Origin of the sequence: Priestia sp. YIM B13490 (assembly GCF_042787735.1) — a bacterium.
GTDB lineage: Bacteria > Bacillota > Bacilli > Bacillales > Bacillaceae_H > Priestia > Priestia megaterium.
Genome location: NZ_JBHZOT010000011.1, coordinates 1 through 108,722, shown reverse-complemented (window position 1 = coordinate 108,722; position 108,722 = coordinate 1). Strand labels below are relative to the sequence as shown.

Annotated in this window: 100 protein-coding genes, 1 tRNA gene and 3 pseudogenes; 37 read left to right on the top strand and 67 right to left on the bottom strand. The window is 33.6% G+C overall.

What is annotated here, in order from left to right; genetic code table 11:
- The first annotated feature begins 850 nt into the window (after positions 1–850).
- Together ACFX4R_RS24095 and desA are read left to right on the top strand one after the other, a co-directional pair.
- A complete protein-coding gene (locus ACFX4R_RS24095) occupies positions 851–1,306 on the top strand; it encodes a CBO0543 family protein (RefSeq protein ID WP_377570566.1) in 456 nt (151 codons plus the stop codon).
- A gap of 337 nt (positions 1,307–1,643) precedes the next feature.
- Complete coding sequence (desA, locus tag ACFX4R_RS24090; RefSeq protein ID WP_195694646.1) at positions 1,644–2,696, top strand: Delta(5) desaturase DesA; 1,053 nt, start codon at positions 1,644–1,646, stop codon at positions 2,694–2,696.
- A 1,198-nt stretch (positions 2,697–3,894) separates the two neighbouring features.
- Here the strand turns inward: desA and ACFX4R_RS24085 are convergent.
- The 3 genes from ACFX4R_RS24085 to ACFX4R_RS24075 form a co-directional block, all read right to left on the bottom strand.
- Positions 3,895–4,044, bottom strand: a complete 150-nt coding sequence (locus ACFX4R_RS24085) for a phosphoesterase (RefSeq protein ID WP_097825524.1) — start codon at positions 4,042–4,044, stop codon at positions 3,895–3,897.
- Positions 4,045–4,173: 129 nt separating this feature from the next.
- Entirely contained in the window at positions 4,174–4,353 is a 180-nt protein-coding gene (locus ACFX4R_RS24080) for a hypothetical protein (RefSeq protein ID WP_043978786.1), read from the bottom strand.
- A 315-nt stretch (positions 4,354–4,668) separates the two neighbouring features.
- Positions 4,669–4,869 carry a hypothetical protein gene (locus tag ACFX4R_RS24075; protein WP_025751504.1) on the bottom strand — a complete coding sequence of 67 codons (201 nt, stop codon included), beginning with the start codon at positions 4,867–4,869 and terminating at the stop codon, positions 4,669–4,671.
- 597 nt (positions 4,870–5,466) lie between these two features.
- Here ACFX4R_RS24075 and ACFX4R_RS24070 point away from each other — a divergent pair.
- Complete coding sequence (locus ACFX4R_RS24070; RefSeq protein ID WP_322552746.1) at positions 5,467–6,360, top strand: MarR family transcriptional regulator; 894 nt, start codon at positions 5,467–5,469, stop codon at positions 6,358–6,360.
- Positions 6,361–7,211: 851 nt separating this feature from the next.
- A complete protein-coding gene (sinI, locus tag ACFX4R_RS24065; protein ID WP_116733209.1) occupies positions 7,212–7,346 on the top strand; it encodes a DNA-binding anti-repressor SinI in 135 nt (44 codons plus the stop codon).
- 55 nt (positions 7,347–7,401) lie between these two features.
- On the opposite strand, the gene ACFX4R_RS24060 is transcribed toward sinI, so the two are convergent.
- Positions 7,402–7,641, bottom strand: a complete 240-nt coding sequence (locus ACFX4R_RS24060; RefSeq protein WP_043978780.1) for a hypothetical protein — start codon at positions 7,639–7,641, stop codon at positions 7,402–7,404.
- A 364-nt stretch (positions 7,642–8,005) separates the two neighbouring features.
- Here ACFX4R_RS24060 and ACFX4R_RS24055 point away from each other — a divergent pair, with 364 nt between their 5' ends.
- Positions 8,006–8,842: an STAS domain-containing protein gene (locus ACFX4R_RS24055; protein WP_043978777.1), complete on the top strand. Its 837-nt coding sequence runs from the start codon at positions 8,006–8,008 to the stop codon at positions 8,840–8,842.
- Between the two features lie 498 nt (positions 8,843–9,340).
- Here the strand turns inward: ACFX4R_RS24055 and ACFX4R_RS24050 are convergent, their stop codons facing one another.
- A complete protein-coding gene (locus ACFX4R_RS24050) occupies positions 9,341–10,312 on the bottom strand; it encodes a helix-turn-helix domain-containing protein (RefSeq protein ID WP_322552748.1) in 972 nt (323 codons plus the stop codon).
- Positions 10,313–10,790: 478 nt separating this feature from the next.
- On the opposite strand from ACFX4R_RS24050, the gene ACFX4R_RS24045 reads away from it, so the two are divergent.
- The 3 genes from ACFX4R_RS24045 (at position 10,791) to ACFX4R_RS24035 (ending at position 12,751) form a co-directional block, all read left to right on the top strand.
- Entirely contained in the window at positions 10,791–11,939 is a 1,149-nt protein-coding gene (locus ACFX4R_RS24045) for a tyrosine-type recombinase/integrase (RefSeq protein ID WP_323619453.1), read from the top strand.
- Between the two features lie 187 nt (positions 11,940–12,126).
- Positions 12,127–12,339 carry a hypothetical protein gene (locus ACFX4R_RS24040; RefSeq protein WP_043978770.1) on the top strand — a complete coding sequence of 71 codons (213 nt, stop codon included), beginning with the start codon at positions 12,127–12,129 and terminating at the stop codon, positions 12,337–12,339.
- A gap of 184 nt (positions 12,340–12,523) precedes the next feature.
- The gene (locus tag ACFX4R_RS24035) at positions 12,524–12,751 is read left to right on the top strand and encodes a hypothetical protein (RefSeq protein ID WP_165574758.1); all 228 of its coding nucleotides are present in this window, start codon (positions 12,524–12,526) and stop codon (positions 12,749–12,751) included.
- 301 nt (positions 12,752–13,052) lie between these two features.
- Here ACFX4R_RS24035 and ACFX4R_RS24030 read toward each other — a convergent pair whose 3' ends face one another.
- Together ACFX4R_RS24030 and ACFX4R_RS24025 are read right to left on the bottom strand one after the other, a co-directional pair.
- A complete protein-coding gene (locus ACFX4R_RS24030) occupies positions 13,053–13,223 on the bottom strand; it encodes a hypothetical protein (RefSeq protein WP_165574757.1) in 171 nt (56 codons plus the stop codon).
- 331 nt (positions 13,224–13,554) lie between these two features.
- Positions 13,555–14,646 carry a YsnF/AvaK domain-containing protein gene (locus tag ACFX4R_RS24025; RefSeq protein WP_377570560.1) on the bottom strand — a complete coding sequence of 364 codons (1,092 nt, stop codon included), beginning with the start codon at positions 14,644–14,646 and terminating at the stop codon, positions 13,555–13,557.
- A gap of 326 nt (positions 14,647–14,972) precedes the next feature.
- Between ACFX4R_RS24025 and ACFX4R_RS24020 the strand changes: the two genes are divergently transcribed.
- On the top strand, positions 14,973–15,284 hold the full coding sequence (locus ACFX4R_RS24020) for a hypothetical protein (RefSeq protein ID WP_028408938.1): 312 nt from the start codon (positions 14,973–14,975) through the stop codon (positions 15,282–15,284).
- A 164-nt stretch (positions 15,285–15,448) separates the two neighbouring features.
- Positions 15,449–15,601, top strand: coding sequence for a DUF8096 family protein (locus ACFX4R_RS29440; protein ID WP_473453317.1), 153 nt, complete (start codon positions 15,449–15,451; stop codon positions 15,599–15,601).
- Positions 15,602–15,741: 140 nt separating this feature from the next.
- Here ACFX4R_RS29440 and aspA read toward each other — a convergent pair whose 3' ends face one another.
- Together aspA and ACFX4R_RS24010 are read right to left on the bottom strand one after the other, a co-directional pair.
- Positions 15,742–17,175: an aspartate ammonia-lyase gene (aspA, locus tag ACFX4R_RS24015; RefSeq protein WP_377570571.1), complete on the bottom strand. Its 1,434-nt coding sequence runs from the start codon at positions 17,173–17,175 to the stop codon at positions 15,742–15,744.
- 46 nt (positions 17,176–17,221) lie between these two features.
- Positions 17,222–18,493, bottom strand: coding sequence for a cation:dicarboxylate symporter family transporter (locus ACFX4R_RS24010; protein WP_377570558.1), 1,272 nt, complete (start codon positions 18,491–18,493; stop codon positions 17,222–17,224).
- A 1,336-nt stretch (positions 18,494–19,829) separates the two neighbouring features.
- Here ACFX4R_RS24010 and ACFX4R_RS29435 point away from each other — a divergent pair.
- A complete protein-coding gene (locus tag ACFX4R_RS29435; protein WP_473453315.1) occupies positions 19,830–19,982 on the top strand; it encodes a DUF8096 family protein in 153 nt (50 codons plus the stop codon).
- Positions 19,983–20,454: 472 nt separating this feature from the next.
- On the opposite strand, the gene ACFX4R_RS24005 is transcribed toward ACFX4R_RS29435, so the two are convergent.
- Complete coding sequence (locus ACFX4R_RS24005) at positions 20,455–20,727, bottom strand: GlsB/YeaQ/YmgE family stress response membrane protein (protein WP_028408939.1); 273 nt, start codon at positions 20,725–20,727, stop codon at positions 20,455–20,457.
- A 336-nt stretch (positions 20,728–21,063) separates the two neighbouring features.
- Entirely contained in the window at positions 21,064–21,543 is a 480-nt protein-coding gene (locus tag ACFX4R_RS24000) for a site-2 protease family protein (protein ID WP_043981779.1), read from the bottom strand.
- A gap of 398 nt (positions 21,544–21,941) precedes the next feature.
- Here ACFX4R_RS24000 and ACFX4R_RS23995 point away from each other — a divergent pair, with 398 nt between their 5' ends.
- On the top strand, positions 21,942–22,715 hold the full coding sequence (locus tag ACFX4R_RS23995; RefSeq protein ID WP_377570556.1) for a DUF4046 domain-containing protein: 774 nt from the start codon (positions 21,942–21,944) through the stop codon (positions 22,713–22,715).
- A gap of 115 nt (positions 22,716–22,830) precedes the next feature.
- Here ACFX4R_RS23995 and ACFX4R_RS29430 read toward each other — a convergent pair whose 3' ends face one another.
- On the bottom strand, positions 22,831–22,989 hold the full coding sequence (locus tag ACFX4R_RS29430; RefSeq protein ID WP_473453298.1) for a YczF family membrane protein: 159 nt from the start codon (positions 22,987–22,989) through the stop codon (positions 22,831–22,833).
- Between the two features lie 174 nt (positions 22,990–23,163).
- Between ACFX4R_RS29430 and ACFX4R_RS23990 the strand changes: the two genes are divergently transcribed.
- Genes ACFX4R_RS23990 through ACFX4R_RS23980 form a run of 3 tightly spaced genes read left to right on the top strand, consistent with a single transcriptional unit; the run spans position 23,164 to position 27,136 of the window.
- The gene (locus ACFX4R_RS23990) at positions 23,164–24,786 is read left to right on the top strand and encodes a spore germination protein (RefSeq protein WP_377570554.1); all 1,623 of its coding nucleotides are present in this window, start codon (positions 23,164–23,166) and stop codon (positions 24,784–24,786) included.
- Complete coding sequence (locus ACFX4R_RS23985) at positions 24,776–26,002, top strand: Ger(x)C family spore germination protein (protein WP_377570552.1); 1,227 nt, start codon at positions 24,776–24,778, stop codon at positions 26,000–26,002. Before ACFX4R_RS23990 ends, ACFX4R_RS23985 begins: the two co-directional genes overlap by 11 nt.
- 21 nt (positions 26,003–26,023) lie before the next feature.
- Positions 26,024–27,136 carry a GerAB/ArcD/ProY family transporter gene (locus ACFX4R_RS23980; RefSeq protein WP_322552753.1) on the top strand — a complete coding sequence of 371 codons (1,113 nt, stop codon included), beginning with the start codon at positions 26,024–26,026 and terminating at the stop codon, positions 27,134–27,136.
- Positions 27,137–27,236: 100 nt separating this feature from the next.
- Here ACFX4R_RS23980 and ACFX4R_RS23975 read toward each other — a convergent pair whose 3' ends face one another.
- Genes ACFX4R_RS23975 through ACFX4R_RS23960 form a run of 4 tightly spaced genes read right to left on the bottom strand, consistent with a single transcriptional unit; the run spans position 27,237 to position 28,778 of the window.
- Positions 27,237–27,404, bottom strand: a complete 168-nt coding sequence (locus ACFX4R_RS23975; RefSeq protein WP_162213378.1) for a hypothetical protein — start codon at positions 27,402–27,404, stop codon at positions 27,237–27,239.
- A complete protein-coding gene (locus tag ACFX4R_RS23970; RefSeq protein ID WP_377570549.1) occupies positions 27,401–27,571 on the bottom strand; it encodes a hypothetical protein in 171 nt (56 codons plus the stop codon). The genes ACFX4R_RS23975 and ACFX4R_RS23970 overlap by 4 nt, the downstream gene beginning before the upstream one ends.
- A gap of 58 nt (positions 27,572–27,629) precedes the next feature.
- Entirely contained in the window at positions 27,630–28,529 is a 900-nt protein-coding gene (locus ACFX4R_RS23965) for an FtsK/SpoIIIE domain-containing protein (protein ID WP_377570547.1), read from the bottom strand.
- A gap of 12 nt (positions 28,530–28,541) precedes the next feature.
- Positions 28,542–28,778 carry a hypothetical protein gene (locus tag ACFX4R_RS23960; RefSeq protein WP_241771387.1) on the bottom strand — a complete coding sequence of 79 codons (237 nt, stop codon included), beginning with the start codon at positions 28,776–28,778 and terminating at the stop codon, positions 28,542–28,544.
- 376 nt (positions 28,779–29,154) lie between these two features.
- Here ACFX4R_RS23960 and ACFX4R_RS23955 point away from each other — a divergent pair.
- Together ACFX4R_RS23955 and ACFX4R_RS23950 are read left to right on the top strand one after the other, a co-directional pair.
- Positions 29,155–29,226: transfer RNA gene (locus ACFX4R_RS23955), tRNA-Cys, on the top strand.
- A 27-nt stretch (positions 29,227–29,253) separates the two neighbouring features.
- Positions 29,254–30,666, top strand: a complete 1,413-nt coding sequence (locus ACFX4R_RS23950) for a S8 family peptidase (protein ID WP_043981777.1) — start codon at positions 29,254–29,256, stop codon at positions 30,664–30,666.
- Between the two features lie 37 nt (positions 30,667–30,703).
- Here the strand turns inward: ACFX4R_RS23950 and ACFX4R_RS23945 are convergent, their stop codons facing one another.
- The 15 genes from ACFX4R_RS23945 to ACFX4R_RS23875 form a co-directional block, all read right to left on the bottom strand.
- The gene (locus tag ACFX4R_RS23945; RefSeq protein WP_377570544.1) at positions 30,704–32,131 is read right to left on the bottom strand and encodes a sensor histidine kinase; all 1,428 of its coding nucleotides are present in this window, start codon (positions 32,129–32,131) and stop codon (positions 30,704–30,706) included.
- Complete coding sequence (locus ACFX4R_RS23940) at positions 32,131–32,811, bottom strand: response regulator transcription factor (RefSeq protein WP_043981776.1); 681 nt, start codon at positions 32,809–32,811, stop codon at positions 32,131–32,133. Before ACFX4R_RS23940 ends, ACFX4R_RS23945 begins: the two co-directional genes overlap by 1 nt.
- Before the next feature lie 89 nt (positions 32,812–32,900).
- Positions 32,901–34,733 (bottom strand): FtsX-like permease family protein, encoded by a 1,833-nt coding sequence (locus ACFX4R_RS23935; RefSeq protein WP_080781678.1) that lies wholly within the window; start codon positions 34,731–34,733, stop codon positions 32,901–32,903.
- Positions 34,714–35,493, bottom strand: coding sequence for an ABC transporter ATP-binding protein (locus tag ACFX4R_RS23930; RefSeq protein ID WP_043981774.1), 780 nt, complete (start codon positions 35,491–35,493; stop codon positions 34,714–34,716). Before ACFX4R_RS23930 ends, ACFX4R_RS23935 begins: the two co-directional genes overlap by 20 nt.
- A 24-nt stretch (positions 35,494–35,517) precedes the next feature.
- A complete protein-coding gene (locus ACFX4R_RS23925) occupies positions 35,518–36,279 on the bottom strand; it encodes an ABC transporter permease (RefSeq protein ID WP_043981773.1) in 762 nt (253 codons plus the stop codon).
- Between the two features lie 17 nt (positions 36,280–36,296).
- Positions 36,297–37,127: an ABC transporter permease gene (locus ACFX4R_RS23920; RefSeq protein WP_322552756.1), complete on the bottom strand. Its 831-nt coding sequence runs from the start codon at positions 37,125–37,127 to the stop codon at positions 36,297–36,299.
- Positions 37,124–37,858 (bottom strand): ABC transporter ATP-binding protein, encoded by a 735-nt coding sequence (locus ACFX4R_RS23915; RefSeq protein WP_322552757.1) that lies wholly within the window; start codon positions 37,856–37,858, stop codon positions 37,124–37,126. The genes ACFX4R_RS23920 and ACFX4R_RS23915 overlap by 4 nt, the downstream gene beginning before the upstream one ends.
- Before the next feature lie 86 nt (positions 37,859–37,944).
- A complete protein-coding gene (locus tag ACFX4R_RS23910; protein ID WP_043981770.1) occupies positions 37,945–38,550 on the bottom strand; it encodes a flavoprotein in 606 nt (201 codons plus the stop codon).
- Positions 38,551–38,575: 25 nt separating this feature from the next.
- Positions 38,576–39,934 carry a lanthionine synthetase C family protein gene (locus ACFX4R_RS23905; RefSeq protein ID WP_322552758.1) on the bottom strand — a complete coding sequence of 453 codons (1,359 nt, stop codon included), beginning with the start codon at positions 39,932–39,934 and terminating at the stop codon, positions 38,576–38,578.
- Between the two features lie 17 nt (positions 39,935–39,951).
- A complete protein-coding gene (locus ACFX4R_RS23900; RefSeq protein WP_043981768.1) occupies positions 39,952–41,835 on the bottom strand; it encodes an ABC transporter ATP-binding protein in 1,884 nt (627 codons plus the stop codon).
- Positions 41,801–45,019, bottom strand: coding sequence for a lantibiotic dehydratase (locus ACFX4R_RS23895; protein ID WP_322552759.1), 3,219 nt, complete (start codon positions 45,017–45,019; stop codon positions 41,801–41,803). The genes ACFX4R_RS23900 and ACFX4R_RS23895 overlap by 35 nt, the downstream gene beginning before the upstream one ends.
- 85 nt (positions 45,020–45,104) lie before the next feature.
- On the bottom strand, positions 45,105–45,245 hold the full coding sequence (locus tag ACFX4R_RS23890; protein WP_043981766.1) for a gallidermin family lantibiotic: 141 nt from the start codon (positions 45,243–45,245) through the stop codon (positions 45,105–45,107).
- A 74-nt stretch (positions 45,246–45,319) separates the two neighbouring features.
- Positions 45,320–45,460, bottom strand: coding sequence for a gallidermin family lantibiotic (locus tag ACFX4R_RS23885; protein WP_043981766.1), 141 nt, complete (start codon positions 45,458–45,460; stop codon positions 45,320–45,322).
- A gap of 74 nt (positions 45,461–45,534) precedes the next feature.
- Complete coding sequence (locus tag ACFX4R_RS23880) at positions 45,535–45,675, bottom strand: gallidermin family lantibiotic (protein WP_043981766.1); 141 nt, start codon at positions 45,673–45,675, stop codon at positions 45,535–45,537.
- Between the two features lie 75 nt (positions 45,676–45,750).
- The gene (locus tag ACFX4R_RS23875) at positions 45,751–45,891 is read right to left on the bottom strand and encodes a gallidermin family lantibiotic (RefSeq protein WP_043981766.1); all 141 of its coding nucleotides are present in this window, start codon (positions 45,889–45,891) and stop codon (positions 45,751–45,753) included.
- Positions 45,892–46,114: 223 nt separating this feature from the next.
- Between ACFX4R_RS23875 and ACFX4R_RS23870 the strand changes: the two genes are divergently transcribed.
- From ACFX4R_RS23870 to ACFX4R_RS23850, 5 genes are all read left to right on the top strand, one after another.
- Positions 46,115–46,288: a hypothetical protein gene (locus ACFX4R_RS23870; RefSeq protein ID WP_165574753.1), complete on the top strand. Its 174-nt coding sequence runs from the start codon at positions 46,115–46,117 to the stop codon at positions 46,286–46,288.
- Positions 46,275–47,237 carry a polyprenyl synthetase family protein gene (locus ACFX4R_RS23865; protein WP_377570539.1) on the top strand — a complete coding sequence of 321 codons (963 nt, stop codon included), beginning with the start codon at positions 46,275–46,277 and terminating at the stop codon, positions 47,235–47,237. Before ACFX4R_RS23870 ends, ACFX4R_RS23865 begins: the two co-directional genes overlap by 14 nt.
- Entirely contained in the window at positions 47,224–49,374 is a 2,151-nt protein-coding gene (locus tag ACFX4R_RS23860; protein WP_377570537.1) for a sensor histidine kinase, read from the top strand. The genes ACFX4R_RS23865 and ACFX4R_RS23860 overlap by 14 nt, the downstream gene beginning before the upstream one ends.
- Entirely contained in the window at positions 49,346–49,954 is a 609-nt protein-coding gene (locus tag ACFX4R_RS23855) for a response regulator transcription factor (RefSeq protein WP_080781677.1), read from the top strand. Before ACFX4R_RS23860 ends, ACFX4R_RS23855 begins: the two co-directional genes overlap by 29 nt.
- A gap of 193 nt (positions 49,955–50,147) precedes the next feature.
- Complete coding sequence (locus tag ACFX4R_RS23850) at positions 50,148–50,594, top strand: NmrA family NAD(P)-binding protein (protein ID WP_483879960.1); 447 nt, start codon at positions 50,148–50,150, stop codon at positions 50,592–50,594.
- Positions 50,595–51,163: 569 nt separating this feature from the next.
- On the opposite strand, the gene ACFX4R_RS23845 is transcribed toward ACFX4R_RS23850, so the two are convergent.
- The 6 genes from ACFX4R_RS23845 to hutP all read right to left on the bottom strand — a co-directional run bounded on the left by ACFX4R_RS23845 (position 51,164) and on the right by hutP (position 59,040).
- Positions 51,164–52,498, bottom strand: a complete 1,335-nt coding sequence (locus ACFX4R_RS23845) for an MFS transporter (protein ID WP_377559511.1) — start codon at positions 52,496–52,498, stop codon at positions 51,164–51,166.
- Between the two features lie 106 nt (positions 52,499–52,604).
- Positions 52,605–53,588: an agmatinase family protein gene (locus ACFX4R_RS23840; RefSeq protein WP_098792348.1), complete on the bottom strand. Its 984-nt coding sequence runs from the start codon at positions 53,586–53,588 to the stop codon at positions 52,605–52,607.
- Positions 53,563–54,858: an imidazolonepropionase gene (hutI, locus tag ACFX4R_RS23835; protein WP_377570533.1), complete on the bottom strand. Its 1,296-nt coding sequence runs from the start codon at positions 54,856–54,858 to the stop codon at positions 53,563–53,565. Before hutI ends, ACFX4R_RS23840 begins: the two co-directional genes overlap by 26 nt.
- Before the next feature lie 19 nt (positions 54,859–54,877).
- Complete coding sequence (hutU, locus tag ACFX4R_RS23830; protein WP_377570531.1) at positions 54,878–56,536, bottom strand: urocanate hydratase; 1,659 nt, start codon at positions 56,534–56,536, stop codon at positions 54,878–54,880.
- 217 nt (positions 56,537–56,753) lie between these two features.
- Complete coding sequence (hutH, locus tag ACFX4R_RS23825) at positions 56,754–58,265, bottom strand: histidine ammonia-lyase (protein ID WP_377570529.1); 1,512 nt, start codon at positions 58,263–58,265, stop codon at positions 56,754–56,756.
- 310 nt (positions 58,266–58,575) lie between these two features.
- Complete coding sequence (gene hutP, locus ACFX4R_RS23820) at positions 58,576–59,040, bottom strand: histidine utilization transcription antiterminator HutP (RefSeq protein WP_028408945.1); 465 nt, start codon at positions 59,038–59,040, stop codon at positions 58,576–58,578.
- A gap of 636 nt (positions 59,041–59,676) precedes the next feature.
- Between hutP and ACFX4R_RS23815 the strand changes: the two genes are divergently transcribed.
- Positions 59,677–61,110: an amino acid permease gene (locus ACFX4R_RS23815; protein WP_043981759.1), complete on the top strand. Its 1,434-nt coding sequence runs from the start codon at positions 59,677–59,679 to the stop codon at positions 61,108–61,110.
- 410 nt (positions 61,111–61,520) lie between these two features.
- Here ACFX4R_RS23815 and ACFX4R_RS23810 read toward each other — a convergent pair whose 3' ends face one another.
- On the bottom strand, positions 61,521–62,207 hold the full coding sequence (locus ACFX4R_RS23810; RefSeq protein WP_340448733.1) for an MBL fold metallo-hydrolase: 687 nt from the start codon (positions 62,205–62,207) through the stop codon (positions 61,521–61,523).
- A gap of 332 nt (positions 62,208–62,539) precedes the next feature.
- On the opposite strand from ACFX4R_RS23810, the gene ACFX4R_RS23805 reads away from it, so the two are divergent.
- The gene (locus ACFX4R_RS23805; RefSeq protein WP_377570526.1) at positions 62,540–62,992 is read left to right on the top strand and encodes a hypothetical protein; all 453 of its coding nucleotides are present in this window, start codon (positions 62,540–62,542) and stop codon (positions 62,990–62,992) included.
- A 13-nt stretch (positions 62,993–63,005) separates the two neighbouring features.
- Positions 63,006–63,305, top strand: a complete 300-nt coding sequence (locus tag ACFX4R_RS23800; protein ID WP_043981756.1) for a DUF2653 family protein — start codon at positions 63,006–63,008, stop codon at positions 63,303–63,305.
- 166 nt (positions 63,306–63,471) lie between these two features.
- On the opposite strand, the gene ACFX4R_RS23795 is transcribed toward ACFX4R_RS23800, so the two are convergent.
- The 6 genes from ACFX4R_RS23795 to ACFX4R_RS23770 form a co-directional block, all read right to left on the bottom strand.
- Positions 63,472–63,660, bottom strand: a complete 189-nt coding sequence (locus tag ACFX4R_RS23795; RefSeq protein ID WP_043981755.1) for an IDEAL domain-containing protein — start codon at positions 63,658–63,660, stop codon at positions 63,472–63,474.
- Between the two features lie 908 nt (positions 63,661–64,568).
- Positions 64,569–64,793 carry a hypothetical protein gene (locus ACFX4R_RS23790; RefSeq protein WP_322552741.1) on the bottom strand — a complete coding sequence of 75 codons (225 nt, stop codon included), beginning with the start codon at positions 64,791–64,793 and terminating at the stop codon, positions 64,569–64,571.
- Between the two features lie 65 nt (positions 64,794–64,858).
- Positions 64,859–65,449, bottom strand: coding sequence for an HMA2 domain-containing protein (locus ACFX4R_RS23785; protein ID WP_029714746.1), 591 nt, complete (start codon positions 65,447–65,449; stop codon positions 64,859–64,861).
- On the bottom strand, positions 65,421–67,535 hold the full coding sequence (locus ACFX4R_RS23780) for a heavy metal translocating P-type ATPase (protein ID WP_377570569.1): 2,115 nt from the start codon (positions 67,533–67,535) through the stop codon (positions 65,421–65,423). Before ACFX4R_RS23780 ends, ACFX4R_RS23785 begins: the two co-directional genes overlap by 29 nt.
- Positions 67,535–68,068 carry an HMA2 domain-containing protein gene (locus ACFX4R_RS23775; protein ID WP_340448734.1) on the bottom strand — a complete coding sequence of 178 codons (534 nt, stop codon included), beginning with the start codon at positions 68,066–68,068 and terminating at the stop codon, positions 67,535–67,537. Before ACFX4R_RS23775 ends, ACFX4R_RS23780 begins: the two co-directional genes overlap by 1 nt.
- Positions 68,069–68,086: 18 nt before the next feature.
- On the bottom strand, positions 68,087–68,371 hold the full coding sequence (locus tag ACFX4R_RS23770; protein WP_322552739.1) for an HMA2 domain-containing protein: 285 nt from the start codon (positions 68,369–68,371) through the stop codon (positions 68,087–68,089).
- A 398-nt stretch (positions 68,372–68,769) separates the two neighbouring features.
- On the opposite strand from ACFX4R_RS23770, the gene ACFX4R_RS23765 reads away from it, so the two are divergent.
- The 3 genes from ACFX4R_RS23765 (at position 68,770) to ACFX4R_RS23755 (ending at position 72,261) form a co-directional block, all read left to right on the top strand.
- A complete protein-coding gene (locus ACFX4R_RS23765) occupies positions 68,770–69,756 on the top strand; it encodes a permease (RefSeq protein WP_322552738.1) in 987 nt (328 codons plus the stop codon).
- Between the two features lie 10 nt (positions 69,757–69,766).
- Positions 69,767–70,729 carry a TIGR03943 family putative permease subunit gene (locus tag ACFX4R_RS23760; protein ID WP_322552737.1) on the top strand — a complete coding sequence of 321 codons (963 nt, stop codon included), beginning with the start codon at positions 69,767–69,769 and terminating at the stop codon, positions 70,727–70,729.
- A gap of 1,193 nt (positions 70,730–71,922) precedes the next feature.
- Complete coding sequence (locus tag ACFX4R_RS23755; protein ID WP_237075580.1) at positions 71,923–72,261, top strand: antibiotic biosynthesis monooxygenase family protein; 339 nt, start codon at positions 71,923–71,925, stop codon at positions 72,259–72,261.
- Between the two features lie 611 nt (positions 72,262–72,872).
- On the opposite strand, the gene ACFX4R_RS23750 is transcribed toward ACFX4R_RS23755, so the two are convergent.
- The 15 genes from ACFX4R_RS23750 to ACFX4R_RS23680 form a co-directional block, all read right to left on the bottom strand.
- The gene (locus ACFX4R_RS23750) at positions 72,873–73,502 is read right to left on the bottom strand and encodes a vanadium-dependent haloperoxidase (RefSeq protein WP_237075581.1); all 630 of its coding nucleotides are present in this window, start codon (positions 73,500–73,502) and stop codon (positions 72,873–72,875) included.
- A 417-nt stretch (positions 73,503–73,919) separates the two neighbouring features.
- Positions 73,920–74,468, bottom strand: coding sequence for a DUF3231 family protein (locus ACFX4R_RS23745; protein ID WP_272911293.1), 549 nt, complete (start codon positions 74,466–74,468; stop codon positions 73,920–73,922).
- Positions 74,469–74,478: 10 nt separating this feature from the next.
- Positions 74,479–75,033, bottom strand: coding sequence for a DUF3231 family protein (locus tag ACFX4R_RS23740; RefSeq protein WP_237075583.1), 555 nt, complete (start codon positions 75,031–75,033; stop codon positions 74,479–74,481).
- Between the two features lie 974 nt (positions 75,034–76,007).
- Positions 76,008–76,427, bottom strand: a complete 420-nt coding sequence (locus ACFX4R_RS23735) for a hypothetical protein (RefSeq protein WP_043977896.1) — start codon at positions 76,425–76,427, stop codon at positions 76,008–76,010.
- A 261-nt stretch (positions 76,428–76,688) separates the two neighbouring features.
- Positions 76,689–77,522 (bottom strand): hypothetical protein, encoded by an 834-nt coding sequence (locus ACFX4R_RS23730; RefSeq protein ID WP_144633052.1) that lies wholly within the window; start codon positions 77,520–77,522, stop codon positions 76,689–76,691.
- A 467-nt stretch (positions 77,523–77,989) separates the two neighbouring features.
- Positions 77,990–78,319, bottom strand: coding sequence for a nucleoside triphosphate pyrophosphohydrolase (locus ACFX4R_RS23725; protein ID WP_144633050.1), 330 nt, complete (start codon positions 78,317–78,319; stop codon positions 77,990–77,992).
- A gap of 154 nt (positions 78,320–78,473) precedes the next feature.
- The gene (locus tag ACFX4R_RS23720; RefSeq protein WP_377570521.1) at positions 78,474–78,944 is read right to left on the bottom strand and encodes a DinB family protein; all 471 of its coding nucleotides are present in this window, start codon (positions 78,942–78,944) and stop codon (positions 78,474–78,476) included.
- A 44-nt stretch (positions 78,945–78,988) separates the two neighbouring features.
- Positions 78,989–80,158, bottom strand: a complete 1,170-nt coding sequence (locus ACFX4R_RS23715; protein ID WP_322552702.1) for a cysteine desulfurase family protein — start codon at positions 80,156–80,158, stop codon at positions 78,989–78,991.
- A 2-nt stretch (positions 80,159–80,160) separates the two neighbouring features.
- On the bottom strand, positions 80,161–80,565 hold the full coding sequence (locus ACFX4R_RS23710) for an iron-sulfur cluster assembly scaffold protein (RefSeq protein WP_322552703.1): 405 nt from the start codon (positions 80,563–80,565) through the stop codon (positions 80,161–80,163).
- A gap of 1 nt (position 80,566) precedes the next feature.
- Complete coding sequence (locus tag ACFX4R_RS23705; RefSeq protein ID WP_322552704.1) at positions 80,567–81,736, bottom strand: LuxE/PaaK family acyltransferase; 1,170 nt, start codon at positions 81,734–81,736, stop codon at positions 80,567–80,569.
- Positions 81,733–81,999: an acyl carrier protein gene (locus ACFX4R_RS23700; RefSeq protein ID WP_274862770.1), complete on the bottom strand. Its 267-nt coding sequence runs from the start codon at positions 81,997–81,999 to the stop codon at positions 81,733–81,735. The genes ACFX4R_RS23705 and ACFX4R_RS23700 overlap by 4 nt, the downstream gene beginning before the upstream one ends.
- 33 nt (positions 82,000–82,032) lie before the next feature.
- Positions 82,033–83,070 carry a flavin-containing monooxygenase gene (locus ACFX4R_RS23695; protein ID WP_377570517.1) on the bottom strand — a complete coding sequence of 346 codons (1,038 nt, stop codon included), beginning with the start codon at positions 83,068–83,070 and terminating at the stop codon, positions 82,033–82,035.
- Positions 83,071–83,151: 81 nt separating this feature from the next.
- Positions 83,152–84,921, bottom strand: a complete 1,770-nt coding sequence (locus ACFX4R_RS23690) for a fatty acyl-AMP ligase (RefSeq protein ID WP_377570515.1) — start codon at positions 84,919–84,921, stop codon at positions 83,152–83,154.
- A 48-nt stretch (positions 84,922–84,969) separates the two neighbouring features.
- Positions 84,970–85,302, bottom strand: coding sequence for a carboxymuconolactone decarboxylase family protein (locus ACFX4R_RS23685; protein WP_043980830.1), 333 nt, complete (start codon positions 85,300–85,302; stop codon positions 84,970–84,972).
- Positions 85,303–86,085: 783 nt separating this feature from the next.
- Complete coding sequence (locus ACFX4R_RS23680) at positions 86,086–86,694, bottom strand: TetR/AcrR family transcriptional regulator (protein ID WP_043980832.1); 609 nt, start codon at positions 86,692–86,694, stop codon at positions 86,086–86,088.
- A gap of 189 nt (positions 86,695–86,883) precedes the next feature.
- Between ACFX4R_RS23680 and ACFX4R_RS23675 the strand changes: the two genes are divergently transcribed.
- Positions 86,884–88,065, top strand: coding sequence for a YhgE/Pip domain-containing protein (locus ACFX4R_RS23675; RefSeq protein WP_377570513.1), 1,182 nt, complete (start codon positions 86,884–86,886; stop codon positions 88,063–88,065).
- Positions 88,066–88,373: 308 nt separating this feature from the next.
- Here the strand turns inward: ACFX4R_RS23675 and ACFX4R_RS23670 are convergent, their stop codons facing one another.
- Positions 88,374–88,658, bottom strand: a complete 285-nt coding sequence (locus ACFX4R_RS23670; protein WP_043980836.1) for an AbrB/MazE/SpoVT family DNA-binding domain-containing protein — start codon at positions 88,656–88,658, stop codon at positions 88,374–88,376.
- A gap of 743 nt (positions 88,659–89,401) precedes the next feature.
- On the opposite strand from ACFX4R_RS23670, the gene ACFX4R_RS23665 reads away from it, so the two are divergent.
- From ACFX4R_RS23665 to ACFX4R_RS23650, 4 genes are all read left to right on the top strand, one after another.
- Entirely contained in the window at positions 89,402–91,036 is a 1,635-nt protein-coding gene (locus tag ACFX4R_RS23665; protein ID WP_043980838.1) for a glutamate/serine transporter AimA, read from the top strand.
- A 49-nt stretch (positions 91,037–91,085) separates the two neighbouring features.
- Positions 91,086–91,313, top strand: a complete 228-nt coding sequence (locus tag ACFX4R_RS23660; protein ID WP_043980840.1) for a hypothetical protein — start codon at positions 91,086–91,088, stop codon at positions 91,311–91,313.
- 282 nt (positions 91,314–91,595) lie between these two features.
- A complete protein-coding gene (brnQ, locus tag ACFX4R_RS23655; RefSeq protein ID WP_043980842.1) occupies positions 91,596–92,942 on the top strand; it encodes a branched-chain amino acid transport system II carrier protein in 1,347 nt (448 codons plus the stop codon).
- Between the two features lie 272 nt (positions 92,943–93,214).
- Complete coding sequence (locus ACFX4R_RS23650) at positions 93,215–93,487, top strand: HU family DNA-binding protein (RefSeq protein WP_013083575.1); 273 nt, start codon at positions 93,215–93,217, stop codon at positions 93,485–93,487.
- Positions 93,488–93,582: 95 nt separating this feature from the next.
- On the opposite strand, the pseudogene ACFX4R_RS23645 reads toward ACFX4R_RS23650, so the two are convergent.
- From ACFX4R_RS23645 to ACFX4R_RS23620, 6 genes and pseudogenes are all read right to left on the bottom strand, one after another.
- Positions 93,583–94,793: pseudogene (locus ACFX4R_RS23645) on the bottom strand (Ger(x)C family spore germination protein).
- Positions 94,793–95,881, bottom strand: a pseudogene (locus ACFX4R_RS23640) (spore germination protein). Before ACFX4R_RS23640 ends, ACFX4R_RS23645 begins: the two co-directional pseudogenes overlap by 1 nt.
- 24 nt (positions 95,882–95,905) lie before the next feature.
- Positions 95,906–97,471, bottom strand: coding sequence for a spore germination protein (locus tag ACFX4R_RS23635; protein ID WP_377570510.1), 1,566 nt, complete (start codon positions 97,469–97,471; stop codon positions 95,906–95,908).
- Complete coding sequence (locus ACFX4R_RS23630) at positions 97,468–97,596, bottom strand: hypothetical protein (protein ID WP_277813726.1); 129 nt, start codon at positions 97,594–97,596, stop codon at positions 97,468–97,470. The genes ACFX4R_RS23635 and ACFX4R_RS23630 overlap by 4 nt, the downstream gene beginning before the upstream one ends.
- Positions 97,597–98,784: 1,188 nt before the next feature.
- Positions 98,785–100,191, bottom strand: a complete 1,407-nt coding sequence (gene nhaC, locus ACFX4R_RS23625; protein WP_043980852.1) for a Na+/H+ antiporter NhaC — start codon at positions 100,189–100,191, stop codon at positions 98,785–98,787.
- A gap of 1,002 nt (positions 100,192–101,193) precedes the next feature.
- Positions 101,194–102,102 (bottom strand): DMT family transporter, encoded by a 909-nt coding sequence (locus tag ACFX4R_RS23620; protein ID WP_043980854.1) that lies wholly within the window; start codon positions 102,100–102,102, stop codon positions 101,194–101,196.
- A gap of 493 nt (positions 102,103–102,595) precedes the next feature.
- On the opposite strand from ACFX4R_RS23620, the gene hemA reads away from it, so the two are divergent.
- Together hemA and ACFX4R_RS23610 are read left to right on the top strand one after the other, a co-directional pair.
- Positions 102,596–103,828: a 5-aminolevulinate synthase gene (gene hemA, locus ACFX4R_RS23615; RefSeq protein ID WP_377570507.1), complete on the top strand. Its 1,233-nt coding sequence runs from the start codon at positions 102,596–102,598 to the stop codon at positions 103,826–103,828.
- A 16-nt stretch (positions 103,829–103,844) separates the two neighbouring features.
- Positions 103,845–104,860, top strand: a pseudogene (locus ACFX4R_RS23610) (IS3 family transposase); the annotation flags it as partial.
- Between the two features lie 377 nt (positions 104,861–105,237).
- Here the strand turns inward: ACFX4R_RS23610 and ACFX4R_RS23605 are convergent.
- Complete coding sequence (locus tag ACFX4R_RS23605) at positions 105,238–106,578, bottom strand: aminotransferase-like domain-containing protein (protein ID WP_322552709.1); 1,341 nt, start codon at positions 106,576–106,578, stop codon at positions 105,238–105,240.
- Between the two features lie 120 nt (positions 106,579–106,698).
- Between ACFX4R_RS23605 and ACFX4R_RS23600 the strand changes: the two genes are divergently transcribed.
- Complete coding sequence (locus ACFX4R_RS23600) at positions 106,699–107,619, top strand: DMT family transporter (protein WP_043980863.1); 921 nt, start codon at positions 106,699–106,701, stop codon at positions 107,617–107,619.
- 831 nt (positions 107,620–108,450) lie between these two features.
- Positions 108,451–108,654 (top strand): cold-shock protein, encoded by a 204-nt coding sequence (locus ACFX4R_RS23595; protein ID WP_057239729.1) that lies wholly within the window; start codon positions 108,451–108,453, stop codon positions 108,652–108,654.
- Positions 108,655–108,722 lie beyond the last annotated feature (68 nt).

Here is a 108,722-nt window from a genome sequence, read left to right as displayed (position 1 = left end):
GTTACAAGTCGATCGATTGTACATGTTTTTGGTGGCAATTCATTTTGTGCTTCATAGTTATTCATTAAAAAAACTCCCTTCATTTCTTGTCTCTTATTTAATGTATCACACTTCCAATAACAAACTTCACTTGAATTTATTAGTTTGAAATTCCCTCTAAATTTCCTCTTTTTTAATTGCGTATTTCGATAAAATCCATTATGGTAAGTAAGTTTTTAATATAAACTGAGTATAAGTAAATTATTTGATAAAATGATAAGTAAGATAAAGTAATCATTAAGATTTTTAGAAAGAGGTTTTTATGAAGTTTAATAAGGCGTTATCTCTTATTAGTTTTGTTACTGTTATAATCTTTTCAATTATCCCTCATGTTGGAATTAAAGTTGTTGACGAGATTTTTAGATCATATTATTTTGGCTTTCCAGCTCGTTGGTTAGGCTATCATAGAAATGGTCAGTTTAGTTTTCAAGTATTTAATCTAGTATTTAACTTTTTAATCTTTTACTTTTTATTTTGGATAATAAGTAAATTCCTAAAAAGAATTTTAAGAGTTCAAATTTAATTAGTGTCTCTTTTATTTTCGATAAAGTGTTTTATAGTAACTAAACGTTTATAAGATATACAGTTATAAAATAGAAAAACCTATTGGTTCATCCGGCACCAATAGGTTTTTCTATTTAAAACAACAAGGATTTTAAAGTATTGGATAGATGCCTCACGGCGTCTTGAGTAGTTAGTTTGTTCCGGATGTGAAAATTTATTCATTCTTGGCTAATTTACATTTTAATTTTATAAATAGACATACTAATTGTATCCAATTTATTTAGTAATCGAAGGTGGAAGTCTAATAATGATGTATGTCTTTGTGTGCTTTTTAGTTTTTAATTTACTAGCATTTTTCGCACCTAAAAAATTAGTCCCTATTGAAATATATGCTACATGTATTTTTGCCTACGCTTATGGGGTAACAACAGATTTAGTGTTAGACCTGCATTACAATTTGTATGGTTATCTTCAAAAAGGGTTTCAGTGGTTATCGCTTTTAGCAGTTATTATGTATTTTCCCTCTATCAGTTTTTTGTTTTTAAATTTTTACCCATTTAACAAAGCTTTAGGAAGAAAAGTACTTTATATTTTAAGTTGGACACTTTTTTCTGTTGTATTCGAATGGTTCGTAGTTAACACGGACTTTTTTTATTATAATGGCTGGAAATTACTATATTCGGCTCTAGTATACCCAATTATTTTTCTTATTCTTGTAAGTAACTTGAAATTGGTGAGAAAAATAATTTCTAGTAAACGATAATTATCCTTCTGAAAACTCGAAAAAAATTCAAAAAAATTATCTGTTAAGTTATTTTATTAGGTTCTTTTTGTTGGGTTCCCTATAGTAACTAAAAATATATATGATATACATTAAAAAATCAGAAGCAGCTACCTCTTCATGAGATAGTTACTTCTGATTCTGAATAGCAGTTAATTCATCTTATTCCTTGCATTAAGAAAATACATCCATACATGTATGACAGTTGTCATACTAGTTACTTGACGTTTGTATGTTTTATTACCAGCTCCTATGTGCTACTATAAATTAATAAAGAAAAGCTGAATATTAAACACGGTAAAGATTTAAGGAGGTCAACATGAGCAAACAAAAAACGACTGAACTAAGAAAAAATGTAGCACCTTTTGAAAAACCCAATACAAAATCGAGTATAAAGCAATTGATAAACACATTCCTTCCGTTTTTCCTACTTTGGTTTCTAGCTTATCAAAGTTTGTCCGTTTCTTATTGGCTAACATTGCCATTAGCTATTGTTACAGCCGGGTTCGTCGTCCGAATCTTTATTATTTTCCATGATTGTTGTCATCAATCATTTTTCAAAAGTCGAAAAGTCAATAATATCCTTGGTACAATTAGTGGGGTTATCACCATGTTTCCATATGAACAGTGGAAACGAAGCCACTCGATTCATCATGCCACGAGTAGCAACTTAGATAAACGGGGAACTGGTGATGTGTGGGTCATGACAGTTGATGAGTATATTGCAGCTTCCTACTGGGGCCGGTTAGCTTACCGAGTTTACCGCAATCCAATTATTATGTTTGGATTAGGCCCCATCTATCTTTTCTTAGTTTCTAACCGATTGAATCGAAAAGATGCGAAACGAAAGGAACGTTTGAACACATATTTAACAAATTTCTCAATTGTTGCAGTGTATGCACTTTTATGTTGGGGTATTGGTTGGCAAGCTTTTCTGCTCGTTCAAGCTCCCATCCTTTTTGTAGCAGGATCACTTGGAATTTGGCTATTTTACGTACAGCATCAATTTGAGGATTCCTACTTTGAAAACGAAAAGGAGTGGGATTACGTGAAGGCTGCGGTTGATGGTAGCTCCTATTACAAGCTTCCTAAAGTTTTACAATGGGTAACAGGTAATATTGGTTTCCATCATGTACATCACTTGGCTCCAAGAGTTCCAAACTATAATTTAGAAAAGGCGCATGAGTCTACGCCACCATTACAGAAAGCAACAACAATTACACTAAGCACAAGCTTGAAGTCCCTGCGTTTTCGACTTTTAGATCAACAAAATAAAAGTTTTGTAAGCTTCAAAGAAATTAAGCATCTACTAGACAATAAAAAATCTCGTATGAATTTGAATAACAAAAGGCCAAATCTAGATAAAAATTGAATATTCACACGATAAAACTATTCATTTCCTAATAAAAAATACCTGGAAGAGTTGAATTATAATCCGAATAAGGGCCACTACATAAAAAGTGTCCCTTATTCGCTATTTGTCTACATTGTGTATAAATCTTAAAACCTTTTATTTAATACACTTTCACTTAAACTATCCTCTTGACGACAGTTAACAACCCATTCGTGAAAATGTATCTTTTCTAACCCTTAAAACTAAATTTATAAGTACTTAAAAAACATCGGATTAGAAAAAAACGATGTTTTTAGCACTTTAAACTCAGAAACTGATACTAATTTAACTTTTCCTAATGAATCTTGTTCCTTAATTTCACAAGTACCATTGTTATATAACCACAAAGCAGTATAATTTTTGCTTTAAATATGACATTACAATCAACCTTCACTAATTATCCTTAACCCTCCTTAATACTTGCTAATTTTCGACATAAAAAGAGGGATCCCTTTAGAATAACTCCCAGAGAGTATTGCACATGAATATCTCCTATCGATCGTTTGATCACTAATTATCTCTTTACATTGAAGAATATTTTTATTTACCCAGGGTATTTTACGCTCTTAAAATCTACGTATATTTCAAAAAGTCCATAAAAATAATATAATCACTTTTTATAATTACAGATATAACTATTTATAATGTAAACGTTTTCTTTTATAATGAAATCAGGTGGATAGCATGCGTGGCTATCGTTTTATTTGGCGCAGGTGGAGCCCATACAAAAAGAAAGAATGAACTTTTTTTAACTTTGTGTTGTGTTACATACAACTTCGTACATACAAGTTAATACAATCAATAAGTACATTATTAATTTGGATGTATAAGAGATTACTAGATAGGTAATGATAGAAGTAAGAAACATAAATAAAGGAGGAAAAGATGTTGAAAGAATATAAACAGGTGTTTTCTAATTTTATTGATGAAGACCGATTCGAACTACATTCATACCTTACTTATTTATTCAATCAATCTCAGGATAACGATGTAATTCAGTTAGAAGATTAACATATAACATGATAAATGTACACATATTGTAAAGTGGAAGGGTAAATATATGAATGAAAAATAGGATAAGCGACCGTACTGTTCGAATTAGGATAGATAAGTCGCTTTTTATTGTTCTCATGTAAAGTCTTCCTGTTAGTGGGTTAATTCTATTACAGAGGGTATTCTATGAGATACTTCGAAGCTGTTTAGTTAATCGTAAGAGGGTTTCTTTATCTTTATTTTTTGAAGCTTGTTCCATTTGCACTAAAATTTCTGTTTTTTTAACGTCACGTAGATTTTTCATTGATAAAAGTTGATTAAATGTAGCATTCATGTCTTTTATCTCTCCTATCTTTGTGCAACCGTTTTTCTTTGTATTCCACACCCATCATTCTTTTTCCTTTAAAAGCTTTCTATATATAATAAGCAGAAACTCAGTCAAAAAAGACTGAGTTTCTGCTTATTATATGCCATTTACACCACTTTCTACCATAGCATGTTCCCAGCTAGGGAAAAAATAAAGTGCATTTTTCATTAGTTTTGGATGTGTTTGCTTTACTTTTTTCTTTTTTAGAGATTGTCCATTTGTTCCTAAGTACTGGATTTGGGCTTTGACTTCTTCGACCGTCATATCGGCTTGCATAAGATCACTCCCTTTATCAAGTTGACCCTATTATTCCCTTCTTTTAGATAAGTAAAACATATACTTCTAGAATTAGCTTATATTTATTTATATTTAATACAAATTATGAAGAATAACTACAACAAAGACTGCCGATTATGTATAAGCCTTCTACCAAGGATTCTTTCTCCGGAGTATGCAGCTTTTTATACATATGCTTGTCTCAGAAAATAGTCTTTATGAAGAAAAAATATATGTTATTATTTAACTCCATTTATAGACTCCTTTAAAAAGTTACCATTTCAAATGCTTTTAGAATAAGGGTGTTTTTTTTATTTAACTACTAAAGAAACTTCCACTCTTTCTTTTTCTCTTATAATGATGATGTCCATAACTTCCATGATGATCACGGCCTTTTCTATAATCGTCACTACTGCTATAACTCTTAAAAGGTTTTGATTTTCCTCTCTTGTAATCACTACTACTGTAATGCTTATGTTTATTATTCATTAGTGAATCAAACAGTTTCTTGAACATGATTTAACCACTCCTCATAATTAGTTTAAATCTATAAAAAACAAAAAGCGCTTTTATCTTTTTAGTAGATAAAAGCGCTTGATGTATAAACACAGACTTTACCTAACTAAAAATGTAGGCAAAGGTCTTGCTAACAATTAAGATTGCCAACAAAGCCGAAACAAAATGTTTCGTAGTGACGACTTTTGTTGTACAGCTACTCCCCTTTGGAGTATTAAGTTTGTTCAATGTTAGCGTAAATCGATTCTACAAGTCAATTAATAACTAATAGCGTCCAAAAAGGAACATCCTTTTAGACAAATGTACGTCGAAGTATAGGCTAAATTATAATGGACTTTCTGTAGTTTAGAAAAGTAATACCTAAGTACTTTATAGCTTTATAAAGAGAAATTTATATTTATTTCTCCATGTGAAAATATGATATATTATATACATACCGATAATACGCCATACTATAACTAATTTAGGTAATCATAAATAAAAGCACTACTAATCCATAAATATAAATATCATCAAAGGCGTTAGTACAGACCACTAACGTCCTTTTTACTGTCTTCTTCACTTTAAGATTTCTACACGCACTGGAGGGAGATAACATTGAGTAAAAATCAAAAGCTATGGACAACGGAGGAAGATTTATTCCTTAAAAAACAATATGGACAGATGACGTTCCAAAGAATGGGTGAACACTTAAATCGTAGCAAAGAATCTGTTAATAAACGGATTGTACGATTAAACCTTCGAAATGAAGAGAATTGCTTACATAAAAAATGGACAACGGAACAAGATACTTTCTTAAAAGAAAACATTAATATCATGAATAACCGGGAAATAGGAAATCATTTAGGTAAGACACCTTCTTCTATTGCTACTCGTATTAAAATATTAAAACTAACACGACGAGAAACACTGCGGAGATGGACGAATCAAGAGGATGAATACCTATTAAAGTATTATGGATCCAAATCTCTTAAACACATATCTAAACGACTGCAGCGAAGTATACCAGCATTAGAGTCTAGATTAAATCGCTTAGGCGTATATGGAGTAAGAGCTTATACAGGAAGTATTACAGTATATGAACTAGCAAGTTTTCTTCAAATTGATGTTCATACTATCTATAAATGGATTCAAAAAAAGAAATTTCCTCATAAAATCACGAGGGCAAAAACACGAAAATTTGTAGGAATTGAAGTATCAGCCTTTTGGAAATGGGCTGAGCAAAATAAAAAGCTCCTTAATTTTTCTAAAATACCTACAAATACTCTTTTGCCAGAGCCGGATTGGGTAAGGAAACAACGGAAATATGATTATTATAATCGTCCGAAATATGAAAAGAAACAGTGGACTGAAGAAGAAGATGCCCGTCTATGGTATATGTTCTACGAGGAAGGTCGTACTCAACAAGAAATCGGTCAACTTATAGGACGATCAAGGTATGGGGTTCAACGAAGGTTAAACCGATTGCGAAAAAAGAAATTGACCACTTAATGGCTGTATCCTGTACTTATTTTAAGCAATAGATCTATTCACTCGATATTAAAATAAATCTTTTTTAAAAAAAGCACAGACCACTATATATGGTTTGTACTTTGGGCTAAGGAATAACACTAAAAGAAAGATTGTCTAATAACAGATTAACAATTTAACGCTTTAAAGTAAAACGTTAAATTGTTCCATATTATATCCCTCGTTATTTAAGTAAATAGTAAATTATTTCATAAAAAATATAAGTGTTAATACCTGCTCTTACTGACGAATACAGAGCATAAGATCGTATACCTTGCTTTAAACAGATTAATGAGTGAGTTAATCTCCAGACATTAAATATCTTTATTTGAAAATGCATTCAAAAAACAAAAAAACCTATCTCTTCCCAGTCAAAAGAGGTAGGTTTTTTCTGTTGCAGAATTTAGTTGTATACGTCAATGTTTGGCGACATCTTGTGTAGTTTGCTCAATTTACTGTTTATTATTTATTCTATAATTACCAAAAAAAAAGAAACAAACTTAAAAAAGAATGTTTCTTGAAAATTCAATCCAGCTTAATACTCTACCCTTATCATAGAAATCAAAACATATTTTATAAAAAATGTTTTGGTGCTTATAATGAACAGGATCACAACTAAAGATTTATATGAAATAAATCTTTAAAATAGAAAGAATTCATGTGAGGAAAAAATTTGCTTTTTTCTACATTAAATCTTAATTAATTATATAAAAAGACTTATGTTGCAGGACATTAAAAGAAATATGTTGAATAAATAGTATCGATTTCTAATATATTGTTGTTGAATGTTAGAATTTAATTAATTCCGATTAGGAAGGTTGGAGGAATTGTGGGTGTTAAAAGAAGAAGATGGTGGGCTTGATCAGGAGTGGATAAGTCTTATGAAGGAAGCTTATCAATTAGGCCTCTCTTTTGTGGAAGTAAAAGAATTTATATATTCAAACCAAAAGGAAGTTCTTTCTAAATAATTCAGGCTCTTTTTGCTTCTTATAATCTGATTATGTAAACTTTAAAAATGATTTATTACTCAGTGACTTCTTTTTCCACAGTACTTATTATTCTATACAAAGCTAAAGAGGTAGCCTCCACATCTGGAAAATATTCAATATGACCCGTTTCAATATTCTTTACTTGAAAATTCTTTAGTTCCTTAGAATAACTGAGAGAAAAGGTATTATTTTTACTACAAATGGTATGAGTAATTTCACTGTCTTCATACTGTAATAAAGTTTCTAACATTTCTTTAATTTTAATTATTGTCATTTATCATCAACCCATTTCTCGCAATTTAAAGTTTAATCTATTTTACCATAGGGTATATATATAAGTTATTAGCTCCAAATAATTGAAATAAATATTTTAAAAATGAAATAAATTTGTAAAAAAGTGTAATTTCACCTTAAGGTTAGAAACTATATAACAAATGTATCATGGTTGGGAACCACGGATATATATGATATAAAAGATGTACTTGAAATATATATTTAAATGTGGGAAATAAAGGATATTATTTAAAAACATATTTAGTATGGGTAGTATAGGGCATAAAAATAAATAATAATTCATTTGGCGATATTTATTAATTAAGGATAATAATAATCAATAAACAATAAGGGGTGTATTCAAAATGGAGATTATTTATAATCCGAGGGAGAAAATGACGGATTTTATTAAAGATAACAAACAAAATTTCCAGGACAAACTCTTATCAGAGGCGGTTAACGTAGCCTCTAATATTAATGATATTTTAGAAACAGGAAATATTGATCTTTTAAAAAATGCTCAAAAGTTATCTCTATATGTCGTAGAACAAAAAGAAGATCAACTCATTGCTTTCGCTCAGCAAGAAGGCGTAGCATGGGCGGAGCACGCCTTAACTCTTGCCTTCAAACTAGAATGGGTACAGGCCATTAGGCGAACATTATGGCATTTTCTCTATCAATATGATCGAATAAATAACCATTTTAATGACCTTGAAGAATTCTATGCCTTAGAAAAGCGAATTAATGATAGAATTGATCAATTTCTTAACACTTTTGTTATTAGTTACTCCAAGTATAAAGATGAATTAATTGCCTCCCAAAGGGACTTGGTTGAAAATTTATCGGTACCCATTATACCACTTAGCCAATCTGTAGCTGTACTACCGTTGATCGGAATGATTGACATTAATCGTATCCAAACGATTGAGGAGAAAGTACTGATGGGCATCTCAGATTTAAAGATTCAAACATTAATTATAGACCTGTCTGGAATTGCTAACATGGAGATGTATGTCATTGATCATTTCCAAAAAATATTAACTGGAATTTCAATGATGGGATGTAAGGCTGTTCTTACAGGTTTACGTGCGGACCTGGTGCGGACAATGATTCACTCAGGAATCTCCTTTGAAGAAAAAGCAGAAACAAAAGGGACGTTACAGCAAACATTAAAAGAATATTTAGAACTCCACCAAATGTAGGAGGAATAAGGAAGTTTACTCTACACACAGAAATGAATTTATGAAATTAGAATCATTTTGATGCTTAGAAAATCCATTATTATATAATCTTCTCATGGTTCCTTTAATTCGTTTTATGTTAACTAAGGATGTATACCATATACATCTAAAAAAGAAAAACCCACCTGATTTGTCAGAGGTGGGCTTTTCTTTTAGCTAAATATTAAGGGTGTAATTGCTTGTTACTTACATATCATTTAATATTTTTGTAGATATTTATTATAACCTATCAAATCATTTTGAGAAAGCAGAAAATGAAAACGGTTACTTAACATTAAAACTAAAAGGTATCTTTTCTATTTCATACCGATAAAATCCATTACGTTAAGTAAATAGTAAAGTATTTCGTAAAAATAATTAGTTTCACTATTTACTGTAACTGATGACAAATAGATCATTCATTATAATAGATAAAGACAACAAACTGGTGAGTTTGTTGTCTTTAGATTTCAGTCTATCCTATAATTTTTGTACAGCGTACAATAGCAATTCTTCTACATTCTTTTTGCCTAATTCCTTGGCTTTTTGCTGCAATTCTTGCTTTAAATCACTTGATATCTTTACGCGTACAACTTCCAGATCGCTATCAATATAAATCCCACGGCTGCGTTTATTAATCTTCCCTGAGACAAGAACCGACTCTAATAACTCAACGATTTCTTGTGCTGATTCCGTCAATAATACAGGTTTGATTTCAACGATAAATTGCTCTTTCTCTTCTTGTGGCGTAATTCTCATGTTGGTCGGGCTTAGGTACTGATAGAACAAATCCATGAGCTTATAAAGCTGTGATTTCGCATAGGCTGTTTGCTTAAAGGCAAATGTGGCATAGCCTTCTTTGGTAACAGTTTTTTTTGATTCAATCTCGTAGGCTGCTTCAAAGCCTCGGTGAAGTAACTCCTCTAATGTTATCTCTTCATGTTGTTCTGTAACAGCCATAATTGGATCTTCTACAGAGATGATACGGGCAAACTGCTCTTTTTCTTCATTTTTCTTCACAAAAAGCTGAAATAGCGCAATATTTTGTTCGGCATGATAAAAATGACGCTTACTCGGTTTGCGCCCTACTTCATGCGTGAGCTTAAACGCTTCTAGATCTTCTTCATTCACAAAATAACAATTAATGCCCCGGTATTCTTCTTGAAACGCAGGTAACAGTTCTTGCTTAATATACTTATTCACCGTTGTGACCGAGATATCCAGTTGATGCGCGACTTCTTTTGTCGTAAGTCCTGGCTTTTTTAACTCTTCTTGTAAACGAACAACATCCTCGATATCAAATTCATAACGTCCTTCGATATGCCAGTCATCTTTATTAATAGGGTTTAATTTTCCTTGTTGAATATATGTATAAATGGTTTTCTTTGATGAAATAGTTAACATCTCCATCACATCTTCAATCGTAATAATTTTAACAGGATTATCAATCATGACATACACTCCTATTCTTTTTCTTATATTCAATACTTAATTATATCATATTTATGTATAGTTATAAGTTGAAAGTTTTTTTAACTTATATGTAAATAGTGAAACTAACTTATATAATATTATGTTTTACCATTTACTTCAACTGATGACAAATAGGAGATTTTTCTACAAACTATATAAATATTATGCTATATTTATAAAAAGTAATTTTATACTTTTATTTTTGAATAAGGTACAATTAATAAGTAATTTGTACAATAAATAGATTTATTAAAATACTCAATTATAAAAGAAATTGATATTTAATTAAGATCTCTAGTAATTTTAAAGTTGATGTCAAAATTATTATTATGTTTTAAAAGTTATTTATCATCTACATATATATAAATGTAAACTTAATATTACCTATAGGGGAAAATGATTTAACTTAAGGAAGAGTTATAAATAAAAAGACATGATTTATGAGAGGAGAGGTTTTATGCACGATTTCTCTTTAGTACATATAGGAACACAAGTAAGAGAAAGAAAAGGGGATTTCAATAAAATCGTTTCATTGATGCTGGATAGTACGTATTATGATGCATTAGAAGAAAGAAATGATTATCACCAGCGAAAAAATGAAGATATGTTCAGCGATTTTACAGATGAAGAAATGATGTACTACTACGTTCATCAACGAAAGCATATTCGGAAGGATCGAGAACGAAAAGAAAACACAAAGACGGAATACGTACGAATTTTGTTGCAGTTTTATCAGTATGCGGTACAAAGTGAGTCATTCTTGCGCCAAGATGTTGACTATTATATAGAAGAAACGATTTTTAAAAACCTACGTCCTTGGCATATACGTAACTACCAGGCCTATCTAAGTACCGCATTATTGGGTAAGGGGGGGAAACCTTATTCACCCGCAACTTTAGATGCCAAAATGACAATTTTAAAGAGTTTTATGAAATGGCTACATGAAGCAAAGTATATTCAGCAACCATTACATAAGGAAATTTTGAGTACATCATTGTCTGAACAAGAAATCCCAAACCGAGATTTATATTACCATGAAGTTAAACAGTTATTGGACTATTACAAAGACCATCCTATTAACCATGGTTTGTTAACGATGTTGGCGATGACAGGATTGCGTGTACAAGAAATAGCTAAAGCTTCGTGGGGAGATGTATATCTAGACAGTTTAAGTGGCCATTACCGGTTAAGAGGAGTAGGTAAGGGTGGAAAGAACTTTGACAAGTTACTTCATCCATCTTTATATGAGCGCATCCTTGCTTTTCGAGAACGACGACACGTCAGCACAGCATTAAATTCAAGTGATCAAGGGCCACTATTCCCAACCAAAGATGGAGGATATTATCAATATAAAAATTTAAGTAATTATATTGTACGTATTATTGAACGAACAGAGTTACCTTTTGTAAAAGAACGGACTGACAGGATTACACCTCATTACTTTCGTCATTTTTATGCGATTTATAGTAGGCAGCAGGGAGCAGATATTTTTTTAATCCAGAAAGAACTAGGGCATAGTGATCGTAAGACAACTGAGCGCTATTTGGAAAAGGTTTTGCAACGAGAGCAAGAAATTGGACTCATGTGGAAGGAGCAAGATTTCTAATTAAAATACATGTGAAAGTCTCTTCATTTAAGTATGCTCATTCTCTGTAATTACACGTTCTGTAATGTTCTTATATATGTTAACCTAATCCGGTTATCCATTAGATCCGGTGGATGTTTCTACATTCGGCCCTATTACTACTGGCTTGTCTACAATTTCATAAGAATTATAAAAAGGAGGGACTTAAATGCAATTTGATGTATCTGAATTAGTTGAAGCAAAACGTCAAATTGATTCAACTTTACACAAACTTAAACAGACAGTAAAGACTTTTGAAGCTAAAGAAAATTCTAATAGATATAAATCTCAAATTACCTTAGCTAAAAGACGGATACAAGCATTTGAAATTTCAGTATCTCTTATTGAAAGAGAAATAAATGACGCTGATAAAAAAAGCTAGTTATGAGCTTTTACAAAGTTCATATTTATCGTCATCTAGAGTAATTTGTAAAACTATTATTTTTTATAAGTAGTTGTATTCATTTATCGGATGGGAGAGGATATTTAATGCTAAGCAAAACAGATGAACGGTTTACGACCGCGATTAATTATTCGTACAAAATTTATAACAGTGAGGTGAAAGTATGAAAGAAAACAATATAAAGAACCCAAAAAACGAAATTATAAAAAAGCATGAGAAATTATTTGTGAAAAAATTAGACCTTGAGAGTGAAGCAAATCGCTTAATGTTAGAAATTAATTTATTAGATGCACGGCATACTCTTGATAAAGTAAATCAGTTAAATCGACAGATAGACGATATAATCTCTGAAATGGATTATTTGAAACAGGCGCTTGAAGCTATTAAGTAAGTCTATATCAAAGTATGCTAAATTCTACTATCGTAATCGATTTTAAAAGGAATTTAACTTGTTTTTCCTAATAGATTATCAGGAAAAACAAGTGTCTGTTTATTTGAAATAAAGTTTGATCGATTATATAAAAAATAAGGCAAGGACTTAACCAATACAACGCTAAGTTAAGGAAAGTAAAGCGTGCCATAAGTGCCTCTTTTTCTTAAAACAAATTGGTTCCTATAATCTATCTTATGTAAACTAGAAAAAGAAATAAGGCAAACCCTACTCATTTCTGAGTTAGGTTTGTAATTTTTATTTATACATGTAACTGCTGATTAACCAATCTCTTTACTCTCTCATAAGCTTTGACCTCACCTTGGTAAAAACAAGCACTGTTCCAGTCTTCTCTTTTCTCCGCATCCTTTCTCCACGCATCAGATTGTTCTAGTAACTTATCAATGTATTCAATAAATTTCTTTCGCTCCATTCAATCACCTTCTTTTATCAAATTTGGAAATATTTTTAAGTTATTTGATAAGTAATATTTCTAGAATTTAGTGAGAATACCTGTTGAAATTTGATATAATCTCCAGGACTTTTAGGAATAAAAGAAATGACCTCCAGTAATGAAAGTCATTTCTTTTATTCTATTACCTGTTTATGCTCATTTTGATGGGTTATTTTAATTCTTTTTGATTTTAAAAACATTACTTATGTTAATTTAAAGAAAAATAAAAAAAGCTGCCAATACAGCTAGGCAGCCCTTCCTTAAATATCCCTAATTATTCTCTTTGCTATAAACCATAGAGGAGATATACTTATTTCTTTTGCTTGTTTGTTGATTTCTCATTATTCTTCCCTTTTTCAGAAGTAGTAATATCCGTATCTTCAACATGACTTTCTGGTTTCTGATTGTTTACTGAGGCTGTGACCTCTTCAATCTCTTTGATAACAGGAGAAGTTGTCACTTTAAGTTGAGCTTCTTGTTTCTTATCGGCTGAAAGTTTAACTTTTTCCTCCTTTGAAGCATCAGAAGCAATTGCAGCTGCAACTTCTTGGTAACTTTGATCTACGTGATTATCCATGTTTTGATAGATTTCAGAGTCAGCAAGTTCAGGAATCGCGGGGAGTTCTGACTTTTCAATTTTTGCTTCTTCCTTTAGAACAGTATCCTTCATCTCTTTAATCTCTTGAATTTTACGCTTACCAATGATGACTTCTTCCACAACTACAGGCCTCTTGGTTACTTCAACTCGCTCCTCCATAATAGGAATACGAATGATCTCGTTCTCTGTCAATGGGCTACCATCATACTGACCGTCTATGACCGGGCGGCGTTCTACGTAGACTTCCTCACGCATAACTGGAACCTGGATAGTTCGTAGTTCTTCTACAATTTCCTTACGAAGTTGTATTTCCCCAGTCTGAACTCGCTCTTTCCTTACATTAAGTTGCTCTTCACGAAGTAGCACTGACCTATGCCCCTTTGTCTCGTATGGAGACTCCCTAACCGTAGTATATGAAGGAATTGTTTGAGTTTCATCCACATCAATTAGGACAAGGATTTTCCCTTCCTTTACATCCATTTCACACTGTTTTGCAGTAAAGTTTTGAATCCCCATTCTAACAAGTTTTGAAGTTAGGCCACCAGCTTGGGTAGTAGAAATCATTCCACCTGTCATCATGGTAAGAAAGCTGTCCATCATCACACCTGCCAACGAACTTACAGCTGGTGTTCCAGCTTCTATCATTACATTCGTCTCAGTCCCTAACTGTAAAGTATTATTGCTATCCTTTGCTACTACTAATATGTCTGTTTCACGATAACCCTGATGTTTTAACCCCTTAATTGCATGTATCGCTTCTTGCTCCGAATAAAAAGTCCCTGCAACTCGTTTTCTTGTTCCCATTTTCCCATCCCCTTAAATTTTAATTAAACGAAAACTTCTTTTCACATTTAATTCCATCCTTATTGTGTATATCATGTACCCAGTGGGTTTCTATTTAAAACTTAATACGGATGACTATGTAAATGACCCCTAAATTATAAAATGTAGAAAGATGAAGTAGAGGCAATATCCATATTCGGGAAAACTTTAGAGTTTTTATTGAAAAAGAACGTTTGTTCGTATATAATATAAAAAAGGAAAAACCTCATATTTTTCCTTAATTGAAACATATAGGATATTTAATACAGAGATAATTTACAATTAGTTTTCATGGGGGAGAAAAAGCGATGAATTCTACATACCATCATTTAAAAGATACAAAAAAAGAAGAAGGGCAAAAAGAATTACTTGAGAGAAACCTAGAAGCTCATAGAAGTAGAAGATGGGTAACCAACTCTATTTACGCTATGTCACTACTTGGAGTCGTACTTTGTTTCTATTTTCATGTACCAAAGGCTGCAATTATTACTCTAATCCTATTTTTAATATGTGCAACTAGCGAAATACTGTATAGAGCGTTAGATAAAAAGATAGAATTACGGTTAAAACGGATTAAACAGGAGAAAAGAAAGATCATATTTAAAGGAAATAAATCCTAACAGCTTTTCTATAAATTCCTTTCTGCTATACAGATTTGAAATTATTTTTCACATGTGAACGAAGAAGAAAGAGTTAGCTTCATTATAGAATGAAGTAAAAAAGCAGTCCTTTAACTATTCAAAGACTGCTTTCTTACTATATAGAAGAGAAAGAGTAGCAAAAAATCATCCTTGATAAAGTTTACGACTATGCTGAATTTCCGAATAAAGTTAGTGTCCAATGCGATAACTGCAGTTCCTCTTACTTCAAAAGTTCTATAAAAGGTGGCATTTTTCTACGTGAATGTCGAGAGTGTGGCATGAAGAAAAGCATTTAGGTGGTATTTAGACTATAAAAAATAGCATGGTTTGAAGGGTAGTTGGTATATTTTTATGTGTATATAGAAAATAAGCCACCCAAGGATATCCAAAGTAGGTGGCTTATACGATAAACTTAATATGGAGCACGCTTTAAAAATTAATTTCTGTCAAAAAGAGAGCTGCCAGATATACCTGGGTTCGTCATTTCATAGGGATTTAAAATTAACTCAAGCTCCTCCTCAGTCAATACGTCATATTGCAAACATAGTTCTCGTACCGACTTTCCATTTAAAATAGCCTCTCTAGCAATTCGTGCTGCTACTTCATATCCGATATGTGGATTTACGGCTGTAATAATCCCTACACTTTTTTCTACATACTCTTTTAAACGTCCCTCATTTGCTTCAATGCCTCTTAGACAATGGTCTGTGAAGACGTGGAATGCGTTATTCATAATACTGATTGACTGAAGCAAGTTAAATACAAGAACAGGCTCCATCACATTTAGTTCAAGTTGACCTGCTTCCGATGCCAGGCAAATTGTATGATCATTACCTATAACTTGAAAAGCTACTTGATTAATCATTTCAGGCATGACAGGATTGACCTTTCCAGGCATAATAGATGAACCAGGTTGACGAGATGGTAGTATAAGTTCAGCTAATCCTGCACGAGGACCAGACGCCATTAATCGGATATCATTTGCAATTTTAGACATATTAATCATGCACACTTTTAAGCTAGCAGAGACTTCTGTATAAGCATCTGTATTTTGAGTCGCGTCTACAAGATGATTGGCCTTCTTAAGTGGTAAACCACTGATATTTGCTAGATATCTTACAACATTTTCGATATAACGTGGATCTGCATTTAAACCCGTTCCAACTGCAGTTGCTCCCATATTAACCTCATATAAATGTCCATAGGATTGCTTAATACGTTTCATATCGCGCTCAAGAACACGACTATATGATTCAAATTCTTGACCAAGACGGATTGGAACCGCATCCTGTAGGTGAGTACGTCCCATCTTTATAATAGAATCAAATTGTTCTGCCTTTTTCTGAAATACACTGTGCATATAATTCATTGTTTTCATTAACTTATTTAACAGATTAAGCGTTGCAATATGGATAGCAGTTGGGAATACGTCATTTGTTGACTGTGACATGTTTACATGACTATTAGGGCTTAAATCGGAATAAGAACCTTTCTTATGACCAAGTAACTCTAAAGCTCTATTTGCAATAACCTCATTTGCATTCATATTCATTGAGGTCCCCGCGCCACCCTGTATTGGATCAACAATAAATTGATTATTTCTTTTTCCTTCAATAACCTCGTCTGCTGCTTCAATAATTGCATTACCCAACCCATCATATAACCTTTTTGTTTCCATATTAGCAAGAGCAGCAGCTTTTTTAACAATTCCTAATGCTTTAATGAGTTCCGGGTGAATCTGGTAACCTGTTATTGGAAAATTCTCAACTGCACGTAATGTTTGAATTCCATAATAAGCGCTGACAGGCACTTCTTTCGTTCCTAAGAAATCTTTTTCAATTCTTACATCTTTTTTTTCAATCGTTCCCATATCTGTCATAATATTGATCTCCTTCTTTATAAACAAATAAATTATTTTAAGCTACATCTGATTTTTTAATAGAATCTGTATAATGCTTTGCTTTTTCTTTATCGAATCCGCCTTCCCACTTAGACATCACAATAGCAGCTAATGCGTTACCTACTACGTTGACAGATGTACGAAGCATATCTAAGATGCGATCAATGCCAGCAATGAATGCCATACCTTCTAAAGGTAATCCCATTGAGCCCAATGTTGTTAATACAACAACAAATGATGCTCCTGCAACTCCTGCCATTCCCTTAGAAGTCAACATCAATACAAGTAAAAGTGTAATTTGTTCTATGAAAGATAAATGAATGCCATACATTTGTGCAATAAAAAGGGCAGCAATGGCTTGGTAAATGGATGATCCATCAAGGTTAAAGGTATATCCTGTCGGAATAACAAATGATGTAACAGCTTTCGGACAACCAAAGTTCTCCATTTTAGTCATTAACCTTGGCAATACTGCTTCAGAGCTTGCGGTTGTAAACGCTAAAATTAACTCATCTTTTAAGATTTTTATAAGGACTAAAACATTAGTTCCAGCCATTTTTGCAATAATACCTAATACTACAAAAACAAAGAAAATCATGGTCAGATATATAACGAGTACTAACTTTCCTAAAGGGATTAATGAACCAATTCCAAACTTCGCCACATTCAAACCAATTAAAGCAAATACGCCAAATGGAGCAAATTTCATAACTAAGTTTGTCATCCAAAACATGGATTCTAGTACACCTTCAAAAAAGTTTAAAACTGGTTTGCCTTTTTCTCCAATTGCTGCAACTCCTAGACCAAATAAGACTGAGAAAAAGATAATCGCTAATAAATTTCCTTCAGTCAATGATTGGAATATATTAGTTGGGATGATATGAACGATTTGAGCTGCTACACCTGCACTCTCAGTCGTTTTAGATGTTTCTTCATATTTGGATATATCACCTTTCTCAAGGTTTCCCATATCTATACCAGTACCTGGATGGAATAAATTTGCGGCCAATAAGCCCACTGCTAATGCAATTGTAGTCACAATTTCAAAATAAAGAATGGTTTTTCCACCTAGTCTTCCTAACTTTTTAATATCACCTACACCAGCTATAGATACGATGAGTGCGGATACAACGATAGGAATAACAATCATTTTAATTAGGTGAAGAAAAATATCCCCTAAAGGTTGAAGAATGGCCATCATTGTATTATTTCCATAAAAAATAGCGCCTATAGCAATCCCGAACGCAAGTCCAATAAATATTTGTGTAGCTAATCCTAATTTCTTCATAGTTGTAACCCCTTTCAATTTGCAGTTCATTAAAACACTTAAAGAGAGCCTATGCTTAGGCTAGCGTCTATAAAAAAAGACAATAATTAAAAATAAGTCCAATGTGTAAATATTCTTTAAAATAAATGGTAATCATATAATTTGAAATTAACTCCCCCCTTCCAGTAAAGCGTTTTCAAAATCTTTAATGTAAAATACACTTTTTCGGCTCACCTTATATACCTGAGCATATAGTATCGTTTATAAAGAGATTTTCTATTATCCTTTTAACCTTTTTGAAATCCTGTTTATTGTCTAACATTCACATAAATCTAGTGACAGTCACTTATAGATTTATATGAATGTTAGACAATAATACCCTAATCTATTATTCTCCCATTTCAGGTAAAGAAGTATCTTCTTCTTTATCTAGTGTCTAGAGATAAGGTAGCAATAACACTAGATATCTCTATAACTTGTTAAAATAATTAAATCTCTTAAAATGTTTTTCTTTTAATAAAATGATATCGCTTTCAAAAAATCTCAATCGTAGTAACTACACATATCTTCTCCGAAAGCTAAAGAAATTTAGTATTTATTCCAGGTGTAACTTAATTAACGAAACTACAGCATTAAGTTGGGGTATCTCCTTCAATCTCTTCATACTGTAATCTCATTATAATAAACATGCGTTTCTTGCATATAGGTAATGAATGGAATCAAAAAATGATAATAACGAAAAGTGTATTTTAAATTTCATGTTCTCTTTTTGCGTACTTCAGTTACATTATATTTATATACAACAGATAAATCAAGAAGATTATTATTCATTTCGCGTACATTTTATTTAGACAAGCCTCATAGAAGTGAAAAATATTTAAATAACGACGAACTGTTATTTAAATATTAACCTTTCGTAGCGTGAAAGAGTCTATGCCTTTAAGAAATACTATAAGCAAGGTCATTGCATAACAAAGAAAGGATTCATTCAGTTTGTTGATTCTCTTGGGGATTTATTTATTTTTATTGATGATGTATTTGAGTTAAAGAATAAAATGAGATTAAGCGAGCTCATTGATGTTCGCGTGGCTTAGTTCCTGAAGAAATCGTGTGCAGGAATCACTTAATTGGGTAGAGGTACATTCATATACAATTTTAGAGTCTACACGTTACGTGACGGTTCAAAGAGAATCATTTAAACAGGAACTCCAAAGAGCAGGTATTCAAGAAACGCAAATTTTTCAGGTGCAACTAGTGGAAAAAACAAAGTAATTTTAACATACACCTTTTATATAGACCTAATTGTGTTAGTCAAATAGAAAGGAGTGATCAACCTGGAAGAAATAAAAGAGCAAGGATCGATTTTGATAAAGTGTATGACTATGCTAAATTTCCGGATAAAGTTAGTGGCCGTTGCGATAACTGCAACTCAGCTTACTTCAAAAGCTCCGTAAAAGCTGACGTTTTCTTACGTGAATGTAGAGAATGTGGTATGAAGAAGAGTATATAAAATATAAATATATGATAACCAGGCCTTTCAGAATTTAAAGGGGCCTTTTGTTTATGTTCAATAAGGTTGAGTAATAAATACTTCAGTTTAAGTGAGGAAGCTAATCCCTAATCTATAAAAAAAGCGCATATTCTAGATCCGTTTACTCCTGACCTACTGCAGTAAAGAAGCATATCCTTACTTTATTTTTAAATATTTTTCATAATAATAAGCGACCCTATATACCGTAAACAAAGTTACTAAGGTCGCTTATACTATATTTTGATTTATTATTTTTTTGTCTGCTTCTTTATAATAAAATATCTGTAATCTCATTAATCTTCTGACAGAATTTCACTATAATTATTAATTTGATCGAACAAATAAGTAAGATAAGAATCTAGTTCAAATTGATTACCATCAACAAAATCATATAGCATAGAATTATTTTCTTCTCTCATTTTTAGTCACTCCAATTTAAGTTTTTTTGATTTTATACATGATGACCATGATTCTTTTTTTGACCCATTTTTCTTAAAAGAAAGCTTACAATTAATACTAAAATGATTGATCCAATAATTGCTGGGATGATTGCAAAACCGCCAATGACTGGCCCCCAACTTCCCAAGATAAGGCCGCCTAACCAAGAACCAATAAAGCCAGCGATAATATTACCAATAATACCTCCAGGAACATCGCGTCCTGTAATTAAACCGGCGAGCCATCCAATAATTCCACCTACAATTAGCATCCATAGAATCTCCATTAATACTTCCCTCCTTCTAAATTATTTAATTGACTTTACCCTTCACTAAAACTCATTAACCTTGTTATTTTTTTCCTGATTAGAGCTTTTCTCTTATATAAAAGGACATCTTCTCATTTCTCGACTGTTTCATGAAAAAGATAAGCGATTAGGACAAGCCCTCAGCATATAAAAACCCAGCACATATTCTATGACCATCTAGTCATCACCTAGTGCGGTAGCTACTTAGTATTAAAAGAATAACTACTTCGTTTGGTAATCAGTATCTATTTCAGTACCGTTGCCACGTTAATATACGTTGTGGATGTACAGTTCTAATTAGCCACTTTTCCTTTGTTAATCCGGATTACATGTTATCTTTCCATATTTCAATGCATCATAGATAGCTCGCCCATCACTTAAACTCGTTTCTGAATATTCAAAGGGTAAGAGCGAGAAAACAATATAATAAATAGAGAAATAAACAAATTGGTAAGAAAAGAGATTCTTTGAGAGAACACCCAACATAATTAAACCATACACAAGAAGTATAGACGCTAAATTAGCTATGGTACCTCCAGCATAAACACAAGCATGAGTAAACCGATTATCATACTTTAATTTTTCGTAAATACAAAAGGAGTGCAAAAAATAAATAGATTTTATTTTGATTTTTTTCCACCTAAAAATCGTTCTCCCTTGTCCAATGGTAAAATCGACCCTTCCACCTAAAATAATAGCCATAAATGAATGCCCTAGTTGGTGAATAACAGACACAAGTGGAATGACAATTAAAAAAGAAAATAATAATTTCGGCATATCACTCCATCCAAACATACCTGTCTCCCCTTTATCCCAAAATAATCTTACATTTGATATTCCACATTTTCTTCTATCAAAACCGGTAATTTTATGAGGGCTGTATAAGAGAATGGTGCTTTTCTATGCTTTGTGTTTATGATTTTCATTAGGTTAATTAAATAATTAAACCGGACCTTCTTTACAATAAAAAGAGCTACCTCCAAATAGAAAAAGGTAGCTTGCTCTACTCAAGAAAGAAATTACAGATGTTCATCGGGTTAAAACAATTTAAGTATTTTAAACTGATAAAAAATCAGTAGCTTTTCTTGTCTTTTTAATATGTATCTCATAGAGATTTAGCCTTACTTGCATATAAATTCCATTATTATACACAATGATAATAAAATATAATTTCTTAAAAGGGGCTTTCGATAGTGAAAAGAGAACAAGTCATTGAAGTTTATAAAGATGTTCTAGAGAAGAGGAGAAAACGATTTCCAAATTATTTTTTTGCAGGTAATGAAGGGGAAAAATATATGCGCTACATGACATGCTACTTACTTGAACAACACTTATCGATCCCCATCGTTGAAATCCCTTTGCAAGTAGGAGCAAATACATTATGGTCTCATCGTCTTAGACCCCCTGCCATGCTATATGGATGGAATTATTATGAAGTCATAGATAATGCTTACCCAGGAAAATTTAAACCTTGGGAGTTTCAACAAACTCCTGATAAATATTGGGACGGAGAAGAAGGAAAGAGAAGGGCCATTGAGGCGGTAAGATATGTAATAGAGGGAAAAATGAAGATTCCCATGAAAGAAATACCCTCTCAAATTAATTTTCATTTTTTTAAACAACATGGTTTAGGGGGCGCCTTTACCCTTTTAGGCTATTCTCCTTTTCAAATAGTTGAAGCGATTTATCCTGGTGTCTTTAGGCCGTGGCAATTTGCTCATGTTCCCATGAATTGTTGGAAAAATGAAGAATATATTCGAGAGGCAATGGATGATCTCCTTTTCAAACAGCTACGCTTTTCTTCTTACAACGAGGCTTTTATCCAATTAAAGAGAATCCACTTTAATGATTTTCATTTAACCGGTCTTTTTCAAATGGCTTTTGGTGCCAGAATGAACAACGTAAGGAAATGGATAAAAAATCAACTAAATAATCTAGATGATGAAATATTTTATGTGAACCATTGATTAATGAAAGAGGGGGTTGAAACGAATAGCCTGAGCTAAATTTCTATTACTTTATTTCATACATTTAAAAATAGAAACTTATAGCTGCGTAGCTACTTGCTCTAATTCCTTTTCTTTATAAAAAGATATGCAGTTTCAACAAAAAAAGAAAAATAAGCAAAAAGAGTACAAATAATTCGGCAACCTCCATTACCTGAAAAGGACTCACAGCGTTATACAATGCCTGAGAAACATCAAATCCTTGTAGCATATCGATGCCTAAAGAAAAAACCATTAAGCACCATACTATTAAAAGGCTAATACCTATAATTTTCATGTGAATCACGCTCCATTTAATAGGTTCTTCTCTTTTTTCTATGATGATACATAAATATTTATTGTTAATTTTTACATAAAAAACTCTTATGTGGTCAAAGTAATAAAAACTGAAAGAAGGGTGCTCAAATCTATGCCTTCGTTTTTTAAAGATCGCAAACAAAAAAAGAAATCAGCACAAGATGACGAGAATCAAACTACTGATCAACCAATAGAACAAATACAAGTTTCATTATCGGGCAATCTTAACATGATTAAGCAAAAGACTGGAAATAGTTCAGATGTTGTTATTCGTGAGATAAAAATGGGAGGGGCTTCTGACATTAAAACGGGGATTGTCTATATAGAGGGAATTGTAGACAATCAGTCAATTCAAGATTATCTACTGCAATCCATGATGAAGGATGATTATAAAGAAGAAATAAATCAGCACAATGCGATAGACCTCCTTTCTAAAGATATAATGACAATTGGAAATATATCCTCCATCACTAACTTGGATGATTTATTTGCATCTTTAATGGCAGGAGATACTCTTATCCTAGTGGATGGAGTAAAACAAGCACTGAGTGCTAGCACCAAAGGTGGAGAAAAACGTTCCATTGTGGAATCCACTACCGAGATGGTCGTACGAGGACCAAAAGGAGCGTTTACAGAGTCTCTTGGAACCAATACAGCTATGGTACGTCGCATCATTAAGACCCCCGATTTGTGGATGGAATCTTTAAAAATTGGACGTGTAACAAAGACAGATGTGACACTTATGTACATACATGGCATTGCCAATGATAAAGTTGTTAAAGAAATTCGTCAGCGATTAAATCGAATTGATATTGATAGCATTTTGGAATCAGGTTATATTGAACAACTAATAGAGGATCAAACATTCACCCCTTTTCCCACTATCTACAATACGGAAAGACCTGATGTTGTAGCTGGAAACTTGTTAGAAGGGCGGATTGCTATATTTGTGGATGGGACACCTTTTGTACTTATTGCGCCTGCTGTATTTATTCAATTTTTCCAATCAGCTGAAGATTATTATGCCCGGTTCGACATTGCAACCTCAATTCGTCTTTTACGTATTTTTATGTTTATGATTTCGCTTATCGCGCCTGCTACCTATGTCACTGTTACAACCTTCCATCAGGAAATGGTGCCAACTACGCTCATCGTAGCCATTGCGGCACAAAGGGAAGCTGTTCCCTTTCCGGCATTTGTGGAAGCTCTTCTCATGGAATTAACTTTTGAAATTTTACGAGAAGCAGGGATACGATTACCCAAGGCTGTTGGCTCAGCTGTATCTATTGTCGGGGCCCTTGTAATTGGTCAGGCAGCCGTTCAAGCAAGTATTGTGTCACCAGCAATGGTTATCATTGTATCAATCACAGCTATTGCTAGTTTTGCTACACCTTCTTTCGATATGGCAATTTCAGCTCGCTTAATTCGTTTTTTATTTATGATTGGTGCAGCAACATTTGGTTTCTACGGCATCATTCTGTGCCTTTTAATGATGGTTGTCCACCTATGCAGTTTACGTTCCTTTGGGGTACCCTACATGGCTCCATTTGCTCCCTTCATTCCAGTGAATAATGGAGATACTGTTGTAAGATTACCATGGTGGACATTGAGACAGCGACCTCGATTAATTACTGCCAATACAATTCGAGAAGGTAAAGATAGAGCCCCACAGCCTCCTACATCTCGTGGTATGGTGAATCGAGATTTCGAGGAAGGTGGCAATAATGAAGCGTAAAGGAGTTTTTCTTTTACTAATATTGACAATGACCTTGTTTCTTACAAGTTGTTGGAGTAAAAAAGAATTAACTGACCTCGCTATTGTCGCAGCCATGGGTTTGGATAAGACAAAAGACGGAAGGTATCACATAACGCTCCAAATTATAAATCCTGGAAATGTAGCAGGAGGTATGCAAGGAGGCGGCGGTACTCAGAGCCCCCCTATTACCATTTACTCGGCTTCAGGAAATAATATAGTCGAAGCAAGTAGACGGGCTTCAAGCAGGATTTCTCGACGATTGTATTATGCGCATACAAATTTAGTCGTAGTTGGAGAAAAGTTGGCTAAAGAAGAAGGGCTTGGTACATTAATTGATGGTTTAGATCGTGATCCAGAGTTTCGAAATACTTCAACTATTGTGATTGCGAACCATTCAACCGCAGCTGATGTGGTTAAAACGTTAACACCTGTTGATAAAATTCCGGCCAATAAAATATTAAAAACATTGGAGTTCACACAAAGGAAATGGGGAGAGAATGTAAAAACATCACTTCAAGAGGTGATGGCAAGCATTGAATCTCCTGGAAGAGGAACTGTGGTTTCAGGGTTCCGTCTAGTTGGGAATCCTCAGCAAGCTCAAAAGTTGGATAACCTTCAGGAAAGTGCACCTGCGGAAACGCTTAAAGCTTCCGGAATTGCTGTTTTAAAACAAGGGAAGTTAATAGATTGGCTATATGGAAAACCAGCCAGAGGAACCGTGTGGATTCTCAATAAAATTCAGGGAACCGATATCAATATTAATTGGAAAGGAAAAAAGGAAGCCATTGCTTATCAAACCGTTCGTCAAAAAACCAGTATTTCTTATCAAGTTAAAAATGGCCAACCACATATTTTTGTTCATACACGTGTTGAAGGAGATTTAGGGGAAATTGATGTACCTGTTGATATCACTAATCCAAAGCTCATTAAAGAAATTGAACAGTCTATAAGTAAAGAAATAAAAAAAGAGCTAGGGACAGCTGTTGAACGTGCACAAAAAAATAAAACAGATATCTTAGGATTCGGGGAAGTAGTTCACCGTTTTAGACCAAAGCAATTTAAAAGAGTAAAACAGGAATGGAATGATGTCTACTTTCCAAAACTAAATGTCGATATGACTGTAGAAGCCTATGTCCGTCGGGCTGGCTTACGAAACAAATCGTTTCTTTCAGGTTTAAAAGAGAATCAAAAGTAAAGAAAAGGAGGTTCCAGGTAAATGGAAAAAGCAAAGATTAGTGCCATTCAACTCTTTATTTTAATGGTCCTATTTGAACTGGGGAGTGCTTTATTGGTACCTCTTGCGATAGATGCGAAACAAGATGCATGGCTTGCTATTCTGCTTGGAATGGTATGCAGTTTCGCATTGTTATTAGTGTATCATAAGCTTTATACCTATTATCCGGATCTCTTACCTACAGAATATATGCAAAGGATTCTAGGGAAGGTACTGGGAACCGTACTAGCCTTTGTTTACATTCTTTACTTTATGTATGATGCCTCAAGGGTTCTACGTGATTTTGGTGAGATGCTGTTAACCTTTGCCTATCCTGACACACCTTTATTCATCGCAAATGCTTTATTAATGCTTGTCATTATTTATACAATCAGAAAAGGAATTGAGGTCATAGCTCGATCAGGAGAACTACTTTTTATATTTATGTATGTCCTTGCGGTTGCTGGCTTTATCTTAATTGTTTCTTCTGGCTTAATTCACTTTAAAAATTTACAACCTATATTGGAAGAGGGATTATCTCCTGTTCTAAAAGTGGTATTTACTCAAACGTTGTATTTCCCATTTACAGAGGTCATTGTATTTACGATGATTTTGCCCTATTTAGACAATCCAAAGAAAGCAAAGGTAACTATGTTATGCGCAACAGGATTAAGTGGAATCAATTTAATTATTACGATGCTTATTAATGTTTGCGTACTGGGGGTTAATTTGACCGCACGTTCACAATATCCTCTTCTTAGCACGGTGGAAAGCATTCAAGTAGCTAACTTCTTGGAACGTCTTGATGTGTTTTTTATGCTTGCTTTAATTACCACTATCTTTTTTAAAATCTGCGTGTTATTCTATGCAGCTGTCATAGGAACAGCGCATTTATTCAAGGTTAAATCACCTTCACAGTTATCCTATCCTTTAGGTCTAATTGTTCTCTTTTTGTCCATTACCATCGCCAGTAATCTTCAAGAACATAACTATGAAGGACTAAAGGTAGCAATGCGTGTTATACATATTCCTCTTCTTGGAATCGTTCCCCCTTTTCTTCTTCTTGTAGCTTTCATTAAAAATAGGAAGAAGCATGGGAGCAACACATTGAATTAGTTAATTTTTATATGGAATATTGGCATTCTTGTTGAAATTCCTAGTAAAACCTTACCTGTACAAAGAATACTTTTAGTCCAGAATAAGCCTTAAAATGAACCTAATTTCTACTACATAATGTTAAACGGACCATGACGCTATTACATGCGTTTACGGGCGATTTAAGCTGTTTAAAGAAGAGGTCAACTAATGAGTCTCGATCCACAGCTCTAAATTGATTGATAAACGCTATGATGTCTTTATCACGTTGAGATAAACGGAAACTCATCGCTGCTCCTCCTTCTCTAATAACCCAAAGATGGATTGTGATGTAACTTCGAGTTCTGGTTCGGGATCTTTCACAAGCCTTTTATAAGAAGAGAGTATTTCCTTACAAGCTCCTTCATCTAAGAAGTAGGCTTGAAACTCTTTGACCTCATCAATCTTAATTTTCATGCGCCCCTGGCTGCAGCATCGATTTCTTCTGCGCCAATTACTCCGGCTACTTTCGCATTTATCGCATCCGCCTGCCAGAGATCCGAACCCTTAAGTTTACTTTGAGTGCGGAATTCAACAAATCGGCATCGGGACGCTGCATGGCAATGATGGTATGAACACCTAGAGCACGACCTTGACTTGCAAACTGTTGAATCATCTCTACAAGATCCGTTTCTCTCTTCACGATGGACATTTCATCAACCACTACTACAATCCGAGGGAGCTTAAACGGAAGCCTGCTTATATGTGTCACACCATGTTCTAACAATAAATCGCCTCTCCGATACATTTCAGCTCGTAATAACGCAAATGGTTTTCTCATATCCTTTGCCTCAAAACAAAGCGTATCTACATGTGCAATCCCATTAAATAGGCCTAAATCAGCTCGCTTGAGATCCACTAATACCCATCGCAAATCTTCAGGAGATGTATATTTCACCCATGTTGTGAGGATCACACGCATGAGACTACTTTTTCCGGCTCCAATTTCCCCAGATATCAATAAGGTTTCTAAATCAGCAAACTCCCATGAAACAGGGTTTCCATAGACATCTTGACCAATGCATACAGGAAGCTCCATTTTCTTAATATGAGGGTAAATGATTTCATACTCATAAGTAAGCATCTTAGGTAGGCTTTTGTGATGAACGGTAATACTAAAGTTCTTTAAGCTGCCGTTTATTTCAATATTGCTGCCTAATACTTGTCGTAATGCCCATCTTTTTTTATTTAAAAGTTCAGGATCAATGCCATTCAGTAAGGAAAAAGCATACCGAGTGTAGGAGTGCTGATGATCGATCCGATGGATTTTAGGAAATTGATAGGAAGTACGATCCCCACGTTTTATAACCCGATAAATTTCTGCTGTACGAAACGCTTTAATAAGCTTTCCACGCAATTTTAGTTTCTCAAACATCTAAAACCCTCCTCAAAACATAAAGGTCCCAAAAAAGTAAATCAACGCGCTATAGAACGTGACAGGCAAGATAAATCGCATTACTTTCGCAAATTGATCAACAAGATCGATGACACCCCATCGCTCTAAGATTCGTTCGATGATAGCAATTCCTAAGACAATGCTTCCTATGGTTAGAATAGTAGGGTCAAGCATGGCTAGTGGACTAAAAGAAACAAAGGAATAAGCTTTGAAGGGACGAGGTTCCACGAAGGGCCTCGCTAGGCGTATATAGCTTGTATAACCGAGGTAATGTTACTGAACTAGCTACTGATTAGGTAACGAAGTCGCGATTCTTTAGATACTATGTAGCTAATGCAGTAGGCTTGCCTGTCCACTCGAAAAATAAAAAATAACTTTTACTGCAGTAGGGGATTAGTAGATGTCGATGTAAGAGGTGCTGGGAGTTGGCTTAGTTGCTTACCTTTTTCATGAAACGGACGAGAATTAATATCCATATATTGTGAGTTGGTTTTTATAAATACTTAATCATATTTATCTATCTTGCGGAATATACTAGTTATTTCTTCGATATATTCAGATTATAAATCTATCAATATTCGTTATCTTATATTTATAGGATCTAGGTGGAATAGCCAAGTGATTAAGGCAAAGGTCTGCAAAACCTTGATCTCCGGTTCAATCCCGGATTCCACCTCTAAATTATAAATATAAGGAGAAGATTATGAAAAAACTCACTATAATCATTACTACCCTCTTACTTTGCTTTTGTTTTACTAATGATATGCATGCTAAAGCAGAAACAAATCAATATTATACGGTTATCTTAAAAAATCGTTCTCAGTGGAAACACTCTATAGAGAAGATTAAAAAGAGCCAGGGAGAAATTACTTATACTGTTTCTGAGATAGGACTAGTTCAATTTAAAGGAAATCAAACAGTTGCTAAAAAAAATGCTTCTTTATTTAAATCCTTAAGCCCTTCTCTAAAACTAGAAAAGCCTTCTATCCCTGAATCTTTAAAAAAGCCTAATTTAGGCGTAAACTCAATAAAAAGTTTAAATAGCACCCTTCCTGCTTTATGGGATATGCAATGGGATATGAAAGAAATTACGCACAATGGAGAAAGTTATAACATAGAATCAGGTTCTCCTAATGTAACTGTTGGAATTGTTGACTCTGGAATTGACATCGACCACCCAGACCTCGTAGACAATCTAAAAAGTGGATCAAAAAATCTTGTTCCAAAAGGTGGGCTCAGAGGGACAGAACCTGAAGAAACAGGCGATATTAATAGTATTAATGATATTAATGGACATGGGACTATGGTAGCTGGATCTATCGCTGCCAATGGCGAAATTAAAGGGGTGGCACCTAATACAGGAATTAAAGCATATCGTGTGTTCGGTAATAAGTCAGCTGATGCTGTGTGGATCATTAAAGCAATTATTCAAGCAGCTAAGGATGACGTCGATGTTATTAATCTTAGCCTTGGTTCCTATTATATTGATGGCGAAATATATAAAGACGGGGAACTTTTAGATAATAAGTGGGCAGATGTTGAAGGATATAAACTTGCAATTGAGTATGCTAATAAGTTAGGTAGTGTGGTAGTTGCTTCTGCAGGAAACGATTCAATAGATGTTTCCAACAAATCAGAGCTAAATGATTTTCTTAAGAAAAAATATGCGGAAGAAGGAAAAACATTTAATGGGGTAGGGATTGAGGCTCCAGGGGAATTGCCTGGTGTAGTTACCGTGTCTTCTACTGGTCCTACGCAACAACTTTCTTTATTCTCTAATTTCGGAAAAAATTATATTGATATCGCTGCTCCAGGGGGAGATTCTAGATTATTAGAAAAATACGGCCAAGAGGCATGGTGGGATGGTGGACTTTTCCGACAAGAACAAGTATTAACTACCTTTAACACGGGCAGATACTTATTTGCTTCTGGAACTTCCATGGCTGCACCGAAGGTTTCTGCTACTCTGGCCTTGATTATCGACCAACGTCATTATAAAAATCGTCCAAATAGTTCTATTGATTATCTCTACAAAAACGGAGTGAAAAAAGATATTACACCTAATTTAGCTTATTGGGGAAATGGTCAACTAGACGTATATAACGCGGTCAAATAAATAAAAAAATGAACTATGAATATCATAGTTCATTTTTTTATTTATTAATAGAAGAGATATTAAATTCAATACATGCTCCTTGAGGTTTATTATTTTTAGCACAAATTTCTCCGCCATGTTTTATAACTAACTCTTTTACAATATATAAACCTAAACCATGATGAAGTTGATCGTTTCTTGAAGGATCCCCTTGATAAAATTTACTGAATAAGAAAGGTAAATCTTTAGTATCAAAGCCTCTTCCTGTATCAGAAATAGAAAAAAACATCTCATCTTTCTCTATCTGAACTTGAACATGAATACTCCCATTTACTGGAGTAAAACGAATACTATTAGAAATTAAATTAGTAAGAATTTGATGCAAACGTTTTGGATCTAATACAAATTCAGAATTTTCTTCTTCCAATTTGCTAGTGAAGCTGTAAGTAAGATTTATTTCCTCATCCTCAGCCCACTTTTTAAATTCTTCTAACATTTCTGGTAACATTTCTATAGGAAGGACGCTTTCAAGCTCAAGAGTAAAATCTGGATTATCTACTTCAGACACTCTTTTCATTTCGTCTGTCAAATGCAATACTCTTTGAGTATTGTTTTTTATTGTTTGCAAGTATTGTGGTAAACGTTTCTGCCCATTTAATGATGGATCCATTAAGACCTCTACATGAGATAATATGATTGTTAGAGGTGTTCTTAAATCATGAGCAATAGAAGCCACCATATCTCGACGCTCTTGCTCTAATTTCCATTGAAGATAAAGTGATGTTTTTAACTCTGCTTTCATACTGTTAAAGGAATCAATTAATGTACCAATTTCATTTTCACTTTCATATTTAATTTCAAAATCCAAATCTTGATTTTTAATTTTCTGAGAAGCAGCACTCAATTCTTTAATCGGCTTATTTAATTCTCTCCCTAAACGTCTTGCAAATAAGTATGAGTAAAGTGTTAAAAATAAAAAGGGAATTAATAATATTATAAGAAATATGTATTTTATATAATAGTCAATAGATGATGCTAACACGTATCGTACGGCTAAAGCTCCTACCATTTTATTTTTGTCGAGGACTGGAAGGTACTTCGTTATGACCTTCCCTTTTTGATCAGATCGATTAACTTTTTCATATATACTTTTGTTACTTTCTATTAATTGATCATCTAAGGTGCCATACACTTTCTTTCCTCTAAGGTTTATAACCTGGTATGTAATACCTTCCATAGGAATAACTTTTTCTAAATTCTTTTGAAAAGATACGTCTACTATCTTTTCTCCTTTTGATTCGACAAACTTTTCTATACTAGGAACTTTTTTCTCGTAGTAATTAGCAGGTTGAACTGACTTTTCATTGTAGACAGAGAGAAAATAATATATTAAAACTAAACTACCAATTGTACTTATGAGGCTTAGAAAAATTACAGAAGCAAAGGTTAAGATAAACTGATTTTTTAAAGATAGCCGTTTGATCATCAGCGTTTTTCCAATTTGTATCCTACTCCCCACACTGTTTTAATGTGATAAGTTGACATACCCGAAGTTAATTTAGCCCTTAAGTTGTTAATATGAACTATAATAGTATTTAAGTCACCCATTGCATCAATACCCCAAATTTTCTCATAAATCTGTTCTTTAGAAAATATTTGTCCTAAGTTTACTGTTAAGAGTTCTAATATCTTAAACTCTTTACTGGTCAAATCTATCTTATTACCATCTAATAAAACGTCATGTTGTGAATAGTTAATAGTTAAATTACCTAAAAGACGTTGATTTTGGGTGCTAACTCTCTCCCTATGTTCACGCCTTAAGTGTGCCTCTACCCGAGCAATAAGTTCTTTCACTTGAAAAGGCTTTGTTATATAATCGTCTCCCCCTAAAGTTAAACCCTTTACCTTATCCATCTCTGAGTGCTTCGCGCTTAAAAACAGAATAGGACAATGAATTTGTTCCCTAATAACTTTACAAAGATCAAAGCCATCCATTTGAGGCATCATAACATCTAATATTATTAAATCTACCTTTGCCTTTAACTGATCTAATGCTTGTTCTCCATTATAAGCTTTAAGAACTCTATAACCTCGATCTTCAAAGATATCAGAGATTATATCTACAATCTCTAACTCATCATCGACCACAAGAATACTTTCTTGCATAGATATATACCTCCCCGCCCTCCTAATATTTGATTTACCTAGGAGAGGTCAATTAGTTAGTACTCTCCTAGACAAAAAATACCTTCTTTTCATAGCACCTTTTTAGAATAAAAGTAACTAGAAATAAGATAGATAATAAATTGAGACACTCCAAATATTAAAAATATTACTATTATAGAATAAATTGTAATTCCTTCTAATATATTTTGCAAGGCATTAGTAGCTATAAATAAATTTAATCCCCCTATAAATAAAGGAACAAAGAATATGACTGAAATTTGAATATACAAAGTCCTTTTAACTTCTTTATCTGTAAGACCAACTTTTCGTAATGAGTGGAATACTTTTTTATCATCATTCATATCTTCATACAGTTTAAACCAAAGCAGACTAGCTAAAGCAAGAAACAAAACTAAGCATATAAACAGTCCTGTAAGTCTCAGTATTGAGGATAATTGAACTGTATTTTCATAATCGAGAAGTCGAACACTATGAAGATTACCCGATTTTAACGAGGGTGTATCGGATAATTTTTTTAAGAGGTTATAACTTTTTGCATCCTCTTTAAAATCTAGTTTATAAAGTAACAATTTCTTTTCAGAAATCGTTATTCTATATATTTTACTAAAAGTATTTTCCGGTACAGAGATAATACCCTCAATTCCATCTATGGGATTAAGAACTCTTTTACCGTTCATCTCTTTAACTTTTAGATCTCTCTCCCCTTTTTCAGATTTTAATTTTACGATTCCATTAGTAATATCATACTTTTTTTTATTATTAAAAATATAATTGTTATTTTTTAATGAATCTTCATCTTTTATAAAAGATGGATCATTCTGTATTACTAAAAATTCCTTGTTCCCACTCTCTAAAGAAATTTTTAGTCCTTCCCATTTCTTCGTTTGTAAATCCTTTATTCCTTGTCTCTTCAATTCATCTATACTATCTTCTATTTTGTTTTCCTTCCCCTTTGATACAACAAATAATGCTCCTTGAGGGTGAGTTCTTTGCATTCTTTGATTGTTATTTTCTATATATAACTGAATAGAACCTATTGATATCATAATTGCAGATAATAGAATAGATACGATAAAGATAATTTTTGAATTATAATATAATTTTTTTCTTAAACTTATAAGAGTTAACATCTTTATCCCATTTAACTGCCGTTTTTCTTTATTATTTAAATAAGATATTACACCTACTAAACCATTTGAACAGAATAGGTATGTGCCTACTAGTACTAAGACTAATAAGGGTAAAAAGGAAAATAATAGTATAGGTAAAGATGCATAAGAAATAAATATATAAGAGGCTAAAAGAAAACAGATAGATAAAAGGAATTTAATCCTAGAGAATTGAGCTGAAGGTTTAGGTTTTCTTTCTTCTTGAAATAACTCTAGAACTGCAATTCGTTTAATTTTTAAGTAACTTCGACATGAAACAAGTAAAAATACTATTCCAAATAAAATAACCGTAACAAAAACAGCCACGGGAGAGAAAGTATAAATGAACGATTGATTCAAAAATAGAATATCACTCATAAAATTAAAGAAAATCTTTGATAACAGCATTCCAAATAAAATACCTACTAAAATAGAAAACGTACCAACTACGGCGTTCTCTAAAACGAGCACGTTAAACAATTGCCTTCTAGAGGCTCCAAATGTTTTCCAAATACCCATTTCTTTTTTTCTTTCTCTAAGGAAATGCTCATGTGAATATGCGATAAAAAAACAAGAAAATAGTAATATAATAATTTCACATGCAATTAATAATTGTTCCGTTCCTGAAACCTTTGGATACAACAGAAAGGCTGCGTACATATAAAAAATTGCTACAGAAAGAATACTACTAAGTATGTATACTGTGTAATGAGAAAGGTTACGGGTTATATTCTTAATTATATATTTCCGCATTGACACTACGATCCCCCACTTCCTTAGCGACAAATGATAAAATTCTTTGATTAAATTTAGATGTATCTTCTAATTGGCAGCGTTTCATCTCATGGACAATTTTACCATCTTTTAAAAATATGACTCTGTTACAAAAGCTAGCAGCTACAGAATCATGAGTTACCATTAGAATAGTTGTTTTGTACTTCTCATTTAATGCGTTTAGAGTATGTAGAACATTTTGAGCAGATTTAGAATCTAAATTCCCTGTCGGTTCATCGGCAAATAATAAAGCAGGATTGTTAATAAGAGCACGAATGATAGCAGCTCTTTGCTGCTGTCCCCCAGAGACTTCATAAGGATATTTAGTTAAAAATTTTGTCACTTCTAATTCTTCAGCAAATGTTTGAAGTTTATTCTGTACACCTTTCTTATCTCCTTTTTTTAAAGCAGCAGGTAATAAAATATTTTCTTCGATAGTCAAATGATCTAGCAAGTTATAATTTTGAAAGATGAAACCAATATGTTCACGTCGATAAATACCTAACTGTTCTTCTTTCATACCTGTTAGAGTGGTTCCTCCAACCTTGATATCCCCTTCTGAGGGGATATCAAGGGAGGAAAGCACATTTAATAAGGTCGACTTTCCACTTCCCGAAGGACCCATAATTGCTACAAAGTCTCCTTCTTCAACATCTAAACTTATATTTTTCAGGACAGGATACGCTCTGTACTTAGTTTTATAAACTTTTTTAATTTCTCTTGCTTCCAATATAGCCATTTTAGTTTTCCCTCCTATTTTTGCTTAAGAAGTAAATTCTTTTTTACTCCAAATTCGTACGCAAGCACCAAAACCAACTACCATAATAATTAATGCAAAAGCATATAAAGAATTGCTACCGGTACTAAGAGTATGAAAGATACTTTGGACTGATAATAAGAAAAATGAAAGTTGGCTAGAAACATACAAACAACCTACATATAACCCAATTAATAAGAAAAAGCTAATAACCGCATTTGAAATTATTACACTAATTAAACTAGCAAGAGCTAAACAGCACATTTGAATGATGAAAAAGAGACCATAAACTTGTACTGTATATAATATAGCTTCTATAGCATTTTTCTGTTGACCATAAAAAATAAAATCATTATCTGGTTTTAAGAAGATAAAACCAAACGCTATGCCGATCCCTAGAATAATTAATAAATGTACTAGTACCATTAAGGCAAGAGAGAACCATTTTGAAATTAGGAATGATTTTCTTTTAAAAGGTCTAATTAAAAAAAGGCGATACGCTCCTGAGTTATATTCTACATTAAGGCTATTTAGAAAAAATACTGGCATAAAGATTAATGTAAGTAAAAATGAAGATTCTTTTAATAAAAACCATGGAAAATTCCAAGTATTTAGAGGAATTTGCTGATCATTATTATAAATTCCAACTCCATAGTACCTTAAGAACCAAGCTTGAAGAAGTACAATCACAGCAAAAATCCCAATCATCCATTTACTTTTTCTCTGGCTCCAAAGTCTCTCCCATTCGCTTATAAATAATGCTTTCAATTAAAACCCTCCTTGAGTCATATAAAATAATCTCTCTTCACAAACGTCAAATAACCAATTAAACCAAATATAGCAATATATACTGCTTGAACTAAAATTATGTAAGAATTTAGATTGTTAGTTGATGAAAGTAAAAATGCTATTCCCGTGTGCTGAATTTTCACAATAGACATGTACATAAGGTGAACCACTGTATTGTGTCCAATAATAGTTTGTGTGGAAAATTCTAAGAGTTGAGGAATGGCAATTGCTAAGAAAATAAAGCCAACCCCTGCACCAAGTGTTATCATTGTACTTCTGCTTATCGATCCTAATAATGTAAAAACTGATACAACGCTAATCATTGTCACAAAACAAGCAAAGAAATATTTTAAGTTATATAATAAAGCTGCTGTCAAAGATAATTTCTGCTCATCTAAAAATGTTATTAAGGTATCAACCTTTGGAAAAAAGATATAACCAGCAACAGTATTTAAAATCCAAAATAGAGTTAAATACAAGAACATGGTTGTTAAAATAGTAGCTAATTTTGCTAAAAAAAGTTGAGTTGTAGAAAAAGGACGAATGAGGATCATTCTTAACTGCCCATTTTCTATCTCATTAGCTATAACCGTAGAAATTAGTATTATAGCTATGATATTAAAAGAAACAACGAGATGTTCAGAAATGCTGATTATAGGAAAGTTTAAGGAAGTTACATAATCTGGTTCCCCTGGTGACACCCGTTCATTCCAACTCAAGTAATATTTGACTGAGCCTATTGACATCAAGGGTATAAAAAATAGTATGATCCATGATATCTTTTGGGACCATAATCGTTCTAACTCTGAAGTGAAAAGTCCTTTCATGATGTCATCATCTCCACAAATATATCCTCTAGTCTCTTGCTTGGATCTTTAATTAACTCCTCTTTGCTTCCTTGTGTAACAAGTTTACCGTTACGAATAATGACAAGACGATCACACATTTGTTGAATTTCATCAAGTAAATGACTAGAGATGAAAAATGTTAGGTTTTTCTTTTCTCGAAGTTCAAGAATTAATTCTCTTAATTCTCTCATTCCCATAGGATCCAGACCGTTTGCTGGCTCATCTAATAAAATGACATCTGGCTCTCCTAAGAGAGCTTGAGCAATTCCCAGCCTTTGTCGCATACCTAATGAATAATTCTTGATTTTTACATCCGCATCCTCTGTTAGTCTTACAATGGATAATGCTGCCTCCACCTGTTCTAACTGTTCTTTTCTCGATAGATCAGGATATAGTCTCGCTAGATTTTGTAACATCTTTCTTCCTGACATGTAAGGGAAAAAGATAGGAGATTCTATAATTGCTCCTACATTTCTTAAAGCCTGTTGTCTATCTTTATTTACATCTTTACCCCCTACCATTATTGAGCCTTCAGTAGGACGAATAAGTCCTGTAAACATTCGCATAACAGTTGTTTTTCCTGCTCCATTGGGTCCCAAGAAGCCGCATATATCTCCTTTATACACCTTAGTTGAGAATTGGCTTACAATATTCTTTCCACCCACTGCTTTTGTGATGTTATTTGCTTCTAAAACAATTTCTTTTTTCATATTCAATCCCTCCTTATGGTTTAATATAAAAGACAAATATAAATAAAAAATAAAGAAAAGAAAAAAACTCACATTTTTGTGAGTTTTTATTGAACTTCAACTTTTTCACAAACATTCAATAGTGTATTTCTTTCTTCTAATTGTTTAGAAATAATATTTAATATATTTTGCGGATTAGGTAACACATAGTTAGGCCTCAATGACATAGTTGCAATTTCAAAAGCTGTTGTTTTTACAGGAGGTACAACAATATGATCATATTGTTGTAGTAGCTTAACATTATGCTGAACTACTTTCTTTTCCCACATTAATTTATTCATGTTTGGAAAAAAGATAACGGGTTTATCATGAGCTAGTATTACCGTACTTAATAAATCAGTTGCTAGACCATGAGCTGCTTTAGATAATGTGTTTCCTGTAGCTGGAAGTACGACCATTAAATCGGCCCACCTCGCTAATTCCACATGTCCTATGGTTCCACTCAAGCTAAGCTTTTCATCAATAAATACCTCGTCACAATATAACTTTACTGTCTCAGCTGGAATAAGTTGAACTGCACCTTTCGTCATTATAACTTTTACCTCACTAAAGTTTGCCTTTAGCATAGCTAAATATTGAAAAATGCCTGCCACTGCAATCGATCCACTTACCCCTACCAGTATTTTTTTCTCTGCAATATTCTTAACGTCCATTTATCATAGCCCCCCTGAATCTTAATTAAGAAAGTAAAAATGCCCCGTCCCACCAAGGTTCTTCCACTGAACTTAAACTTAGTAAAGGTAATAATACGCCAGTTACACCTTCGAGTAATCCAGCCTTATTTAATTGATGTGACTTCTCTCCATTGAATTCTATATCTCTAAAACCAAAGGGTGCATTAGGATCATATGATTCTTCTATATAATGTACTAACTCTACTATTGATTGAACTGGGATTTGATTCTCTTCATCTTTTGCCATCCTTATAAGCATTTGTAATAACCCTGCTCTTCCATGACAAAATGTTGGCGATACTAATTCCCATTCTTCTTTTTGTTCTACCAGTATGTCCTGATAAGCTCCCACTGCACTCCTTATTGCTGCTGTGTCGTCTAGGGCCTTTCCAGCTAAATATATACTTCTCGCTACGCCTGGATCTCCATAACACCAGCCCTGACGTTTTGGATAAGTATGAGAGATTTTGGAAGTAGCTACTTCTTGAAAACTTAGTCTGGAAGGCCAACCACTACCTACTTGTTTCCACTTCATTAACCAATTGGTAATTTTGCGCACAGCTTCCCTCTGACCAGGTATTTCAATTCCCTTTTGAATCGATAGAGCCATAAGAGAAAGTGGACCCGGTATCCCATGAGCAAGACCACAATTAAAATTCCCTTCTGGAAACATAATTCTATCTTTTTCTAGTAGTTGATTTGCTTTTGAAACATACCAACCCGGTACTTTTTCACCGTATACCTCGATATCAGAAGACATACCCACAAAATAAGTAAGTATTTTTTTTAGTGCTTCCCGATTTTCTTTATACTTCGTATTCTCAATGAGATAGCGACCTATTCCTGTCATTCCTTGTATCACATCATATTTTAGAGGGTGTACACCTGGTTCCTTCTCTGGTTCATTTAATATCTTTTCTAATTGCATCAATATAAAATTATTTAAGACTTGGAGGAATCGAGAATACCTCTCATAATTATGGGATATATACAACGTGGCATAAGCGACACCTGTTATACCTCCAAACATCGAAATACTATTTACCCCTTGCTTTTCAATAACCTTCTGTACTTCTACTAAATGGTTATGTGCAATAAGGTCAAACCCACTATCAGGAAACTGACGGTCAAGTTCCCCAAATAATAAAATAGTGCCTGGAAAACCATGGGACAATGTGATAGGATCCCATGGATTCAAATTACCTGCCAATGATACGTTATCAGGAGCCATTATTATTTTTTCTACACCACTTGGATCCTTTAACTTTGCAGCTATGCTTAACACTAATTTTAGTGCTTTATTTCTTGTCTCATTATCAATTCCCCTTAACCAATACGTTTTTTGTTCAGTAATAGATGGCATAATTTTCTCCTTTCTCCTTATGAGCTTGCTTGTGTTGCACTGGCTTCTATATAACTCTTAGCTTGCAGATTAAATAATCTGGCGTATATTCCATTTGTATCTAAAAGTTCTACATGAGTTCCATACTCAGCGACCTTTCCTTTATCAAGTACCATGATCCTGTCAGCGTATTTTACAGTTGAATAGCGATGAGATATGAAAAGTCCCATACTTTTCTGGGCAATCTCTTGAAAATCTTGAAAAACTTCCTCTTCGGCAGCTGGATCTAAAGCAGCAGTCGGTTCGTCAAGAATGTATAAACTTGCTCTTCTCATATAGGCTCGTGCAATAGCAATTCTTTGCCATTGGCCTCCAGATAATTGAATACCGTTAGCAAAAGTTTTTCCAAGCTGAGTATCCATTTTATCAGGCAAGCTATCAATCATTGTAAGCGCTCCGGACCTCTTAGCTGCTGCTTGTATAGCTACTAAATGATTAGACCTTTTGTAATCACCATAACCAATGTTTTCTTTGACATCTAACTCATATCTCACAAAATCTTGGAAAATAGCACTAATTCTATCCTGCCAATCCTGCGGCTGATAGTCCTCAATTCTTTTACCATCTAAGAGAATAAGTCCCTCATAATCTGTATATAGTCGTGTTAGTAGCTTAACAATTGTTGATTTTCCAGATCCATTAGATCCTACTAAAGCCAAAGTCTCTCCAGGTTTAATATGAAAATTAACATTTTTTAATGTGTAATTTTCTTGTCCTGGATATTTAAAGGATACATTTAAAAATTGAATACCTTTTTCCACTGAAGAGATATTTTCTAATGTTTTTTTCTCGGAGACACTAGGTTTAGCTGTGTTTTCCGGAACGTTAAGGAAGGAAAATAATTGTGTCATATATAGATTGTTCTGATGCATGTTAAAAATCATATACATTAACTCATTTGACGTTTTTTGAGTCGTGTTGACAGCTTGAAAATAAGCAATAAGGCTACCAATAGCAATTAACCCTTGGATTGTATCCCTAACGATCATAAATTGAATGAATATTACAAAAACTACACTTATCAATTGAAAAGATAAATCAATTCTCATCTTTTTTAAAAGCAAATGTCGATCCTGATTATAGAACTTACTAAATAAGTCCGAATAATTTCTTAGTAGTAAGCTACCTAATCCAAATATTTTAACCTCTTTAACAGTAATATCAGTGGTCATTAGATAATAGTAATAAAACTGTTTTCTTGTCTCCTCTGCTCGCTTATGGCTTACTAAAAATATTTCTTTTCCCACATTCACAATAGACCAGGCAGATATTAGAGGTAATAAAATTAAGATCAACGTAAACTCCCAGTTCCAAACCATTAAAATTATTGAAATAGAAATTAAAGTAATAGCACCTTTTACGATACCCATTAACTCTTCAAAAATAGCAAACGGCTTATACGTAGAATCTTGCCTTGCTCGTTGGAGTTTATTATATACCTCTGGATTTTCAAAGCTTGCATAAGGTAATCTTTTCGCTTTTTCAATCAATTTTACATTTATCTTGTTAGACAGTAGATTTCTGTACAATTGCTTATGCGTTTCTAGGATTGAACCCGTAACGCTGGTTAATAAAGTGACAACTGAAAAGAAGATAAAAAAAGGTAAAATGTCGTAAAAATAGTTATCTTTGTACCCTTGGGTATACAGATTTTGGACCATATTTACAAGATATTTAATTGATAAAATCAAGGAAGCTGGTAATAGCCCATTTAGAAAATTTAGGATAAGAACACAGAAGAAATATCCTCTGTGTGTCTCCCACAAAAGCTTAAACAGATTCGGCCAGTATCGAAAAGATTTTAGAATGCTAACAAATGATACCTTCTCATTTTCCATTGTAGGATCTAGCGTATTCTTCATTCTTATTCCTCCAATACTTCTGGCTGGACAAAATATGTCTAGTAAAAGCTAATGCTTTCTTTTCTAATTCTCTATTTGCTCCTAATAATCGATTACAGTACATATGAATAATTGCTCCCATAATCATTTGGTGCTCATTCCAAAGCATATCTCTTTTTTGTAACTCTTTAATTTCAATCACATAACGGGCTAAAGATTCTTTGCGAATCAAGAAGCTTCCATATATAGATTTGCCGACTCCAGAATTATAATTACGCAAGTTTTCCCAATCATTTCGTGAATCTCCTATTAGGGATAGTTCTTTTCGAAATGGTCTAAATTCATCTATATACTCATATTTTTCTGTATTATTTTCTATAGAGGCTAATTGTTGTTCGTAATTCAAGCCAAAGTTATCCATGATGTCTATAATTGAAAGTGATGCCATTACATAAGCTGGAAGATGATTTTGTTGGTTTAACGTACTAAGAATCATGGCTACAGACTGACTATCGTAATAAAAATAATCCTCAGCTTTTTCTATTAATATGGGACCACCATAACGCTCTACTTCTCGTTCATATGTGTCGATAGTAATCTTTTGGATTAATCCTAAATCCATTAGTTTATCTGCCCACTCCCTTAAACGAGGAAGGACTAGCCCACTAAGCTTAGAAGGGTCTCCCTGAAACCGTAAACGAATATGTGAATCTGGATCGCGGTAACGCATAAAAAACCAGGATAATGCCATATCACTTTTAACCATTTCACTAGCAAAAGGCGTAAGATGTTTTAATATTAAGTCATTCTCTCTTGTGTTTGGAGCATAGAGTTTCACATATAACCACTCGCTCCCTGGCAACTTGTAGATTATTTTATTACTTACAATATCTTTTTTCGCTTCCCCTATTGCACCAATTTTCTTTCTTCGCTCAGTGTTTTCTGTTTTCTTTAATGGAACAACTATTTCTACAGCATGTTTCCCCAAAGGGCTGTTTAAGCAATTTTGATCCCGTTCTTGAAAAGTTTCTCTTAATTGTAACCTTCCTTGCTTGAATAATTCATTTTTTAGTTCACGTAGGTGTAAGGTGTTCTCCAAATCAATTAAGATGCGATTATCTCCGTAAGTCATAAATACATTACGAGGAACTGCCCACTTTTCACGCCACTCTTCAAAAGCTTTAAAAAATTCTTCCTCATTCTGAGGTTTCTCTCTCATACCGAAAACATCTTTATTTAATTTCCAAATATTAGGTGAAAATATGATGTTTTTATAACGAATTCTTGGGTAGTAAGGAGAGTGTGTCATACTTCCCCAATTGAATGGTCGCCATTGGTCTAAATCATTGAGTGAAATCTCCCTCATAAAGCGATAAATATTAGGTCCACTTTGATAATTAAGCATGTTACCAGCTACTACTTTAATGCGTTTGCCTAATTTTTTTGACTTCATATAGAAGTTCTCTAACGATGCCCCTACCACAATATCATCGATAGGTAACTGGATTGTCTCTTCATCACCGTTTGTTCCCAAAGTAACGTTCACTTTTCTTGTCGTTTTTCCAATTGCTACGTTGGCTGATCGGCCAGTTGCTGGAAGAAAGGAGCCTTCTACCATCACAGTATCTTCGTTGAATTCAAGGTCAATTTTTTGTTGATACTGTTGTATTTTCAACGAAACATCCGGATCTAAGATATCTAAAAATCGACCAAATGTGCTACCTAAGGCGTTAGATCCAGGGTTAGGACTTAAACAAAATGTATAGTTACCTTGATCTAAGTCTTCTTGTGAAGCAGCATGTAACTCTCCATATACTTCTAAAGAATCCGGCGCATATCTTCTATCTTTTTCTTTACTCAATCTCTGAGCTATTTCTTCAGTAATCTCGATTTCTTTTTCTTGATTATGAATAGCTCTAATAAGAAGATATGATAACTGACTATTACGTTCTTGATTTATAGAAGAGGTGGTAGTATCTCCTCCCCTTTTCCCCTTGGGATTTTGATAAGAGGCAGGTGCACCGAGACCTAACTCCTCACTTAATAATTCCAGTAAAGGAACTTCCCTAGATGTTCCGTATTTTTCTAAAAAATCAACATGATATTTTTGTAAATGAGGAAATCCAACTCCCTCATCAGCTATCGACCATAATATTTGAGCAGCTCTGCTTATGTCTTCTCCTACCTTTTCTCCAATAGTTAAATCTGTGGCATTTAAGGAGAAATCTACTTGAAGAGGCGTTGTGACTTCATTAATCTGTCGCATTTGTGAAATCAAATCACTATAAAGAGAAAGGCCTTCTCCTAATGGTAATTGATTATAAGTATTGATTAGTTCCCTTACCTTTAACAATCCCTCATAGAGCTCTATCTTCTCATCTTTTTCTTCTAATTTTCCAAGGAGATAATTAAATGGATTATCAACAGTTAAAGGAGGCCTTAGTTCCGTTATAAGATATTCTTGTTCCAATAGCTGTATAATAAAGCGTTGAATTATTGTCAAATCTGTATTTGGATAAATAGTATGTAACCTTTGTGTAATTTCTCTGACCGTTATTCTTTCCTCAGCTAAATTGAGAACCTTTTCAACCACTTCGTTGTACATTATAGAAATATTTTCCTTTTTATCCATTCCTTTTTTTCGAAGTTGACCACATTCAGTTGAAAATGGCAAATGAAGACGATCGCCTACTACATACGATGCACGATTCTTATCTACAATTAGAGAAGGAAGGATATTGCTTCTTTCTAAAACTGAAATAACTCCCAAAAGCCACTCCATATCTGGTCGTGCCCTCTTTTTAAACTCTTTGAAATGATCTATTTTTAGGGAAGAAGTCTTTTTAAATTGTCCAGCTGCTACTCCCGAGAAAGCTCCAAAAGGAGTTGGTCTAGTTGTCATTCTCAACATGTAACGCAATGTAGAAGATAGAACTTGTTGGGTTTTTCTATTACTTAAATCACCATGTATATAATGAAGGGAATTTAATAGAGAAGGACTTGCAATAGCAATGGCTTCTTTTACATAATCTTTTTCCACATAATCTCTTAACTTTTCCACTAATGTTGTTTCATCCTTAAGTTGGTCGAAGGTGTGGGTTGGTAGAAACGGGGTTCTTAACATAAAAAATGGAAGAGGTTCAAATAAATTATTTTCGGTAGTTACACTAGATTTATGATTGAATTTTTCTTTTTGTACTATCAATTTTTATCTCCCTTTCCTTTTATAATATAATTCAAAAGAAGAGAAAAGAGGGAACAACATTGTTTCCCTCCTTTTCGACTTCTAATTAGCAGCAGAAGCTGTTCCAACTACCTGTATCTCCACAACCTGGCGTACACAGGGATACACTTGTGATTTGCGGATCTACATCACTTGAAGTTGTTGTTACTTGTACATCTAAATCAAAAAGGTTTTTTACGTTATTCATTTTTCATTCCCCCAGAAAGTTTTTATTAAGAATTATATCTTGTCCATTTCCTTTTTATAAAACTCTATTGTTAATTAGCAGCAGAAGCTGTTCCAACTACCTGTATCTCCACAACCTGGCGTACACAGGGATACACTTGTGATTTGCGGATCTACATCACTTGAAGTTGTTGTTACTTGTACATCTAAATCAAAAAGGTTTTTTACGTTATTCATTTTTCATTCCCCCAGAAAGTTTTTATTAAGAATTATATCTTGTCCATTTCCTTTTTATAAAACTCTATTGTTAATTAGCAGCAGAAGCTGTTCCAGCTACCTGTATCTCCACAACCTGGTGTACACAGGGATACACTTGTGATTTGCGGATCCACATCACTTGAAGTTGTTGTTACTTGTACATCTAAATCAAAAAGGTTTTTTACGTTATTCATTTTTCATTCCCCCAGAAAGTTTTTATTAAGAATTATATCTTGTCCATTTCCTTTTTTATAAAACTCTATTGTTAATTAGCAGCAGAAGCTGTTCCAGCTACCTGTATCTCCACAACCTGGTGTACACAGGGATACACTTGTGATTTGCGGATCTACATCACTTGAAGTTGTTGTTACTTGTACATCTAAATCAAAAAGGTTTTTTACGTTATTCATTTTTTATTCCTCCAGAAAGTTTTTATTAAGACGTTATGTCTTATACATTTAATTTACCAGACGCTTTTTTATAAAGAATCCGTATATACCGCAATAAGATTTTGTAAATTTCCGCATATGCAAAAAAATACATAAAAGTATAGTATTGAAAAATAAATAGTTCTATTGTAGATTTTTACTTATAGTAGTTTAATAACCATTTTCTAGAAAGAGGGTTTTTCTTATGACTAAAACACTATGGAGTTTTTTAATGGAAATGAAAAAAAATAACCTTACCTTTGAAAATTATGAGTTATGTCCATCTTTGAATGCCCTATCATCTGAAGAAAAAGTTATATTAAATGAATATGCAAGAAGTATAGTTCTAGGGAACGAGGCTGGGAATGAATGGGTTTAGAAGTGATTTAATTGACCACATTAAACAACATCTTTCTAGCTATAAGCAAAATGGAAGAGCAGAAGTAGACTTTCTTGCTCTAAAACAGCTCTCTAAAAGAGGAAAATTATTAAACCAAGAACTTTCAGGATTTTCATGGGGAGAATTATACCTTACTCTCTCTTATTTTTTGAAAAGAAGAAAAATGACAAAGGAAGATTTTGAAAGGGCTTTTGGTATCGAATGTATATTCTTATCTGCAGACATAGTAGATGATATATGTGATTGTGACGATCCAAATCTTCCAACCTTTCAAAATGAAGATCGATACCTTATACTTATTTCTCAATATCTACTGGCAAAAGGCTTCTCATACCTCAGACCTATCTCAACCTCTTATGAAGACAATTGCCTCTTTAACCTTATAATGGAGTCGGGAAGTGGCGAGTGGCAAGACCTTCACTTCCGTTTCTCTATAAATAAACGAGTTATACCTACTGAAGAAGATTACTTTAAACTGATTAAACAAAAATCTGGTAAACTTACAGAGATAATTGCCCAAGCTATCGATCCTTCACACGTTATATTAAAAAAAATCACTTATTATATAGGTGTAGCTGGTCAATTGAGAAATGATGCTGCAGACGTACTGAATGACAAGAAAAGTGATCTTCGAGATTTAAAAGCGTACCTTCCTTTTTTAAAAGCTTATGAGTATAGCTGTGATACACAAGATGATTTTTTTCATAAGTTAAAAGATGAAGAAATCATGACCTCTCCTTTAAAAAGACAGTTGATAAGGGAGTACATAGAACAATCAGGCTCTATCGATTATTGTCATATCTTATCTAGGTTTTACTACATGAAAGCATTTAAGCTTTTAGAAGAGCATTTTAAGCTTTCAAAGACAGAAATGAAATACTTCAAATCTTTATTTCTACAAAGGAGTCAACAGCATGAACAAACATAATTTATTAATTGGTTTGCCTTTAGGCACTTTGTACATAATAATTTTTATAGTGAACGGATATTATTTATATCTAAGTGATTTTAGAAAATTTGTGGATTCACCAACTTTACATTCTTTTTATGTAGTAAGTGTTATTAGTCTGATATTTTTCAGCATTGGATTATTTAGCTTTTTTAAGAAACAAAAATCAATCGTAATCAAAAATTTCTTCTTATTAACATCCGTCTCTGGTATTGCTATTTCTACCTCTGTTTTGTCCAGTAAAGATATACCAGTTTTCAAAAGTATAGAGATCATTAGTGTATTTATGCTCTCTTACCTATTACTAAGTTTCTTTGCTCACTTCCCAGTTTCGACTAAACCTAAGTATGTGAAAATTATAATTTTTTTATCGTTAATTTTCTCAACTCTATCATCTGTAGTTTACTTAATTTGCAATTACCTTGGTTATGTAGAGCATTCTAATTTTTTTTACATATACAGAGTGTTATTAATTGGTAACTTGTTTCTTAGTATTTCTGGATGTATTTTCTTTATATCTTTGCATCTAAAAACCAATTCATTAAAAGTAAGAAATCAGTTATATATCTTGATTTTCGGAATTGTTTTTAGCTTTGGTCCACTTTTTTTATTCAACTTAATACCTGGATTAATTTTTGGAGAATCTCAAATACCTTTTGTCTATTGTTTGCCCAGCATTGTAGTCTTTCCACTGACGACTTCTTATCTACTGGTGAAACATGAAATTATTGAAGTCGAATTGGAAATTACTAAGTGGATTAATATATTGCTTTTTTACATACTTAACTTTTTACTTTTTAGTATTTTAATTAAACAATTCATGCATCTTTCTAATAGAGAATTATTTGTTATATGTAGTGTAGGCCTTTTGTCTGCATGGTCCTCGATTTTCCTTTATAAGTTAGGTATTAACACTTTTATACATAAAAAGACAAAAAATAAAGAGACTACGGACCTAAATGAAATTGAACTTTTCCAAACATTGTCCAAAGAAAAGCATGCTAAAAACCTTGCAAAAATTATAGGAAAAGTTATTCATCAGAAGTTTGATATCAATGGTTTATGCATTGTATGGAATTCTAATAATATATATCATTCATTACATGAGACGGGCATTTTCCAAACCATGAATCAATTTAACTTTCTTAATGAAATAAATAAGCTTGAAAAAGATATACTTCTTATTGAAGATCAAACCCCGAGTATACATATGCATTTTGAAAAATATCACTTAATCTGTTTTCCAATCGCAATAAACCAATTAGTTCAAGGTGTTATTGTGATAGGTGAGAAAAACAACCATACCCTCTTCCAAGGGAAAGAGTTCAATGAGCTTAAAGAACTAATATGTGAATCAGCAGATATACTTTCAAGTGCAGCTATTCTCAATATTAATGAAAAGCAACTACGTCGAACCAAGACAAGAGTTAAGAACTGGAACCAATTTAACCATCAAGTAATTCAGTCTCTAGAAAACGAGAGGAAAAGATTGTCTATCTTCTTACATGATGAAATCCTTCAGAGTCTGATTTTACAATTAAATGAAGTTAGAATAATGCAAACAAAAAGAAATTTCTCAGTGACTTTACTAGATGAAATGGATGATCAACTTGAAGGAATGATTTATAACATTCGAAAGATGTGTCATGACCTTCACCCTATCATCGTAGAAGATTTGGGCCTAGAGCCAAGTTTACAGTCTTTAAAACGGGAATTTGAATTAAACTATAGTATTTTAATTCATGTTCAATTTAATTGTGAGTTCAAAATCATTTCCAAAAATCATGAAATACAAGTTTATCGTATAATAAAAGAGCTGTTAAACAATGCTGTTAAACACTCAAAAGGTAAAAACATTACGGTTCTTATTTTAGAAGAGAATGGTTTCTACCAGTGCAGTGTAAAAGATGATGGAATAGGATTTGATGTCCCGGACAATTTCTTTGATTTTAGTAAAGGTAACCACCTTGGTTTATTAACTATTCATCGCCAAATTGCCGAATTAAATGGGAGTATAAGAATTTCTTCTGATAAAGGACAAGGTACTTTCGTCACATTCACTATTCCATTGGACTGGGGGGATAAAGATGAGTATACGTACGCTACTAGTGGATGACCATTTACTTGTAATGTTAGGGATTAGAAGATTACTAGAAAGTGAAGAAGACATTGAGATTATAGATACGGTCAGTGATCCTTCTTCTTTACTTGAAGTTGTAGGAACTACATCCCCTGATGTAGTAGTTACAGATGTTCGTATGAAAGAATTTAACGGAATTGAGTTAACAAAAGAACTATTATCTAAATTTCCAGAAACAAAAGTTGTTATTTTATCAGGGTATGATCATGAAGAATACTACAATGCAGCATTCAAAGCCGGCGCTAGTGCGTATATTACAAAAGAAAGATCTGCTTTCGATCTAGCTAATGCTATCCGTCAAAGCAATATGGGTTATATACTATTTTCTAAAAACCAAATTAGTACAAAGGATTTTGAAGCCCTTACTTCTGCAGAGCAAAAGATACTTCTTTTAATTTCCAAAGATAAGACTAATTACGAAATTAGTATGGATCTTTCGATTAGCAAAAGAACAGTAGAATATCATATTTCTTCTATTATTAGAAAACTAGATGTAGATTCACGAGTAGGAGCAGTAGTAAAAGGAATTAAAAAAGGATTAATTGAAGACTTTTAAAACTTAGAAATGACAGTTTTGTAATAAAAAGCGCTAGACACTGTGTCTTGCGCTTTCTTGTTAATATATTATAAATTTATATACGAAAACCTCTAACATTCACCTATCGAATAGCTACCTATACATTTGTTGTGATCTCCATTCCTCCCTCACATTGTGAAAAGGTTTTAAAGAAAGATTTTCATCTTGGACAATACTAAAGCCAGCATTCATGATGGATAATTTTGCTCAACCTAAATCTACTTTTATGTTTCCTCATTTACAACAAGGAGAAGTAAGAACGGCTATGTTAGCAGAGACAAGTTTAGATTTAATTGCAGCAGATGCTATTGCTGCATTTGACAACTCTGAGAAATTCAACAAAAAAAGTATTGAGTTGGCTTCAGAGAGTTTGACAATGAAAGAAGTAGCAGAAATACTGGCAAGTGTTACAGGAGAAAGTATTATATCTCTTTCACTTAGTCCTCAAGAAGCTGAAGAACAAGGTATCTTGCATGGTCTAGTAAGATCTCAAGAATGGAATAATAAAGTTGGATACACAGTAAATATTAATTCATTGAAACCTTATAATGTTAAATTAACTTCTTTTAATGAATGGGCTGAGAAATATAAAAACGACATTAAGGTAAATAGAGTGTAAGCAGCTTAACTTAATAATATATAACTCTTTAGTTAATACCTAGAACACGTCTTATGTAAACTAGAAAAAGAAATAAGCTCTTTTTTATTTAATATTTTATTTGGAGTTGCAGCCAGAAGACTGAGCCACCCTCTTCCTTTCTGTCATGTTGATTACACCTGTTCGCTATGTATTTTTATCAAAACATATTCGTATCATACAGTTGGCAAGCACCCATGAATTTTTCACATAGAAAAAAGCACCCTCATCGTTAATGGCATTGGAGAATAAGGGTACTTCTTGAGAATTTAAGTTTTCTATACTAAAGTATAAAAAAGATTAGGTCTATAGTTATTATAACACACAAACTGATAGGTTGTCATACAAATTTGAATGTAGAAGAGCACTCCTCCATTCAAATAACAGGAGTGCTCTTTAACATGGGCATAAATATTTTTATCATTTTGTAACTTAACAAAATATCTTTTTTAAGAAAGCATATAAATTTTTATAGTTTTATATTTCTGAATTCTTAGATTAACCATCTTTTTTCTTTAGAAGCTTTTTATCCTATAAAAGAATAATAGTTCTTACAATATAATGTTTTCCTCATTATGCATATCCGATATATGACTTCGTTGTCCTGGTTTCACAAATATCATAGATACCATTCCAATTATTACAGCAATGGCAGCAGCAGTAAACATAGCATTATACCCATGTGTCGCAACAAGGCTTCCTGTTAGCGTAGGCGCAATGATAGTTGCCAGGTTTGCAATAAAATGAGTTACTCCCCCAAAAGTTCCTGCTTTATTGGGCTCTGTATCAAGAACAACTGTCCAATAGATCGAATTGGGTAGATAATTAAAGGCATTACCTATACACATTAATAAAAGCACTGAGGCCGCGCTTCCAACCGTTGAGATCAGCATAAAACAAATAGCTGTAAAAAATAAGCAGACTACTGTGAACCAGGATCTAGCTATACGTAAATTTCCAGTTTTCTCACGTAATTTATCCGAAATTTTCCCTCCTATTAATCCTGTAACAATAGCACCTACCCATGGGATCATACCTATATACGAAAGAGAAGCTAAAGAATAATTAAATTCATCTTGCAGATATTTTGGAGTCCAAGTTAGTAATAGGATATTGACATACAAAAATGCAAAGTACCCAATAGCGTTCATGACTAATGTAGGGTTTTTAAAAAAATAATACCAAGGAACATTTTGGGGATTTGTTTTATCTAATTGTAATTCACCTTTTATTAAATTATCCGTGCTTCGAATTTTTTGAAGTTCAATTTTTGAAACTATCGGATGATCTTCAGGTAAATTTGTAAATATTTTTCTCCATATTAATACCCAAATAAAACCTAATAAGCCAAGAATAATAAATGTTACCTTCCAATTAGTGAACGTGAGAAGCCCCACTACAATAGGTGCCGTGACCAATGCTCCAATTGGAGTTCCAACTAAGCCAAGTGCTACAGAAAAACCTTTTTCTTTTGGGGACACCCAATTTGCCATTGTTCGGTTCATTGTAGATAAAGTAGGCCCTTCAGCCAGACCAAATAAAACACGAAATACCGCAAAAGCAGCTAATGCAGAACCTCCAAAAAATGCTGCACCTATGTGACCAGCAAATATAGTGCCAATTTCAAATATTGACCATGTAGTTCCAGCAAGAATCCACATAAACTTAGGACCTTTCTTATCTGCTAATGCTCCTCCAAATAGTGCTCCGAAAATATAACCATAGCCAAAATAACCCAAAATTGCTCCCCAGCTTACTGGATTTAAGTTGAATTCTTGAATAATTTCAGCCTGAGCATATGAAAGTGCTCCTCTATCTATGTAATTTATGATGGTTATAATAACAATCATAAAAATAATAAAGTAGCGATAATTATTTTTCACCAATTATTTCTCTCCTCTCTCATTTGGTCACTCTTCTTACTGAGATAGAAAGCTTCATAATAAATGTCTAGAAATTTGGCACTTTCAAAAGAATAAGGAGGTCAATATTTTATTTCCTACTTGCAAAGCCTGTTAAAAAATTTAAGAATACATGAACTCCTGCTTTAATAGTAATTCCTGATTTATCACGTAAGGGATCTAAACATACAATATCCATCGCTTGGACTAATGGGTGTGAACCAGCAATATATATCGCTTCGAACAATTCATCGGTTCTCATTCCTCCTGTAGTTCCTGCTGGTACACCAGGGGCATAAGCGATATCAAGAACATCCATATCTACTGTAAGATAAATGGCATCCACTTTCTTAGCTAAATCGTCTAAGGCTTTTTCAACTGTATTAGAGATTCCTGTTTTTCTAGCTTGAAGTAAGGTCACGTAATTAACCTTGTGGGTATCTGCATACTCTTTGAGAGATTTAGAGTTATAAAACCCATGCAGGCCAATATTCCAAACGTTTTTGCCTTCAACGTTACCACTCTCAATTAGGTTTCGAATGGGCGTTCCATTTGATGGTCCGTTATCTTCTAAACTGCGTAAATCGAAATGTGTATCGAATTGAAGAATGCCTATACGTTGTTCTGGATGCGACTCTTTCCAGCCTTTTACTAACATAGCCGTAATCGAATGATCTCCCCCTAACATGATAGGCAGTGTATGGGGGTGATATTTCCGCATTGAAATCATTGCTTCTTTAATATACTGATGAGAAAGTGAAATATCTGTTACATGCTGTTTGACATCGCCTAAATCTAAAACCGATAAGGAGGTCAAATCCGTATCATATTCAATGTGATACGGATTAAACGATTTCCATAGTTGCCTCATGGCAAGGGGTGTTTCACTTGCCCCTGAGGCACTAATAGAAGATCTCGAAAGAGGGACTCCCAAAACGGTTACATCTACAGCTTGAAAATCTATTTCATCTTGCACTTCAAAAGTCTCGATCCAATCACTTACCTTAGGTTCAGTTGAACGCTGTCTTTCCCAATGAAAAGAGGGACGATTAAGTTGTGGGTACGGGTACGTCACGTAAGACCCCACCTTCCACAATCACTTGACCTTTTTTAATCACAGTATCTACAAGGTTCACTGCATAGTTATATTGCAACGTTTGATAATTTGGTGCATCAAATAAAACAAGGTCCCCTTTCTTTCCTACTTCGATACTCCCAACTTCATCAGCTCTTCCAATGGCATGAGCTGCATTAATTGTACATGCTGTTAGGACTTCGGCTGGCGTCATCTTCATCGTAAGACATGCTAGATTCATAATAAAAGGTAATGATTCAGTAGGTGATGACCCTGGGTTACGATCAGTTGAAAGGGCAACCGGAACTCCAGCTTCAATCATCTTTCTTGCATTCGCAGGCTTCTCCATTAAAAAGAACGCTGTACCTGGCAACAAGACTGCAATAACCCCACTTTTAGCCATTTGTTTAATACCTTCATCAGATGCATGTAATAAATGGTCGGCTGAAACAGCCCCTACTTTTGCTGCAAGTTCTGCACCGCCAAATTGAACAATTTCATCTGCATGTATTTTTGGCTTTAATCCGTAGACTTTTCCTGCCTCAAGAATTTGCTCCGACTGTTCAACTGTAAAGACTCCTTCTTCACAAAAAACATCGCAAAACTCAGCTAAATTTTCTTCTGCAACTCTTGGAATCATTTCCTCTATCACTAAACGAACAAATTCGTCTGGGTTTTCTTTATATTCAACTGGAACAGCATGAGCTCCCATGAAGGTAGAAATTAAATCAACAGGGTGTTTTTCGTGTAGCTTTTTTGCTGCTCGTAGCTGTTTCAATTCATCTTCCAGTGTCAAACCATATCCACTTTTCGCTTCAACCGTCGTAACTCCATATTGTAGAAAACGATTCAGGCGTTTAGAGGTTTCTTGGATCAGTTGTTCTTCTGTAGCTTCTCTTGTACTTGTTGTTGTTTGAAGAATTCCTCCGCCTGCTTTTAGGATATCAATATATTTAGCTCCGTTTAATCGCATCTCTAGTTCCTTTTCACGACTGCCCCCAAACACAATGTGAGTATGAGCATCAATTAGACCTGGAGTAACAATCTTTCCTGAAGCATCAATCGTATTTATATGTCCATTCAAAGTATGAATATAGCGTTCTGCTTCAACATCTGATCCAACAAATGTAATCAACCCATTTTCCACTACAACACTACCATGTTCGATAATACCGATATCGGACATATCTTGAGCGCGTTTTGGTTCTTTAGTTCCGCCCCTAACTGTAATCAGTTGTGAAGCACATCTAATATACGTAATACATGACATAATGCTCACTCCTTTTCTTTTAGTCTAATGTTGGAATGTTCATGCCCTTTTCTTTGGCAGTTTGAATGGCTAATTCATAGCCTGCATCTAAATGACGAACTACGCCCATACCAGGATCTGTTGTTAATACGCGTTCAAGACGTTTAGCCGCATCTTCCGTACCATCTGCTACTACGACCATACCTGCGTGAAGAGAATATCCCATGCCTACGCCACCACCATGGTGAACAGATACCCAACTTGCCCCTGCGGCTGTATTAACTAGTGCATTTAAAATAGGCCAATCTGCTACAGCATCACTGCCGTCTCTCATCGCTTCTGTTTCGCGGTTTGGTGAAGCAACAGATCCCGCGTCTAAATGATCTCTACCAATAACAATAGGTGCTGAAAGTTCTCCAGATGCAACCATTTCATTAATGATTTTTCCAAATCGTGCACGTTCTCCATATCCTAACCAACAGATACGTGCCGGTAATCCTTGAAATTCAATTTTTTCTCTCGCCATTTTAATCCAGTTACAAAGATGGATATTATATGAGAATTCACGTAAAATAACTTCGTCTGTTTTATAAATATCTTCTGGATCACCTGATAAAGCTACCCAACGGAAAGGTCCTTTTCCTTCACAGAATTGAGGACGGATATAAGCAGGTACAAAACCTGGAAAGTTGAACGCGTCTTTTACGCCTTCATCTAACGCTACTTGACGAATATTATTTCCGTAGTCGAAAGCAATGGCTCCTTCTTTCTGCATATCTAACATAGCCTGAACATGAACAGCCATACTCGCCTTAGACTTCCTTACATATTCTTCAGGGTTTTCAGTACGTAATACTTCCCCTTGCTCTAAGGTAAAGCCTACTGGAAGATATCCATTTAATGGATCATGTGCGGATGTCTGATCCGTTACAATATCTGGAATAAATCCGCGTTTAATCATTTGAGGAAGTACTTCAGCTGCGTTTCCAACCAAACCAATTGAGAGTGCTTTTCCTGAGTCCTTTGCTTCTTGTGCTAGAGCAATGGCATCATCTAGGCTTTCTAACACAACGTCACAATAGCGTGTTTCAATTCGTTTTTCAATACGTGTTCGGTCAACATCAATTCCAATGACTACGCCCCCTGCCATTGTAACGGCTAATGGCTGAGCGCCTCCCATGCCTCCTAATCCAGCTGTTACGGTAATGGTACTTTCGAGACTACCATTAAAATGTTGTTTCGCACATTCAGCAAATGTTTCATACGTACCTTGTACAATTCCTTGACTTCCAATATAAATCCAGCTACCGGCTGTCATTTGCCCATACATCATTAATCCTTTTTTATCGAGTTCATGGAATTTTTCCCAATTTGCAAAGGCCGGAACAATATTGGAGTTAGCTAAGAGTACACGTGGTGCATCTTTATGAGTTTTAAAAACAGCTACTGGTTTTCCAGACTGTACTAATAATGTTTCATCCTCTTCTAGATCTTTCAAAGTGGCTACGATACGATTGAATGCATCCCAATTTCGAGCTGCCTTCCCTATTCCCCCATATACAACTAGTTTCTCCGGATGTTCTGCTACTTCTGGATCTAAATTGTTCATTAACATACGAAGAACTGCCTCTTGTACCCAACCTTTTGTATTTAATTCCTTTCCATGAGGCGCCTTAATTACTTTTTGTTCAGTAGTCATATTTCTTCCCCCTATAAATAAATTCAAATAATTTTAAACTGTTTTTTAAAATTTATTCTCATAGATAATTACTTGTAATCTGGCCACATTTCATACGGGTTTACTTTACGCAGGAAATCTCGTAAATCTTTATAATTGAGAAAAAGAAAGATTGATACCCTAATATTTTAATAAGTTTATGCTAGAGTTTTATAATAAAAACGACTTTACACGTTCATTAACGTACCATTTCGTAATTAACTTCTTTTACAACCCCTTTTAAATCAGCAGCCAATTTTTCAATATCACGTGAGAAGATTCGATCTTTTGTAATTGTTGGAACGGATTTTCTAATTCTTGAATAAAGTTTCGTTGTTTCTGGAGCTAACTTACTTACACCTCTAATATCAGCAGCCTGAGCAGCACAGATAGCTTCGATGGCAAGTACCCTTCTACTATTTTGAATAATTTGATAAGCATGGCGAGCAGCAGTTGTTCCCATACTCACATGATCTTCTTGATTAGCAGAAGATGGAATAGAGTCTACACTAGAAGGATGAGTTAACGTCTTATTTTCCGAAACTAATGAAGCAGCAGCATATTGAGTAATCATTAAGCCTGATTGAAGACCAGGGTCAGGACTTAAAAATGCCGGTAAATCACTTAGTTGGGGATTCACCAATCGTTCGATACGTCTTTCAGAAATATTTCCTACTTCAGACATTGCAATTCCAAGAAAGTCCATCGCAAAAGCAATAGGTTGACCATGAAAGTTTCCACCGGAAATAACATTTCCACTGTCCGAGAAGATTAGTGGATTATCGGTTGCTGAGTTTATCTCAATCGATAGTTTCTCTTTTACATAATTTAAAACTTGTTGAATAGCACCATGGACTTGTGGGATGCATCGTAATGAATACGCATCTTGAACTCGAATTTGTCCTTGAGTAGTTGTTAGTTGACTACCGTCAAGGTAAGAAAGAATTCGTTCAGCCACTTGTTTCTGTTCAGGGTAAGGTCTTACAGAATGAGATTCTGGTGTGAAAGCGTCAACAATTCCTTGTAAACCTTCTAATGTTAGGGAAGCAATTCCATCTGAAAGGTCAGCTAACTTTTGAGCCTCCATATAAGCAACCACACCTACAGCAGTCATGGCTTGGGTTCCATTGATTAAAGCAAGCCCTTCCTTAGCTTGCAATTTGATTGGTTGAAGACCTGCTAATTTCAATGCTTCTGCACCTGACATTTTTTCACCATTAAAAACGGCTTCTCCTTCTCCAACTAATAATAGGGCTAAGTGCGATAGAGGAGCTAGATCACCACTTGCTCCTAGCGATCCTTGACTAGGAATAACTGGAACGATATTTTGATTTAAACAATCTATTAATAACTGCAGTGTTTCTAGACGAATTCCTGAATAGCCTTTCGCTAATGCATTAGCTCTTAGAAGTAACATAACCTGGCTTACTTCCATAGGAAATGGCTCCCCAAGCCCACAAGCATGGCTTCGAATTAAATTGATTTGTAAGTCAGCTAAATCATCCTTTGAAATAACTGTGTCACTGAATTTCCCAAACCCTGTGTTCACACCGTAAATTACCTTGTTATTGGTAATACTATCCTCCACTAAAGCTCTACTTCTTTTGATATTTTCTAGAGCGTGATCACTAATTTTAACCGAATAACCTTCATAAATAACTTGATGAATTTGTTCATACGTTAATGAGTTACCGTCTATTTGAACAAACATTCTAATCACTCCTTCTTAAATTAAAAAGTCTTATTGTTTTTTGAACATAAAAAGGGGCTATATCAAAAAAGAAACAAATCTTTTTTGATATAGCCCCCTATAAACTAAACTGAATAAACTATGGGCTTTAAATACAATTTTAAAATCTAAAACAAACATAACTAACAATGCTAAATAAATCTATACTTTAAGGTCTAAAGCTTAAAGCAACTAATGTGTCTGAAACTAGTATCCCTTTATCTGAATAATTTGTCAATTGTTTTTTAAAAGATTTAAAATTTTTTATTTAAATTGCTTTGAATAGATTTTTTTAGATATGGTTAAACCCAAAACCTAATGCATCATGTTCAAATCCTTTTTTTGGAGCCCCTATAGTTCCATAAACGCATACACTAATCCATTCTCCACCATAACCAGAGGAGTCGATATTTCCTCTGACAATTGAAAAAGTTAAACCAACTGTACGTAAAATATCGCCTAACTGTAAAGTCCCCCTACTTACTCCCTGAATTGCCTCCAATATGGCATGATAAAGAGCATGGACTTCCCTATACGAATTAGCATTTATAATATGGTTATTTTTAGCACTTGTTTCAACAGCAGCAACTACTTTTGATAGCTCCATAGCCCCCACTTTTCCAACTGTATAGTTATAACCCCTTGAGTCCAGTTCTTGTTCAACTTCTTTCACCAGTTCAGTATTATGCAAGAGAACCAATAAAGAAGTTAACTTACCCATTGAAAAATTATTCTTTTGTTTAACCTGATTGCTCATAAGATCTTCCCCCTTTGTGCTTCCCTTACTACTAGATTAGTATATACTGAAGAGTATATTAGGTGTCAACCCAGCCTTTGGTAGCGTATACATTTCTGCATTGACAACTATTTATTCGGTAGATATACTAAAAATAATTCTGAAAATTCTAGATAATATAGCCTTTAGTGGATGAATTAAATTTTAGTTAACGGAGGATCTTAATAAAAAGATGGAAATATAAAAATCAGGTATGATGTTATTTTTTAGAATAGGGTTTTCTCCAAGAGAGTAGATCAGATACCTATCAAACTTAAAAATATTACTTATATAAGTTTATTTAGGCGTAGTTAAGCAAATAAGACAAGACTCCAATTTAGTTATTAGTTTATAGAATGGAACTTGGCAAAAAGGAAATTAGTATTTTTGCGAAGTTTTTTTGTGTTGGAAAGACTTATAGTAACTTGGAAAGGAAAGTTGGATTATATTTTTTGAGGTTTTAATAGATATTTTAAAAATCATAAAGAAACTATATTCATTCAAAACATATTTAAAATTATGTCCAACCAATCTGCTCATTTAAATTTTTAGTTTAAAGGAGAACCCTGCTTATAACATAAAAATAATTAAATCATACTATTAGGAAGAGGGTTATACATGCATAGTAAAAAAATAGAAGTATCCAATGAGCTTCAAAGAAATATGAAAAGCAGACATTTATTTATGATTTCAATCGGTGGAGTAATTGGAACAGGCCTTTTTCTAAATTCGGGTCATATTATCAATGAAGCAGGTCCTGGTGGGGCTATATTAGCTTACCTTGTTGTGGGTTTCTTAATGTACTTAGTTATGCTTTGTCTTGGTGAATTGACCGTATCTATGCCGGTGACAGGATCATTTCAAGCCTACGCAACAAAATATATAGGACCTGGAACAGGTTTTACTGTGGGGTGGATGTACTGGTTGAATTGGGCAGTTACAGTAAGTGTTGAATTCACAGCATCTGGATTATTAATGCAGCGCTGGTTTCCTGATATTCCTGTTTGGGTTTGGTGTGCTATTTTTGGAACTTCTTTGTTTATCATTAACTCTCTGTCTACTCGCAGTTTTGCAGAAACAGAATTTTGGTTTTCAAGTATTAAAATCGTAACCATTTTATTATTTATTATAATTGGGGCAGGTATAATTTTTGGATTTCTTGATACTCATGGGGCAAAAAACCCAGTTCAAAGTGTTTCTACCATAATGAATAATGGAGGACTTTTTCCAAATGGATTTAGTAGTGTTTTCTTTGCCATGATTGGAGTTGTTTTTTCTTTTCAGGGAACCGAATTGATTGGTATTGCAGCTGGAGAATCTGAAAATCCACATAGAGAAATCCCTAGAGCTATTAAAAATACGGTTTGGCGAACAGTATTTTTTTATGTAATTTCCATGCTTATCCTCGTTAGTTTAGTCTCCTGGAAAAAAGCAGGATCAGTAGATAGCCCATTTGTCTATGTTTTCGACAATGTTGGGATACCGTATGCAGCAGATGTGATGAATTTTGTTATTCTCACTGCGGTTTTATCGGTTGCAAATTCAGGATTATATGCATCCACACGAATGTTATGGGCTATGAGCCGCGAAGGATTTGCTGGGAAATCTTTTTCGAAATTAAGCCAAAAAGGGGTACCATTACGCGCATTAAGTGTAACTTTTTTAGTAGCATGTCTATCCCTCTTAACAAGCTTCATTGCTGCTAATACTGTTTTTCTAATTTTAGTATCGATTGCTGGCCTAGCTGGCATCACTGTTTGGATGTTAACTGCCTTATCTCAATTAAATTTCCGTAAAGCTTATATTGCGGAAGGAAATGATATTAATCAATTAAACTTCCGTACACCTCTGTATCCTATTGTTCCAATTACCTGCTTTGTACTCTGTTTAGTAGTCATTGTTAGTATGGCTTTTGTTGATTCTCTCAGGGCTGCTTTATATTGCGGTCTCCCATTTGCAATTGGGTGCTATGCCTACTATTACTTACGTATTCATAAGAAAATAGATAAGGAAAAAGATACAATAATATTAAAGAGAAGTTCTGGGGAATAGACCTAGTGGGAATTATATTCTTCCTTTAATTAATGAATCATTGAGTAAATCAAGATGTTTTCATTATCTCTTTTTGATTTTTTAGCAGATTTTATCCTTGGATAAGATCTGCTTTTTAATTACACTAATAAACATTATACACAAATTAATCCATCAACCCTTTTTATAAAACATGTGATTAAACTTTGCCATCTGAATATGGGTTACCTCTATATTTTTCAAAAGACCTTTATTCGTGTATTCTAAAATAAAAAGTGCCTCTGAGATTTCTTATGATATTTACCATGTGCTTCGGAACGAGATATTATGGGTATCGATTAAGGCTTATGTAAACCTCGTTAATAATTTAATACAAATCAAAAAGATAGAATAGATCCTGATAATTAGGCCTATTTTCTTTTAGTCTCCACCTATAAAGTTAATTTTCCACCGTGATAACAATAATAAGTTTCTGCTTTAAGATTTTTAATCTTTCTTAAAGACTGTTCTGCTTCCTTAATATTTAAACAAAAGTATGGATTAGCGATAGCCAATGCATGATTCTCATTAACAGCTGCATCACCCGTAATTACACTCTTTAAACTTGGAAAATATAATGAAATATGTCCGGAAGTATGCCCTGGTGTTGCTACTACTCTACATTTGTTATCTAAAATCATATCGCCATCAAGTACCTTTTCATCAATAGAAACATGATTTAAAGTCTTTAATTGCTGTATAAACCATTTACCAAATTCAATTTTTTCATTTGACATAGTTTTGAGCATTTTCTCGGCTTGAATCAACCTCTCTGACTTCATTGCCCCACTTATATATTTTGATTCGGTTTCACTGGCAATAATATTGACCCAAGGATACTTTTCTTTGAAGTCATATAAGGAACCTATATGGTCATCATCATAATGAGTAATAATTATATTCTTTAACTCCTTTATTTCATATCCTTTTTTTGAGATTTCTTTACTAATTAAATTTAAAAAACCCGTATACCCTGTATCGACTAAGGTTAGTTCATTATTCAATATAATTAGGCTAGGATAAATGAGATTTTTTTGTCCATTAAATTCAAATTCAATTGGTAGTTCTACTATTTTCACTTTTCTCCCTCCATACTACTCATTTGTGAATCATTGGGTAATCGAATATACTCTACATTTATTTTTCGTCTCTTTCTTTCTTTTCTAATTCTTATAAATTATATCACCGTTTTTTATGTTAATTTCACATATCAATTAGATATTGAAACCCCTTATACTTTTTCTAATCATGATAGTCACTCTAAAATTCATCTTAAAATCACATTAAAAATAGATGAAAATAGTAGAAATTTATAAATTTAGTGATATAGTAACAGCTACATAAGCTCTCTAAGAAAGAAACTTTATTATAAATTAGCTATATTATATTAATAAAGACAGGAGTAATTGTAATGAAAAAATTGACCTTAATATTTGTATTAATATTTGCAATAGCTTTACCAAATGTTGCTCAGGCAAAAGGATTTAGTGGTCATAGTTCTTTCAGTCACAATTCTTCGTTCAGTTCTCATTCAGGTAGGGACACATATTCAAGTGGCACTTATCATTCTGGATATAAGTCTCCGTCAAGCAACGTTACAAGAACACCATCATATACTAGGTCTCACACGACATATAACCAGACCCATCCTTCACGAGCAAAAAGTATACTGACTCATGCTGCAGCTTTTGGAACAGGTGCGTTTTTAGGGCATATGCTTCATCCATTTGGTGGGAATTATAACGGTGCATATGGAAATAATCCTTCACATGGATTTTCTTTTTTAGGAATTCTTGTAGATATACTTGTGATTTTAGTCATCATTTGGGTAGTTAAAAACATCTTTACAAGAAGAAGATATTAAGGAGAAATTTAGAATGGAAGTACTATTTAACGAACAAGATATTGTGGATAGCGTTTGTATTTATATTGCTCTAAAAGAAAGAATTGAACCTGAACAGGTAGAAGTAGATTTGGAGCTTCATCCTTCCCTTGGGATTACTGCTTCCACCTTAGCATTAGGACGTACAGCGCGATTGCATGAACAAGACATCATTGATGCTGTTGCAGTATATTTACAGGACTATCACCAGTTCGTCGCGAATCATCTACAAGTTAATTTATCTTTTTCAGAAAAGAATGGATTTACTGCATCTATTCAAGTATTAAGTAATTAGTTTTGACATGAGACTTCCCAGCATTTTCGTACTGGAAGCAATAAGTTATCTCATTATAAGTTTAATTTATTATAAAAAAAATATATATGTGAAATAAAAAGAAGCCTCAGTCTTTAAAAAAGAAGGCTTCTTTTTAATGAATTTCTTCTATATTACGTCGGTTTTATTATGACACGGATTTAAGTTCCTCTGTTAAACGTAAAAAAGCTTGTTTATCTTTATTCTTTAAAGACTGGTCTATTGCTTTAAGGATCTTACTTCTTTTGAAGTCGTTCATCATCTGATCCAAAAACAATTCAGCCAACATTTCATCACGTAAACTTGGATCAACTTCGTTAAGTACATTATTTTCCATTAAAAATCAACCCCTTTATCTTTGCTCCTTTTTAAACAGTATGCTCCTTTTTGACGTTGTTTATACGAGATTGATAGATAAAGAGAAATAATGAATATATTTACCCCACGTATTGATAACCCTCTTGTTATTCTGATTGTTATTTCATACTTATAAACCCTAAAGCGAGCACAAAAACTGTTTTATTTATTTGTTGAAGGAGATCTACAAACTAACTTTTAAGAATATAGGTTCTGACAGTCATGTTTAACGACGGCAAACCACTAACTTAATCTATTTTCCTATCAGAAAAGTTCGTAAAGATGTAAAGTTTTCAGAAGACGTTCGTAATTTATTTTCAAACTTAATCGAACGATGAAAATGACAGGTTTTCTATATAAGAGAAAAGTTCGTAAACGTATACTTTTACGGACGGCAAATTTAATTGTGTTCCAAACGTTAGAGAAATAAAGCCAAGGATTTTCTTTGAATTGTTGGGATTTTTTCAACTTCACCTAAATCGGCACACTTTCCTTTGTTATCTTTCATGAAATCATAGGTAAAACTATCACTCACTTTAGAAATCTGCATGTATGGCTATTAATTTCACTAGGTGTGTTAATCATTTATATTTACCAAAATTCACTCTCATTGTTACCGGACATTAGAATGATTAAATATAATTGTGCCAAAAAAACAACTCCAAATTTATACAACTATACCTCATTCTGCGCATTTATAAAATTAGATCATTCTCCTATATAATTATTGATAATTTTCAAATTGCAGAATATAATAATAATAAGAGTTTACCACAGGAAACTTTTTAGCGTACGGTAAATAAGCGTTTCATCATTTAAAAATGATTCCCTCATTATGAATAAAAAGAGTGAGAGGTAGCCTGGAACTATCCCTCACTCTTTTTATCATTATTTTACTTGTAATTCAGCAATCATATCTTCTAGACGCTCTTTCTGTGCTTGAAGCTCTTCCATAGAAGGTTGATAAGATGAAATAGTTTGTTGTCCACCATATGCCTGTTTAGGTTGAACCAAACGTTGTAATTGCACACCGTTTTGTTCATATAAACGGTAGCCTACTGCGCCTACCACTGTTCCTGATACAAATCCCATTAGAAAATCGCGATTAATCATTATAAAACTCCCCCATAATCTTAAGTTTTTTATATCAATTCATACAAAAGGTATGAATGAATATCTTACGTAATTGTAGATAACTTTTGTGATTGCACTTTCTGCTTTTCATGTAACAATTCCAACACATTCACAATCCATGTAATCATGGCTACATATAGCATATTTGATGGCCCTAGAGATAACATCGTAACAATTCCAGTTAAAATATCTGGGTGCCTCATTTTATTACTCGTACCATGTGATAAGACCGTATAGCCTGTTGCAACTACTGCTCCATATACGAGTGCATCTGGTTTATAAAAAGATGATTTTCGAATACCTGCCAGTAGAAGTAATCCCCCAGAAAACAATGTACGTAGCCAATCATTTCGTGTGGCAGGATCCATTTGAATCATAATATCATCTAATGGATCTAAACGCGTTTGCTGAAAAAAGATAGATACATAACGAAAAATGGTATTCCGAGAAAGTTGTGAAACATCATAGTAAATAAGCATGGTTTGAATGGTGGGTTCTATTCTCACACTCGTTATACCTTTTAAAGCAGAAAACATATGCTCTATTTCCACATGATTTTTCTTATCTCTCAACGCGGGAATATGAAATCGAATACGACCTGGTATATCATGCAGAACGTAGAATTTGGGATTCATGGTTTTCCCTCCCTAACCATAAAATTCTTGCACTATTCATTACTACACCAATAGTGGCCGCATTATGAATAGCTGCTCCCACGATTGGAGAGAAGATACCTAAAGCACCGAATAAAATTGCCATACCATTAATAGCAAACGTGGCAATAAAGTTTTGTTTAATAATGTTCATAGTCTTTTTAGATAGTCCAACTAACTCAGAAAGCATTTCTGGGCTATCAGACGTGATAATAACATCACTGGCTTCCGAAGCAATGTCTGTTCGTTTAGCACCCATCGTTACACCTACATCGGCATGAGCTAAAGCTGGTGCATCGTTAATGCCGTCACCTACCATCATGACAGCTCCTGTTCTCCCATACTTCTTCACATAAAAGGCTTTATCATCTGGCAAAGCCTCTGCATGATACCAGTTCAGTTTTAAGCGACGCGCCATCTCTCTTGCAACCGTTCTCTTATCTCCAGTAAGCATAATGATGTCGTTAATACCTTGATGTCGAAGATTGTTCACTGCGCGGTGCATACCAGAACGTATTTTATCAAAAATGCTAACTACTCCTACAAGTGTTTGATCATAAGCTACATAAATCACATTTTCGTCGTTTTGCATTTGTTGAAGTAAGTTGGTTGTTTTAACTTTTAATTCATTCATAAAGCGTAAACTTCCAACAACAACTCTTTTACCATTTAGCCAAGTGGAAATTCCTTTTCCTACCGTTGTTTCTACCTGAGCATTGTTGTCTCTAAGAGGAATTAAAATGTTCCACTCTTTCGCTTGCTTCATAATTGCATCAGCAATAGGATGGGTGGAATTTTTCTCAGCTGCTGCAGCTAAACGAATAACATCTTCTTGATTAAAGCCTTCAGCAGCAATTACTTGCTGAACCACAGGCGTTCCTTCTGTTATAGTTCCGGTCTTATCAAGAATAACTGTATTTAGTTTAGACATCTTTTCAATATGATCACTGCCTTTAACAATAGCGCCTTCTTTTGCAGCACGTCCGATGGATGCGTATAAAGCTGTTGCCGTTGATAATTTAATTCCGCAAATAAAATCAATAACTAACATACTCATTGCCCTGTTAAGATTTCGAGTGAAGAAAAATGCAAGCAGTGCCAAACCAAAAGAAACAGGAACCATTTTTTCAGCTACTGTATCGGCTATATTTTGAATAGGAGCGCGTTTATCTTGTGCTTCCTCCAACAATTTCACAATTTTAGAGAGAGATGTATCTTCTCCTACTTTTTCAACTGTTACGGTAACATGTCCACTCTGCAAGACACTTCCAGCGTACACATTATCCCCACCACTTACCTCTCGCGGCATATACTCCCCAGTAATTGAGGCCTCATCTACTGTACCATTCCCCTCTATTATGATTCCATCCACGGGAATTTTTTCTCCAGTGAAAACTACAACCTTATCACCAACTTCAATATCCTCAACTAAAACCTTTTCTTCAATGCCCTTTTCCTTTACTCTCCAAGCATATGAGACATCTAATTTTAGGACGGAGTGAATATAATGCTTGGTTTGTTCAGACGTATAGTCTGTTAGCAGCTCACTAATAGTAGACATCAAAGTGATAATTAAAGCCGATCCTGGATTCTTCATATACAAAGAAGCGAATATGGAAGCAGCTGTTAATGTATTAGCATTACCTTTTCGTTCTTTTAGGACATGAACAACACCATCTTTAATTACCTCATAGGAAGTACCAATAGCAGTAATGGTGCTAATCCAATAAAATACTGTCTTTACTATAATAGGATACGAAGAACGTTGGAGATACCAGTTAACTAAAAAAATAGTTCCACAAGCTATGATAGGTATAGCCTTTTTCCATGAACATGCTACTTGCTTTAGTGTGTGTTTATATTTATGGATGAATGATTTTAGACTGTATAAAGAGAGAGTAATATGATGATAAATGAGTAGACTTCCGGTTACTTGATTATAATTTGCAGAATATACCCCTGGAAACGAGCGTAACCAAGTTTCAATATGGCCTGTTTCTAACAGTTTAGGTATATAAAATCGGGTTCTTCCAGGGAGAGAATGAGCTACCTTTACCCCGAACATCATCACCTATTCTTTCCCCCCTTATCCTTAATGATGTTGTATGACCAATAAAGTAAGCTTGCAGAGAAAGCAGGCGCACTTCCAAACGTCTGAATTCCCTTTCCTAATAAGAAGAGAACAAATAAACTATCAAAGTCAGCAAAGCCATTGGTTTGCTTTTTAATCCCTTTATCTATAAATCCAAGTGTGTTAGTCATGCCATTCATCAATGTAGCATCTTTGTTTAAAATGGCGTTAGCTGCTATTTGTACGATATAACTCATCAGTTCATCTAGCTCTTCCTGGTTAATATGAGGTACAACAAATTGAAGCAGCAAACTTCCGGTTAGTTCTGAAGCTTCCGATGTTAAAATAAGAGGATGTTTTTTTACTTCTTCCGTTAGAGCATGTGCAATGATACGGTGCTTCCAACTGTCACATTGTATACGCAGTCGCCCCGGCATCGCATGCAATACTTTTATTTTTTGATCACGGAATTGAGACATAATTTTTGGAGCAATAAAAGAGGCACCTAAACCAATTACAGTAGGAAGCATGCTCATCCCTCCCTTTCCTTAAGCTCTATATTCTTCTTGATATAGTTGTTCAATAAGTCGAAACCATTCTTCAAGTTCTTTGTTATTTGTCATATAAGAAGCGTTATATGTAATAAGTAAACTCCCGGTATCTGATGTAAATATTGCGTCATAGACAAGGGTTTGAGACTTCAAATTTAAAATAATTAATTTAACTAGTTTTTCATTCTCTTTCCAAACAGTTGAACGAAGTCTAATTCTTCCTGGAATAAAATGCACAAGATCAATTTGTAACTTATGTAGTTTTCTTTCTACATGCTTCATCAGTATCTTCTCTTTAATGCTCATCAATATTTAGATACCACCAATCATTTTTCTTTATTTTACCAACTTATATATTTTATAACAATATAAGTATTAAAATATTGTAAATTTTATTACGTACAAATCAGTACTAAAATTTACAGTATTTTAGTACTGATTTTCAATAATAAGATAAGAAATTGTAAAACTAAACTTATCTATATTTCTCAGTTCTATACCTTATGCTTTTTACATAACATATATCAAATCGTAAACATTACGTTTTGTTGAAGGGATAATTATTATTTTTAAGGTTTTTATCTTTTAAATATTTTTTATATTAACTCTTTCTTATTAGCTGCATAATGTGTTTAAACTTTATCATATAGTTCTAGTAATTGGAGGTGAAATGATAGATTATGACAACTCTATCACAGTTAAGTAAAGACCTAATAGGTGTGCTGTTACTAGTGCTTTTTGGTTACTGTTTTTTCTTTGTTGATATAAATACGAAAGATTTAGCCATTCCAGCATCTCTATTGAATGTAAACTCAATCTTTTTAAGTATTGTACTTGAAGCTATCCCTTTTATCTTGCTCGGAGTTTTTGCATCTGCTCTTATTCAAGTATTTGTCTCAGAAGAACTTATTCAACGTCTGATTCCCAAAAACCCATATATAGCTCTTTTACCAGCTGTTCTAGTCAGTACTCTTTTACCGGTTTGTGAATGTGCCATTATTCCCGTTGTAAGAAGGTTATTAAAAAAGGGAATGCCTCTTCATATTGGAATTGTTATTCTAGTCGGGGCGCCCATTTTAAATCCCGTTGTATTTGCTGCTACTTTTTATGCATTCCAATCAAATATGTCCATCGTTTACAGTCGTATGGCACTAGCTGTTGTTACTTGCCTATTAATTGGTCTATCTGTTTATTTCTTCTTTAAGAACTCCAATCAATTACGAGATGTATACGTTCACGAACATGAGGAAGAAAAAGTAGGAAATAAGTTAAAACAAACGTTGTATCATGCCAGTGATGAATTTTTCGACATGGGCAAATACTTATTATTTGGTGCACTTGTAGCAAGCCTGTTTCAAACCTTTTTAGATAGACAACTATTAACGAACCTTGCCAGCAATGACTATATGGCTTCTGCCGTTATGATGGGATTTGCTTATGTGCTGTCACTTTGTTCAGAAGCAGATGCTTTTGTTGCTTCATCTTTTTCTCATACATTTTCACCTACAGCTCTTCTTGCCTTTCTACTATATGGACCTATGATAGATTTTAAAAACACCATTATGCTATTGTCTTTTTTTAAAAAACGCTTTGCATTTAGTCTGATTCTTATCATTACGGTGGTTGTATACGTTATTGTCATGACCTATGGAATAGTTAGTAGATAGGAGAATTGGTATGAAAAAAATTGACCAGCAATTTGTCATCTATATAAGGGGGATATTACTAATTGGTTTTTCCCTCCTTATGTTTAAACTCATATTAACAGGTAAAATCATTCAATTTATTGCTCCTAAAATGATGCCTTTTATATTATTTTCTTCTGGTACTTTTTTTTTGTTAGGAATTATACAAATTTGGCGAAGTAGTATAAATCAGGATTTATCTTGTGAATGCGGTCATAATCATACGGAAAAAGGAAAAATACGAACAACTTTTATTTACTCTTTATTTCTATTACCTATTATGACGGGATTTTTATTTTCTAATCACACGCTTGATAGTTCGATTGCAGTAAGAAGAGGGTTAAGCTTTTCAGTTAATACGCCTGATACTTTACAACAAGCCGGAAATGATGAAGAAATTGACACCACTAATTCAAAATTGGAAAAGGATACAAATGATTTATTGTCTGGAAATTCAGAAGAAACTCTAAAGAATGTTCCAACAAGACACAAAAATAGTATTGCTGCTAAAGTAGCACCTAAAGGTTTTTATGAATTACTTGAAAAGAAACTACGCGAAAAAACGAAAATTTCTATAAATGACACGGATTATATTTCAGTCATAAATACTATTGAAGACAATACAGATCAGTTTGTTGGAAAAAAAATCGAAGTCAGTGGCTTTGTATATCACGAAAAAGGATTTAAAAATAATCAATTTGTTGTTGCTCGTTTTGGAATATCTTGTTGTGCAGCAGATGCATCTGTATACGGCTTATTATCTACACTAGAAAATGCCTTAACATTAAAAAAAGATACTTGGGTTCATATAAAAGGAATTATACAAAAAACTACGTATAACGGAGAAAATGTCCCCTATATTCAGGTTCAACAGATTGAGTCCATTGACCAGCCTGATAACCCGTACGTATATGAACTTTATCAAGGTGAACAACTGATAGGCCCTGAAGAATAAAAAGACTATAAGATATATGTATGCTACCAAGATCCAGCTACATGTAATTTATTGGTTACGTTAGATACTTGGCAAGTACAATGCTGCTTAAAAAAATATACCTTTTTAGACCACCTACATTGAAAGAAATTAATATTTGCAAAATAAAAAGCCACCCAGTATTTGCAGGATAGGTGGCTTTTCACTATTAAAATGCATGTGCAAAAATATAATAATACATTATTTCCATATAGAGTATATTTTACCGTACAAGCATATGTATAAAGGGTGCACTTTTTATACATTCGTTTGGGTTATGCCCTAGTATGAAACCCTTACGCGTCAAGGATGTATAAAAAGCTGCATAATTCATATGAGCAATCTCTTTTAAACCCTTACTCCCAGAAGGGTTCTTTTTGGTGGTGTCTTCAGGAAAGAGACATTATGTTAACTAACTTTGTATAGAGTATACAGCTTAAAAAGCAAAAAAACTCCCTATTTCCGTAGGGAGTTTTTCTGTCTTGCACCATTATTTTTGATGATCTATCTATCGTGAGTAGTTTGCTCAAGGTATCAAAATTTATTCATTATAGAAAGAAGCTTATTATACAGTCTTGAATCCCAAAATTTTCACATCTTGAATGAAGATTCTTTCCATTGTAGATATATTTAATTTGGCTAATCTTATAATTTTATTTGGATCGTTAATAGATTCTATAATTATGGATCTATTAACGATACTATTATTCTTTTGTATAGAGTATTCCACCTCGAATTTTTTCAACTTTTCCTCTTTATTTTTTAACATTAGCCTAATGTCATCTCCTAATTAATTTATAGGTAATAAAATATATAAACTTAAAAAGCTAAACCTCATACATAGGTTGATCTTTTTTATTTAGTCAATACTGATGAAAGATAAAATATCACCTAAAAGACTATCAATTTAACACTTTAAAGTAAAGGTGTATCTCATATACATCAAAAGAACAGAAAAAACTACCTCAATGGGGGTAAGGTAGTTTTTTCGCTGTTGAGTAATTGGGTTTTGTAAGCTGATGTCCCGTTTTTTCTTGAGTAGTTTGCTCAAGATATAAAAATCTATACATTTTCAACCATGCTAAAGTTATAGGAGGATTCATACTATTGCTGTATGTTAGAACAACTTTATTGTAATAAACTATAGGTAGCAGGATTAATAAAGGAGAGGTCACATGCCAAAAATTGAAGAAAATCAGTTGTTTACGGTGATTATTGAATGGGAAGTTAATCCGAAATATCAACAAGAATTAATTAATGGTCTTTCAAATCAAATCGACACATACTTTAAGGATTATGATGGCTTTATTTCAACAAGTTTCCATGCTAGTGAAGACGGTAAACGAGTCATTAACTATGCTCAGTGGGTATCGAGAGAAGCTTGGTCTAACTCGTTTCAAGCCTCAGGTCGTAATGAGGTCCAAACTACTAATGATGAAATAATTAAAAATTGTGAGGTTACAACACTAAAGCTTAACAGTTATCATGTTGCTAGAGTAATAGAAAATATATAAATTAATAATTGATTATCTGTTAGAGCTTAAAAACAAAAAGCCTATCTCTTTCCAGTCAAAAGAGGTAGGTTTTTTTATTGCAGAATTTAGTTGTATGAGTCGATGTTTGGGACATCCTGAGTAGTTTGCTCTTAGTAAATAAATTTATGCATTCACAAAAAGTAGTTTTTGTTTGAGAAAAGTTAAGTATGTACTGCTTTGAGTGGGTATTTTTCTATTTCTCATGGTTCAGATAATCAAAAATCGTACGATTAGCAAAGTGAGCTTAACTAATCGTACGATTTTTAAGATTTATATTAGATGAACAGATTAGTTTTCTTTTTACAAAGTACATTATAAAAAAGGAAAGTGAAAATATGATGAAATCATAATGAGTTATATAGTTAATATAGCTTTAAATGGAGTATACAGTCTAAAAAAAGCGAAAAATTACTGCTTCCGTCAGTGATTTTTCTGGTTACCAGTATGCTATACATACTCTAATGTCTTTTAAGTTCATAAGCAGTTTACTTCAGTTATAAAAAAATATTCATAGTGGTTAAGTGTTAAGTTACATATAATTATTCTTTTATGATTTCTAAGAGAAACAATTATAATAATCTTGCTTTTTATTAAATGGTGTTTAAGTTTTGTGAACTCATTAGTTTTACGACTGTTTCACCAATTTGCCTTCCCAATCTTAAACCTTCATCATTGTCTACTTTAAAATGTACCCCAGCGTACAAACGAGATTGAGCACTTTCTTTCATCAAATTTTTTATTCTTGCTGACTCTGAGGGGAAGAAATAACTTAATAATATTTCTGAACATCCTGCAATAGTAGCATGGGCAGAAGGATAAGATGGAAAACTAGGAGTAATCAACACAGTAGATAAATTTCTCCCATATTGATTTGGTCGTGCTACATCCCATAGATATTTTAAAAACCATGTGATTACGAATGTATCGTTTATAGCAGCATTGGAATACCCTAGAGCTCTAGCAATATGAGGTGATCCTAGCCGATATTTTTCACCTAAATCAAAAATCGTAGCAGTAATTTTTGCACTTAGTTCACCTGTACCCCAATATTGCGCAATTTGTCTTTGTTGAGGAGTTAGCGACTTTAATGTTTGATCTACTAGAAAAAGTTCTGTTTGCCAATTAATATCATCAGGATTTTTAATTCTCCAATTGATAGGTTGATGAAAGGGATCTAAGAAATTATTATCTCTGCCTTTTGAAAAAAAAACATTGGCCAATATCCTGCTTCTGAAGAGCCTTTAGGAGGGGTATTCTCTCCGTCATAAGGATGTTCTTTCCATTTTCTATAACTTGCTCGCATCAGTCTCAACCCCTTACAGAATTTATTCTTCTTGTTCTTTATGATTAAGAATAATAAAATATGTCAATATCTTTTTTTAGAAATAAACCCCCGATATTACTTACTCAATTTATAGAGGAAAGAATGTAAATCATATGTAGCTTAAAAACAGAAAAAACTACCTTATACGAGTAAGATAGTTCTTCTGGTGAATGCTCTAAATAGATATATTTGACACCTTATAGTGTCTTGGGTAGTTTGCTCAAGTTATCAATAACTTATCCCTAACAAAGAAAGACCTCCTAGACCTAGGGAGACCTTAAGGTCCCCTTTCTTAAGAATTTCTGTTGATGCCTCATTTTATCGGCGCTCCCGGAGCATAATAGTATGGAGGGACTTTAAGCCACCCTCGTCTTTTCACAAGTTCTTTTAGGGTTGCTCCAAATGTCATATATTCCTGCAGGTATTCAATCCATATCAAAGTAACATCATTGCGTGTAGATTGAATGATGGCATTTGCACAATAGGTAATTAAAATAACCATTTTAATATTAAGGCTGTTTGCAAGTTCATCATCCGTTAACTTGACCCCCAATGGAACATCGCTTGGGTTAGACTGCGGCTTGGATTCACTTAATGGTGGAATAGGAACTCCCTCTGATAACATAAAGGCAATAATTCGTTCTTTCTGTGATTTGAACATCTTAACTGCTTCATGGAAAGCTTTTCTTAATTCGAGATCCGTTGTACTGTTAATCCCTGCTTCGGAATGAACTTGTTCGTCAGCTAATTCAGAAAGATAGGACCAGCAGGACATGACCTCCCCCACATGTAAGGGTGATTTGGGTTCCTCGTCAACAAATGATTGAATAATATTTTTAAGAGCTTTTCCGACATCTGGCATCTTCCTTACCTCACTTTTCTATTTGGGGTAGACCTGTAGGATGATACGGTGGTGGAACCTTGAGCCATCCCCGTTTTCGCATCAATGATTTAAATGTTATTAAAAAGGTTATGTGTTCTTGCAAGAATTCGGCCCACATCAGACTAACATCGCTGCGAAGGGATTGCGACGCCGCCTCCGAACAGTTTGTAATTGCCATCGATATCTTTTTCTTAAGGCTGTTTGCAAGTTCATTATCCGTCAGCTTAACCCCTAAGGGAACACTATTGGGATCGGAGATTGGTTTAGATTCACTAAGAGGTGGTGACGGAATTCCTTCTGACCGCATAAATGCTACAATCCGTTCTTTTTCTGACTTGAACATATTGACGGCTTCTTGAAGCGCTTTTCTCAATTCAGGGTCCGTTGTACTGTTAATTCCTGCTTCAGTCTGTACTTGTGTCTCACCGGCTAACGCTAAAAATATCCAGCACCCCATTGCCTCACCAATGTGAAGAGGCGTTTTATTCTCATCTTTAATAAAAGACTGAACTACATTTTTCAAGGCTTGCAAAAGATCAGGCACATATTTCACCTTCCTTTCTTTTTTTTACTTTCCCCTAACGAGAATTTCTAATACACAGAAGACTTTTTGGTGCAACACTTATTAGAAAACGGGCTGATTAGTGAGCCTCTTAGGATGAAAAAACAAAAGCTTATTTGTACTTATACCTGATAGGAGAGTTATACTTTCCTATTGGACAAAATGAGGAAAACCCTTTAAAAGGAACTAATCACTTGTCGAAAGACAGTTAGAATTTCCAAAATTATAGTTATCCATTAACGAGATCTTTAATGTAATAGGCAGATTTAAAGAGGGTTATTTTTGATATTCTCCCCTTATAGTAGACAGTAAAAAGAAAGGTCATGAATCTATAAGATTCATGACCTTATTGGTGCCTATATTTGTGATTATGGTAACTAAGGGCGTATATCGTAGTCATCTTAAAAAACAGAAAAACCTATCTCTTCCCAGTCAAAAGAGGTAGGTTTTTTCTGCTACAGAATTTAGTTGTATGAGTCGATGCTCGGAGACATCTTGAGTAGTTTGCCCAAGTTGCTATTTATTATCCGTTTATAGTGGGGAAGAATTTAAATCAATTTCTTTTATTGGTTATTTGCACCAAAAAATCGGTAAGAAAGATAATAATAAAGGGAACAATGCAAACAATGAAAATTTCACGAAAGACCATATAAACCTTATTATTCATTTATATTGGATCCCCCTTTATATTTTAGAGTAAACATTCTAGGGTTTCTTCAGTAATAAAATGTTCGAATAAAAGAAAAGTATTCATAAGGGTGAGTACGTTCAAGAAAATAAAAATTATATTAACTGGATTTGTATACCATACACAGACTAAGAACAGAAAAAACTACCTTTGTGGCAACATAAGGTAGTTTTTCTAGTTGTAAAATATAGATGTTAAGCTGATGCCTCGCGGCTTCTTGAGTAGTTTGCTCAAGATATAAAGAATTCATGTAAGGAAAAACAAAGAATTAGTGTTTTCTCATTCTTAGTATTTTACCAACTTTGTTTATAGTTTTTTCTGATTCCTTTAACCGTTTTTGGGTATTTAGTAAAGAGCGTTCAACAGATAACGGTGTAAGAACTTTACTACTCTTTACTTCCGTACATACTAGATGACCTATCTCATCTTTCCATTGGATCGTACATTTAAAATTTCCAAAGAACCCGTTCTTTATCTGTAAAATTAGATGTTTTGTTACAGAATGAGAATTAGTACTTTGTGATAGCATTACTATAGCTTTATTCCGGTCTTCTTTATGAATGATCGTCCATATATTAGATATAGGAGGAAAATATGAATGAGTTATGTTTGAAGAATTTAGAATTGCACCCTCTTGATTGATTTGAAAATAAGGAACAGGAATCCATTTAGTTGTAGAAGTATCCATATTCTAGCTCCTTTCAATTAAAGAATGAATCTTTCTATTTCACCATAACATATCTAAATAAGTTTTGTATGTACCGATAAACTACATTATGTGAACTGAACAAGTATAGGTTATACAGTCTAAAAACAGAAGGAACTACTGTCCCCCAACAGTAGTTCCTTATTGTAATATAAGTGCATTTTGGATGATCTAATTTACCTGAAGTAGTTTATACAGAAAGAATGATTGACGAATGACTCACAGAGACAGATTCTTTTTTAGTTATTTACTAACTTCCACTACGAATGGAACTATAAAGACTTTGTTACTACGCTGAAACTCTCCCCAAATTTTATAGATGCCAGGTGAAGGAAATGTGGTATGGAACATAGCTTTAGATCCTTTTATCCTTTCATCCATTGGGTGTACGTGCAGATATTTTGTTGCGTCTTGATTTAGAATGACAACGTGTCCTACAGCTCCAAGGTATGGTTGTAAATCCTGAATAGGCTGTTTGGTTTTAGCGTCTTCAAAATGAAAATTTAGCATAGTTTCCTGATTCGCTTTTAGCTGGCTATCTATTTTAAGAGACACTTGATTTCCATTAACAGTTTTTAATAATTTCTTATCAGGTATAAGGCTAACAGGGGCTGATGTATTTCCCTTAACAGAAACCGTATGCATTTGAACTGTATCCGATTGTCCTTTCGGTACAAAGTCAGCAATTAATTTAAATGATCCTCCCTGAGTAAACGTAACAGGTACTGTAAACACACCTTTTCCCTTATAAGTAGGATGGATGTGTTGATATTTTGACAAGTCTTTGGTTGCAACAATCAGATGCATTTTCTTTTCGTGATTTACCTCAAATTCGGAAATAGGCTTCCCTTTATTATCTTTGATTGTGATTGTTAACTGATTGGTTGTATTAGCCTGAGGATAATGTTCAAACTTCCAATCGGTTTGTACGGCAACTTGTTGTTTTTCTTTTGAAGAATCGTTATGGTCCATGTTTGCCATGTCGTGTTTCATCTGCTTATATTCAGAATCCTTATTACATGCTACCAAAGAAATCATAGTTAAGAGAGATACCGCGACAAATAGTAACTTTTTCATATATACACCCTTTCATTGTAATAAGTACTGCTGCCCACCATTTATATCAAATAGATGTGGAGAAACTGTGCAGACCTATCTATACAAGGATAGCCTCTATACCCAAACACAGAATTAAGTAAAAATCGATAAGTAATTACGTAAACTTACTTATAATAAATTGTGTTTAATAAAAATAAGAAATCTTAAAAGGCATGCGTATTAATACGCATGCCTTTTAAGTGACCTTTCATAAAAAATCCCAAAATATAAATACCAGATAATGCTTATAGGGTTTGTCAAAAATTATTTTATCCAATAAATGTCGACTGTTAAATATGGAAATATAATCAATTAAATAGGTTTTTTGGATAATATTAGTGAATTAGATACAATTACATAACTAGAAAGGTATGTAAAATGATTATAAACTATACTTCTACCGACGGTATATTTGATATTGTTTCACAACGTTAATGAGATTAAATTTACTCCTTCTTGCGAACTTCCACTAGAAATAATTTTTTATCAAAGACTCCTCTTTTATCAGCTTTATGTCGTCTAACTCTCTCCAAATCTTCGATGGAAAATCCATGACACTTTGTTAATCCATAGATTACTTCTAATAAATCTGCAAGTTCTTCTATAGCCTCATTTGAGTTAGAAGCTGCTAAATACTCATTTAATTCTTCCTGACTTTTCCTTTGAAGTTCTATTAAATAATCCTGTTCTGTTAAAACTTCAACCACACACTCGCCTTCGAATTCTTGAATAATTTCGGGTATGCGGTCTCTAATTAGTTTATTATAAATGGTCATATATCTTATCTCCTTTATAATTAGAGTGTTTACTATACAGACGTAGCAGAACTATCTAAACAAAAAAACAAGCCTTTGAAAACAAATGCTTGTTTTTGTTTAGAACTTGTTAATATAAACTGTTAGAAGGTATTTTTATTTGTATCTACATTGATTAGTTTTTTACATTTTCATATTCAACAACACGTTTCATTGCTTGAATGTGTCCTAAATGATTGGATTCATGTAATACGGCCAAACCTGCTAATTCTTCAAAAGTTTCAAATCCCATAAATGGTTTTTGAAGTGTTTCCTTTAATTGTTCATTTGGAATTTGCTGAAGACGAATGGCCTGATCCTTGAGCTGAATAATCAATTCGTCTAAGCTAGGCACCTCATCCTTCCAATCAGCTGGTTTTGTACCATTACCAAACAATTCGATATAGTTTGCTGGAAGGTAAGTCGTTTTTTTTGGAAAGCCAAACATTAATTGCTCAGTGAATGTTAATACATGACCAACATGCCAATGAATTGTATTGTTAAAACCATCTGGCTGAACACTTGCTACTTCTTTAGAAATAGATTCTACATTTCTTATAAAGTAATCCTTTGCCACTTTAAACTGCTTAAATACTAATTCATTCATATAGTCTCACTACCTTATAATCATTATTTTTCACTTTAATATTCCTATACAGGTATTTGATATTTAGGTGAGAAAGAACGTAATCTCACAACAGAATGCTTTAAATATCTAACTAGCTGATTTATTTCATCTTCAGTGGTTAGTGCTCCTATACTTATACGAATTGAGCTTCTAATCTCGTCATCTGTCTTTCCAATTGCTTTTAATACATGTGAAAGTTTTGATGAAGTAGAGCTACATGCGGAAGCAATAGATACACAAATTCCTAATTCATTTAACATACTGGCTAAGGATTCCCCTCTAATCCCAGAAAATTGAATGTTTATCGTGGAGGGAACATTAGCATGTATGTCTCCGTTTATTAAACAATCCTCAATTTCTGCTTGGAGATTAGTTAAGAATAAGTCACGTAGGTACTCTATCTTTGTAAAATTTAAGTATAGATCTTCTTGAACTATTTTTGCAGCAATCCCAAAACCGACAATACCTGCTACATTTTCTGTTCCAGAACGCATACCAAATTCTTGAGATCCTCCAAGGATAAGAGGAGGAATATTCACATCTTCACGTAAATATAAACACCCTACTCCCTTAGGCCCATAAATTTTATGTGCTGACATGGATAAACTATCAATTGGAAGTTCCTTTAAATTAACAGGTATTCTCCCAACTGCCTGTACTGCGTCGCAATGGAAATGAATATTGTGCTTTTTACACAGATTACCTATTTCTTTTATAGGCTGTATAGATCCAATTTCATTATTTACCATCATGACTGTAACAAGAACTGTTTGGCTAGTTATAGCTCTTTCGATATCATTAAGATTCACAATACCAGCCGAATTGACAGGTATTGTGGTAATTTGAAATCCATGATGCTTTCTTAAGTAATCACAAGTTTTTAAGATAGCTGGATGTTCAATTGCACTTGTAATAATATGCTTCCTCTTTGAATTTTCAGCTGCTATGCCCTTTAATATAGTGGAATTTGCCTCAGATCCACCACTTGTAAAAAATATATTACTATCCTCAACACCAATAAGATTAGCTATATCTTTACGTGCTATTTCAATGGCCTCTTTAGCGCGATACCCTATAGAATAAGTACTCGACGGATTTCCAAAATGATTTTGAAGATACGGTAACATACCTTCTAGTACTCTTGGATCAATAGGAGTAGTGGCATTATAGTCAAAATAAATAGGTGTATGCATTGTTAAAATGCACCTTCCCCTTCAACCAGAAATTCTTTCTGTTCAAATTTCTTTTTTGTTGGATTTGCGCACTGATTTAGAATATTTAAAGCGATATCAACACAATGAAGCTGTGAAGGTTCTAACTCACCTAACCATTCAACAACATCATCGCGTATAATAGACGAAATTTCAGCTTTAGACATACTAACTATTTTTTCTGAAACAATACTTGCTGTAGCAATAGACGTAGAGCATCCATAAGCTCTATAAGCTACATCGGAGATAACCCCTTGGTTTAACCTTAAATACATGTGTACTGTATCACCACAAATAGGATTACTGATTTCGATCACATAGTCCGCATCTGTAAGTTCACCAATATTCCTAGGATTCATAAAATGGTCACAGATTATATCATTGAACATTTTAAATTCCTCCTTTGATAGCCATGCCTTTTTCTTTTTCTTCGATAAACTTTTCAAGGTTAATTGCACAACAACCTACTTCTACACCTGGCATCCTTGAAATATATACTAACGTCTGTCCATTACGACCACATTCACAAGATGTATCTTTTCTTAAATAGCCAACATCTTCTGTCAGAATGAAGCCTGGATAAGAAATAGAAGTTGGATCATAAATAGCCATAATGCCCCTTTCTCCATATTCAACTTCTTCTAAGACATTGTGTGGGTTACGCATAGAAACGTGGACCCATGGTGGAATATGTTTTTCTTGTTTATGGCATTCTACTGCAAGCATATTAGCTTCTACTAATCCATACATATCCCTTACATTGTTTGATTGAACGCCTAAGTATTCATGACAAAGCTCATTAAATTCTGCTCGTGGAATTTCTTCACCAGTGAACCTTTTCCATCCTCCAAGCGTAATAATAAAGCTATTCTTTTCTAAATTAAGTTTAATATTACGATCCATACAATATTTAATTAATCTATATACTAAAAATGGAGGGCCTACTATATGTCTAGTATGTTTTCCATCCCAACTTTGTAAGGCTTCTACAGCTTTTTCGGGGTTGAATGTTATTTTCTTTACTAAATTAACGCTACCATCTAATAAACCAGCAAAAACATTCAGTGCTTTTACCATTCCCATTTCAGGCATTTCTTCAGTTGGTGGGAAAAGGAATAATCCCATCCCTCTGGAGAACTTAAAGAACTCTCTATAGGTAGTTACAACACTATCAAATGCACTGTCCATCGTTAAACGATCACGACGAGATACACTAGGAATCCCACTTGTCCCTGTACTTCTCATTTCGAATTCAACTTCGTTTAATTTCGATGTCATAAGAAGGTGAGAATCGCATTGTTTAAATGTTTGAACTGGAATTAAAGGGATTTTCGCTAAATCATTAAAACCCTTTATATCCTGATGGCTAATGTTTTTCTTCTTACATAAATCACGATAAAATTCGTTGTTTTCATAATGATAGTTAAAGTTATCTGCGATAACGCTACCTTTATATTCATTTACTGTATCAAAAGGCATTTTATAAAGGTTATGAGCACTACCGACTAATGTATTTAATGGGGATAATCCTAGTTCTTTTAACTGAGTAGATAAGTTCATTTAATAGCCTCCTTAGTGTTCTGAGCTTGTATTTGTTTTACTAACAACACAACGTCCTCAATCGTTTTGCACCAGCCATAGTCCTCAGTTGGAATGCTAATATCTAACTTTTGCTCTAAATCTAAAACAAGTTCTAGGCGATCAGTTGAATCCAGTGATAAATCTCCGGACAAATTGCTATCTATTTTAATATCCGTTTCTTTTAAAGGTGAAAAAACTAAAATAGACTCTCTTATCATCGTAAAAATCTTATCGTTTTCCATAGTTAGGACCCCCACTAAAACTTTTCATATCAATTAAGTTATATGATTTGCCAAGAACTTGGCGTCTTCTCCAACCCCTAATAATAAGGCGGAACCTCTTCGGTATTGCCATGATAACCCTAGAAAGTAAAGACCCTTTTCTTTTGTTATGCCTCGGTCATGAATCACATTATTGTTTTTATCAATTATATTAAGGACTTCAATCCATTCGTAATCATTGTGGTAACCAGTGGCCCAGATGATATTCTCTGGTTGGACCTTCTCGCCATTTTGACAAATTAAACTCTTACCGTCTGCCTTTGAAACTTTTGAAACCTTGTTAACAGCTCCTCTACTTAGCAGTGGTTTTAACTCTTTTCCTATAATTGGATCATTTTTTTTCATAAACTGCCCCAATTTTGAATGGATAGTTGCTTTTGATACTCCAAGCACTTGGAACCACCAAAAAATACTCCTATTCAGTAAGGTATAGGGTAGGAATTTCATTTGTTTACCTACAGATAGATAAACTTCTCTGCTTTCGGCTAACTCCGTTGCAATCTGTACCCCTGAATTACCGGCACCCACTACTAAAGTCGTTCCTTCCTTTAATTGAGTTGGATTTTTATAATGAGCTGCATGAATCTGGAAAATGTCTTTTGAGACATCTTTCTCAATATTTGGTACAAAGGGTTTTTGAAAGGGACCAGTTGCAACTACTATATTTTTTGCTACATAATTTCCTTTACTGGTAACGAGGTGAAACTTCTTATTTTCTTTAAATAGATTAATAACTGATGTATTCAGTTGGACTGGAAGATCATAATAACGACTGTAGTTTTCTAAATAATCCGCAATCTCATCTTTGTTAGGGTAACCATGTGGTGGCCCTTCTACATTCATTCCCGGTAGAGCGCTATGAGATCTAGGTGTAAACAAGGTTAAAGAATCGTAACGATGACGCCAAGAGTCCCCAACTCTACTATTAGAGTCTATAATTAAAAATGAAAGAGATTTTTGTTTTAAATAATAGCCAATAGCTAGTCCTGCTTGGCCGGAACCGATTACAATTGTGTTATATGAATTTCCCATTTAACATCCCTCCTTCAACAATAGTAAGTACATTATGCATAGTAGGATGAGTTTATTAGGAAAAGAGGGAAAAGAACGAATTTAATTATGCCACACCTCTAAACCATTATTTAAATACGCGTTTTTACAAGCACTTCTTTGGATTTTCCCACTAGATGTTTTTGGTATACTGCTAGTCTTTAAAAGGTAAATAGTGTATGGCTGAACTTCATGTTCCTCCATTACTTGTTGACGGATGTTCCTTAAAACACTGTCTAAATAACCTTTTAATTCTCTTTCTTTGTGTGGTCTAGGCCTATATTTACGTTCAATTTCGGCAACTATAATCAACTTTTCTTCCCCATTAATATCAACAGAGAACGCAGCACTGGCTCCTGAAATAATAGCTTGATCTGCTTTTTCCACAGTTAATTCAATATCTTGTGGGTAATGGTTTTTCCCTCTTAATACAATGACATCTTTTAGTCTACCTGTTACAAAAAGCTGGCCTTCATGAAAAAATCCTAAATCCCCAGTTCTTAAAAAGCCATTTTCATTTGTGTCTTTTACTATATTATTAAACGCATAATTTGTTTCTTGTTTCCGTCCAAAATATCCTTTTGCTATACTGTCTCCTTTAACCCAAATTTCACCTATTTCATTTGATGCACACTTGGATAAGGAATCAGTATTAACAATTTCTACTTTTTGATTAAGCCAAGTCATACCACAACCAATTAATTTTACTGAATATTCAGAACTTACAGGTCGCTCTATAGCTTTATTTTCTAAAAGACTTTCTTTGCAAAAGCCTTTGGAGACAGGCTTTGTTAATTTTTCATTACCTGTTATAAATAAAGTTGCCTCAGCCATACCGTAGCACGGAAAAAATTGATTTAGTTTAAAACCACAATCTTTAAAAGCCTGGGCAAACTTTTGAATAGTTTCATACCGCACGGGTTCAGCCCCATTAAAAGCAACTTCCCAACTACTCAAATCAAGCTGCACCTTTTGTTCATCTGTAATCTTTTTTAGACATAAGTCATAAGCAAAATTGGGTCCACCACTAATAGTTGCTTTGTACTTTGAAATAGCACTTAGCCATCGAAAAGGTTTTTGTAAAAAATCCATTGGAGACATAAATACACATTTAGCCCCAAGATATAGTGGTTGTAGAATGTTACCTATTAACCCCATATCATGATACATTGGTAGCCATCCGAGCATGACTGTATCCTCGTTATGCTGACAAGCTGCTTTGATCATGGCTTCATTGTGCAAAATATTACCATGAGTGACCATCACTCCTTTAGGAGAAGATGTAGATCCTGAAGTATATTGTAAAAAAGCTAAAGATTCTTTATCTACCTTTGGTTGTGACCACTGATCCCGATAATCATAAGATATATCGTCAATCGGAATCCACTTTAGATTCATATTTGATAGTTCATCTGAGAAATGAAAACTTATTTTTGAATGCAGTTGAGTAGTTGTCAAGATGATATTAGTAGCTGAATCATCCATAATTGCTTTTAAACGTTCCATATTTCGACTTAACCCGGGAGGGTACACAGGTACGGGTATTACATTCGCATAGATACATCCTAGAAAGGCTTTAACATAGTCTATCCCCGATGGATACATTAAAAGAGCTCGTTGTCCTTCTAAACCTAAATGTTGTAGGTAAGCAGCGATTTGCTTAGCATACATATGAAGTTCTTGATAGGTAATATTAGTTTCATCTTGGTTATCATTAGATAAAAATGTGTAGACTACTTTTTCAGGATGTATCATCACTTTATGTGATAACAAGTCTATCATTGAAGAATAATTACTTTTTGGAATAGTAGGATTGTCTATCAACTTTTCCATGCGGTCTACACCTCTTTTTAGTGTTCTAAAATCACAAAATCAAAAATTCTACTCTCTTTCAAAGGCATTGATGGCGTTTACGCTATGACTAATTGCAGCACCAGCTTTAAGTGCAGCTGCTACAGTCACTGCTTCTAAAATCTCATCCATAGTTCCACCTAGTTTTTTATACTTAGCTACATGAGCTTCAATGCAATATGGACATCCTGTTGTATGAGCCACGGCAATAGCAATCAACTCTTTTGTTTTAGGAGGAATCGTACCCGTATTAAAGACTTCATGTTCAAACTGCATAAATTTTGCTGCAACCTTTGGCGATCTTTCCTTTAATTCACCTAATCTATTTAAATATGATTTTTTATATAAAGTATCGTCTGACATCTTTTATTTCTCCCCTCATTGTTCAAATATAAGTAACTATCATGAAGAATAAAACAAACTACTTTAAAATAATAAAAACTTATTTAATCGTCGGACGATTTTCCCACCCCTTTTTCACAATGGTAAAATTTCACTAAGTCGAAATAGAAGAAAATTAACCTATAATTACCTCTATTTGTAAAAAAATCAGCTACAAATGGATTCTACAAACAATATTTTGGGTTGTCAATTACTTTATTTGAAATTTAAGAATAATTTAATAACTATTTTACAAGACTTTTAGGAGGTAAACTAAAGGCTATTCATTCACTAAGATAAGTACATTATTATGCTTAAAATTATATTAATAAAATCAAAGCAAGACTTATTTCAGGAGGTATTTTTGGGAAGTTTTAAAAAAATAAGTGGACTATAAGATATAAGAAAGTTTAGATGTTTTTTTAGGGCAGATGAATCTTTATTTAAAAGTGAGAAATTCACTATGTATAATATGTCTCTATAACACTCAAATGCTTTTTTGAATGTTAAAACATATGACAACGCTACCATTTTCACCAAAAAAGAATGTTACAAAAAAAAATTTAAAAAATGAAATTTACATTTGGAAATGAAGTTAAAAGATGAGAATGATAGTGTGAGGGATTATATCTATCTGCATTCAAGATCTCTTCTAGAAGTTATCCTAGATATAATCCCATTTTTTATAAAAGCCTAGGTGATGCTAATGTTTTTAAAATTGCTTATTGAAGTAAGTTTGGAACTCTTTACAAGTTAAATTTTATCTTATGCTTCAATTTCAAAACCTGAAGACTGTAATGGACCAATTGTAATTAAGCTAACTAACTGCACTGCCATATGTTTAGGAGAGTAGACTAAATCATTATTAACCCACCATTCTACAGTACCAATCAATGCTGAAGAAATGAAATGTATTAATAATTCTGGAGGAGTTGAAAATTTTTGTTCTTGTAAATTTATTGTGGCGAATTCTTTTCTGAATTTCTCTAGAATAACCCCTTGCATTTTGCCATTAAATCCATGTACCCCTTTTTCACTTAACATAATTTGATAAAAAGTAGCATGGTGGAAAATATTTGTGAATATAGCTTCAATCATTGATTGAAACTCTGATATTTTCACCCTTTTCTTTTGAATGTATATACAAGGGTTAATAATATCTGTTAGTTCCTCAAAAACTTCGTCAATTAATTTATCCACCAAATCTTGCTTATCTACATAGTGAAGATAAAAGGTAGCCCTGTTAATTAATGCATTGTCTGCAATATCCCTAATGGTAATAGATTCATAGCCTTTCTCTTGAATTAAATCAATAAACGATTCTTTAATCATTTTTCGTGTTCGAATAACACGCAAATCTGTTTTCTTTAACATTTTTTCATCACCTGTCTATGATTTCATTTTTAATTAACACTTAGGACTCATGTGTTGTATATATAACAAATAGCGCAATATTGATTATTGAGTATGTGAGAATAAGGAATATAATTACATTGTATATAACAGGGCGTTTCTTATGCAACGCTCTGTCGATGAAAACAAGATGTTCAGGAGGGAGATTACGTGTGCGTATTTAAGAGTTTTTTTTCACAAAAAAGATTTTGGGGGAGCTTACTAGGAATTATCATTGTCGTTATGATTTTCAGTGTTGCTTTCATAGGATCAATTGTTAATCCCACTCCGAAGGACTTGCCTGTTGCATTGGTGGTAAATGATAAAGGTGCTGAACTGCCTAATAAGACAAAACTAAATGCTGGTGAGGAATATAGAGAAGCGTTACTAGATAATAAAGATATTCCCTTTAAGTGGTCAGTGATTGACACAAGAGAAGAAGCTATCAGTGCAATGAATGAAAAGAAATACTATGCGACTATTGTCATTCCAGAGAGCATGTCTCAACAAATTATGTCACTTCAATCCCCTTCACCACAAAAGCCAGAGATAGAGGTAATTATTAATCAAGGAATGCATTACACGGCTGCTAATACAACAAAACAGGTTATCGATCAATCGCTTTCTAAAATAAATGGTCAAATTCAGGATACAGTTTTTACCCAGTTAGAAGCTAAAAAAGCTACTATTACTCCTTCGCAAGCAAAACTTTTGAGCAGCCCTTTACTTGTGAAGAATGAAACCATTAACGAAGTTGGAGATCACACAGCCAATGGGAATGCTCCTGTTTTATTTACACAGATAATATGGATCGCGGTCATTATTAGTTCTGTTATTCATTTTGTTATTATGAAGAAGGTTACAAATGGCCGTATAAGTACCCGATCTGTTTTAGCTCAATTAGTTGCAGGACTACTATTTGCAACAGCCATTGCTTCTACAGTCCTTTTATTTACTGATAATGTATTAAACGTTAATATATCTGACTTCCAGGCAACATTCTTATTTTTACTTTTTACTGCATTTATGTTTTATTTACTTCAAAACGCTATTTTAAATTGGTTAGGATTAGTAGGGGTTCCACTATTTATCTTACTTTTTCTCTTCTCAATTCCGGTATTAAATTTACCTCCAGAGTTTCTACCTACAGTAACTCAAGATTGGTTTTATTCATGGGTTCCCTTTAAATATAGCGTAGAAGGTCTACGTAACATCTTCTACTTTGCAGGGCATGCTATCGAAAGCTATTTATTTGTTCTAGGAATGATAGGTGTGGCTTCATTTATAATCATGTCACTTTCTATACTCAAAACAACAAGTAAAGAAAAACCAAGGGTGGCTGTAGAAAAGTAATTTTTATTTATTAATAAAAAAAGACCTTGAGAAGAGCAAGATATATAACTTACTCCTCTCAAGGTCCTATTTGTTTTAATTAATCTTTTGATATCTTTAATTACATGTGAGCTATAAGCCTATACTTGATCTTAAACTTCAGGAGTTGGTGTTGGTTTTTTATAACCACTTTTATATAAGTCTACATATGAAACCTTAGCATATTAATGTGTGAATATAATACAGTAGTAAGTCGCATTGCAACGTAAGAGCCGACCCAAATATTTTGAAAGGAATGTAGCTCCTAGAAGGTGAAAATGAAAGAATGGTCATTCAATCTGTTTTTTCATATCAATTAATTGTTGTAATAAAATCTTTTCTCCTTCTGAGCTTAGCACGATATTACCTAGATACACTTTATTTTTATCACTTACCTTACCAGTGATAGCACAGGGTTTACTTTCACCACATTTTTCGATAATTATTGTTTCATTTTCTATAAACATTTCCACATAACTCTCACTGCCTTTTATCCCTAAGGTTCGTCGTAGTTCACTAGGGAATGTGACACGTCCAAATTTGCCTAGACCCTTAATCAGCCCTATTTTCTTCATTTTCTCACTCCTAATTTAAATTATCTTTCAATTTAATAATGGTTATTAATTAATTGTATTTGGGTGAAAAATTATCTCCATAAGAGAATTTTTTGCTGGAGTAATTCCCATCTCGAAAATGTATTATATTACCTTATTATCTTTTTCTTTTAATAAAAGTAATATATGAATTTAAACTAATAACAAAGATTTATTAAGCCTCATTTTATGATACAAACTACAGAATTAAACAAAAATCTACATAAAAAACCAATAATATCCATTAAATTATTTATATGTAAAAAATATTTAAATCCATATATGATAACATTAAATGTTTCTATATCTAAATAATGGAGAATAAGCACTTCTTTCTTATCGAATCATTCACAAAAAATAATTTAGAAAATTTTTAATTTTTGTCGTTTTCTGTATGATTATATAGTTCCTAGTATAAATTAAAGATACGATGTCGCTGGAGAAAAATGAAAGCGTTTAATACTAGTTTATCTTTTCTTAGTTCCACTTCAATGGAGTGAAGATATTTATAAACTAACTACAGAAAAAAAGTTGCTCTCATTGTATCCTTATTAATGACTTAAAGGAGTATCACTATCTCTTCGAATTACGCTGATGTATCCACTCCTTTTGAAGCTAAGCAGACTACAATATCTACTATAATCCTTCCCTTATAAAGAAAGGGATTTTGGAGGATGTAATAGTCTTTCTATAATTACTACAACTTATATGAGAGAGGTTAAAAAATGAATCATTTACATCGCAGGATGGGAACTTTTTCTTTAACAATGGTTGGACTAGGTTCAATCATTGGTTCAGGTTGGTTATTCGGGGCATGGAGAGCAGCTCAAATTGCTGGACCTGCTGCTATTATTTCCTGGATTATCGGTATGATTGTTATTTTATTTATTGGACTTTCTTACAGTGAGCTTGGATCTATGTTTCCAGAAGCAGGAGGTATGGTTAAATATACACAATATTCTCATGGATCATTTCTTGGATTTATTGCTGCTTGGGCAAACTGGATTGCTATTGTATCTGTTATCCCAGTTGAAGCTGTTGCATCTGTACAATACATGAGTTCTTGGCCCTGGGAATGGGCAAAGTGGACAAGTAGTTTAGTGAAAAATGGCACGCTTACTTTACCTGGATTAGGCATTGCTTCTGCTTTATTACTTATTTATTTCTTACTAAATTATTGGACAGTAAGTCTCTTTTCCAAAGCAAATTCACTCATCACAATCTTTAAGATAGTGATTCCTGGCTTAACAATTGGATCACTTCTATTTGCCGGTTTTCATAGTGGAAATTTTACGTCTGGAGAAGGCATCGCGCCAAATGGTTGGGCAAGCGTACTGACGGCGGTAGCAACGTCCGGTATTGTATTTGCATTTAATGGTTTTCAAAGCCCTATTAATATGGCTGGAGAAGCAAAGAATCCTGGGCGTTCTATTCCATTAGCTGTAGTAGGATCGATTCTAATTGCTACCGTTATTTATATCTTATTACAGGTGGCATTTATTGGGGCAGTTTCTCCTTCTATGGTTGTTCATGGATGGAGTCACCTTAATTTCAACTCTCCATTTGCTGATTTGGCTATTGCTTTAGGTATTAACTGGCTTGTGATTGTATTGTACGCTGATGCATTTGTTTCTCCTTCTGGAACGGGAATCACCTATACGGCTACTACATCTCGTATGATATACGGTATGGAAAAGAATAAATATTTACCTGGTGTTTTAGGGAAATTGCATCCTATTTATGGTGTGCCACGTCAAGCAATGTTTTTCAATTTAGCAGTATCATTCATTTTTTTATTTCTCTTTAGAGGTTGGGGTGTATTAGCTGAAATTATTTCAGTTGCGACATTAATCTCTTATATTACAGGGCCTGTTACAGCTATGACGTTAAGAAGAACGGGGAAAGAATTCTATAGACCATTACGTCTAAAAGGATTAAGTATTATTGCACCACTGGGTTTTATATTTGCGTCATTAACTCTGTACTGGGCGAGATGGCCACTTACAGGACAGGTGTTATTCATTATTATAATGGGTCTTCCTATATACTTTTATTATCAAGCAAAGTTGAAATGGAAGGGATTTCAAAAGAACTTCCTAGCAGGACTTTGGATGGTTACTTACTTATTATGTATGATAGTTATTTCATATTTAGGAAGTGAAAAATTTGGTGGAATAAATGTTATTCCATACGGTTGGGACATGCTGATCATTACATGTTTGTCTCTTGTTTTTTATGTTTGGGCTGTAAAGAGTGGATTTAAGACAGAATACCTCAAGGAAGCCACCAAAGTAAATGAAGAAATGAGATTAAGGGAGAGAACAATAGAATCTCAATTAGATAAAGAAAAAGTTGTATAAAAATTGATTTCTAGTACCAGTATTTTATAAGTATGTGGAGATAGTTGTTATGGTAAAAAATAAGGTAGGAAAGTTAAAGATCTTTACGGTAGACTATTCTATATTAAAAAACAATAAAATAATCAATAATTCTATAGTCATCCAATCCATCAATAATCCAGATGAAATTGTAAGGTTAGCTAAACTAGATATATCTACAAAAGAAAGAGTGTTCATTCAAAATGTAAAGATTTTAAGATTTAAGTCCATCCTATCTCATGGGCATAATTTAGAATAGGAAAACTCGTAAAAAAAGGAATTTACTTATAATAGCAAGAGCTTATTTTAACGATGTTATTGAGATATTTTACTTGTTTTATTAGATGCCTAGGGCATCTTTTTCTCTTTTCTCATATGTTCGAGAGCTATAGGGAAAGTCGAATTCCTATTTATCGTAATGCCACGAGAAGCCAAAACAGAAAAAGGCCGAAAAATTCTCTAAAAAACCCTGTACATTCTTTCGGCCTCTTGTTTCATTTATATAAAAATAGTGAAAGTTGTTATTTTATGGAGGTTTTATATGTCGGATAAAGTGCCATTTTCATTTATAGTAGTTATTGGTTTAATGTTATTTGCTCTATTCTTCGGGGCAGGAAATTTAATTTTCCCACCAATGCTTGGTCAATCAGCAGGAATAAATATTTGGTCAGCTAATGCCGGATTTTTAGTAACCGGAGTTGGGTTACCGTTACTTGGTGTGTTAGCATTTGGTTTTTCAGGGAAAGATGACGTACAGTCACTAGCAAGTCGCGTACACCCTGTGTTTGCTCTTATATTTACAACCGTACTTTATTTAGCGATTGGTCCTTTATTTTCCATACCAAGAGCAGGAACCGTTTCTTTTGAGATAGGCGTCAAACCTTTTTTGGCGGAAGATCTAGACCATATACCTTTATTTATTTTCACCATCATCTTTTTTAGCATCACATGCTTTTTCTCACTAAACCCTGTTAAAACTATCAATATTATCGGAAAATTCCTAACACCTATTAAGTTAACATTTATTGGAATTCTTGTAGCGGTGGCTTTTATTAATCCGATTGGGGATTTTCAGGCACCTACGAAGAACTATAAAATTCACTCATTTTTCAAGGGATTTCAGGAAGGTTATTTAACGATGGATGCTCTTGCAGCTTTTGTTTTTGGAATTATTATTATTAATGCTATTAAAGAGAAAGGCGCAAAAACAAAAAAACACATTATGACTATTTGTGCAAAGGCAACAGGAATTGCTGCGATTATCCTAATAACCATTTATACGGCTCTTTCTTACATGGGTGCTTCAAGTGTAGAAAAACTTGGACACTTAGATAACGGAGGTACTGTTTTGGTAAAAGTCTCGAATTATTATTTTGGAGCTTACGGTGGAATACTATTAGGATTAATGATTACGGTAGCTTGTTTAACAACTAGTGTAGGGCTTGTTGCTTCTTGTTCTTCATTCTTTCATAAACTATTTCCAAAGGTACCTTATAAAATACTTGCTATTAGTCTATGTGGTTTTAGTGCAATCGTTGCTAACATCGGGTTAACACAGTTAATTGCTATTTCTATACCTCTATTAACAGCTATTTATCCATTAGCTATTGTATTGATATTCTTAACTTTTTTTCATCCTTTATTTAAAGGAAAAACTGAAGTTTATCAAGGGAGCTTACTTTTGACATTTATTATTAGTCTATTTGATGGATTAAATACGGGTGGTATTCACATTTCATCTATTAATAGTTTCTTTATTAGAGTTCTCCCTATGTACAAAGTAGGATTAGGTTGGATTGTTCCAGCTATTATTGGAGGATTAATAGGTTTTAGCATAGTACAAGGAAAAACCCTTCTTAATTACAGGTCATCTAGACTGAATAAATAATAAATATTCTGATGCAAAGGTTACATCTATTTGAAAATAGGAGAAACTCATCAAAAAGGAAGCTTTTTTCTTATTGAGAAAAGCTCCCTTTTTGACGATTTTCTTCTGTCTTGAATAGGGTTCATTTTGTCTTAAAGCAAATCTCAGCATCTAGTTTATTAGATAACTTTTTAAATCCTCAAATGAGTGCTTATATTTGAACATTTTATAAAGACTGTGATATGTTCTACATATACATATTATATATGCAATAAGAAATGAGGTATTTACATATGAAAAAAGCTGAATTAATCGATGCAGTTGCAACAAAATCAGAACTAACGAAACAAGATACTAAAAAAGCTGTAGATGCGTTGTTTGAAACGATTTCTAATACACTTGCTAATGAAGAAAAAATTCAATTGATTGGATTCGGTACATTTGAAGTACGTGAACGTGCAGCTCGTACTGGACGTAATCCCCAAACTGGTGAAGAAATGACGATTCCAGCTTCAAAAGTTCCTGCGTTTAAACCCGGAAAAGAATTAAAAGAAGCTCTTAAATAAGTATAGGATGAATACTTTTCAGAAAGCCTAAAGGTTATTCCTTTGAGCTTTCTTTCATTTTTGAGATTAAAACAAGCAAAATTAAACTTGGAGGTTTACTTTTTTGATCCTGATGTTCCATAATCTTTAATCGTTAATTTTACATCATAGTTAATGGGAACTTCACTAAATGTTTGATCCCAATTGTCTTTGACTCTTATCCATACCCTAGGATGCTTAATTCTCAATTGATTTCCGAAACCCGCAACATCAACCTCATATTCTTTTTGCATTTTTTTGTTACGTTCCTTATCAAATGCTTTACTTCTTTTTCTGAAGTTTTTTGTGCCTTCTGTAAAAATTGATTTTTCAAAGGATTTCCTGAGACCACCCAATTCTCAGATAGCCTTCCCTCTGATTTAATGTGTACATCGAAGGAGATGTTATTTCCTTTCACATGGGGTTTTATATGACTTTTCATAGACTCTATTTCATACACGATCAGCTAACCGGTCTTTTTATCAAAGCTTTTCACTAGACCTCCTTTCCCTTTTCCTGTGATCCAAGTCAGACCATCTAGTTCTTCTTCATTCAAAAAACCAATCATTTTATGTGTTTTCCCTTTAATTATCCCAGCACCAGCAAATTTGATTTCTCCATTTGCTGACAATACATTTTGCAATAAAAAACTAGACCCTGATTGGATTTTACTCTCTAATTTAATAAGAGACATAGGAGGTAAAATTCTCGTTGTTCGATAGGTATTGTCTATCATTCCAGCCAGACGTAAAGCTGGGATTTCTCCTCCTGTTTTCGATTCGAGTGTGTCGCTGGCTTTCCCTTTACTAATAAGTACAAGACAACTTGGTCTAAAATCATTGTCACGAAGGTTTTGATCCACTAATTGTTCCAAACTATATGATCGCGCAAGGGCCTCACCAATAACCATCACTTTCATATGGGGACTGGTTAAAGGAGCATCACTTCTTAAGGATAATTCACGAACTATTTGAAAAGCAGAATCTCCTGTTTCAGACACATTCATGTAAGATTTTTGCTGAGGTCCTCCTTGTTTAGTTGTTGAACTTGCTACTTGTGGGGTGATCAGTTGGTAGGTTGACGTAATCAGATTCTTTTTTGGATATCCCTCTGCTTGTTCATCAAATTCTTTTTCAACCATAGACTCCTTATCTTTATCATATGCCACCCCTACCCCAAAACTTTGCTCTTCAATTTCATGACTACTCCAGCAGCCTGTCAGAGGAAAGAGCAAAAGGACAAGGAGCGAAACTGAGAGAAAGCGTATATTGTTTCGACTTAAATTCATTATTTTCCTCCCCTCCATTTTGCGACAATAAGAAGAGGCAATGGAAGTAAGCCAAATAAAAATAATGCAAGAGTACCCACCATATCCCCAAGCTTAAATACGTCATTAATATTTTTGGGAGTCATAGAAATTAAATAAATAATTGGAATTACACCATATATAAATGGATGGATGCTCTTTTTGAAAAGTTGAGCCAGCCCCAGAGCAGCAGCATAATGAGCCATAGTAAAGATAGTAAACATTTGCATCATCCATACCACCAGTAACAAGGAATCAAACCGTTCAAAGATTAAACCGGTTAATTCAAAACTTCGTATCAAATCAAGTGTTGGCCATGTTCTCGTAACTACTCCATCAACTGATAACGCTCCCAAGACCATTACAACGGTTATCATATAAAAAATTAAGGCCATAAAAATTCCACTTAAAGTAGCTTTTACTGCTTTACTCGGCTCTTTCATAAACGCCACAAGTAGTAGCATAATTTCTGGTCCAGTATATGCCAGACTCGTTGTCTTTATCCCTTTGAGAATAGGGATAATTCCCTCCCCAAGAACCGGGCGTAAATTATCCAGTTCAAATATTTTAAAGCTCATAAAGGTAACCATCAAAAAAATGACAACCGTAATAGGTAATATAATTTCAAATAGACGAGTAATCGGATTGATTCCTCCCACGATTAAATAGATTCCCACCCACATAAATGGCATGACAATAGCCCAGGTAGGAGTCCCTTCTAACAATAAATACTTTGTTACTTCTGTTAATGAACGAATTTGAAATCCAGAAGTTGTTAGAAAATAGCCGACAATAAGTAAACTAAGTAAACTGCCGACCCATTTTCCTACAATTTCTTGACTGTATTGATAAACGGTTTTTTCAGGAAACTATAGACTTAGCTTTACCATGATTATCCCTGCCATCATCGCGATTAGCCCACCTAAAATAACCGTTAGCCATACATCTGGTGTGTGTACCTTCTCAACAGATGTTCTGGGTAGGGTGAGAATTCCCGTACCAAGGGTAAAATTGATGACAATAACAGCTGTTTGAGGAGTTGTTATTGTGTCTTTTGGACTAAGAATCATTTTTCCTCTTCCTTTCATGAGAGGTTATCCTTTACGTAAAGGGGCTTTGGTATGCGTCATCTTTGGACGTCGTTTCATCATCATAAGAGGCATACGGACCATCAAGTCTTTCCATTCACTTAAACGATAAGGAACAGCTGGACTCATATAAGGTACACCAAAACTTTTTAGTTTTACTAAATGGCTCATCATGAAAAGGAAAAATAAAACCACGCCATATAATCCAAGGATGGCGGCACAAAGCATGGCTGCGAAGCGAAGAATACGTAATGTAATCCCTACACTATATTGCGGAATAGAAAACGATGAAATGGCAGTTAACGCCACTACGATTACCAAAATGGGGCTAACGATCCCTGCCTGCACTGCAGCTTCTCCAATGATTAACCCTCCGACAATTCCCATTGCTGGACCAATTGGCTTTGGTAATCGGAGTCCGGCTTCCCTCAAGATTTCAATAGCTACTTCCATGAATAAGGCTTCTATAAGGGCTGGAAATGGCACTCCAGACTTTGTTCCTATAATGGAAATAGCTAACTTAGTGGGAATCATTCCTGGGTGAAACGAAATAAACGCAATATACACAGCCGGTGTAAAAAGAGCAAGAACCACTGCGATATAACGAAGAAAACGAATGAATGTACCAGGAATCCACCTTTCATAATAATCTTCCGGGGACTGTAACATCATGCTAAATGTAACCGGAGCAATCAAAGCAAAAGGCGTCCCATCTAATAAAATGGCAACCCGACCTTCCATCAAGGCAGCCATTACGCGATCAGGACGCTCGGTATTCTGTACCTGTGGAAAGGGGCTAAGGTAATTGTCTTCAATGAGTTGTTCGACATAACCTGACTCGGGCACATTATCAAGATCAATTTTCTTAATTCGCTTTTCTACTTCTTCAACTAATTCTGGATCAACGATCTCGTTTATATAAGCAACAACTAGGTCTTTTTTGGAACGCTTTCCTACCTGAAATTTTACGAGCGACAAATTCTCAATGTCCCCGTTTCCTCTTAAAAGAGATGTATTATCACTTAAAGATTCAGTGAAGCCTACCCGTGGACCTCTCACTAATGCTTCTGATACGGGCTCTTCAATCGTTCTTGTTTTTAATTTAGTTGTACCAAGAATGAATGCATGTGATAATCCGTCAATTAAAAGTGCAGTAGAGCCTGTTAAAACTTTTGATGTTACTTCTTTAATAGAATGGACCTCTTCTACATTACTGATTGATAACACTTGGTTTTTGATAAATTGATTTGAAAGACAAGGCTGTTCCTGTTGGTATTCTGCTGAAAAATCGACCATCAATGATGTCATAATATGTTTATCAATGAGATCTTTATCTGATAGTCCCTCCACAAAAATAATACATGCCTGGATACCGGTACGTCCTATAATAAAATCCCGAAAATGAACGTCCCAGTTATGACTAATTTCTTTTCTAATTACTTCTAGATTTATAGTGAGATCGTCAGTAAACTGATTAATTGAATCTCGAGACGCAGATTTCTGTTTGCTTTCATTTTCGTCAGTGGATTCCCCTGTTTTTCTCATTTTCGATTTCCATCTTTTCATTTTCATCGCTCTTCCTCTGAGTTACGAATCTCACTAAATAATTTGTAGATTAAATACGGGATGACAAACACCATAAACGCTTGTACAAAAACTGGCCATTCTGGAAGGTAGGAAACAATTGATTTCCACATACTAATCACCCTACTTGTGTCAATATCAAAGCAATTCTAGTAATAAATAGCCGTAAAATATCGTTATTCATTCTATAGAAAATTCCTTTATTTACCAAGTAGTATTATTCGCTTTTTTATTTCTTATACAACGGAAATTTAATCTGATCTGCATATTGATTTACAAATAACATGGAGCTACATGGATGCAATTACTATGGAATAATTGAAAATGCCTATCCAGGTAAATTCAGGCCATGGGAATTTCAACACGTTCCAAATGGATACTGGAAAGGAGAAGAAGGAAGCATTAGAGCAATTTAAGCAGTTCAATATGTCATTGAAGTTGATGCTGGAATCACCCTTCATAAAATCCCTTCTACTATTAATCATCATTTCTTTAAGAACTATCGTTTAGGATAGGAGGTATTTTTGCTCAATCCCCATTCAATGTTATCAATAATGTTTACCCCGGCATATAAAATTACTGGAAATTAAATCATGTAGTTATAAATTTTAGGAAATATCCCGTATACATGGAAGAGGTAATAGAATGGTTTCTCTTTCAATAACTTGGTTTTTCCTCCTATGCTGAGCATTTATAAAAATTAAAGTAAAGCATTTCTTTGAATATCAATTAACCGGTTTATATTAAAGAGCATTTAACTCCCGGTTAGAGAAAATTAAACAGTGGCTCTCAATAGGGGGCGAGAAAGAGGAAAGAACTAGACAGCAATTAGAAACAGCATATGATCACTCTAACTAAAGATGTTACTTTAACAAGTCGAATACACTATAAGTGGCCTCTAATGTAAAAAGATTGAAGTAGTCAAATAATCCATTTACCATTATGAAGAAAAAATTCTAAAAAACAGGTGCTCAAAAGGTCGTCTGTTCTTCAAAAATGACAGGTGCGTTAAAACTAAAAGGTAAACCTATTGCGATATTTTATAAAATCACTATAAATTAATTTTTTACATACCGGCAAAAAAGACACTCTCTATGAGTGTCTTCTAAATATAAATTTATTGGTTCAGAGGCGAAATCCTATATAAATGAAAAATTATATATTTAATTTTAGATAAATCTTCATGGAATCCTCCAAACAGCTTACGTATTAATTCCACCTACAATTCAAAAAATCTTTGATAGAATATTGACGCTATCTCATGAAGCTAGCATTTCAAATGGAACAAAATTTCTAGATTTCTAAGAAATTTTTTTAGTATCAGAACTATTACCTTTAATATACCAAATAAATTTCCCTGTATAGCCATAAATAATAGCAAGTGCGATGGAAACAAAGCTTAACCACATGAATGGAACGTAGGAGAAGGTAGAGATACCTAAAATTCCCGCCATGAAAATTCCATTATCTGACCAGGGAATCATACCAGATGTTAATGTCCCACCAACTTCAGAGTTGCGAGCCAGTACTCTTCGGTCAATGTGTAATTTATCATAGCTTTCTGCCATAATTTTAGGGGTTAAAATTAATGAAACGTACATAGCACAACCAAATACATTTGCTAAAAAAGCAACGATTAAAGTAGATAAGGTCACGTTCCCTGCTGATGTTAGGCGGTGTTGAAACTTAGAAACAATTACTTTTAATACTCCTAAATGCTCCAACAATCCTCCAAATCCTAACCCAAAAATAATTACGACCACTGACCCCAGCATTCCTTCGATTCCTCCCCGGTTTAGGAGAGTATCTATGAAGTCGATCCCAGTATTAATTGAGAAACCTTCATAAGCAGTACCAAGAGCATCGGCAATATTCATGCCTTGGAACACAAAAGCCCAAATCACTCCAAGAAAGGCCCCCATAACAATCGTAGGCATAGAGGGTTTTTTTAATGCAAGCATAAGAATTACAAATACGGCAGGTATCAGCATCCAAACATGAATATCAAAGGTTTTAAGTAATGAAGTCTTAAGAAATTCTACTTTTTCTAAGTCTGTATTTTTACCTCCATACATAAACCCTGTGACAGTAAAAAGAATAGCCGTGATAACGTATGCAGGAATATCTAAATATAACATGGCACGTACGTGTGCAATTACATCCACTTTCGACATTGATGCTGCAAGCACCGTACTGTCAGATAGTGGAGATAACTTATCTCCAAAATATGCACCAGAAAGAACAGCACCAGCTACAAGTGGAAGAGGAATACCAAGTCCCTCTCCGATTGCTATCATAGCAATTCCAGCAGTTCCAACAGTTCCCCATGATGTGCCTGTAGCTAAAGAGGTAAGTGAGCAAATAACGAGTGTGGCTAATAAAAAAATACTTGGATGGATAAACTCTAACCCATAGTAAATAAGTGTTGGTACAACTCCTCCTGCAATCCAAGTCCCAATAAGAGCACCGACCGAAACGAGAATCAATATAGCTTCAAGACCATTCGAGATGCCACTGGTAATAGCTCCTTGTAATTCTTGGTATCGGTGTCCCAAACGTAATCCAAGTAAAATGACAAGGAACCATGAAATAAACAACGCTAGCTGTATAGGTAAGTCAAAAATTACAGTAAAAGAAAAGACAATGCCTAAAAATAATCCCAATGTGCAAATGATCTCTAACATAGATGGTAATCGTACGTTTTTCATAGTAGTTCCCCCTCAAATAAAGCGTTTTCATAATTTTGCTATAAAAAATATACTTATTTTTTTGGCTTTCTTGGCATCCAGTTTTTTGTCTAACATGAATACTAATTTAGAAACGCTCACTTCTCTTGTTCATGCTTCTCGAATGTGTAATGATAACCTGATGTATTTTTTCTTCCTTCCTCCCTCCCTGCATATAGAGACATGCCTTATCCTTTGTTCAAACATGAAGTAGCAATGGCTGTAGACATTTGTGTATTTTTGAAAATACTTAATTGTTTCCCATGTTTATTCTTTAAAATAAAATGATACCGTTTTCAAAAGATGTTATTTAAAATCTCTCTACATATATTTCCTAGACATTTAAAGAATACAGTCTCTATTTCAAGATGTAACTTCATTATAGTGAATCTCCTTTTTTTGTATAGAGGAAATATATTGAATAAAATCAAAGAAAAATAGAAAATTATATTTCTAGGTTTTTTGTGTTCCTTTCGCGTACTTAAGTTACATTATATTTATAACACGAGGATAAATCAAGTAATTTATTATTCATTTCGCGTACAATCTATTTGATTTTGATGTAGAGTTAATTTATACAAATGGGAGATCTGCCGGGAAAATTGTTCAACAAATAATTGATAATATTGATTAGGATATGTGGAGTTAGTATAGTTTCATGGACACGGTTTAATTAAGTCTTTGCAATGACTTTTGAGAGAATGTGTCCCAAATGAAACATTTTTGCTACTCAGGCTTTAAATTCAACTTAACTATATTTGTCTTTCATGATACATTAGTCAACGGATTAAATTTTCATGCGAAATAAATTTAAATTTGATACTTGCAAAACCTCATCATTTCCAATTACGATATATCTCGTATAATACAAAATTCAAAATATTCACCCAGAAAACAAAAGCGCTTGGACTAAGAGTCCCAAGCGCCTTTGTTTATATAACATCCAAAAAAGAAAAATGGATGGAACATATGTTACTATACTCATTATTTATTTATTGAATTTGTTTTAACTTTTATTTTAGATATGTAAGATCCTATACCTAAAGCTATACCAGCCCCTAAACAACTAAAGATACATCCCACTAACAGATAAACAGATGGAGCTGATTCACCAATTGCTACTGATGCAATTCCTGCTATAGCAGGGAAAAGCGCTACCATATAACCACTTTTAGCACCACCAATTTGTTCGACCAGTTTCAAGTAAAATAACCATGCACCAAACGAAGCAATAAGAGTTAGATAAAGTAACCCAGACCAATAGGAAATAGAATGAGGAAAGCTAATTACTTGTCCTTTAGAGAGTGCAAATGTACCTAATAATATTCCTCCAACTGTAAAACCTATAGCATTTGCATATAAAGGATTTACTTTATTCTTAGCGTTTCTAGCTGATGTAGCGTCTCCAATAGCCGTTATTATAGTACCTAATAAAGCAATTAATATTCCTTTTAAATCTGAGAAACTATGAATATCTCCCATACTTGGGTACAGTAAAATACAAACTCCTAGAACACCTAGTATCCCTCCCAATAAAATGCGAGGATGAAAAGATTCTTTTAAAAATACTCGTAGTGCAATTGGGGTTAAAATGACTTTTAAAGAAAAGATTAATGTTACCATGGCAGCTGAGCTTAAGATTGTTGCATAATAAAGGCAAAGATAACTTAACATAAAGTTACAGATACCAAATATAACAATAAAGGGTATATCGTTTCTTTTTGGTTTGTCTTTAGGTCGTAGACATGCGCTTAAAATTATGAATAAGACAGCTGTAATTAAAAGCCTGTACGTTAAAGAAAGCTCCAGACTAATAGGGGTACCTTGAATTTTTACAGCAATAAAATTTAGCCCCCAAGCGAATAAGCAAAAGATGTACATAAAGTTAGTCATATGCTGAACTCCTTTTCAATAAAAAAAGATTATAGAATAAACTTCTTAAATAGTAACACAAATAAAAAGAAATAATATCTATAAAAGGAAATATATATAAATTTGGTTTTTTCCTGTATTTTATGATTAAGTCGTTCAAAATAAGAATATATAATTATTTAATTCACCAACACTAAAAAACAGACATTATAAATCTCTTAATTATTTTCTATTTTTTAAAGCCTTTCTACCTATATCTCATCAGAAAATAAATAACGTTATATTATATATAATATTTAAGTGATATTTATCTGTTAAAACAGATAATAAAAAGCTTTAAAAAGGTTCTCTTTTATAATTTATTAGAATTTTCAATATTATATTAATATTTAAATCCAAATTGACAATAATGCCCAATTGTTATTATAGTGAATATATTCAAAAAATAACCAAGGGATTTATTGTATTTTTTGATAAAGAAATTTTTCACAGTTCTGCAGGGGGATTATATGATATGTACGAAATGATTGTAAAAAACAAGTTAGAGGATCTAAAAAAAAGTGGTCAATATCGTGAGTTTGTAACGATTAATAGAATAAGTGGTCAATATCCTTTAGCAAATTTAGACGGTACCCAAGACGGAAAACCTGTCGTTGTTTGGTGTAGTAATGATTATTTAGGAATGTCACAACATCCAAAAGTAACAGAAGCAATGCACAATGCTATTGAAATGTATGGTGCTGGATCTGGAGGATCAAGAAATATTGGAGGAACTCATTATCAATACACTCAGTTAGAAGAATCTTTAGCTGAATGGCATGGTAAAGAAGCAGCTCTAGTTTTCCCTACTGGATACGGTTCAAATGATGCAACAATCCAATGTTTATTAAGAATACTTCCAAATTGTATAATCTTTTCAGATGAAAAAAACCATGCATCAATCATTAATGGTATTCGTAGTACTTCAGCTGATAAGGATATTTTTAGACATAATGATGTTGTTCATTTAGAAGAATTACTTGCTGCACAACCTATTGATAGACCTAAAATTATTGTTTTTGAATCTGTATATTCTATGGATGGAGATATTTCACCAATTAAGGAGATTGTAGCACTTGCCAAGAAGTATAATGCGCTTACTTTCTTGGATGAAGTTCATGCTATTGGAATGTACGGACCTCGAGGCTCAGGTATTGCTGCACAGTTAGGAATCGCTGATCAAGTTGATTTTATACAAGGAACAATGGCTAAAGCAATTGGTATCATTGGCGGCTATATAACTGCTTCAGCCTCACTAATAGATGCTGTAAGATCTTTTGCATCTGGTTTTATCTTTACAACTTCATTACCTCCAGCAGTCGTAGCTGCTTGTCATACAAGCATAGAACATTTAAAAAACTCTGAAGTAGAGAGAACAGCTTTACAAAATAAAACTAATATTTTAAGAGAACGCTTAAACAAGGCGGGTATTCCTATCATGGATTCCAGTGAAACACATATTCTACCTGTTCTAATAGGTGATGCATCAAAGTGTAAAGAAGCAGCTCAAAGATTATTAAAAATTCATGGTGTATATTTACAACCCATCAATTCACCAACAGTAGCAGTAGGGACGGAACGCTTTAGAGTGAATGTTACTCCTAATCATTCTGAAGAACAACTACAGCATCTTACGGAAGCTTTAGTAGAAGTTTTTAATCACTTTGATATTCCTTTTGCTAGCACTAAAGAGTTAGCATACGTTTAATAATTAGAAAAGCATAAAAAAACCTTTCAAAACATGGATGAGGTGGCATAGAGATGGAGAATCCTATCGCCTGGCACAGCCCGTTGGGCAAACATATACCCCTCGAAAAGGGGCTCATTCTCAAGATACTCCATCAAAGTTAGAAGCTGAAAATCGATATTTAAAACAACAGATTGAAGTCTTAAAAAAGTACAAAGAGTTGAAAAGGGAGTGGTACCAGAAGTTGTATTGAACTTAGTAGAAGAATTAAAAGAGAAACTGCCTATCTCTCAAATCTGTCAGTGTCTGGGTATTCCTCGATCAACTTATTATCGTTGGCAGAAAAATGAGCAAGGAGAAGAAACAAAGAGGAAGAAATGGATAGAAGGAAAAGTTGGTGAACAGTGCCGTAAACATAAATTTCGATATGGCTATCGAAAAATTACAGCGTTACTCAATCAAACCATGCATATCAACCATAAAACAATGCAGCGTGTCATGCAGAAATACGGTTGGCAATGCCGAGTTAAAAGGAAGAAACGGAAACAAACAGGACAACCTTATCAGGTTGCAGAAAACGTGTTAAACCGTAATTTCCGAGCAGAGCGCCCTCTTCAAAAGCTGGTTACCGATATTACCTACTTGCCTTTTGGACCTAAACAGTTGTATCTTTCAAGTATTCAAGATTTATTTAATGGCGAAATCATTGCGTATTCAGTGAGGGATTGTCAAAACGTAGAGTTTGTTTTAGATACATTAAGTCAACTCCCTTCTTTACCTCAGGGATGTACGTTGCATAGCGACCAAGGTTCGGTTTACACATCATATGCGTATCAACGAAAAGTCAAAGAAAGAGGCATCATCATGAATATGTCCCGCAAAGGGACACCTGCAGATAATGCCTCCATTGAATCGTTTCATTCCAGCCTAAAGTCTGAAACGTTTTACCTCGACGAGTTAACATGTACTACGACTGCCATCGTAGAACAAACTGTCGAAAGCTACATTACTTATTATAACCATATCCGTATTCAAACTAAACTAAACAACTAGTCACCGGTACAATACCGACAACTGGCTGTTTAAAAGGTGTTTTGATCCCTGTCTCGAAATCAGGGGTCAGTCCCCAAACCAGGTGGGTTTTTCTTTTAATACATAAGTTATTGATAACTTGAGCAAACTACTCAAGAAAAAACGGGGCATCATCTCATAAAACCAAACTAATCAACAGCGAAAAAACTACTGGTTCCCTCCGTTCCAGTAGTTTTTTCTGTTTTTAACCTTATATGCTATACATGTTTAGTTAACGTAGTCACCATTACCGGTAGGAATAAATACAAATGGCGCATAAGAAAAATGTACATTATTACAAGAATAATACTTTTAAGTCTCTTCTTAAACAGTGTTAGATATTTAAACTACATCAAAAATCAAAGAAAATAGTTATCTCTTTTCTTTAAAGCACTCGCAATTTTTTTGACACCCTCTTCAATTCGATGATTTTCAACATTTGAAACATTTAACTTTAAAACTCGTTCTTTGTGAAAGCTGGCTAGATAATTACTTTCAACTGAATCCAGATATACTTGCTGTTCATGTAAATAATGAATAAATGACTTCATATTTACTTGTTTAGGTAGCAAAATATGACCGTGCATAACTATTTCTGATGATGATTCGTAATTAGCCAGATGATTTTGCAGTGATTGATGAAGAACTTCGGCACGTTTATGGTAAATACTACTTACTTTTAATTTATTATGTTTAAACATACCGCTTTTTATATAAAGATATAGTGCAGCTTGTGAAATCATAGAGCTATCTATATCTATGGTCGTTCTAAATTTTTGAAAGGTGTTAAGAATAGTGGTAGGAAGAACGGCTAGACCAATTCTTAAACCTGGAAACATGATTTTTGAAAAGCTCTTTAAATAGATAACCTGTTCTTTAATATCCTTTGCAAAAAGAGGATCATTCTTTGTGTTATATTCAAAATCTGCTAAATAGTCATCTTCTATAATATACACATTGTATTTATAAGCTAACTGTAAAATAGCTTCTTTGTCTTTTTTGCTATATGACGTTCCTAAAGGATTATGGAAGCGTGGCATTGTATAAAAAAATTTAATCTCTTCTTCATTGAATATTTTTTCTAATTGCTTTAGATCAATACCTTGTGCTGTACGTGGAATCCCTATTGTACGAATTCCATATGTTTTCAACATATCCATATACAAATGGTAACTAGGTTGTTCAACTAAAATATCAGATCCATTATTTGGAAATGGCATCATGCTTAGTAAAGCGAGTGCCTGCTGAACCCCTGAAGTGATGAAAATCTGTTCAGATTTCGCAAATACTTGATAAGATTCTAAGAGTTTTTTAGCTTCTGTAATTAATAAAGATAAACCTTTTGGTGTTCCATAACGAAACAATTCTTCTTGATATGTATCAATCGCTTTATTAATACACTGTTGAAAGTCTTTATAAGGAAATGCATGCCACGTTGGAGATGATGTTGCAAAATCAATGCCTTCAGTAAATGTTGGTACTTCGAAGACCTGATGTTCCACGACGTAATAACCACTCTTTGGAATGGAATAAATAATATGTTGCTCTTCTAATCGTTTTAAGGCAGCTAATATTGTACTTTTATTACAAATATATTGTTGCGATAAGCCTCTAATTGAGGGTAATTTTGCCCCTGCTGGAAAGTCTCCAGACTGTATCTTTTGAAGTAGGGATTGATAAATTGTTTCATATTTAAGCATAGTATTCCTCCAAATACACATCTGTACCGATACAGATGTGTATTTTTTATATCGTAGATACTGTTAGTTTCTCTTACTATAATGATAACCGGCCGGGTAAATCTAAAGGGGGTCATTCATATGGCTGAAAAGAAAAAAGCATATATAGCAGCACTTACTTATGCCATTATTATCGGATTATCATTTATGTTTGTCAAAGTTGCATTAATTATTGCTACACCTTTTGATGCATTAGCACATCGATTTACTATTGCTTTTATAGGGGTTACAATCTTAAAAGTATTAACGAAAAAATCATTAAAAGTAACCAAAAAGGATATAGGGATTATTGCCTTGTTAGCTATTTTATACCCCACTCTCTTTTTTGCTTTTCAGGTATTTGGACTAGTGAACATATCATCATCTGAAGCTGGAATCATTCAAGCAACAACCCCAATTTTCACATTAATCTTTGCGAGCATATTTTTAAAAGAAACATCTACATCTGGTCAAAAGATAGCTATTATTTTCTCGGTAGTAGGTGTGATATATATTATGTATATGAACGATATAGGAAATAAAAATCCTAGTCTACTAGGAAGTGGTTTGATTTTAATTTCCGCACTTGTATCGTCTCTATACAATGTATGTGCTAGAAATTTAACTCAACGATATTCCTTATTCACCATCACATATATAATGACTTTATTTGGTTTTATTACATTTAATGGTTTGGCATTGACAAATCATCTAATGAATAACACTATCCATCAATTTATCCAGCCTTTTGTTCACCTGGATTTTGTGATTGCAATTGTCTATCTAGGTTTATTATCATCTTTAGTCACGTCCTATCTTTCTAATTACGCCTTATCAAAAATAGAAGCATCTAAAATGAGTGTCTTCAGTAATTTTGCTACACTCATTACAATCTTAGCAGGAGTAATTTTTTTAAAAGAACAATTTCACCTTTATCATCTAGTTGGGGCAATTATCATTATTACAGGAGTTATTGGGACAAATTACTTTGGTACAAAAGATAAACACAGTGAAAAAGCCTAATTTTTTTTTAGAATATATACAAGTCTAGTTACCATAATGGATTTTATAGGAAACCGCACAAAGACAGCGCTCAATCAATTGAACGCTGTCTTTATACAAAAAAGATTTCTTCAGAATCTTCAATCAACTATCTTTATACTACTAAAAATTGATATAAAAAAACTATAACTTTGTTATGATTTCTGACATAGATAATCGAATATTTTTTTTGTACAAAAATAAAAAAGGACATTTCTTCTATGCCCTGTTCCCTCGTATCAGCCCCACCTACGCTAAATACTATGACAGCCACTCATGCCATCCAACCTATCCTTAGGATATATGAAAACGATTACAAAGTAAAGTAATTATTAAAATATTCCGCCTATTCCTTTTGTTATATTTAACTTGTCTACCTTGAATAATATCAAATATCGTGAGCAAACTACCCAAGACACTATAAGGTGTCAAATACATCTATTTAGAGCATTCACCAGAAGAACTATCTTACTCACATAAGGTAGTTTTTTCTGTTTTTAAGGTGTATAAGATATACAATTATAGTTAACATAATACCTCTTTCCGGTAAACATCACAAAAAAGAACCCTTGTCGCAGAAGAGGGACTGACCCCTAATAGTGAGACAAATAAGAAACACCTTTAAGTTAAAAAACGGGTATATACGACCTAACAATCACTTGGAGGTGTTTTTTCTATGGGGACAAGATATACTTAATACATATTTTGATTCTTGAATTTATAAAAATAAAGCTGTAAAAACTACCAATGCATATAAATGATTCATTACTCCTTTATAAGGTATACTATAGTAAGAGGAATAGTGATGTTAGTATGTATTATTACGGCAAAAGAAATCAAGAACCTTTAGCCCAAGAACAAACAGAGGTTTGGGAATGTACAGTAGAAGATTGTAAGGGCTGGATGAGAAAGGATTTCTCTTACGACAATCACCAAAAATGCCCTTTGTGTGGAAATTATATGAAAGCTGGAGAACGACTTATTAATAAAATCCCCCTTAATCCTCATCGAAGATAATTTATACCAACGCTATCACATAGATTAAAAATTACTACTATATTATTTAATTGAAAATATAGTTAATT

What these genes read in the sequence shown, in the direction of transcription:
- ACFX4R_RS23910 (WP_043981770.1), bottom strand. Translation starts at nt 38,550, where the DNA reads ATGGACGTTAAGAATATTGCAGAGAAAAAAATACTGGTAGGGGTAAGT.
- ACFX4R_RS23800 (WP_043981756.1), top strand. Translation starts at nt 63,006, where the DNA reads ATGGAAGTACTATTTAACGAACAAGATATTGTGGATAGCGTTTGTATT.
- ACFX4R_RS23700 (WP_274862770.1), bottom strand. Translation starts at nt 81,999, where the DNA reads ATGGAAAACGATAAGATTTTTACGATGATAAGAGAGTCTATTTTAGTT.
- ACFX4R_RS23685 (WP_043980830.1), bottom strand. Translation starts at nt 85,302, where the DNA reads ATGTCAGACGATACTTTATATAAAAAATCATATTTAAATAGATTAGGT.
- ACFX4R_RS23950 (WP_043981777.1), top strand. Translation starts at nt 29,254, where the DNA reads ATGAAAAAACTCACTATAATCATTACTACCCTCTTACTTTGCTTTTGT.
- ACFX4R_RS23935 (WP_080781678.1), bottom strand. Translation starts at nt 34,733, where the DNA reads ATGCGGAAATATATAATTAAGAATATAACCCGTAACCTTTCTCATTAC.
- ACFX4R_RS24085 (WP_097825524.1), bottom strand. Translation starts at nt 4,044, where the DNA reads ATGAATGCTACATTTAATCAACTTTTATCAATGAAAAATCTACGTGAC.
- ACFX4R_RS23735 (WP_043977896.1), bottom strand. Translation starts at nt 76,427, where the DNA reads ATGGATACTTCTACAACTAAATGGATTCCTGTTCCTTATTTTCAAATC.
- aspA (WP_377570571.1), bottom strand. Translation starts at nt 17,175, where the DNA reads ATGGGAACGATTGAAAAAAAAGATGTAAGAATTGAAAAAGATTTCTTA.
- ACFX4R_RS23970 (WP_377570549.1), bottom strand. Translation starts at nt 27,571, where the DNA reads ATGAAAATTAAGATTGATGAGGTCAAAGAGTTTCAAGCCTACTTCTTA.
- ACFX4R_RS23870 (WP_165574753.1), top strand. Translation starts at nt 46,115, where the DNA reads ATGACTAAAACACTATGGAGTTTTTTAATGGAAATGAAAAAAAATAAC.
- ACFX4R_RS24030 (WP_165574757.1), bottom strand. Translation starts at nt 13,223, where the DNA reads ATGGAGCGAAAGAAATTTATTGAATACATTGATAAGTTACTAGAACAA.
- ACFX4R_RS23745 (WP_272911293.1), bottom strand. Translation starts at nt 74,468, where the DNA reads ATGCCAGATGTCGGAAAAGCTCTTAAAAATATTATTCAATCATTTGTT.
- hutH (WP_377570529.1), bottom strand. Translation starts at nt 58,265, where the DNA reads ATGTTTGTTCAAATAGACGGTAACTCATTAACGTATGAACAAATTCAT.
- ACFX4R_RS24080 (WP_043978786.1), bottom strand. Translation starts at nt 4,353, where the DNA reads ATGCAAGCCGATATGACGGTCGAAGAAGTCAAAGCCCAAATCCAGTAC.
- ACFX4R_RS23855 (WP_080781677.1), top strand. Translation starts at nt 49,346, where the DNA reads ATGAGTATACGTACGCTACTAGTGGATGACCATTTACTTGTAATGTTA.
- ACFX4R_RS23790 (WP_322552741.1), bottom strand. Translation starts at nt 64,793, where the DNA reads ATGATTAATCGCGATTTTCTAATGGGATTTGTATCAGGAACAGTGGTA.
- ACFX4R_RS23770 (WP_322552739.1), bottom strand. Translation starts at nt 68,371, where the DNA reads ATGAAGCATGTAGAAAGAAAACTACATAAGTTACAAATTGATCTTGTG.
- ACFX4R_RS24075 (WP_025751504.1), bottom strand. Translation starts at nt 4,869, where the DNA reads ATGTTCAAGAAACTGTTTGATTCACTAATGAATAATAAACATAAGCAT.
- ACFX4R_RS24040 (WP_043978770.1), top strand. Translation starts at nt 12,127, where the DNA reads ATGCAATTTGATGTATCTGAATTAGTTGAAGCAAAACGTCAAATTGAT.
- ACFX4R_RS23760 (WP_322552737.1), top strand. Translation starts at nt 69,767, where the DNA reads ATGAAAAAAATTGACCAGCAATTTGTCATCTATATAAGGGGGATATTA.
- ACFX4R_RS23715 (WP_322552702.1), bottom strand. Translation starts at nt 80,158, where the DNA reads ATGCATACACCTATTTATTTTGACTATAATGCCACTACTCCTATTGAT.
- ACFX4R_RS24095 (WP_377570566.1), top strand. Translation starts at nt 851, where the DNA reads ATGATGTATGTCTTTGTGTGCTTTTTAGTTTTTAATTTACTAGCATTT.
- ACFX4R_RS23720 (WP_377570521.1), bottom strand. Translation starts at nt 78,944, where the DNA reads ATGAATGAATTAGTATTTAAGCAGTTTAAAGTGGCAAAGGATTACTTT.
- ACFX4R_RS23785 (WP_029714746.1), bottom strand. Translation starts at nt 65,449, where the DNA reads ATGAATCCCAAATTCTACGTTCTGCATGATATACCAGGTCGTATTCGA.
- ACFX4R_RS23915 (WP_322552757.1), bottom strand. Translation starts at nt 37,858, where the DNA reads ATGAAAAAAGAAATTGTTTTAGAAGCAAATAACATCACAAAAGCAGTG.
- ACFX4R_RS23920 (WP_322552756.1), bottom strand. Translation starts at nt 37,127, where the DNA reads ATGAAAGGACTTTTCACTTCAGAGTTAGAACGATTATGGTCCCAAAAG.
- ACFX4R_RS23705 (WP_322552704.1), bottom strand. Translation starts at nt 81,736, where the DNA reads ATGAACTTATCTACTCAGTTAAAAGAACTAGGATTATCCCCATTAAAT.
- ACFX4R_RS23710 (WP_322552703.1), bottom strand. Translation starts at nt 80,565, where the DNA reads ATGTTCAATGATATAATCTGTGACCATTTTATGAATCCTAGGAATATT.
- ACFX4R_RS23885 (WP_043981766.1), bottom strand. Translation starts at nt 45,460, where the DNA reads ATGAATAACGTAAAAAACCTTTTTGATTTAGATGTACAAGTAACAACA.
- ACFX4R_RS23730 (WP_144633052.1), bottom strand. Translation starts at nt 77,522, where the DNA reads ATGAAAAAGTTACTATTTGTCGCGGTATCTCTCTTAACTATGATTTCT.
- ACFX4R_RS23660 (WP_043980840.1), top strand. Translation starts at nt 91,086, where the DNA reads ATGGTAAAAAATAAGGTAGGAAAGTTAAAGATCTTTACGGTAGACTAT.
- ACFX4R_RS23975 (WP_162213378.1), bottom strand. Translation starts at nt 27,404, where the DNA reads ATGAGTTTCCGTTTATCTCAACGTGATAAAGACATCATAGCGTTTATC.
- ACFX4R_RS23690 (WP_377570515.1), bottom strand. Translation starts at nt 84,921, where the DNA reads ATGGAAAAGTTGATAGACAATCCTACTATTCCAAAAAGTAATTATTCT.
- ACFX4R_RS24055 (WP_043978777.1), top strand. Translation starts at nt 8,006, where the DNA reads ATGGAGATTATTTATAATCCGAGGGAGAAAATGACGGATTTTATTAAA.
- ACFX4R_RS23980 (WP_322552753.1), top strand. Translation starts at nt 26,024, where the DNA reads ATGGAAAAAGCAAAGATTAGTGCCATTCAACTCTTTATTTTAATGGTC.
- ACFX4R_RS24045 (WP_323619453.1), top strand. Translation starts at nt 10,791, where the DNA reads ATGCACGATTTCTCTTTAGTACATATAGGAACACAAGTAAGAGAAAGA.
- nhaC (WP_043980852.1), bottom strand. Translation starts at nt 100,191, where the DNA reads ATGAAAAACGTACGATTACCATCTATGTTAGAGATCATTTGCACATTG.
- ACFX4R_RS29430 (WP_473453298.1), bottom strand. Translation starts at nt 22,989, where the DNA reads ATGGTTTTTTCTTTAGGCATCGATATGCTACAAGGATTTGATGTTTCT.
- ACFX4R_RS23650 (WP_013083575.1), top strand. Translation starts at nt 93,215, where the DNA reads ATGAAAAAAGCTGAATTAATCGATGCAGTTGCAACAAAATCAGAACTA.
- ACFX4R_RS23815 (WP_043981759.1), top strand. Translation starts at nt 59,677, where the DNA reads ATGCATAGTAAAAAAATAGAAGTATCCAATGAGCTTCAAAGAAATATG.
- ACFX4R_RS23985 (WP_377570552.1), top strand. Translation starts at nt 24,776, where the DNA reads ATGAAGCGTAAAGGAGTTTTTCTTTTACTAATATTGACAATGACCTTG.
- ACFX4R_RS23670 (WP_043980836.1), bottom strand. Translation starts at nt 88,658, where the DNA reads ATGAAGAAAATAGGGCTGATTAAGGGTCTAGGCAAATTTGGACGTGTC.
- ACFX4R_RS23725 (WP_144633050.1), bottom strand. Translation starts at nt 78,319, where the DNA reads ATGACCATTTATAATAAACTAATTAGAGACCGCATACCCGAAATTATT.
- ACFX4R_RS23880 (WP_043981766.1), bottom strand. Translation starts at nt 45,675, where the DNA reads ATGAATAACGTAAAAAACCTTTTTGATTTAGATGTACAAGTAACAACA.
- ACFX4R_RS23595 (WP_057239729.1), top strand. Translation starts at nt 108,451, where the DNA reads ATGTATTATTACGGCAAAAGAAATCAAGAACCTTTAGCCCAAGAACAA.
- desA (WP_195694646.1), top strand. Translation starts at nt 1,644, where the DNA reads ATGAGCAAACAAAAAACGACTGAACTAAGAAAAAATGTAGCACCTTTT.
- ACFX4R_RS23890 (WP_043981766.1), bottom strand. Translation starts at nt 45,245, where the DNA reads ATGAATAACGTAAAAAACCTTTTTGATTTAGATGTACAAGTAACAACA.
- ACFX4R_RS23930 (WP_043981774.1), bottom strand. Translation starts at nt 35,493, where the DNA reads ATGGCTATATTGGAAGCAAGAGAAATTAAAAAAGTTTATAAAACTAAG.
- ACFX4R_RS23695 (WP_377570517.1), bottom strand. Translation starts at nt 83,070, where the DNA reads ATGGGAAATTCATATAACACAATTGTAATCGGTTCCGGCCAAGCAGGA.
- ACFX4R_RS23780 (WP_377570569.1), bottom strand. Translation starts at nt 67,535, where the DNA reads ATGATGTTCGGGGTAAAGGTAGCTCATTCTCTCCCTGGAAGAACCCGA.
- ACFX4R_RS23900 (WP_043981768.1), bottom strand. Translation starts at nt 41,835, where the DNA reads ATGAAGAATACGCTAGATCCTACAATGGAAAATGAGAAGGTATCATTT.
- ACFX4R_RS23635 (WP_377570510.1), bottom strand. Translation starts at nt 97,471, where the DNA reads ATGAAAATGAAAAGATGGAAATCGAAAATGAGAAAAACAGGGGAATCC.
- hutP (WP_028408945.1), bottom strand. Translation starts at nt 59,040, where the DNA reads ATGAGCAATCAGGTTAAACAAAAGAATAATTTTTCAATGGGTAAGTTA.
- ACFX4R_RS23875 (WP_043981766.1), bottom strand. Translation starts at nt 45,891, where the DNA reads ATGAATAACGTAAAAAACCTTTTTGATTTAGATGTACAAGTAACAACA.
- ACFX4R_RS23765 (WP_322552738.1), top strand. Translation starts at nt 68,770, where the DNA reads ATGACAACTCTATCACAGTTAAGTAAAGACCTAATAGGTGTGCTGTTA.
- ACFX4R_RS23945 (WP_377570544.1), bottom strand. Translation starts at nt 32,131, where the DNA reads ATGATCAAACGGCTATCTTTAAAAAATCAGTTTATCTTAACCTTTGCT.
- ACFX4R_RS23620 (WP_043980854.1), bottom strand. Translation starts at nt 102,102, where the DNA reads ATGACTAACTTTATGTACATCTTTTGCTTATTCGCTTGGGGGCTAAAT.
- hutI (WP_377570533.1), bottom strand. Translation starts at nt 54,858, where the DNA reads ATGTCATGTATTACGTATATTAGATGTGCTTCACAACTGATTACAGTT.
- ACFX4R_RS24020 (WP_028408938.1), top strand. Translation starts at nt 14,973, where the DNA reads ATGAATTCTACATACCATCATTTAAAAGATACAAAAAAAGAAGAAGGG.
- brnQ (WP_043980842.1), top strand. Translation starts at nt 91,596, where the DNA reads ATGTCGGATAAAGTGCCATTTTCATTTATAGTAGTTATTGGTTTAATG.
- ACFX4R_RS23795 (WP_043981755.1), bottom strand. Translation starts at nt 63,660, where the DNA reads ATGGAAAATAATGTACTTAACGAAGTTGATCCAAGTTTACGTGATGAA.
- ACFX4R_RS24000 (WP_043981779.1), bottom strand. Translation starts at nt 21,543, where the DNA reads ATGTTTGGATGGAGTGATATGCCGAAATTATTATTTTCTTTTTTAATT.
- ACFX4R_RS24025 (WP_377570560.1), bottom strand. Translation starts at nt 14,646, where the DNA reads ATGGGAACAAGAAAACGAGTTGCAGGGACTTTTTATTCGGAGCAAGAA.
- ACFX4R_RS23665 (WP_043980838.1), top strand. Translation starts at nt 89,402, where the DNA reads ATGAATCATTTACATCGCAGGATGGGAACTTTTTCTTTAACAATGGTT.
- ACFX4R_RS23680 (WP_043980832.1), bottom strand. Translation starts at nt 86,694, where the DNA reads ATGTTAAAGAAAACAGATTTGCGTGTTATTCGAACACGAAAAATGATT.
- ACFX4R_RS24060 (WP_043978780.1), bottom strand. Translation starts at nt 7,641, where the DNA reads ATGACAATAATTAAAATTAAAGAAATGTTAGAAACTTTATTACAGTAT.
- ACFX4R_RS23605 (WP_322552709.1), bottom strand. Translation starts at nt 106,578, where the DNA reads ATGCTTAAATATGAAACAATTTATCAATCCCTACTTCAAAAGATACAG.
- ACFX4R_RS24050 (WP_322552748.1), bottom strand. Translation starts at nt 10,312, where the DNA reads ATGATTGATAATCCTGTTAAAATTATTACGATTGAAGATGTGATGGAG.
- ACFX4R_RS23990 (WP_377570554.1), top strand. Translation starts at nt 23,164, where the DNA reads ATGCCTTCGTTTTTTAAAGATCGCAAACAAAAAAAGAAATCAGCACAA.
- ACFX4R_RS23865 (WP_377570539.1), top strand. Translation starts at nt 46,275, where the DNA reads ATGAATGGGTTTAGAAGTGATTTAATTGACCACATTAAACAACATCTT.
- ACFX4R_RS23755 (WP_237075580.1), top strand. Translation starts at nt 71,923, where the DNA reads ATGCCAAAAATTGAAGAAAATCAGTTGTTTACGGTGATTATTGAATGG.
- ACFX4R_RS23860 (WP_377570537.1), top strand. Translation starts at nt 47,224, where the DNA reads ATGAACAAACATAATTTATTAATTGGTTTGCCTTTAGGCACTTTGTAC.
- ACFX4R_RS23905 (WP_322552758.1), bottom strand. Translation starts at nt 39,934, where the DNA reads ATGCCATCTATTACTGAACAAAAAACGTATTGGTTAAGGGGAATTGAT.
- ACFX4R_RS23940 (WP_043981776.1), bottom strand. Translation starts at nt 32,811, where the DNA reads ATGCAAGAAAGTATTCTTGTGGTCGATGATGAGTTAGAGATTGTAGAT.
- ACFX4R_RS23965 (WP_377570547.1), bottom strand. Translation starts at nt 28,529, where the DNA reads ATGTTTGAGAAACTAAAATTGCGTGGAAAGCTTATTAAAGCGTTTCGT.
- ACFX4R_RS23805 (WP_377570526.1), top strand. Translation starts at nt 62,540, where the DNA reads ATGAAAAAATTGACCTTAATATTTGTATTAATATTTGCAATAGCTTTA.
- ACFX4R_RS24010 (WP_377570558.1), bottom strand. Translation starts at nt 18,493, where the DNA reads ATGAAGAAATTAGGATTAGCTACACAAATATTTATTGGACTTGCGTTC.
- ACFX4R_RS23630 (WP_277813726.1), bottom strand. Translation starts at nt 97,596, where the DNA reads ATGTGGAAATCAATTGTTTCCTACCTTCCAGAATGGCCAGTTTTTGTA.
- ACFX4R_RS24005 (WP_028408939.1), bottom strand. Translation starts at nt 20,727, where the DNA reads ATGGAGATTCTATGGATGCTAATTGTAGGTGGAATTATTGGATGGCTC.
- ACFX4R_RS23775 (WP_340448734.1), bottom strand. Translation starts at nt 68,068, where the DNA reads ATGCTTCCTACTGTAATTGGTTTAGGTGCCTCTTTTATTGCTCCAAAA.
- ACFX4R_RS23600 (WP_043980863.1), top strand. Translation starts at nt 106,699, where the DNA reads ATGGCTGAAAAGAAAAAAGCATATATAGCAGCACTTACTTATGCCATT.
- hemA (WP_377570507.1), top strand. Translation starts at nt 102,596, where the DNA reads ATGTACGAAATGATTGTAAAAAACAAGTTAGAGGATCTAAAAAAAAGT.
- hutU (WP_377570531.1), bottom strand. Translation starts at nt 56,536, where the DNA reads ATGACTACTGAACAAAAAGTAATTAAGGCGCCTCATGGAAAGGAATTA.
- ACFX4R_RS24035 (WP_165574758.1), top strand. Translation starts at nt 12,524, where the DNA reads ATGAAAGAAAACAATATAAAGAACCCAAAAAACGAAATTATAAAAAAG.